The sequence below is a fragment of the Neolewinella aquimaris genome (assembly GCF_014197245.1).
GTDB lineage: Bacteria > Bacteroidota > Bacteroidia > Chitinophagales > Saprospiraceae > Neolewinella > Neolewinella aquimaris.
The window spans coordinates 113151-228493 of record NZ_JACIFF010000001.1; the positions used below are offsets into that span (position 1 = coordinate 113151).

Consider the following 115343-nt stretch of genomic DNA (forward strand, 5'->3'; position numbering starts at 1 on the left):
CGAATCCGCAAGCGGTGTGGGTCGATGCCGGGTTTCTGGGTACCCTTCCGGAACGGGAGATCAGGTCCGGTTACGCCGAGATCATCAAGCACGCACTGATCGCGGATGAGCAGCAGTGGTCGGAGTTGCGGGACATCAAGGATATACGCGGCCTTGACTGGCCGGCCGTCATCGAACGTAGTGTCGACATCAAGCGGCAGGTGGTGCTGAAGGACCCCTTCGAGCGGGGCATTCGGAAAGCGCTCAATTTTGGTCATACCATCGGACACGCGGTAGAGAGCTACTTTCTGCATCGCGAAGACCGACTGCTGCACGGAGAGGCCATTGCTATCGGGATGATCACGGAATCTTGGCTCAGCCACGAAACGGGTGATCTGAGTGCGGCGGCGCTAGATGACATTCGCGATTACTGCCTCAGGGTATACGGACACCAACACGTGCCGGAGGCCAGTTTTCCTGTACTGCTGGACCTGATGCGGCAGGACAAGAAAAACGATACGGAGGCGATCAACTTTACCTTCCTGGAAAAGCCGGGGGAGGCCGTAGTAAACAAGACAGCGACCGCGGATATGATCACGCGGTCGCTGGCTTACTACAATTCGCTTGGTAGTTAGTTAATGTGGGCCCACCTCGATGCGACGGGGGGTCTTGGTTTCGGCGACCGGTCGGAGTACGGGCACGTATACTTCGAGAATGCCGTTGGTATACTTGGCCGTGATGTTATCCTCATCCGTGCTGTCCGGAAGACTAAAGCTCCGGCTGAAGGTGTGGAAGTTGTGTTCCCGGCGGCTGAACGAGTCGTGGTCGCGCACCCGATCGGCGTGAAGTTCCCCCTTGATGGTCAGTACGTCGTTGTGGACGCTGATGTGAAAATCTTCCCGCTGGTAGCCGGGGGCGGCGAGTTCGATGAGGTATCCGCCCTGGTTTTCCTCGTCGAGTTCGGTGATGTTGGCACCGGGTATGTTAAGTTCGTAATCGCCGCTCATGGTCTGGTTGCCGTAGAGCCTTCTGCGTTGTTCTTCGAAGGGATGATCGATGTGGCGGTAGCGCGAATTGGCGGGTGTAATGCCCCGAAATGATGTGAATTCTCTCATGGCGATTTCATTTAAGGTTATGCTAAAAGTCCTGATTACCGGACGTTTCTGCAACGACGACCGTTTGGTCGGTGTTCGTTTTACCGTACTTTTGCGCCCCTAATCACCTCCGATGCTGCTACGCCTCCTGTTCTTCGCTTTGTTATTCTCCTCCTCCCTGTCCGCCCAGCAAGAGGGGCACCGGATCGCCGTCGAGATCGATGGTTACGAAGAGGACATCCTCACCCTGGGATACTTCCTGCTCGATAAGCAGTACATCATCGACACGGCTTACCGGTCGGATGCGGGAGATTACGTATTCGAGGACGATGCCGAACCCCTGCCGCGGGGCATTTACCTCGTCGTGATGTCCCCCGACAATAGCTACTTCCAATTTGTGGTAGGCGACGACGACGATCAGGAATTCACGATGAAGACCCGCATGGGATCGCTCCACGAGATGGAGGTGACCGGCAGTGAGGAAAACGACCTCTTCTACCAGTACCTCGGTTTTATCACGGACATGCAACAGCGGAGTGTGGCAACACGCACCCAGCTTTCCGATACCACCCTTGCTCCCGCGCTTGCCGCCCAGGCCCGGCAACAAATGGAGGATATGGACCAGGAAGTGAAGGCTTACCAGCAGAACCTGATTTCCGAGCACCCCAGTGCGTTCGTCACGGCCATCATCCGGGGAAATCAGGCGGCCATCCCCCCCGACTTTGCCGACGAAGCGGACGATGAGGCCCGGCGCACCAAGCAGTGGCGGTGGCTACAATCGCACTACTTCGACGGACTGGACCTCAAGGACGAGCGCCTGCTGCGTACGCCCTTCCTCTTCGAGCGCATCAATTACTACGTACACACGCTGCAACTGAAGCACCCGGATACCTTAGCCCGAGCGATTGATTTCGTGCTGGAACAGTTTGAGCCGCTGTCGGATGCCTTCAAGTTTTACACCGTACACTTCACCAACGAGGCGGCTACCAGCAACATCGTAGGCATGGACGCGCTCTACGTGCACATGGTCGATAAATACTACCGCGACGGAAAGGCCTTCTGGGCCGACGAGGAGCAACAAACTAAAATGATTGAGACGGCCGACGAGTTGCGTCCGCTGTTGATCGGACGTCAGGCCCCCGACCTGGACATGGTCACCCGCGAGGGCACGGATATTCACCTGTACGACATCGATACCGAATATACCGTACTCTACTTCTGGCGCTACGACTGCCCGGCCTGTAAAAAGTCGACCCCCCACATGAAGGAATTTTACGAAAACTGGAAGGACAAGGGCGTCACCATCTTTTCGGTATGCACCAAGGGCGTGGAAGACCTGGGCGAGTGCTGGGAATACGTCGATGAGCACGGTATCGGAGATTGGGTGCAGGTCGCCGATCCCTACCAACGCTACTACAAGGAATACAGCATCAAATCTACCCCCGCCATCTACCTGCTCGACAAGGACAAGAACATCGTGAGCAAGCGGATCAGTGCCGAGCAACTCGATGAGGTGCTGACGAACCTGACCCGCGAAAAAAAGGGTGGGGCACCCGGAAAATAGATGGAGGCCGTCGAATTTATCCCCGAGCTGGGTGACCTGTACTTTACCCTGGTCGGCTGCACGGTGCTGATTGCCGTCATGATTTTCCTGGCCTTCCGGGCGTCGCGGGCCGGGGAGGCCGATCCGCGCCGTAGGGTACTGCTGCCCATGCTGGCTTACTTCGGTGCCCTACTGGCCCTGATGGCCCTGCTCGGAGCCTTCTGGACCCTCTTCAAGTACCCGAACGTTACCATCGACGCGACCACCCTAACCATTGGGAAGGAAGCTTACCCTATTCCCAATCTGGCCAACGTACGCATGGAAGCGGTGGGGCGGGGAGCGAATACGGACGAGACGGTGCTGCTGATCCAGACCAAGGACCGGAAGAACTGGGCCTTCCCGGGCGACCGGTACGACGTCCGGAAGATGTACGGTTTGTTGCGGGCGGCAGATTAACTTCGGCTAAACAAAGTTACCGCGCGAACGTACCTCCTCAAAGAGAACCACACACATGCCAGCTACCCGTCTTTCCGACCTGTTTCGCGACCCTGAATTCCTAGATGCCCTCACCGACGTGTTGCTGCCGGGCTACCTGCCCCTCCAGCGGTGGTTCACCAGCAAGGGAAAGAACATCACGAACTGCGTTCTGGAAGATTACTATACGGTGCTGGAGGATGCCGGGATCGCGATCATTGCGGTAGACTTTGCCGACGGAAGCCGGGAAACCTACCAGATGCCCCTCTCGCTGAACGTAGGCGGCGAACAGCGGGGCTTCTACCAGGAAAATCACCCGAACCTCATTCTGGGGGAAATAACGGGTACCGGTCTGCTCGCCGATGCCGTGCCCCGGGCCGACTTTCGCGCGGCGATCTACCGGATGATCCAAGCGGGCAAGACCGACAGCGAACGCCTCACCGCGGAAGCCGGGCGGGTGCTGCGGGAAGCTCCGGAGAGCGTCACCAGTACGGTTCCCGCGATCGATACGAGCAATACGGCCATCATCTACAACGACCGCTTCTTCTTTAAGCTGTTTCGCAAACTCGATCCGGGCCTGAACCCCGATCTCGAACTCGTGAGGTTCCTGAGTGAGCAAACGGACTTCGCGCACTGCCCGCCCTACGGGGGAAGCCTGGGCGTGGGTCGAATGGAGGACGAAGACTACCTCAACCTGGGCCTCATGAGCGGCAAGGTGGACAACCGGGGGGACGCCTGGGAGCTGTTTCAGCAACTTACGGAACGCTACTTTGCCGGCGACGGTCCGGTGGATGCCGAAACCATCTTGCGGGCGCGCTTGCTGGGCATACGGACTGCAGAAATGCACCGGGCACTGGCCTCGGCCGGAGCCGACCGCCCAGAGTTGACCCCGGAACCCCTTACCGGTGAATACCGGGCCGAAATAACGGGAGCGGCGCTGAAGTTGCTTGACCGACAGTTCGGACAGCTCGCCGACCGCCTGGGGGAACTGCCGGAGAATAACCGCAAACTGGCCCAACGCGTACTGGACGCCCGACCGCGCCTCCTGAAAAAACTCGGAGCCCTGCGCGACCGGGAGATGAGCGCGAAGCTGACCCGCATCCATGGCGACTATCACCTCGGACAGGTCCTCTACACCGACCGCGATTTCTACATCATCGACTTCGAGGGGGAGCCCCTGCTGACGATTCCGGAGCGCCGCCGCAAACGTCCGCCCTTGAAGGACGTCGGAGGTATGGTCCGCTCCTTCCACTACGCCGCTCAGGGGCAGCTGCTGCTCAATGCCGACCGATACGCAAACCGGGGAGACCTGAGCCAGCGCGCCGAAGAGTGGTACCGGACGGTAGCGGACGCTTACCTCGATGCTTACTTTGAGGCCTGCGGCCCGGCCGACTTCCTGCCTGCGGGTGATGCGGATCGCCGCGCCCTCCTCGAACTCTTTATCCTGGAAAAGGCCGTTTACGAGGTCGCCTACGAGCTGAACAGTCGTCCGGCCTGGTTGCCCATTCCACTAAACGGGGTGCTTTCGCTTGTCTGACGTACTTTCGCAACCATGAAGATCGCGCTACTCGGATACGGTAAAATGGGTCGCTACATCGAGCGGCTGGCCACGGAGGGCGGCGACGAGGTCGTGCTGCGGGTAGACGAGCACAACCGGGCGGATATCCGCTCGGCGGACCTGGAGGGAGTCGACGTAGCCATCGATTTCTCCCGTCCGGATGCTGCCGTTGCCAACATCGAACTGGCTCTAGCTGCCGGCGTGCCGGTAGTCGTGGGTACTACCGGTTGGCTGGATCAATTGCCCACCGTGCGCAAGCAGGTGGAAGAAGCCGGGGGAGCGCTCTTCTGGGCGTCCAATTTCAGCGTCGGCGTCAACGTATTTTTTGCCGCCGCCCGCCGGCTGGCCGAGCTCATCAGCAAGGAAAATTACCGGGTGTCCATCGAGGAAACCCACCATACGGAAAAGATCGACGCCCCCTCCGGAACGGCCATTACGCTGGCGGAAACGGTGGCGGCCGGCTTACGGGGCGACCGACCCGACATCATCTCCTACCGGGAAAAGGACGTGCCGGGCACTCACTTGCTCCGATTCTCCTCCGACATCGATGAAATAGAGATGACCCATACCGCCCACTCCCGGGAGGGATTCGCCCGCGGTGCCATACAGGCCGCCCACTGGATCGCCGGTAGACGGGGCGTGTTCACCATGGCTGATTTACTGGAATCCGACTAACCTCCTCGCTTATCTTTGCCCTTACTCTATAATCTACCGCCATGTTCCGCTTTCTAATTTGCCTTATCGTCAGTGTAGCTTACTTCGGCACGGCCGCGGCGCAGGCACCGAAGTCACAACTCTACGTATTCGATATCAAGGTGGGGGATACCCTGGTCACGCTGACCAATCCACGGTACCTCTCCGGCTTCAACGGAAATGGCTACAACGACCATCCCCACTGGGCGGATCGCAACGTACTGTACGCTTCCGTTTCCACACCGGACATGGAGCAACCCGACATCTACCGCTTTGATCTGGCGAACACGACCCGCACCCGGCTGACGCAAACCAAATCGGGAGAGTACAGTCCGAAAAGAATGGGCGACGGCAGCCGCTTTTCCGCCGTTCGCCAGGAGTACGTCGATCGGGATACGGTCCTGCGGCTGTGGGAATTTCCGGCGGACCTTTCCGATAACGGCCGTCCGGTATTCTCCACCACGAGCGGCATCGGCTACTACGAGTGGCTCAACAACAACCAACTGGCCCTCTTCCTGGTCGGCAATCCCAACCAACTGGTGATGGCATCAGCAAACGGAGATAGCCCCCGTACCCTGGCCACCAACACCGGCCGCACCTTCACCCGCCTGACCAACGGAAACCTGGTATACGTAGACAAGAGCAATACCCCCTGGCAGCTCGTCGAACGCAACCTGTACCGACTGGAGGAAGCGCCAAAGGTCATTGCGCCCATGGTGGATGGTACGGAAGACTTCGTCGTACTACCGGACGGCAGTTACCTGGCCGGGAACGACTCCAAACTATACCGACTGGACCCCACCACCCCCGCCGCCTGGCGCGAGGTCGTGGACCTCGGATTTTATGGCCTGCGGCGCATCAGCCGGCTCGCCTACGACGGCCGCGGCCAGCTAGCGATCGTCGCCCAGAACTAACCATTTTACTAGCCCTACCACCACCATTTAAAGCCATTCCCATGATCATTGGTTGCCCTAAAGAAATCAAGAACAACGAAAACCGCGTTGCCCTCACGCCCGGGGGTACCCTCGAGCTCGTCCGCCGCGGACACACCGTACTCGTGCAGTCGACCGCCGGTATCAACAGCGGGTACAGCGATGCCGACTACACGGAGGCGGGCGCGGAAATCATGCCCGACATCGAGTCCGTGTACGCTAAAGCCGAAACCATCGTCAAGGTGAAGGAGCCCATCGAGTCAGAATACGCCCTCGTGCGCGAGGGGCAACTGCTCTTCACCTACTTCCACTTCGCCAGCTCCCGCCCCCTTACCGAGGCCATGGTCAAAAGCAAGGCCATCTGCCTGGCCTACGAAACGGTAGAAGGTCCCAACGGCGGTCTGCCCCTGCTGATCCCGATGAGTGAAGTAGCCGGACGTATGTCCATTCAGGAAGGAGCCAAGTACCTGGAGAAACCGGCCGGCGGTCGCGGAATTCTGCTGGGTGGCGTCCCCGGTGTTCCTCCCGCCCGGGTGCTCATTCTTGGCGGCGGCGTCGTAGGCACCGAAGCGGCCAAGATGGCGGCCGGCCTCCACGCCAACGTTACGCTGATGGACATCAGTCTGGATCGCCTGCGTCACCTAGCCAATATTCTGCCCGCCAACGTAACCCTGGTCTTCAGCAGCGAGTACAACATCCGCCGTGAGCTGGATCGGGTCGACCTGATCATCGGCGCGGTGCTCATCCCCGGTGCCAAGGCCCCGAACCTGATCACCCGTCAGATGCTGAGCGAGATGCGCGACGGTACCGTGGTCATCGACGTTGCCGTGGACCAGGGCGGTTGCATCGAAACCTGTCACCCCACCACCCACGAGGATCCCACCTACGTCATCGATGGCGTCATCCACTACTGCGTAGCCAACATGCCGGGCGCCGTACCCTTCACGAGTACGCTGGCCCTCACCAACGCTACGTTCCCCTACCTGCTGCAAATTGCCCAGAAGGGATGGGAGCGGGCTACCGAAGAAAACAAGGGGCTCAAGGCTGGCCTGAATATCGTGAGGGGTGAGATCGTTTACGACGAAGTAGCCGAAGCCTTTGCCGCTCCGGTTTCCTAAAAATAATGCAGATGAAAAACGTCCTTCCCATACTGCTGCTGCTTGTATCCACCGGTGCGTGGGCGCAGGTTGCCAATCAGCAGGACATCGATCCTACGCTGCCCGAGTTCCGCTTCGACAAGCTCGTGCTCGGCGGTGAAATGTACTTCCTGGCGTCGGATTACCTGGCGGGTCGGCGTACCGGCTCCCCGGGCAACGAGATTGCTGCGGAGTACATCGCTGCCCAGTTGCGGGCCTTCGGTTACGAACCCATTAATACGGAAGACAGCTCCTACTTCCAGACCGTGCCGCTGCGCAAGGTCCAGCCGCCGACTTCGGCGGAGGTAAAGATCGGCGACCACTCTTTCGTCCACGGCGGCGAGATGCTCATCGTACGGGGACCGGAAGCGGACGTCCGGGGCCAGGTGGTGTTTGCTAACTACGGCTGGGTGGACGAAGCCACCGGGCACAACGATTATGAAGACCTTGACGTAAAGGGCAAGATCGTGATCACCCGCCCCGGCCTGCCCGGCGACCAGGGCCAGCAGGCCATCTTTCAAGGCGTAAGCGAAAAGGCGGAGATGGCGGCAAGCGCAGGAGCGGTGGGAATCTTTGAAATCTATGCGCTTCCCTATCCCTGGCAGGGATTTAAGGGCTTTCTGGGCGGCGAACGGATGTCGGTGGACGATGGGAAGCCGGCGGCCACGATCCCTTACGGATTCATCAAATTCGAGGATGCGTTCGTCTCCGATCTGCAGGCGAACAAGGACGGTATGCCGGGCGAGTTAACGAGCAGCGGTATGCAGACCAGCGATATGGGCAGCCGAAACGTGGGCGGCATTCTCCGGGGAAGTGACCCGACGGTAGCGGACGAATACATGATCATGACGGCCCACTTCGACCACGTCGGGGTAGGTGCCCAGGGTGGTGGCTTTTACTCCGAGGCGGACAGCATCTTCAACGGTGCGCGCGACAATGCCTTTGGTACCATCAGTCTGCTGGCCGCCGCCCGGGCCTTTGCCGAGAATCCGCCCCGCCGCTCGATCATCATCCTGGCGGTGACGGGTGAGGAATTGGGGCTGTTGGGCAGTAAGTACTACGCCGATAATCCGCTCGTGCCACTGGAGCAAACCGTGTTTAACTTCAATACGGACGGAGCGGGATACAACGATACGTCCGCCATTTCGGTCATTGGCATGGGGCGTACCGGCATCGACGAACAGATCGAGCGGGCCGCCGCCGCGTTCGGTGCTTCGGTAATTTCGAATCCGGCACCCGAACAGGGCCTTTTCGATCGTTCCGACAACGTAAGCTTTGCCGCCAAGGGAATTCCCGCCCTCAACTTCGCGCCCGGGATGACGGACTTCGACGATGCCATCTTCAAGTATTATCATCAAGTTACCGACAACCCCGAAACCATCGATCTGGAATACCTGAAGCGATACTGCCAGATTTATACCCTCGCCGCACGCCTCATCGCCAACCGCGACGAACTGCCCTTCTGGAAGGAGGGGGATAAGTACGAAGAAGTCGGAAAAAGTCTCTACGACAACGGAAAGTAACCGATCCATGAATAAGCCGCTCTACTCCTTTGAGGACATTCAGAACCTGGAGTTTCCCCCCGTCATCGTGTACGCCGTACCCGTCATGGTTGCCCTTACCGTCATCGAATGGTTCCTGCGGCGACGGGAATACATTCACGAACTGGAGGAGGCCGCCGAAGCACTGGGATTTCTCACCGATTACGCGCCCACGCTGCGCAACTGTGGATGGAACCCGGTTGCCTACACCAAACGGCGCAACCTGTACGCCGAGGAGCTGAAGGCTTACATTGCCGACCGCGCCGGCAGCAGCCGCGCCGAGAAGCACAACTACGACATCAAGGACGGACTGGCCGCCGCCGGCGTTGGGGTAGGGAACCTCATCAGTACGGCACTGGTCAAGGCCCTCACCTTCGGCGTTATTCTGTTCTTTTATAACCTCAGTCCGCTCTACATCCCCACCACCTGGTGGAGTTTTATCCTTTGCTTCTTCGTAGTCGATTTCTGCCGGTACTGGGCGCACCGGATTAGCCACGAGCAGCGGTTCTGGTGGGCTACTCACGTCACCCACCACAGTTCGGAGCAGTACAATTTCTCGGTATCCTTCCGCCTGAGCTGGACGCAACACATCAAGGTGATCTTCTTCGTTCCGGCGGCACTGCTGGGCTTCGATCCCTTCGTGTTCTTCATTTGTATGCAGATCGGGGTGCTGTACCAGTTCTGGATCCACACCGAGCTGATTGACCGTATGTGGGCGCCGGTGGAGTTCTTCTTCGTCACGCCCAGTCACCACCGGGTACACCACGCGACGGAGGAAAAGTACCTGGACAAAAATTACGGATCGAGCCTCATCATCTGGGACCGCATGTTCGGCACCTTCTGCCCCGAGCAGGAAACCCCGAACTACGGCATTCTCAAGCCGGTCAACAGCTATAATCCGGTGAAACTGGTGTTCCACGAGCACGTAGATATGTTCCGCGACATGGCCAAGTACCGTCATCCCAAAGCATGGTGGCGCATCATGTTTCACGGACCCGGACTGACGCTCGACAAGGAAAAGCACTACGGTTTCTACAAGTACAAGAACGGGGAAGTGCCGTCGGCCAGCGAGGCCCAGACCTCCAAGAAGGTGGGTAAAGAAACTCCGGGAAACGTGATCGTATAGCCGCGAACTTCGGTGGCGGATACGTACTTTAGTGAATCACCGGCGGGGCCAAAATCCTGACTGCCTAACAAAAATTTATCCGTCATGCCGATCTTCAACGACCTCAAACGAATCTTCTTCGGCGCCAAATCCGTCGCCAAGCACCAAGCCTCTCGCGCAAACGAGGCCGCCCGGGAAGCGGGCGATGAACTGGCCGCTCAGGGCGACGAATTAATCGACCTGACCAAACAGGCGGCCCGCGAAATTGCCGCCCGCGCGCCCGGCTACATCGATAAGGGTAAGGATGCCCTGAGCGAGCTCGGCGACGCCGTCTTCAAACAGGCCGATTTCCGCCCCAAGGCCGATCGAGACACCCGGGAAGGACTGGACATCATCGACGAGGAACTAACCCTCGGCGATCTCGACGAAACGCCCCCGCGGGAAGCGCCGAAATCCGGAACGATCTCCTTCGAAGACGACGAGCCGACCGTCGATCCCACCGCACCCCCCAAGGAGCCCTCCGCACTGCGGCAAGTGACCGATTCCACCCTGGATTCAGCCGCCCGGGCCGGACTAAAGGCCAAGGACACCGCCGGCAAACTGGCCGATGAGGCCCTGAATCGCGCCGCTGCCGCCGGAACCACCCTTAAGGGAAAGGCCGATGCCTTCGTGGAACACGCCAATCGGGAGGCCGAAAAAATGAAACTGGAGGAGTCCATCGAGCAGGCAAATGCCGCCGCCGCTCAGGCGGAGGCTCGGGCCCGTGCGTTTGATAACCAGGAGGCCGACCGCGATACGGACAAGTCCACCCTCAGCGGCACCGATTCCTTCTTCGACCGGGCCGACCGCTTCGCCCGCGGCGACTACCACAACGAGGGAGGGAAGCCAATGCGCATTCAGGACGATCCCGATTATCGTCCCCGCAAGAAGAGCGATCTGATCGCCGGTTTCGACGATGCGGACGGCGACGGCGACAGTCTCATCGACGACGCCGTCATCGAGGAGGAATAGCATCCAGAGTCCTCCGGACTGCCCGGGCGCGCTCCGCCGCCCCTGCATGGTCTCCGTGAACACATAACGTCCGCACTGCAATAGGGTACAGATTTCCGTCGGTGGCCCGCACTCTTCCGCTGGCCAACAGACCGGCCTGTTCGGCTGCTGCCGCCACGTCATCAATGGTGGCATCACGCTTTGTGCGGGAACGCAGGAGCAGGGATGGTTCGTACCGGCGATCCACGAAACCCTCAGAGAAGTAGGATAAGCCGGCTACCTCGGCAGCTTTCTCCAGTTCCCCCCAGGGAGGTCCGAACAAGGCCGGAATACCAAGATCACTTATTACCCGGGCGAGCACTCCGGCCGCGACCGCCTCTTTGTCTGCGTAGTGGTAAAGGGCACCGTGGGGTTTCACGTGATGCAGCCCGCTACCGGTAACCAGTTTGACCATTCCGGCGAGCGCACTGATTTGGTAGAGTAGGGTAGCGTGCAAGACTTCCGGTGAAAGGTGCATGGGCAAACGGCCGAAGTTCTTTCGATCCGGAAAGCTCGGATGGGCTCCGATAGCCACACCGTGGTGCACCGCCAATTTTACCGTGTTCAGCATGGTCAGCGCGTCGCCGCCGTGAAAACCGCAGGCGATGTTGCAGGCGTCGAGGTAGGGCATTATTTCTTCATCGTTGCCGACCTGTTGGTCGTACCACGTTTCTCCTAAATCGGCGTTGAGTAAGATGGCCATGGCCCCAAGGTACGCAGGCGAGTCACGCAAAATTTAACAAGGGTAGTGCAGAAAACAACGTATTGTACCGTTAGGCCTTGCTTTTCACGAATTTCCTTGGCACCTGCGTCCCCGACAAAAAAGATGTACTAACTTGATCGCACAAATAACCGATTATGCAAAGACGTGATTTTCTAAAGTCCACCTCCTTATTCGCGGCAACCTTGGCAGCCGGGCAGGCAAGCGCTTTCAACCTTTGGAAAAGCGCGGCCAATAAACGCGTGGCCCTGGTAGGCACCGGAGTGCGCGGCTCATCGCTGTGGGGAAAAAATCTGGTGGAGAATTACGGCGAAGAGGTCACCTTCGTGGGCCTCTGCGACATCAATCCGGGCCGCCTGGAAACCGTGCGGGAGTACATGGGCGTCGACTGCCCGACCTACACGGACTTCGATAAAATGGTCAGCGAAACCAGGCCCGAGTGGGTGATCGTGACGACCATGGACTCGACCCACAGCGAGTTCATCATCAAGTCGCTGGAGGCCGGCGTCAACGTGATTACCGAAAAGCCGATGACCACCGACGCCGAAAAGTGTCAGGCCATCCTGGACGCCCAGAAAAAAACCGGCGGGGAGGTGCTCGTCACCTTTAATTACCGTCACTCGCCCCACAACACGGCCATCAAGCAACTGCTGCACGACGATCGGGTGGGCAAGGTGACCAGCGTGGACTTCCACTGGTACCTCAACGTCTACCACGGGGCCAGCTACTTCCGCCGGTGGCACGCTTACGTGGAGAACAGCGGTTCCCTCTGGGTACACAAGGCCACTCACCACTTTGACCTGCTCAACTGGTGGGTGGGCGCAACTCCGGTGGAGGTGACGGCCTACGGTGCCCTGGAACACTACGGAAAGAACGGACCGTTCCGCGGAGCCTCGTGCCGTACCTGTGACCACAAGGCGGAATGTCCCTACTTCTGGGACATCACCAAGGACAAGCGTGCGATGGAGCTGTACGTCGACAACGAGGAGTACGACGGGTACATCCGCGACTCCTGCGTATTCCGCGAGGACATCGACATCTGGGACAAGATGAGCGCCCAGATTCTGTACGACAACGGCGTGGTCGTCAACTATTCCCTGACGACCTACTCTCCCTACGAGGGTTACCGGATTGCCTTCAACGGCCACGACGGGCGCATCGACTCGTGGGAAGACATTCCCTACCAGCGCGGCGAGTACAACGAGGAGGAGCAGGCCGACCTGCACAAGGCCGAAATGTCGTTCGGTAAGGAAGAGACGCCTACCGAGTTTCATGAGATCATCGTGCACGAAAACTTCGAGCCCGACTTCGAGAGCATCAAGGTGCCGAAGTACCGCTACGGCCACGGCGGTGGCGACCGGCGTATGCTTGATTACCTGTTCGTCAAGCCCGATGCCGCCGACCCGCTGGGGCACATGGCCGGTACCCGTGATGGTGCACTGTCCGTACTCATCGGCGTCGCCGCCCGGAAGAGTCTGGCGGAACGGCGTACGGTAAGGATTGATGAGCTGGTGAAGGTGTAGTCTACCCGTCGGCCCCGTCGGCCCCCGTCGGCCGACTCTAAAGTCGTCCGCCGGGTAGGCCGTTGGGTTGATTTCAGTGATGCCTGTTGGTTCACTCGGCGGACGAGCCTCGTGCCTCGGTCGGCCGACGAGTGCCCGACGAGCCCCGTCGGCCGACTCCGAAGTCGTCCGCCGGGTAGGTGGATGAGTTTATTCCAGTAGTGCTTGCTGGTTTACTCGACGGACGAGCCTCGTGCCTCGGTCGGCCGACGAGTGCCGTGAGCCGACGAGTTTGGGGAGAATGGGAACAAAAGCCCCCCATCCGCAATTACACTACCGCAACCCACACCCCTACCCGCATGCCCGCGACGAACGTACAGATAGAGCCCTCCTGGAAGAAAGCCCTCGAGCCCGAATTCAGCAAGCCTTATTTCAACACCCTCATTGGATTCATCAAACAGGAAAAGGCCGACGGAAAAACGGTGTATCCCCCCGGATCACTAATTTTCAATGCGTACAACACGACGCCCCTCGATCAGGTGAAAGTGGTCATTCTGGGCCAGGACCCGTACCATAATCCGGGTCAGGCGATGGGCCTAAGTTTTAGCGTGCCCCGGGGAGTTACGCCTCCGCCGAGCCTGCGCAACATCTACAAAGAAATCAACGACAGCCTCGATCTCCCGATTCCGGACCACGGCGACCTGACGAAGTGGGCCGAACAGGGCGTGTTCCTGCTCAATTCAATGCTAACCGTGGAACGCCAGACGCCGGGCAGCCACAAGCGCTCGGGGTGGCAGTACTTTACCGATGCCAGCATCAAGGCCGTGAGCGACCGGACCGAAAATACAGTCTTCATGCTGTGGGGTGCGTTTGCCCGCAAAAAGGCCGAACTGATCGATGGTAAGCGTCACCTGGTACTGGAAAGCGCCCACCCCTCTCCCTTTTCGGCGGACAAGGGGTTTTTCGGCAACCACCACTTCAAGCAGGCCAACGAATACCTGGTTGCCAACGGGAAGACACCGATCGATTGGCAGATCGAGTGATACCTTGCGCCCAAACTACAGCGATTGCGCTTCCTGCTCCCCCTGATCATTCTCGGTTTTACCTGCTGCGGCCCCGCTGAGCCCACCCCGGTTGCCGAAGTAAAAACGGTCAGCGGCAACCTCCGGTACCAGGAAGATGCCCGGACCCTGCAGGCCGAGTTGGTCTTGCCGGATTCCACCGAACGCCCCCCCACTTTTTTAGGCGACCCGATGCGACCGCTGCGCGGCTTTCCGGCCCGCCGTTTCCGACTCGAACGGGTCCAGGACCTTCCCGGAGACATTCGGTTTTCCGTAACGGAACAGGGGGCCGTGGCCAATTTTTCCTTTCCGTTTCACCGCGTGTACATTGATTCGCTGCCGGATACCCTGCGGCGTACCGAAGCGGCCAACTTTGCCGTAGGGGACCGCGGGATGACCGAGGAGGAGAGCCTGCTGCTTTTCTTCGAACCCGCCGATCGCAGTAATCCAAAGCGGATACTTGTGACCGGTCCCACTGATTCCGGCATAGTTTCGCTCCCGACTTCGGCCATCAACGACATTTCTCCCGGAGAATATTCGGTCTATTTCGTGAAGCAACAACTGTACAAAGACCGCCACAAAAACCTGCGGGTAAGCGTTCAGGCCGAATACTTTACCCGGTCCCAGCCCCTTACCGTGGAATAACCAACGTACTTTTGCCCCGCAAAACCTCAGAATATGAACGTACTTCTCCTCGGCAACGGTGGCCGCGAACACGCACTGGCCTGGCGGCTGGCCCAGAGCCCACTATGCGCCCAGCTCTACATCGCGCCCGGTAACGGTGGGACGGAGGAGTTCGGCATCAATTTACCGGTCGATCCCAATGACTTCGAAGCCGTGCGCCGCGCGGTCGTCGACCACAATATCCGACTCGTCGTCTGCGGCCCGGAAGAACCACTCGTACGGGGAATACAGAATTTCTTTAGTACCGACGATCAGCTCAAGGCGGTATACTTCATCGGCCCGAGCAAGGAAGCCGCCCGGCTGGAAGGAAGCAAGGCCTACGCCAAGGCATTCATGGAGGAATACGGCATCCCGACTGCCGGGTACCAGCGGTTTACGGCCGATGAGATGGAAGCCGGCGAACGCTACCTCGAGCAGAGTCATGCGCCCTACGTACTAAAGGCGGACGGACTCGCGGCTGGTAAGGGGGTGATAATTCTCAACGACCTGGAGGAGTCAAAACGCGAGCTGCGCGATATGCTTCGCGGTAAGTTTGGCGATGCAGGCACTACGGTGGTGGTCGAAGAATTTCTCGACGGCATTGAATTTTCCGTGTTTGTACTTACCGACGGCGAAAGCTACCGCATCCTCCCCGTAGCGAAAGACTATAAGCGCATCGGAGCGGGCGATACCGGGTTAAACACCGGCGGAATGGGCAGTGTAAGCCACCCGCCCTTCGTTGATGCCGATATGATGCGGAAAGTAGAACAACGCATCATTCAGCCTACGCTGAAGGGCATTCAGGCCCGCAAACTGGATTACCACGGCTTCATTTTCATCGGCCTCATCGCCGTGGAGGACGAGCCCTACGTAATCGAATACAACTGCCGCATGGGAGACCCGGAAACCCAGTCGGTGATGGCACGCCTCAACAACGACCTGATGCAATTGCTGCTGGAGACCGCCGAGGGTGGTTTGAGCAGTGCGGTGATCGATATGGACGACCGCCAGGTGGCCACGGTCGTCCTCGTAAGCGGCGGATATCCCGGCGACTACGAGAAGGGCAAGGAAATTACCGGACTCGACGCGGTTCAGGGCAGTATGGTCTTTCAGGCCGGGACCCGAACGGACGAAGAAGGTCGGCTGGTGACCGACGGCGGCCGGGTGCTGGCCGTGACCAGCTACGGCGACACCTACGAAGATGCCCTTGCGAAGTGCTACGAAAACGCTCGACGCATAACATTTGACGGAGTAAACTTCCGCCCCGATATTGGATTCGACCTGTAGCCCGCTATGAATATTATTCTGTTCGACTCAGTCGTCCGCCAGGCCCTGCTGCCCCTGACCTACACCCGTCCGGTCGCCGATCTGCGCATCGGTAGCCTCACCATCGCGGAAAAGTGGGCGCGCCAGACCGATGGGCAGGTCTCCTTTCTCACCCAGGATTACCTGGAAAAGAAGTTTCCTCACCGCGTCGCGGAGCGCAACCTGTTCATCGACGGCAGCATTCTCCCGTCGGTAGAATTGTTGTCCTTCCTCGATCAGATCGAGAACAATACGGCTTACTTCTCGGAGGGGGAAATGGTGGTGGCCTCCTTTGATCGTCCGAATTCGGAACGCTTCATCGCCAGCAGAGAAAGTGTAGTAGAACGCCGGCTCAACCTGCCAAATCTGCCCCTGTTTAGAATCACCCGTCCCTCCGACCTCTTCAGTCTGAACGACCGTGCCATCCGGGAAGATTTCGAGTTGCTTACGTCGGGGCGTACCTCAGCCGGCTTGCCGCCGAGCAACCTGCTGATTGGTCCGGCCGATCAACTGTTCATCGAAGCCGGCGTAACGGCAGAAGGCTGTTCTTTCAACACCAGCAGTGGACCCATTTACATTGGCCGGGACGCGGTCATCCTCGAAGGGGGGAACTTCCGTGGACCGATTGCGGTGAACGCGGGAGCAGTGATTAAAATGGGAGCAAAGATATATGGTCCCACCACCATTGGCGACCATTGCAAAGTAGGCGGGGAAATTAACAACGTTGTTTTCCAGGCCAACAGCAACAAGGGGCACGACGGCTTTCTCGGCAACGCGGCGATCGGAGAGTGGTGTAATATTGGTGCGGACACCAACGCTTCCAACCTCAAAAACGACTACAGTGAGGTGAAGGTATGGTCGTATCCGCACGGGGAGCGACGCCCGAGTGGCTTGCAGTTTCACGGGCTCATCATGGGCGATCACTCGAAGGCCGGCATCAATACCATGTTCAATACGGGTACCGTGGTGGGCGTGTCGGCCAGCATATTCGGCCCGGGCTTTCAGGCGGACTTTATCCCGTCCTTTACCTGGGGAGGGAAGGAAGACAACCAGACCTACCGCCTCGATAAAGCCATAGCTACCGTCGAGCGGGTGATGCTGCGGCGAAATGTCGCGTTTACCGATACCGACCGGGCCGTGCTCCAGCATATTTTTACCGCTACCCAGAAATATCGTCCTTAGCCGGTAGATCGCTTGTCAGGGTCGATTCGGTGCGCCAGATCAGGTAAGCCGTGGCCCCCAGACTGACCAGCCCGGCTGCCAGCAGGGGCCAGAACGCGGAATCCATCTCGGTGTCCGGCGTAAACTCCCCGGAGAGGTAGGTGCTGATCACCTGGGAACCATTGAAGAAAAAATGAATGAGGATGGGTATCCAGAGGGAGCCCGTCCAACGGTAGGCATAACCCAGCAGGGCACCGAGCAGCAAGCGGGGAATAAAACCGGCAAATTCAACGTGAATGGCGGAGAAAATGGCCGCCGCTACCCATACGGCGAGGTGGCCGCTCATCACCTCCGACAACAGCCTTCCCTGTACCACACCCCGGAACATCAATTCCTCGCATACGGCCGGAACGACGGCAACGGTAAGGAGTGCCAGCAATAATTCCGGTAAACTTTCGAAGGTCAGTACCCCGGCGAGCATAGCGTTACCGGTATCCTCCGAGCGAACCATCCACTCCGGCAGGTCGAGTTGCAGATTGAGGTAAGCCGCCAGACCGATGAGGGGCAACCCGACCAAGAACGCTCCGATGGCAACGGGAATCAGCCGGGGTCGGGTAGGGTAGACCAATCCCGCCGCGACCGGCCACCACTGTCGGTAGGTCAGCAGCAGGCCCAGCATGGCCGAAAGTCCGAAGGTGGCGAGGTTGTTGAGCAGGAGGATAAACCGCAGTTGCTGGCGGTCTGCGGGCCCCGCGAAGGTGGCCGACGGATCGCCGATCGGCAGGCCGTAGTGCAGGGCGAGCGCGGTCACGATTCCCCCGCCCAGCAGCAACATCACCAGTACGCCGAGTAGGGTGAAGAGCAGCAGGCGCAGCGAGGTGCCGCGGAATCGATCTGACATAGGGTAGCTTGAAGCCGTAAAGATAAGCCCCTGCTTTACCTTTACCCCGTGCAGCTCTCCGTAATTATCGTCAGCTTCAACGTACGCTACTTTCTGGAGCAGTGCCTACTGAGCGTCAGCCGTGCCACCGCCGGTATGGAGGTGGAGACCTGGGTGGTCGACAACAACAGCGCCGACGACTCCGTGGAAATGGTGGGCCGGCGCTTTCCCTGGGTACGGCTTATCGCAAATTCGGACAATCCCGGCTTCTCCATCGGTAACAATCAGGCAATCCGTCAGGCGAGCGGCAAGTACATCCTGCTGCTCAATCCGGATACCGTCGTGCGGGAGGATACCTTCCAGAATTGCTTCGCTTTTGCCGAAGCGCACCCCCGGCTCGGCGGACTGGGCGTAAAAATGATCGACGGCAGCGGTCGTTTTCTACCGGAGAGCAAGCGCGGTTTACCGACGCCCTGGGTCGCATTTACGAAAGCTTTTGGCCTGTCCCGACTGCTCCCGCGTTCCCGCCGCTTCAACCACTACCACCTGGGGTATCTGAGCGCGGAAGAAACCCACCGAATCGAGGTACTCTCCGGCGCCTTCATGTGGATGCGGGCCACGGCCCTGGAAAAAGTGGGCCTGCTCGACGAGGATTTTTTTATGTACGGCGAGGACATCGACTTATCGTACCGGCTGATCAAGGGAGGCTACGATAATTACTATTACCCGGGGACCAGCATCATCCACTACAAGGGGGAAAGTACCAAGCGGGGCAGCCTCAATTACGTGCGCGTTTTTTACCAGGCCATGGTCATTTTCGCCCGCAAGCACTTTGCCGGTTCCCAGGCCCGGCTGCTGGTCTGGATGATGCAGCTCGCGATCTACCTCCGGGCGGTGCTTACGGTGGCGGCCGGACTCTGGAATCGTTTGCGGTTTCCGCTGATCGACGCGGTAGGGATTTACATTGGCCTCCTAGCCCTCAAACGCATCTGGTCGGCCTATCACTTCGGTGACCCGGACTACTTCCCGGTGGACATCAACTACCTGCACTTTCCCGCCTACACGGCACTGTGGGTTGGAAGCATTTTTCTGGGGGGCGGTTACGACCGCCCGTTCGCTACCCCACGCTTGCTGCGGAGCCTGGCCTTCGGCACGTTGCTCCTTCTCAGCATCTACGGCCTCCTACCCGAAGAACTGCGGCCGAGTCGGGCCCTTCTCGTACTGGGAGCGGCCTGGGCAGTGGGCTGGACCGCAGTCAACCGGACGGTAGCGCGTGCACTCACGTTTGGTACGTTGCGGGGGCAGACCGAGCCCCGCCTACTCGTCGTCGGCCGGGCCTCGGAAACCCAGCGCACCCTTAGCCTGCTCCAACGGGCGGGGGCGAGCAGAAACTACCTGGGCAGAATTCAACCGGCGGGCGGAAGGGCGGAAGAGGACGACGAGCCCATCGGTACCGCCGACCGACTGGATACCCTCGTTCAGCTGTACCGGGCCGAGGAGATCATCTTCTGTTCCGCCGACCTGGACAACACCGACATACAGCGGTGGATGAGCCGGCTGGGGCCGAACATTCAGTACCGCATTCTTCCGGAGTCCAGCGGAAGCATCATTGGCAGCCACCGCCCCGACCAGCGCGGAACGCTCTACACCATCGACGTGAACCTACGGATCAACGATCCCACCAACCGGCGGGGAAAGTGGCTCTTCGATCGGAGCATGGCGTTGTTTTTACTCGTAAGTGCTCCCCTTGTGATCTGGCTTATGGGGCAGAAACGAGGGTTCCTGCTTAATGCAATCGCGGTGTTGGGTGGCCGGCGGAGCTGGGTGGGTTACCATCCCGGCGATCCCGGACTTTCCCTGCTCCCGCGTCTCCGCCCCGGTGTGCTGTGGCCGGGATTGGGCCTTGAGCCGGATGCGGATATGGTGCACCACCTGAACCTGTTTTACGCGCGGGACTACGCCGTCTCCGACGATTGGCGGATACTGACCGAGCATTTTTCCCGGCTGGGTCACCGGGGGTAATCAGGTAGGCTGCTACTTTCCCGCATCCCGCTTGAAACCGGCGAAAAATTCTGCGAGGGAGTCGAACTCCCGGTTCCAGGTCAGACCGGTACCCACCTGCAACCTCCTACCGCTTGCGATGTCGGGTTGCCGGCGCTGGTAAATGCGCAGTTTGAGCGATCGGCTGTCGTTGAGTACGTACTCGAGGACTACGTCGTTGCCGATGAACGTGCCCGTCGCGCCACCGGAGGTGAACTGGTTGTTCAGGACATTGACGTCGCCCCGCAGGCTTAGCCGGTTGTTGATGTCGCGGCGGAAGGAAAACTCCACGGCCTGGCCACGGATCACGGTACTTTCGCGGTCGATCTGGGTGCTGGTGGAATAGTTGCTGTAGTCGATGTCGAAATCGAAGCCCGAAATGAAGGCATCCTCCCCGAAGGCATCGCGCACGAGGTCGTTCAGCAGTAAACTCAGGTAGCTCGACAGCCATTCGCTCACCGTGTTTACCGCCACGTCGGCCACGTTGAAACTCAGGTCGGCGGGCAAGAACTGGCCCACTGCGATCAGGCCGAATACCTGGCGATTGAGCTCGTTCTGGTCCAGGAGCAATTGCCGCCGCTTGTTGTTAGCGAAGTTTTCGAGTTTTCCCGTAAGATTAGGGAATGCGATATCGAAATTGATGTTGGGCTGGGTCAGAATACCGTCCAGCTTCAGGGTTAGTTCGATGTCGGTGGCCTGGCTGGCGGCACTCGTCAGTCCCGCCGCATCGGTGGTGCCGGTCTCCGAAGTAAGGTACTCCTGGATAAAGTTGATGATGGGCGTCCGCAGGTTTTGGTAATCGGCGGCAATGTCGATTCTGGCCGCGAAGGGGTCGCCGGACCAAGCGACGGTCCCGCCCGGTCTAACGGAGAATTCTTTGTTCACCACCCGGTAGAGCGTGAAGAGATAGTCGCCTTCGGTAAGCGTGATCGTGCCGTACATCTGCAGGTCGCCGTCGCGGGGGATGCGGATCGTGAGATCTCCATTTCCCTGCCCGCGCAGCACGTCTCCCACCTCTTCGTCGAAAATGATTTCCCCGACGGCCTGGTCGGTCACTTCAATCTCCATTTCCAGGCTCACCCCCGTAGGGTCCGCCGCGGTGGTGCGGTCTTCCTCCTCCGTGTAGACCTTGCGGTTGACGAACCTTACATTTTCAATGGGCCCGGCACCGCTGCCCTCCGCCACCGGGATGGAAAGCCGGGAGTCACGGCCGACCGTTGCCCGCACGTAAATATCCGTCTGGCGGAAGTTGCCGGTAAAGCTTACGGTGCCGCTACCGATGGCCCGGCCGTAGAAATTAGGGTTTTGACCGGGGGACAGGTCGAGCGCGAGGAAGCGGTCGGTCTGCAGGCGGGCGTTGATGCCCAGGTTTTTGAGGCGATCGTGGGTAATGCCGCCCGTGAGATTGGCTACGTTGTCGTAGCGATCGAGCAACTTCGTACCGGCGAGGTCGAAGAGGGTATTGGTGATCCTCACCCGGCTGTCGGTAAAGTGATACCGCGTCTGCAGGTAATCGAGGGTGAAGGCACCGGCGGTGGCGTCGATGTAGCCGGACACATCCGGTTCGGTGGCGGGACCGACAACATTCAACTGGCCATCGATGCTGCCTACAATGTTGGATACCGATCCCCCCACCCAGTAACTGGCGAGGTCAAGGGGGTAGCCCGTCAGGTCTACCGTGAGGTCCAGGTAGTTCTTGAGTTGATCGGCGCGCGGATTTTCGTTCAGGTCGCCTAAATTAAAGGAGGCTTCAACGATGAGTTGCGAGGTATCACGGCCCAGGTTGAGGTAGCCGTTCAGTTTTCCCTTGGGGTTAGGGGCTACGAGGTCCATACGCATACGGCCGTAGTTGTCCCCGTTGATCAGGAAGGTGTCGCTGCGTACCTGCGCACTTAATCCCTGTAACTTGAAGACATCATCGACCCCTACGCTAACGTTCACCCGACCACCGAAGTCGAGGGGCGGATAGTTCCACACCGAATCGATGAGGCCGAGTGCCATGTTCTGAAAATTAAGGTCAAGTCCGCGCACTCCCCGTTTGGCTACCCGGATGCTGCGGTCGCCGCTGCGGAGGCTAAAATTGCGGGCGTCAATGTACTGGGGACCGATGACGATGCGGTTGTCGCGGCGAATCGACCAGGGTTCCTGGAAGAGAACGAGGTCGGACTCGTCGAAACGGATGGCGTAGTTCGCGGTGTCGGGTAGGGTAATTTCACCGTTCAGGTTCAGCTTACCCAGGAAGAGTCCGCCCGCCCCGCCGTAATTGATGCCGAAGTCAATCGTATCCCGGTCGATGAGGCTCAGCAGCGTCAACTGGTCGAAAAGGGGTTTGCCCTTGATGTAGGTGCTGTCGATCACCAGGTCGAGCTCGCCTTCCGAACCGTCGCCCTTGGTCCGTACGATCAGGTCGACCAGCGATACGTCGTCGAAAGTGAAGCGGGGGGCCATCAGTTCGGCCTCCATCTTGTCCTCAAAGCCATCGTAGCTGCCAACGAGGTGGACATCCACCAGTGGACCCAGTTTCGGAGCGATCAGCCGGTTAAGTCCCTTGGAGTCGACAATGGTCAGGTCGAAACTGAAGCGGTTCGGTTCGGGTACGTTGCGGGGCGGCGGTATGTTCAGGCGGCGGGCCCAGCCGGGATAGTAATCAACGAGGTACTTCGTCAGACTGGTCGACACCTCATCCAGGTCGAAGCGGCCGACGATCTCTCCCCGCGCGATGTCACTCTCCAGTTTGACCACTTTCTGCCCTTCGGCGTTAAAGTTGGAATACGCCAGCAGTTTTCCTACCTCGATGGTGGCGGTATCCCGGACGATCCGGAAGCTGTCGAGTTCCACGCGGCCCTCCATCTCACTGAATACGGTGTTCTTCAGGTTCAGGTCGACGTTGCCCGACAGGACCACGAGTCGCTTGCTCAAGTTTAGAGCCTGTAGGTCGACCTCACGGATTTCGGCAAGAAAGTCAAAGACGGGGATGCTGTCGCGAAAGTTCAGCTCCCCGAGAAAGCTCAGGTCGATGTTCTCGTCGGCAATTTCCAGGCTTCCGTTGAAGAACTGTTGTTCGAGTCGCCCGCTGATGCGCGCATTCTCATACTGGTACCCCCGGAAATTGAGGGTTTCAACGGTGGCGGTAAGGTTCGCACTCGCCGTTTCCGAGAGCAGTCCCCGGCCGTCGTTGATGGCACCGCTGAAGTTAACGGTACCGAGTTGGGCGTTGTCGGTCCACCGTCCCAGTTCAAAATTATTCAGCGACAGGGTACCGCTGTAGTCGGCGCGATCGGCCCCGTTTTCAATATTCATCCGCATATCCAGGACGGCCCGTCCGATGTCGGTACGCAGGTCTCCCTTGGCGGCAAAATCCGTAAAGAAGCCGTCGAACTGGCCATTGAAGTCAAGGCGGCCCAATTTGTCGAAGTTCCGCGGCAGGGTCATCCGGGGGATCAGGCGCCGGAGGGTGGCGACGCTCGAGTTCAGGCGGGTAAGCTTGAGGTTAAGGGCTTCCGACCCGGGAAGGGCCAGGTTTCGGCTGCTGAAACTACCCTCCAGGAAGTTGCGGTCGTCCAGCGCCAGCATCACGTCCTCGGCCCGCAGGTTGTTGACCCGGCCCACGAAGCTGCCACCCAGTTCGATGCTCCGATCGCGGTTGTCGCGAAAGAACGGATTGAAGCGCAACTTGCGGGCGAAGTACAGCAAGTCACGCACCGCCAGCCGGCTGGATTGCAGGTTCATCTCCATCCGCACCCGGTCGTTGAACTCCGTCCAGGAGCTCCAGCCTCCGGGAAAGCTAAAGTACAGGGAGTCGGAAAGCGAGCTTTCCGGCGTGGTAAGGACCAAATCGTACAGTTGCAGCTCGGTCGGTGTGGCACGTAGGTCCTGTACGCTCAGGCGGTTCAGGACGAACCCACTTTGTTCTTCCAGACTCAGGTGTTGCAGCCGGCCGGCAAACTTGCTGTCCTGAAAGTCGATGTCGGTCAGTTCCAGGTCTACGTTCCGGGTATCCAGGCGGGCAAAATCCACCGAAGTGATGTCGGCCGACTCAATGGCATCCTTACGGTAGTTGTTCAGCGTAAAGGCGCCATCGATCACTTCCACGCTGCTGGCCAGAATGTGTAGACTTACCCGATTGGTATCCACTGAGGTACTGTCCAGCGCCCGAATCACCTGCTCCACGGCGGGAACATTCGTTAGCGGGGTGGGGGGGAAGGTGGTCTGCCGCACCACCGGTCTGCGGAGTTCGGCATGATCGATCGCTACTACTTTGCCCGGTAGGTCAAGTCGGTCCATTCGGATGATGCCCGACTCCAGGCTCACGTCGAAACGCTGTCCCCTTACGCTGTCGCTCTGGACAAAGACGATGTTCTTCAGGTCCAGCCGGTCCAGGGCCAGGTTGATGGGTTTACTCGGCTGATCGCGGGGAGGGAACAATTTTTCGAGGGCCGTTTCGAGGTTAGATTCCGCATCGCCCAGGTCGCGCCGAATCTTGAAGCGGGTGTCGGCGATGGTCAGGGCTTCGATCTCCAGGGCGTTGTTGAGCAGCGAAAGCAGGTTGAAGTTGGCCTCCAGCCGTTTACCGTACAGCAGGGTATCGCCGTACTTGTCCTGGATGTAGATGCCGTTAATGGCCAATTCGTCGAACCACGAAAGCCGCACGTAGTCGACCCGCACTTCCGTCTCCAACGTCTTGGAAATGCTGGCCGTGACGCGATCGGCGAGGTAATTCTGGAAGGAGGGGAGTTGCAGCAATCCGAGGAGTACGACGAGCAGCAGGATGAGCCATACGAAGGTCTTACGCAGCCGCTGCCACCACCTGCGCTTACGGCGCGGCTTCGGGGGGGGAGTGGCTTGCGGCTGATCTGACATCAATACGTCCGGCGGTAGAAAATGCGTGCTCCACCTTAACGCTACAACCCACCGGAGTGTTACAATCTGCTCACCCGTCCTCAACGAAATTCCCCCTCCCGCCGTTCTCCGGGCTGATCCCCCCCCTCCCGGCCATGTCCAACGTCCTTGTTTTATTCGCCCATCCGGAATTGGAGCGATCGCGCGTTCACCGCTCCCTCATTACCGGATTGCCCCAATTGTCGGGGGTCACCTTCCGCGACCTGTACCAACTGTATCCCGATTTCCACATTGACGTAGCGCGGGAACAGGAACTGCTGTTGCTGCACGATTTCATCATCTGGCAGTACCCCATGAACTGGTACAGCATGCCGCCGCTGCTCAAACAGTGGATCGAAATGACCTTCGAATACCGGTGGGCCTACGGACCGGGCGGTATCTACTTACGCGGCAAGCGCGTCATGAATGTGCTGACGGCGGGCGGCGAACGGGACACGTACCGGCCGAATCGGTACAACCGGTTCCCGGTTCCGGAATTCCTTCGCCCGCTGCAGCAAACCGCCCGCCGTTGCGGAATGGAGTATTTGCCACCCTACGTCATACACGTCACGCGCCAACTCGCTTCGGAGCAGGTAGACCGGGAACGAGAAAGGTATCATACCTTTTTGCGGGGGGTGGTAGCGGACCGCTTTGACACCGCCGACTGGCAGGATATTGCCTACGCCAACGAAGTTTTGGACCTGCCAAACGAACTGCGATGACGCCCGACTTCCTCTTTCAGGCGATGATCTACCTGGCCGCCGCGGTGATCGTCGTACCACTGGCTAAGCGCCTGGGTTTAGGATCCGTGCTCGGCTACTTGCTCGCCGGTATCCTGATCGGTCCGTACCTGCTGGGTTTTATTGGTGAGGAGGGGGAGGAACTGATGCACTTTGCCGAATTCGGCGTGGTGATGATGCTGTTTTTGGTGGGCCTCGAACTCGAACCGGCGCTGCTCTGGCGCATGCGCATCCCGATTCTGGGGATGGGAGGGATGCAGGTGGCCCTCTCCGCCGTGGTACTGGGTGGACTGGCCTACCTTATGGGGTTGAGCTGGCAGGAGAGCACGGCAGTCGGATTGACCTTCGCGCTGTCGAGTACGGCGATTGTGCTACAAACCCTGGGGGAGCGGGGCCAATTGAATTCGAGCGGGGGCCGAAGTTCCTTTGCGGTATTGCTCTTTCAGGACATTGCGGTCATTCCCATCCTGGCCGTCATGCCGCTGCTGGCGCTGGGTGAAATCGGGGCGGATGGTGAGGGCCACGGCGGTGCCAGTGGTCTACTGGAAGGGTTGCCGGCCGGGCTAAGGGCGGGAGCGACCCTGCTGGCAATTGCTATCCTGGTGGTGGCGGGGCGTTACCTGGTACCTCCCTTACTGCGGGTGGTGGCGCGCGCCCGTCAGCGGGAATTGCTTACCGGTGTCGCCCTGTTGCTCATCGTGGCGGTTGCCGTACTGATGTCCGCGGTGGGCCTGAGTCCCGCGCTGGGCTCCTTCCTCGGTGGCGTGGTGCTGGCCAACAGTTACTATAAGCACGAGTTGGAAAGTGACCTCGAACCCTTTAAGGGATTGCTGCTCGGACTGTTCTTCATGGCGGTAGGGGCGTCGATCGATTTCGGTCTGATTGCCGCACGACCCGGTACGGTGATTGGCTTGGTGCTACTGCTCGTGGTGGTCAAGGCGCTGGTGCTATTCGTTACCGGTCGGGTGTTCGGCTTGGCGCAGGATCAAAATGCGCTTTTTTCCTTCGGACTGGCACAAACGGGCGAATTTGCCTTCGTACTGCTGTCGCTGATCCAGCAGGAGGGGATTTTACCGCAGTCCGTCGTCGCTCTATTGTTGGTAGTTGTAGCGGTCAGTATGGCCCTTACGCCACTGATTATGTTGGTGAACGCGCGGTACATTCAACCACGCTTCGGGGTAAAAGAAAGTGTCGACGATGCTCCGCCGCCGGAAATCGAAGAACCCCGGCGGATAATTGTTGCCGGATTCGGAGGCTTTGGAGCGGTCGTGGGACGATTTCTGGGGGCAAACGGCGTGAGGGCCACCATCCTAGACAACGATTCCGACCGGGTCGACTTACTGCGTCGGATGGGATTCGAGGTGTACTACGGTGACGCTACGCGTTTCGACTTGTTGGAAACGGCGGGGGCCGCAGGAGCAGAGGCGATCGTGATCGGGCTGCCGAGTCCGGAACAAAATTTGCGGTTGGTCGAGACGGTGAAAAAACACTTTCCCCACCTGCACCAAATCGTGCGAGCCTTTGATTATCCGGACACCTACGACTTAATGGACGCCGGGGTACTGCACATTTTCCGAGACACGCTCTACAGCGGTGTGGCCGCCGGCAAGCAAACCCTCAAACTCCTGGGCGTACACGCTTACCGGCTGGAGCGCAATGGCCATCGCTTCTTCCGCCACGACCTGGCTGCCCTACAGACCCTGGCCGGTATGCGCTTCGACGAGGATCTGTACGTCGACGCGGTGCGGGGGAGCGTGGCCGATCTGGAGGCTCAGTTACGCTCCGATTACGACCAAGGAGCGTACGGAGAGTACGGTGGGTGGGATATCGACGGCATGGCCGAAGAAGAATAAATTAGCGGGGCAACCGCGGTCTGCCGCCGGGTGCCGATTGATCGCCGGACCTGACCGGGATACGAACCGGAACCGGTTCGGGGGAACCCGTGATAATGTCGTCGAGCAAGTCAAGAAGCCTGGAGAGATCGGGAAAAAATGAGAATAATCGCATGTCGGTCGTTCTTGTATACACTGGGGGAACCCACCAGCACGACTAGAGATCACCTGGTTAAGGATTTTAACCAGTCTTTATTGCTTTTGGCAAGGGAAACGTCGCTCCCGCGTCCCCGCCAAAAACCACGGACGGCGCGCCGGCGTTAGCTATCTTTGCGTCTTGTACCCCGTAACTCTGCCCTGCCTTGAAGAACATTCGTAATTTTTGCGTGATTGCCCACATCGATCACGGTAAGTCGACCCTGTCCGACCGCCTGCTCGACTTCACCCAGTCCGTCAACGAACGGGAGAAGATGGACCAGCAGCTCGACGATATGGACCTGGAGCGCGAGCGTGGGATCACTATCAAGAGCCACGCCATCCAGATGCACTATCCCCACACCGACGGGGAGATGTATACCTTCAACATGATCGATACGCCGGGCCACGTCGACTTTAGCTACGAAGTCTCCCGGTCGATCGCCGCCTGCGAGGGTGCCCTGCTGCTGGTGGATGCCACTCAGGGAATTCAGGCACAGACGATTTCCAATCTCTTTCTGGCCCTCGAGCACGACCTGGAGATCATTCCCGTCCTGAACAAGGTGGATATGGAAACCGCCATGATCGAGGAGATGGCCGACCAGATGATCGACCTCACGGGCTGCGAGCGGGAGGACATCATTCTCGCTTCGGGCAAAACCGGCATTGGCGTACCCGAGATCATGAAGGCCGTCGTCGAGCGCGTGCCTGCCCCCAAGGGCGACCCCGCAGCACCGTTGCAGGCCCTCATTTTCGATTCGGTCTTTAACCCCTTCCGCGGCGTGATCGCCTACGTGCGCGTCATGAACGGCGAGCTGAAGAAGCACGACAACCTGCGCTTTATCGCCACCGAGTCGGTCTACGAGGCCAATGAAGTCGGCGCGATGGAGATCACGCCGAAGCCACAGCCCAAGATCAGCTGCGGTAATGTGGGCTACATCGTCACCGGCCTGAAGACCTCCTCCGAAATCAAGGTAGGCGACACGGTCACCCTCGACAATCGGCCTGGTGAGCGCTTATCCGGCTTCGAGGAGGTGAAACCGATGGTGTTCGCGGGCATCTTCCCCCTCGATAACGATGATTTCGAGCCCCTCCGCGACAGCCTCGAAAAGCTGCAACTCAACGACGCCAGCCTGGTCTTCGAGCCCGAAACTTCGGCCGCCCTCGGCTACGGGTTCCGCTGTGGCTTCCTCGGCATGCTGCACCTCGAGATCGTACAGGAGCGACTCTTCCGGGAGTTTAATATGGACGTCATCACCACCGTCCCCAACGTTACCTACAAAGTGACCGACACCAAGGGCAACGTAACTGAGATTCGCAATCCCGCCGAGCTGCCCGACGTCAACCACCGCTCGAAGGTCGAAGAGCCCATGATCACCGCCCAGATCATCACGACCACCGAGTATATCGGGGCCATCATGACGCTCTGCATCGACAAGCGGGGTACCCTGACCAAGCAAACCTACCTCAGCCCGGAGCGCGTGGAGCTTCATTTCATTCTGCCCCTCGCCGAGATCGTCTTCGACTTTTACGACCGCCTCAAGTCCATCTCCCGCGGCTACGCCAGCTTCGACTACCAGCCCAAGAACTATCAGGAGACCGACCTGGTCCGCATGGACATCAAGCTCAACGGAGAAAACGTCGATGCCCTTTCCGCCCTCGTCCACCGCTCCAAAGCAGAGTACGTCGGCCGCGGCATGTGCAAAAAGCTCCGCGAGCTCCTGCCCCGTCAGCAGTTCATGATCGCCATCCAGGCCGCCATCGGCGCTAAAGTGATCGCCCGCGAGACCCTCTCCGCCATGCGCAAGGACGTCACTGCGAAGTGCTACGGCGGAGACATCTCCCGCAAACGCAAACTGCTTGAAAAACAAAAAGCCGGCAAGCGTAAGATGCGCCAATTTGGTAAGGTGGAGGTGCCCCAGAAGGCCTTTTTGGATGTGTTGAAACTGGATTAGTAATGTAGTACGGTAGTCTTTTAGTACCGTAGTCGGGTAGTACTATAGTACTGCAGATTACCTAGCATTCGTTAATTTACCTCCTACTACAAAACTACTGTACTACCGTACTAAAGAACTACCGTACTAACCCCCCCCCTTCCATGACCCACTTCCTCCTCGGCGGCACTTCCGGATGGCAACGAACGGCACTGATCGTGTTCTGGCTCTGCGTACTGGCTATACCGATTGGCACGGTGCTGTTGTTTACCGGACTGAGTTTTACGGATTTACCGTCGGTGACCGAGTTGGAGAACCCGAAGAACAATGAGGCGAGCCCCGTTCTGGCGAGCGACGGGACGGTCCTTGGACGCTACTTCGTGGAAAATCGGGTGATGGTCGACTTTAAGGATCTGGGGCCTCACCTCGAATCTGCCCTCGTGAGTACGGAGGATGAACGGTACTACAACCACAGCGGTATTGACTGGCGGTCGCTTCCCCGGGTAGTGATCAAGACGGCCATTATGGGCGACGAAAGCGCGGGCGGCGGCTCGACGATCACCCAGCAGCTGGCTAAGTTGCTCTTTACCGGGCAGGCGAGCTCCAACATCATTGAGCGGGGCTTTCAGAAATTTAAGGAGTGGATCATCGCCGTACGGCTGGAACGGAAGTACACGAAGGAAGAGATCATCGCGATGTACCTCAATCGTTACGACTTCATCAACGGCGCGCAGGGCATCCGGGCCGCGGCGGAGAATTACTTCGATGGCAAGCGGCCGGCCGATCTCGACGTGCAGGAGGCCGCCATGCTGATCGGGATGCTGAAGAACGCTTCGCTGTACAATCCGCTTCGCTTCCCGGAACGCACCCAGGAGCGTCGTAATCAGGTACTCGCGCAAATGGTTCGCAACGAGCGCATTACGAAAACTGATTTTGACTCCCTCTCCCTGCTCCCCCTCGGAGTGAAATTTACCCGGCAGCGGCACGACGACGGACTGGCACCCTACTTCCGCATGGTGCTCGCCGAGGAAGCCAAAAAGATCCTAGCGCAGGAACCCTATCTGAAATCCAGCGGACAGTCTTACGACCTTTACCGCGACGGACTCACCTTCTACACCACGATCGATCCACTGCTTCAGCGTCACGCCGAACAGGAGGTGAAGGTCCACATGAAACAACTGCAGGAACAGTTCTTTCGCCACTGGAAAAATATGGACCCGTGGACTTACACCAACCCGGGATCGGAAACCGAGGTCCGGGTCGAACGGCGGCAGGAGAGTCTGACCAATGCTATTCGGCAGTCGGATCGCTACCAGATGTACCGCCACCGCATCCTCAGTCCGGTGCTGCGTAAGATTACCGCCAAGTTCGATTTTCGCTTCTCCGCCAACGACCGGGAAGTGGAACGCATGGTGGAAGAAGCCAAAAATCCAGGAGTGATTGCCGAAACGGTACGCCTCAACCTGATCTCCAACGACTTCGCCGCCCGCCACCGCCAGGTGATGAAACTGCCGGAGTTCAAAGAACTTCAGACTGCCTGGGCGAAACTTCAGCAGACCGTGAAGGCCGAATTCGACAAGGAGGTAGAAATGCGGGTGTTCACCTACGACAATGCGCGGATGGAAACGGACACCCTCATGACCCCGCTCGATAGCGTGCGCTACCACAAGATGATTCTCCAGATCGGCAGCATGTCGGTAGAGCCCAGCACCGGATACGTACGCACCTGGGTGGGGGGCAGCGACTTCAAGTGGTTCCAGTACGATCACGTCACCACCAAACGGCAGGTGGGATCGACCTTTAAACCCTTCGTTTACGCGGCCAGCATCGACCTACGGGGCATCACGCCGTGCCAGAAGGTTCTGGACCAACCCGTCACCATCGGACCCGGGGACGGCAATTTTCACCTCGGTAAAGAATGGACGCCCCGCAACGCCAGCGGCGGATATACTTACGAAGACTACACCCTTTACCAGGGCCTCAAAAACTCCGTAAATAGCATCTCCGCCTATCTGATGAAGGAGCTCGGCTCTACCGAACCCATCCGTAATATGGTGGCCAATATGGGCATTCCCAAGGAGGAGATTCCCGATGCGCCCTCCATTGCCCTGGGCTCGGTCGACCTTACCGTGCAGCAGATGACGGGAGCCTACACCACCTTCGGTAACAACGGGGTCTTTACCCGACCGGTGTACCTCACGCGCATCGAAGACCGCACGGGCCGCGTCATCTACGAGTACCTGCCCGAAGAACGGCCCGCCATCAGTCCGCAGGCAAATTACGTGATGGTGAACATGCTCTCCCGCGCTTCGGTCGGCAATCTCGGTGGGGTAAAGGGCCCGGTGGGTGGTAAGACCGGTACCACCAACGACCAGACCGACGGTTGGTACATGGGCCTTACCCCCGAACTCATCGTCGGTACCTGGGTGGGCGGCGACGATCGCTGGATCAGGTTCCGTAGCCTCGCTCTCGGTGCCGGATCGAATATGGCCAAACCTTTTTTCCGCCGCTTCGTGCGCTCCGCTCAGGAAGACGAACAGGTGGGCTGGAACACGGAGGCCGGCTGGATCAAACCTTCGGGGGAACTCGGCATTGAAATGGACTGCAATGCGTACAACGGCGGCAACGAAGACCTCTTCCGCGACGGCCAGTCCCTCCCGGACGACCCCTTCGGCAACAGCCCAGACTTTTAGGGCGGGAACGCAGGAGCAGTGAAAACGAACGAAACAGTTTTGCCCGGCTGATCACGGTGTCCTGTGAGTCAGAAGCCTGAGCCATTGCCCACGTACCACGGATTCAGTGCAGGCCGCCGGCCTGTTTTCGGATAAGGGAACTCCATACTGCGCGAAACTCACCAACATTCTTCCCAGGTCATCCGCGTCGGAAAACTGAAGCAGTGGTTCTTCTCCGGATTCATACCAGTGCGGTACCAGAATCGGCTTTCCGAAATGCATGGCATCGTAGATCGATCCCGAGACTTTAGTTGTTCCCAGCACCTCGAGGCACTGACCGATAGCGACCGTTCTCTTTAGGGGGGCTAACAGCACGTCCGCGGACTGCATGATTTCAGTGAAGTCTTCCGGTGAAACGCCATTTTGGTGATATGCGAGTCTTACGGTAGGTGTCTCGTTTACCACTTGCCGGAGACGGCGAATGATGCGCTCGTCCTTAACCCTTCCCGCGAGGTGGATCACCGTATGTATTTCTCTTTCGTGAAGAAATCGGATCGCGTGCTCTACCGGTCCGTAATCCCTGGTGCGGGAAGTGACTGCTCCGGGAATGACTATTTTAATTGTACCCGACCGGTGGGGTAAATGGCTACCGGATAATTCCCGGGTAAAGGAAAAAGGAATCTTTATGTGTTGCTTGTTCCGGTATGCCTTTTCCCGGCTCCCCGTTTCCATCAGGGGGGACGATGGGTAAACATACCCTTCGGCAGCCTGCATCAATTTGAGTTGATGCCTACATATCCACCAATGAACGGAATGGTCAACCAGGGACAGCGGGCCACTTTTCCGGATCCGGGTCCCCTCCCGATCGAAGCAGAAATTGAGATTATGTAGCACCACGAAGTATGGCACCCGGCCGATCAGGTATTTGTACCAGTGCGGTTTTCTGCCGATGGTGGCCACTAGTGCCAGACAGTTACCGGAAAACTCGGTGTGTCTGATGTAGTCACGCCAGCCCGTGCCCCGTTGGGGACCGCGGATCGTGATACTGGGAACTTGCGAAAATCTTTTTTTCAGTATACCGATGTATTCCGGCTTTACGTGGCAGATTATTTGAATACGGGGAATACCGGCAATTACTGGAACCCACCTGTCAAGGAGCTCCGTATGGTCGAATGCTTCGATGTAATGAAGATAAAATTTGTCTTCGGAGGCTGACATTAGACGTAAATTCGTGTATTTTACTCATGTGACAAAGTTTTTCTATGAAGGTGCCTAGGTTTTCGGTCATCATTACTACCTACAATAGGCCTAACTATCTCGTTGAGGCAATACAGAGCGTTATTGATCAATCGTTTGAGGATTGGGAGTTGATTGTCATCGACGATGGGTCTAATCCTACTTCAGAGTTTTACGTTCGGAGATTTAATTGCTCTGAAAAAATAAAATATCGGTACCAAAATAATAAAGGCCCTGGACCGGCTCGGCAGCACGGAATTGATTTAGCGCAAGGTGAATATATATGTCTGCTCGATGACGACGATTATTATCTTCCAAATCATTTGCAGGTTTTAAATGAATCAATTCAACTGTCAGGAAACACTTCTGCCATTTACAAAACTGGTATCATAGAACTTCAAACGACTGGTGCCAAAGTATTCTCCCCTTTTTTCGATGCGAAGAAATCGCCACTTGTCCAACATTGGCAGATTGCTGACAATTTATTACCCTATGCTATTCCTAGGCACATAGCGCTATTGGAGCCAAGCGAACGCATCTTTGCCGAGGACTTTAATTGGTTAGGCAGGGTATTGCTTCGTTTGCCATTACAGCAAGTATATACTCACTCTGTAGTGTGGAGGTGGCATGGAAACAACCGAAGCGGTACTTCTTTTAATAGAGATGCATTAAATCGACGCATTGAAGCGGTTACTGCACTTTACGGACATCCGGGAATGAGTAGTCATATTTCGAAATCCCTTTACAAAAAGATGGTAGCTCATCAGTGTTGGCATTGGACGCGACAATGTGTTAGACACGAGCGCTATAGTGCCGCACGCTATGGATTGTTTAGAGGGCTTGGATACTTTACTCCAACCTCCAGCAAAGATTTTGCTTATACCCTCTATGTCGTCTGTCGTGCAGTTACGTTCCGGCAAGTTCGCAAATTTATATCCACATACATAAATAGTTAAGCAATCCTTTTGAAAAGGAAATATTTGCACTAACTGTTTAAGGTCAAAAGATGTGGTCCAAGCGTGTACTAATAATGCCCAAACATTTATAACGTAAGCATTTAACGGATTGAATGATTTATGCTATCATCAATTTAGGTACTTCCAAGAAAAGTGGAGTATAGTAATATCGATGCTTGATCAGTTTGGAGAGCAACTCTACTTTTCAAGAATTCTTATTCAAATGGCAATCGGCAAATCAGAACCGCCCCACGTAATTCTCCGGCCGAATCGCCCGCAGCTCCTTCTTTACCGAATCGGATACATCCAGCCCCTCGACAAATTCGTGGATCACCTGTTCGTCGATGTTTGTACGCCCGCGGGTCAGTTCCTTCAGGGCTTCGTAGGGCTTCGGGTATCCTTCCCGGCGGAGGATGTTCTGAATGGCTTCGGCGGTCACCATCCAGTTGGCTTCGAGATCGGCGGCGATCTTGTCCGGATTGAGGAGCAGTTTGCTTAGTCCCTTTTCGATGGCCTGGGTGGAGATCAGCAGGTGAGCGATGGGGACACCGATGTTGCGCAGTACGGTGGAGTCGGTCAGGTCGCGTTGCAATCTGCTGATGGGCAATTTGTCCGCAAGGTGGGAGAAAAGGGCCCGCGCGATGCCAAGATTGCCCTCCGCATTCTCAAAATCGATGGGATTCACTTTGTGGGGCATGGCGGAACTGCCGATCTCTCCAGCGATGGTCCGCTGCCGGAAGTACTCCATGCTGATGTAGGTCCAGGCATCCCGGCACAGGTCGATCAGAATGGTGCACACCCGGGACAGGGCATGGAAGAGAGACGCCAGGTTGTCGTAGGGCTCGATCTGGGTCGTCGGGTAACTGCGGCTAAGTCCGAGGGTGCCCTCCACAAATTCTCCGGCGAAAGCGTGCCAGTCGCGGTCGGGAAAGCTGACGTAGTGAGCGTTGAGGTTGCCCGTAGCCCCACCGAATTTGGCCGACATGGGTACTTCTTTTAGTTGTCGCAACTGTTCCCGCAAACGGGCCGTCCATACCGCAAATTCCTTGCCGAGCAGGGTGGGGGAGGCCGGTTGTCCGTGGGTGCGGGCCAGCATCGGAATGTCCTTCCACTCCTCCACCAGGGCATCCAACTTCGTAACCAGGTTGTCGAGGGCGGGGTCGATGACGTGGGCCAACCCTTCTTTCAGACTGAGGGGAATGGCGGTGTTGTTGATGTCCTGGCTCGTCAGGCCGAAGTGGGTAAACTCAACGATGTCATCCAGGCCCGCCGCGCGTAGCCGTTCCTTGACGAAGTATTCCACGGCCTTTACGTCGTGGTTGGTGACCCGTTCGGTACGCTTGATTTCTTCCGCGTCCGCTTCGCTAAAATTGGTGATGATTTCGTCGAGGGCGGCGATTGAGGCGGCGTCGGCCGATTGCAACTGGGGCAGACCGGCCCGGTGCAGTGCCTGTAGGTAGCGTACTTCTACCAGTACCCGGTACCGGATCAGCGCGTACTCACTGAAATAATCGGAGAGGGGAGCGACTTTGGCGGCGTAGCGTCCGTCGATCGGACTGATGGCTTTCAGTGACATGCTGGGGTTCTTTGTTGGGTCACGCTTCGTGGCGGGGCCGGTGATTACCGCACAAAGAACTAAAGAACCGGAGAACTAAACAAAGAACTCATCGTCGAGCACGGGTTCCTGGCCGTCGCGCTTGATGTGGTAGGGTTTGGAATCGTTGCCCTCGAGCAGCCGTGCGTCGACCCGCGTGATGGGGGTTTTGCTGCTGGCCAGCAGGCAGCGGTCGTTGCGGAACACGTCGACGGTTACGCCACCGATCCAGCTCATGCCAATTTCTACCCTGAATTTGTCGATACCGTCTCCGGATGGCGTGTCGACCGTAAAGTAGTGACTGCGGCCGAACACACTGGTGCCGGCACTGGCCAGTTGGCCGTTGAAGTAGATCTTCTCCTCGCCGGTCCACATGCTGTTGTGAACCTCTAACAGATCGTCGTTGATGGGAAGTGATAGGATACGCATCGGGCAATTGTTTCTCCTAATATATCTCCCCGAAACAGCCCCGGAGAAACCAAATAGACCAATGCCGGTTTTGGCTCGATCAAGTCGCCGAACGGACCAATAGTGCCGGCAAAAAATTCCCCTGCGCTTCACCCCGACAACTCCCCCGCTGCGTGTTACCTTCGCCAAGCCTAACCAGCCGTCGATATGCCGCGTTTGCTTCGCTTCTTCCTGTTACTCTGCACCTGCGTCCCCGCCCTAACGCTCTTCGGCCAGGGTGCGGAAGCGCCGGCCCCGGATTTTCTGCGCAGTATCGGTAAGATGTATGTTGTCGTCGCGGTTATCGTTGTCGTATTTCTCGGACTGGCCTACTACCTGTGGCGACTGGACCGACGCCTAACCAATATTGAAAACCAAATTGAGGATCATGCCTGACAAGACTTTTCTCGAAAGTGTCGGTCGTTATTTTGACGCCGCCGCTCCCCATACCGGATTGCCGGATGGACTTTTAAAGCAGATCAAGGTCTGCAACTCGGTCTACCAAATTTACTTCCCCGTAAAGATCGACGGCGAAGTGAAAGTGATCGAGGCCTACCGCGCCCAGCACAGCCACCACCGCAGCCCCACCAAGGGGGGTATTCGTTACTCGAATCACGTAAACCAGGAAGAAGTGGTCGCCCTGGCCACCCTGATGTCGTACAAGTGCGCCATCGTCGACGTCCCCTTCGGCGGTGCCAAGGGCGGCGTGCGAATCAACCCCTGGGAGTACACCGAGGCCGACCTGGAAAAGATCACCCGCCGCTACACCACCGAACTCATCCGCCGCAAATTCATCGGACCGGCCATCGACGTGCCCGCGCCCGACTACGGCACCGGACCCCGGGAAATGGCCTGGATCTACGATACCTACCGCTCGTTTCACCCGGATGACATCAATGCAGCCGGCTGTGTAACCGGCAAGCCCGTCAGCCAGAACGGCGTACGTGGACGTTCGGAGGCGACCGGTCGCGGCGTGTTCTACGGCATCCGCGAGGCCTGCAACCAGCAGGAGTTGATGAACAAGCTCGGACTGACCCTCGGCATCGAGGGCAAGACCATGGTCGTGCAGGGACTCGGTAACGTAGGCTCCCATACCGCCACCATTAGCCAGGACGAAGGGGGCGTAAAGATCATCGGCGTCTCCGAAGTGGAGGGCGCGATTTATAATCCGGAAGGCCTTGACATCCACGACGTGATCCGCCACCGCGGAGAGCACGGCAGCATCCTGAGCTACCCGGGCGCCCAGTCGTTCGGTAAGGATGAGCGCCGCGCCGTGATGGAGTTTGAGTGTGATATTCTCGTGCCGGCCGCGCTGGAGAACCAGATCGACGCCGACAACGCCCACGCCGTAAAGGCCAAGATCGTAGCCGAAGCCGCCAACGGACCGGTCACGGCCGACGGCTCCGCGATTCTGGCCGAGCGGGGCATCATCGTCCTACCCGATATCTACCTGAATGCCGGTGGCGTTACGGTAAGTTACTTCGAGTGGTTGAAGAACCTGAGCCACATGCGCTTCGGTCGCCTGCAAAAACGCTTCGACGAACGCAACTACCAGCGAATCGTCAACCAGATCGAAGAGACCACCGGCAAGAGCATCAGCGAGCGGGATCGCCAGATGATCGTCCACGGAGCCGACGAGATCGACCTCGTACGCTCCGGATTGGAGGAGACGATGATCACCGGCTTCGAGGGCATCTACGCCATTTACCGCGATCAGGAAGGGGTGAATGACCTGCGCACCGCCGCTTTCGCGCTGGCAATCAGCAAGATATCGAACGATTACATCAGCCTGGGAATTTGGCCGTAGGGCGGTTGTAGGCGAATAAAATACTTATTTCACCGAAACTGTGAAATAATTGTTGGTGCGGCTATCTTTGCCGCATCAACATCGCCTTACTCCCTTATGTCCGACAAACTCGACAAGATTGACCTGAGTATCCTCAAGATTCTTCAGGACAACAGCAAGATTACCAACCTCGATCTCTCCAAGCGCATCGGCCTCAGTCCGGCACCCACCCTGGAGCGCGTCAAAAAGTTGGAGCAGAACGAAGTCGTCCAGAGCTACCACGCCCAGGTAAGTCCGGAAGCCATCGGGCTTATGGTCAAAACCTTCGTACTGGTTTCCCTCGATTGGCGAAAGAACCAGGCCCGGGAGAATTTTCTCGAGCAGGTACAGAACATCGACGAGATTACGGAATGCTACATCATCACCGGCGAAGCGGACTTTCTGATTAAGATCGTCTGCAAAGACATCCCGACCTACGAACGCCTGCTCTTCAAGACGCTCCAACAGATCGACGAGATCGAGCGCCTCAAAACCCTGATGACCCTCTCCACGGTCAAGGACGTCAAACGCCTCCCGTTCGACTACGACCAGGAGTAAACGGCGGCGGGGGCGCAGGCGCGGTGCGAACTATGGCGGTAGCTGAGACATTGGTAGTATCCCGCCTTACCCTTACCCCGACCCCATGACTAACCTGAACATCGGCATCGTCCAGCAGGCCAACACCGGAGACCGCAGCGCCAACCTAGCAAAGTCGGAAGCCGGCATCCGTAAGTGTCACGCTGACGGTGCCCAGCTCGTTGTACTACAGGAACTGCACACCGGGCTCTACTTTTGCCAGACCGAAGCCACCGAAGTCTTCGAGCAAGCTGAAAAGATACCCGGCCCCAGTACAGATTTTTTCGGTGCCATTGCCAAAGAACTCGGTGTGGTGCTGGTGCTCAGCCTCTTCGAAAACCGCGCTCCCGGGCTGTGTCACAACACGGCCGTGGTGATCGAGCGCGACGGAACCGTAGCGGGGAAGTACCGCAAGATGCACATCCCGGACGATCCGGCTTACTACGAGAAGTTCTACTTTACGCCGGGCGATATGGGCTTTCAGCCCATTGCGACCAGTGTCGGTAAGCTCGGCGTGCTTGTGTGCTGGGACCAGTGGTACCCGGAAGCGGCCCGCCTCATGGCGCTGGCCGGCGCGGAAGTACTGATCTACCCCACCGCCATCGGTTACGAGATCGCCGACGATGCTCCCGAGCGGGGACGTCAGCGCGACGCCTGGATCATCTCCCAGCGGGGCCACGCCGTAGCAAACGGACTGCCCGTCGTGGCCGTGAACCGGACCGGGTTCGAGCCCGACCCGAGCTCGGTGACTGACGGCATCCTGTTCTGGGGCAGCAGCTTTATCACGGGACCGCAGGGGGAGTTCTTGTTTCAGGCACCCCAGGACGAGGAAGTGACCCAGGTAGTCACTATCGACCGCAAGCGAACGGCGGATGTGCGGCGCATCTGGCCCTTCTTCCGGGACCGCCGCATCGATGCCTACGGGGATCTGCTTAAGCGTTGGATCGACTAAAAGCGAACGGATTTGACGAAAGCGGAAAAAATCGCCGGCATCAGCCGCATTCTTGATGACTTGTATCCGACGGTACCCATCCCCCTGGACCATACGGATCCCTACACCCTGCTGGTGGCCGTCCTGCTCTCGGCCCAGTGTACCGACGTGCGCGTCAATCAGGTCACCCCCTCCCTCTGGGCGGTGACCGACCGACCTGAGGTGATGAAGACCCTACCGGTTGAGGAAATCCGTGAGATCATACGGCCGTGCGGATTGTCGCCGAGCAAGAGTGCCGCCATCAAGGAGCTAAGTCGCATCATCGACGAGGAGCACGGTGGCGTAGTACCGCAGGACTGGGCCGCACTCGAAGCACTACCCGGAGTGGGACACAAAACCGCGAGCGTGGTCATGAGCCAGGCCTTCGGAGTGCCGGCCTTTCCGGTGGATACCCACATTCACCGCCTGGCCTACCGCTGGGCACTATCGACGGGAAAGAACGTCGTGCGCACCGAAGCGGACCTTAAGCGGGCCTTTCCCCGGGAATCCTGGAACAAACTCCACCTGCAGATCATTTTCTTCGGTCGGGAATACTGTCCGGCGCGGGGACACCGGATGACGGACTGCCCCATCTGTTCCGTTTACGGTCGCCGCTCCCTCTTAAAGCTTGAAAATAAATAACTTGTCGGCATGGAGGGAACAACGCACGGCGGTACCTGGAGGCGGAGGCTGCCCCGCATTCTATTGGGAGTAGGTGCCGTGATCCTCATCAGCCTCCTCTATCCCAACAATCTCACCTTCCCCTACCAGTTCGAGCTCAACCAGACCTGGCAGTACGCCGATCTGGCCGCGCCCTACGATATTCCCATTCTCAAGCGGGAGGATCGACTGGAAGCCGACCGACAAGCGGTCATCAGCGGTCTTACGCCGGTGTACCGCCGCGATCCGGAAGTGGCCCGTCGGGCGCGGGCTGCTTACATCGAGGATTTTAAGGAAGCGCTTGACAGCGCCGAGGCCCGCAGCACGTACGCCGGTCTGCGTCGGCAACCCGAAGCCCACCGACTCTACGGACTGGAAATACTCGACCGGATCTACCAGCGTGGAATCGTACGCTTGCGCACCGAGGATGAAGCCCGGGCGGGGATGGCTTCCGTCATTCAGATCGTCGACGGGAGCGAGGTCGATACCCGAACCATCGGACAAGTGTTCTCAACACCGGGACGGGCGAGGCAGTGGCTTGCCGACAGCCTGCTTTACACCCGCCTGGCCGCCCCCGATTTTCTGGAGCCCCTGCTGGAAGACAAACTCGACTATAACACCTTCTACAACGATAGCCTGACCAATCGCCTCCGCGCCCAGTCGCTCGAAGCCGTAAGTCCCTTCGACGGGCTGGTCTCCCAGGGTGACCTACTCGTGCGACAGGGAGAGGTCATCTCGGAAAACGTGTACCAAAAACTGATCTCCTACCGGCGGCTGTACAACAGCAACCTGGAGGGGTCCTCCAGCTACATCTCGGTGATCGCCGGCTACGGTATTCTCGTTGGGCTGGTGATCTTGTTGTTGTTCCTCTACCTCCGCACCTTTTTTCCGCTGGTTTACGTGCGGCCGAAGAACCTGATCTTCATTCTCCTCTGGCCGATCCTCTACGCCGTCCTGGTGCGTTCCGTTGAGCTGGCACCGGGTTGGAGTGCGTACGTCGTGCCCTTCTGTATCGTCCCCATCGTGATGCGGATCTTCTTTACGGAGCGGCTCGCGTTTTTCGTCCACGTGGCGGTGGTGCTGATTGCCAGTTTTCTGACCTCGCTGGGGTACTCCTTTACCTTCCTGAGCATCATGGCCGGGGTCGTGGTCATCTTTATGGACATCGACACCCGCGACTGGTCGCGCTTCTTCAGCAGCCTGCTCTTGCTCTTCGCCTTCTACCTCTTTGGTTACATCGGCATTCAACTGGTGCAGGGATCCGGATTTATGGCCATCAACTACGTAGACCTCATGTGGCTGGCCCTGAACGTATTTTTGGTGCTGCTGGCCTATCCGCTCATTCCGTTGCTGGAGCGATTCTTCGGGCTCATTTCCCCGATCACGCTCATTGAGCTGAACGATATGAACCGGCCGTTGCTGGAGAAACTCGCCCGTCAGGCCGCCGGTACCTGGCAGCACAGCCTGAACGTTGCCAATCTGGCGGAGCGGGTCGCCAGCGAGATCGGTATCAATTCCCTGTTGGTGCGTACCGCGGCCCTCTACCACGACATCGGGAAGTTGAAAAATCCGGAATACTTCATCGAAAACCAGACCGGCTCCAATCCGCACGACCGCATCAGCGACTTGGAGAGTGCCAAGATCATCATCGACCACGTAAATGAGGGGGTCCGACTGGCCAAATCTGCCGGTTTACCCGAGGTGATCCTCGACTTCATTCGTACCCACCACGGCACCACCCGGGCGGAGTATTTCTACCGCAATCACATCAAGGACCACCCCGAGCGGGAGATCGACGAGCCCTACTTTCGTTACGACGGCCCCCTGCCCACCAGCAAGGAGCAGACGGTACTCATGCTCGCCGACAGCGTGGAGGCCGCCTCCAAGTCCCTGAAACAGCCCACCGAGGAGGAATTGTATGACCTGATCGACACCATCATTCGGGGCAAGTTGACCAACGGACAATTGGTGATGAGTCGCCTGAGCTTCCGCGAGCTAGAGGTGGTACGCCGCATATTCCGCTCGGTGCTGAAGAGTACCCATCATTTGCGCATCGCGTACCCCAAAGATTTGAAGAAACAGGAAGAGGAATAACGCCCCAACCTATACCAGCACCCGTGCACCGTGAAAGTGAACCCCCGGCGAGATGGCCTGGGCGGCTTCAATCATGCGCTGCGCGAGGGTGTCGGCATTCGTTGGGTTGTAGTCGCCGAGTAGGGCGGGGGAGATGCTACGCAGCAGCGTCGTAATTCCCGCCGCCACGCGTTCACCGATGCGGGCTTCTTCGCGGTTTCCCACCAGTACGCCGGGCCGGAAGATGTGGATGGCCCAAAAATCCAGTCGGGTAATGTCCTCCTCGGTTTCCCCCTTGACCCGGTTGTAGAAAAAGCGGCTTTCCGAGTCGGCCGCCGCCGCGCTCACCAGCAGGCACTGGTTGGCTCCCTTCTTTTGGGCCAGGATCGCGGCATTCAGAATGTAATCGTGGTCGACCCGCCGGAAGGCCTCCTCACTCCCGGCTTTTTTGATGGTCGTACCCAGGGCGATAAAGACGTCCTGGCACCGAAACAGCTCCGGGTAGCGGCCCAGGTTATTGAAATCGATGAGGGGATTCTCCAGCTTTTTGTGGGTCCGGTGCAGGCTGCGGCGGGTCGGCGCTACTACTTTTTGGTAAGCGGCGTGGGCCAAGAGTTTATCGAGCAGGTGCTGACCCACCAGGCCCGAAGCTCCGAGGAGCAGGGCAGTTTTCTTACTCGCCACAATTTCCATCCCTTCTTTCATGCTTCCCCTAACCGGCGCGAGGGGGGGAGGTTTGCGGCGGAGCGCGGGAGCCGTGAATACTTAATCGAGCGGGGGCGTAACCACCCGAAAGCGGGACAGAAACACCATACCCAGAATAAAGAAAACGGCCAGGATCAGGATGCTGACCCGCATGCTACCCGTCAGCGCATCCAGAAAACCGAACAAGAAGGTGCCGAACACGATGGCCACCTTCTCCAGCACATCGTAGAAGCTGAACCAGGAGGTGGTGTCGGAAGGGGCCGCTTCTCCATCCTCTCCGCCGGGGATCACCTTGGCGTAAGTCGACCGGCTCAGCGACTGCACCCCACCCATAACCAGGCCTACCGCACCGGCCAGGATGTAAAACTGCATCTTACCGTTAACGAAGTAGGCGACTACGCAGATCAGCGTCCAGATGATCAGCTCGAAGTAGAGGGCGAATTTATTTCCCTTCGCCTCGCTGATCTTGGCGGCCAGGTATGCCCCGGCGATGGCCACGACCTGTAGAATGAGTACCACCACGATCAGCTCGGCCGTTTCGAAGCCCAGTTCCTTTTTAGCAAAAATGCTCGCGAGAAAGATCACCGTCTGTACTCCTGCAGAGTAGGAAAAGAAGGCCAGCAAAAACCGCTTGGCCTGGGGGTATTCTTTCATTCGTTGCCACACCTGCCGCAACTCGGCCCAACCCATGGCAGCCATGTCGAGCAGCCCGTTGCCCGGCCGACGCTCGTCGTCCGGCAACCGCGACAGGGATATATAAGCGAACAGCAACCACCAGATACCCACCGTTACGAAGGCCATCCGCACGGCCAGGGTGCCGGTATCCGCCAGGCCAAACCACTCCGGTTTCTGAACCATTGCGAGGTTAAGGATCAGCAGGATGACGCTCCCGACGTAGCCCATGGCAAAACCCCGCGCACTCAGGCGATCGAAACGATCCGGGGTGGCGATCACCGGCAGAAAGCTGTTGTAGAACACCAGCCCGCCCGCAAAGCCAATCAGGCCGACAATGAATCCGAGACTCCCGATCCACATGGTGGACATCCCGTCGAAAAAGAACAGGCTCAGGCAGCCCAGTCCACCCATGGTCGTAAAGAGTTGCAGAAACCATTTTCTCCGTCCTCCCGCATCGGCAATGCCACTCAGCAGGGGAGACAGTAGGGCAATGACGAGGTAGCTGAAGGTAATGAGGTAGGCAAACCAGGAGCTGTTGGTGAATGCCAGACCGAGGACGGTAAACTGCTCGTCGACCATCTCCTCGAAGTAAGGGGGAAAGATGGCGGTGGTGATGACGAGCGCGAAGGCCGAGTTGGCCCAGTCGAAAAGCGCCCACCCATTGAGGGTCTTACGGTCGTTCAGGGGATGCTGCATCGTTCAAAGGTAGCCGGTTACCGGCCTAAGTAGTTACTTTGTGGCCTCCCCCGTACACCCACCAACCCAAGTTTATGCCCCTTATTAAATCTATCTCCGGCTTCCGCGGAACCATTGGCGGAAAGGCCGGCGAAAATCTCACTCCCGAAGACATCGTCAGCAGCGTAGCCGGGTACGGCGACTGGCTGATTCGCAGCGGCGCACGGCGGCTTGTGGTCATCGGCCGCGACGGTCGTCCGTCCGGTCCGGTCGTCTCCGCTCTCACTGCCGCAACCTTACAGTGTATGGGCATAGATGTGATCGACTGTGGATTCGCTACCACGCCTACGGTAGAAATGGCCGTCGTCTTTCGGGGTGCCGGGGGCGGTATCATTCTCTCGGCCAGTCACAATCCCAAAGAATACAACGCACTGAAGCTGCTTAACCACCGGGGAGAATTCATCAGCCACGCCGCCGGCCAGGACCTGATTGCTTCGGTCAATTCGGGCAACATCACCTACGCCGGAGTCGACGACCTCGGCAGCCTCACCCAGGATGAAGCAGTTCTACAGGATCATATCAATGCGGTGCTCGCTCACCCCCTGGTAGACGTAGCGGCCATTCAGGCGGCAAAATTCTCCGTCGTACTCGATGCGGTCAACAGCGTCGGGGCCATCTCGATCCCACCCTTGTGCGAACAACTCGGCGTGCGCTGCCAGGTCATGAATGCCAGCCTCGACGGACAGTTCGCCCACAACCCCGAACCCCTGCCGGCTAACCTAACGGGCCTTACCGAACGAATGAAAACGTCCGGCGCTGACCTGGGTATCGCCGTGGACCCGGACGTCGACCGGCTGGCCTTCGTCGGACCTGGCGGGCGCTGGATCGGAGAAGAGTACACTCTGGTTACCGTAGCGGACTACGTACTGCGACACGAACCCGGACCGGTAGTCAGCAACCTCAGCAGCAGCCGGGCACTGGCCGACATCGCCGCCAAGTACGGCCAGGAATACCACGCCTCAAAGGTGGGTGAGGTAAACGTGGTGGAGAAGATGAAAGAAGTGAATGCCACGATCGGCGGCGAGGGCAACGGGGGCATCATCGATCCCCGCCTGCACTACGGCCGCGACAGCCTGATCGGTCTGGCCCTGGTACTCAGTCACCTGGCTACGAGCGGACAATCCATCAACGAACTGCGGGATTCCTACGCCCACTACGAGATGGTCAAGGATAAGATCGAACTCGACCCGGACCTAGACCTCTCCGACGCCCTGTCCGTGATGGAAGGACTCTATCCGGAGGTTCAGAAAACCAATATTGACGGACTTAAGCTAGACTTTCCCGACGGGTGGGTCCACCTGCGGGGCTCCAATACCGAGCCCATCGTGCGGGTCTACGCCGAGGCAAATTCACAGGAGCGGGCCCGTGAATTGGCCGGATCGGTCAAGGCAAAATTTATTGAACTCACCCAGGCTCCCGGTTAATTCAATCCCATGAAAGGTATCACCGACCAGGCCAACTTTTTTCTCGTCGCCGGCCCCTGCGCCATCGAGGGGGAAGACATGGCCATGCGCATCGCCGAACGTGTCGTCGCCATCACGGCAAAACTGGACATCCCTTACGTGTTTAAGGGAAGCTACCGGAAGGCCAATCGCAGCCGGATCGACAGCTTCTCCGGCATCGGGGACGAAAAAGCCCTGAAGATCCTGCGTAAAGTAGGGGAGCGGTTCGGGGTGCCGACCACGACCGACATCCACGCCGACGAGGAGGCCGCCATGGCCGCCGAATACGCCGACATCCTGCAGATTCCGGCGTTTCTCTGTCGCCAAACCTCCCTGCTCGTCGCGGCAGCCGAGACCGGTAAGGTGGTGAACATCAAGAAGGGGCAATTCCTCAGTCCCTCCGCCATGCAACACGCCCAGCAAAAGGTGATCGACAGCGGCAACGATCAAGTCTGGATGACGGAGCGCGGCGTCACCTTCGGCTACACGGACCTGGTGGTCGACTTCCGGGGTATCCATACGATGCAGTCGTACGGCGCGCCGGTGGTGCTGGACTGCACCCACAGCCTACAGCAACCCAACCAGAGCAGTGGCGTTACCGGTGGTCGGCCGGCCATGATCGAAACGATCGCCAGAGCAGGCGTCGCGGTGGGGGTAGAAGGACTGTTCCTCGAAACCCACTTCAATCCCGCGGAGGCCAAGAGCGATGCCGCGAACATGCTGCCCCTCGACCAGCTCGAGGACCTGCTCACTAAACTCGTGAGAATTCGGCAGGCGATCTAGCTCACCGCCGCTGCGCTGAGCCTGAAATCTACCGAAATACTATGCTATAACCCGCACCGCTTGACCGTCCCGGTAGCCGGGCGATGGTTACATGTGCTGCGCGATGATGTTCTCGTAGCGCTCCTGACGGCCGCTGGTCTGTCCGGGTTCACCACCGGCGAGGCCAATTTTTGCGAGGTCTTCGAGGCTCAGGCTGCCGTCTTCGTATTTTTTGCCGTCTCCCTGGTCGAAGGAGGAATAGCGCTCGCGGCGCATGTCGCTGAACTTCGATTTGGTGAGTACGCGGTCGGCGGCCATGAGGGCACGGGCGAAGACGTCCATTCCGCCGATGTGGGCGTGGAAGATGTCTTCCAGGTCGGTGGAGTTGCGGCGGGTTTTCGCGTCGAAGTTGACGCCGCCACCCTGAAGGCCACCGGCCTCGAGGATGATGATCATCGCTTCGGTGAGTTCCTGTACGCTGTTGGGAAATTGATCGGTGTCCCAACCGTTCTGGTAGTCGCCCCGGTTGGCGTCGATGCTGCCGAGCAGGTTCTGGCTGGCGGCCACCGCGAGCTCGTGCTCGAAGGTGTGCTGGGCGAGGGTAGCGTGGTTGACCTCGATGTTAAGCTTGAAGTCGTCCATGAGGTCGTACTGCCGCAGGAAGCCGGCCACGGTGGCGCTGTCGAAGTCGTACTGGTGCTTGCTGGGCTCGAAGGGCTTGGGCTCAATGAAGAAGTACCCCTTGAAGCCCTGGGCGCGGGCGTAGTCGCGGGCCATGGTGAGGAAGCGGGCCAGGTGATCGACCTCACGCTTCAGGTCGGTATTGAGCAGGCTCATGTAGCCCTCGCGGCCGCCCCAGAAGACGTAGTTCTCGCCGTTCAGCTTGATCGTGGTGTCGATAGCTCCCTTGAGCTGGGCACCGGCGTAGGCCACAACCTTGAAGTCCGGATTGGTGCTGGCCCCGTTCATGTAGCGGGGGTTGCTGAACAGGTTGGCCGTGCCCCACAGGACTTTTTTACCCGTGGCGTCCATTTTTTCCTTGATGTAGTCGGAGACCTCGTCCAGCCGTTTGCGGTAGGTAGTCAGGTCCGCGCCGGCTTCCTCCAGCAGGTCGATGTCGTGAAAGCAGAAGTAATCCAGCCCCAACTTTTCCAGGATCTCGAACCCGGCGTCGGCCGCGTTTTTCGCTTCCTGTACCGGGTCGCTGTCGCCCAGCCAGGGGTAGTTGGCCGTGCCCGGGCCGAAGGGATCGCCGCCGGTATTGCGCAGGGTGTGCCACCAGGCCATGGCAAACTTAAAGTGCTCGGCCATGGATTTGCCGGCGACTACTTTGTCTTTCTGGTAGTACTTGAAGGCCAGCGGATTATCGCTTTCGGGGCCCTCGTACTGAATGGTGGGGATGTCGTCAAAGTAGGTTGCCATGATCTCTGTGGGTGTTTTCTTGGCCGCCAAGGTAATACACCACCTTTAAACCAGTATCCCGCCTCATCCGGTGTGGGAAATTAAACTTCGTCCTCCTTCGGAATGGCCCCCGTGGCCTGCCCGAAGTAGAAGGTAAACTGCTGCATTTGGTTGGCGAGTTCCTTATTCTGGGTGGCCCGAAAGTAGGTGTCGGAGAGGCCGCGCAGGGTCTGGTAGAACATCCGGTCCATTTCGAGCACCTGCATTTCCTTGGTCCACAGGTCGATCTTAAGGGTCTCTTTCGATTTTTCGTCGAAGAGGGCCAGTAGCACCGCCTTGCATTCCTGGGGTTTGTTGCCGTTGGGATTGTCGCTGGCCGACCACTTCATTTCCACGGGCATATTCTGTCCGTCGAGGCCTACGTCTACCGTGATGCGGCTCTTCTTTACTACTACGTGCTTTGCCATCGTCCTGATTTTTTCGCAAGGTAAGGCACGGGCGGGGACGCAGGAGCGGGCCAACTGGGTAGAATAGCCAGAGCAAAGTCCTTACATTACCCTCACAAATCTCCCCTATGTATTTGATCACGGGTGCCAATGGGTTCATCGGCAGCGTATTGGTCGGCTATCTGAATGCCCGCGGTATCACGGATCTTATCCTGGTTGACGACTTCGTGCACTATCCCGATAAAACCCCCAACCTGGAGGAAAAGGACTACCTCGTAAAGGTGGAACGCACGACCCTTTTTCCGATCTGGGACCAGGAGCAGTGGCCGCTGCGGGGCGTGTACCACCTCGGCGCGCGCACCGATACCACCGAAACGGACGAAGTACTCTTCCGGGAGCTGAACCTCGACTACTCCAAGCAGATCTGGGAGCGCTGCGCAATGCTGAATATTCCGCTGGTTTACGCCAGCAGTGCGGCTACTTACGGCGACGGCGACCGGGGCTTTTCCGACGAAACCGCCGCGGTCGATCTAGACCCCCTCAATGCCTACGGGCGCAGCAAGAACGACTTCGATGCCTGGGCCGTCACTTACCCCACGGCACCGCCTCACTGGTACGGCCTCAAATTTTTCAACGTCTATGGCCCCAACGAATACCACAAGGGAAGGATGGCGAGCGTGGTCTGGCACACCTTCCGTCAGGTCAAGGCAACGGAGGGCATGAAATTGTTCCGCAGTCACCGCGACGACGTGGCGGACGGACAGCAGAGTCGTGATTTCATCTACGTCATGGACGTATGCCGCGTCTGCCACTGGCTGATGGAAACCCAACCCGACGACAACGGCATCTACAACCTGGGTACCGGTCGGGCCCGTGCGTTTCGTGATCTGGCGGAGGCCACCTTTCGTGCCATGGAACGGGAGCCCCGAATTACCTATATCGATACCCCCGCCGATCTGCGCGAAAAATATCAGTACTTCACCGAGGCCGATATCGGCAAACTGCGACGGGCCGGCTACGACGAACCTTTCACTTCTCTGGAAGACGGGGTAAGCGACTACGTACGCAATTTCCTCCGTCCGGGCGCTTATTATTAGCCTTCGGCATCACCTACACCAATCAATACCACAGCAATACCCATGACCTTACACCCACAAACGCTCGGTGAGTTTATCATCAGCAACCAAAAAGACTTCGAATACAGCTCCGGTGAATTAAGCCGGCTGTTGAACTGCATGCGACTGGCCGCTAAGGTGGTCAACCACGAGATCCGGCAGGCGGGGCTTGTGGACATCACCGGTACGGTCGGCAACGTGAACGTGCAGGGGGAGGAGCAGAAAAAGCTGGACGTCTTCGCCAACAACGTATTCATTAATGCCCTCACGAACCGCAACATCGTCTGCGGAATCGTTTCCGAGGAGAATGAGGAGTTTATCACGATCAGCGGAGCCAATAACGCTAACCGCAACAAATACGTGGTCGTGATGGACCCCCTCGACGGCAGCTCCAACATCGACGCCGGCGTATCGGTGGGTACGGTGTTTGGTATTTTCCGGCGCATCTCTCCCGAGGGAACTCCCGTTACCCTCGACGATTTCCTGCAGCCGGGTAATATGCAGGTAGCTGCGGGTTACATCATTTATGGCACCTCCACGATGCTCGTCTACACCACCGGTAACGGCGTGAACGGCTTCACCCTCAACCCCGCCATCGGTACGTATTACCTCTCTCACCCCAACATTATGATGCCCGAGCAGGGGCGGGTGTACTCGATCAACGAAGGCTATTACGCTCACTTTCCCCAGGGCGTAAAGGACTACATTAAGTATTGCCAGAAGGAAGAGGACGATCGCCCCTACACGAGCCGGTACATCGGCAGCATGGTCAGCGATATCCACCGCAACTTAATACAGGGCGGCATCTACATCTACCCCAAGAGTTCGGAACGCGAAGCCGGTAAGCTGAGACTGGTCTACGAGGCCAATCCCATCGCCTTCATCGTCGAGCAGGCGGGGGGGCGGGCGACCGATGGCTACCGACGCATCCTGGACATCAAGCCCAAGGATATTCACGAACGGGTGCCCCTGTTTGCCGGCAGCACGAAAATGGTCGAGAAAGCAGAATCTTTCCTGAAGTGACCAAACGCCCCCCGACGACCGCACCGCCCACGGGCTTAGGTAACCGGATCGACTCGGTAGACCTGCTCCGTGGACTCACCATTGCGGCCATGATCATGGTCAACAATCCGGGTACCTGGGACCATGTGTACGCGCCCCTGCTTCACGCACCCTGGCACGGATACACGCCGACCGATCTGATCTTCCCCTTCTTTTTGTTCATCGTGGGCTGTTCGATCGCCTTTGCCTACCGGGGAAAGAAACCCGACGCTGCCACCTACCGCAAGATCGTGGTCCGGAGCCTGAAACTTATCGCGCTCGGAATCTTCTTGGGGGCCTTCCTGATTTATCCGCCCTTCGTAAAATCGTGGGGCGAGATCAGGCTGCCCGGCGTGTTGCAGCGCATTGGACTGGTGTTTTTGTTCGCGGCTCCCCTGGCCCTGCACCTGCGTACCCGCCAAATTGTGGCCGTTACTGCCCTGCTGCTTATCGGGTACTGGGTGATCATGGGATTCGTGCCGCTGCCGGACGGAAGCGCGCCGACCTACGAGCGGGCTCCCAACAACTGGGCGATGTACCTCGATAAGCTGTTGCTGGGGACGCATACCTGGCAGGAGGATTACGACCCGGAGGGACTGCTGAGCACCCTGCCGTCCATTGCCAGCTGCCTGATTGGGGTGGTGACCGGGCGCTTTCTGCTCGGCGGGGAGGGCGGAAAAGTGCGGGGACTGGTCATGGCCGGTGCGGCATTACTCGTCGTCGGTCATTTGTGGGGCCTGGTTTTTCCGATCAATAAGGCGCTGTGGACCAGCAGTTTCGTGCTCGTAACGGGCGGTTGGGCCCTGATCTTTCTGGCGCTGACCTACTACCTCACCGACGTGAAGGGCTACGCGTGGGGCAAAGTGTTCCGCTTCGCGGGAGCCAATGCCCTGATTCTGTACTTCCTCTCCAGCTTTTTCGCGAAGGTGTTCGGAAGCATTCGGGTGGGGGAAACCTCACTGCACGGGTACCTTTACGAGACCATTTTCGTGCACGATTTTATGCCGGACAAACTATCCAGTCTGCTCTACGCCTTGGTGCTGGTGGCCTTCTATCTGGTGCTGGGCACCTGGCTGTACCGCCGGCGCATTTTTGTTAAAGTGTAGGGCGTACGACTTAGCCCGTGAACATCGTGTTAGAAAATCTTTTCTACACGAAACTTACCTCCTTAATCATGCGAGCATTTACTCTCACGGCCATAATGGCCACCCTCCTATCCACGGTCGCACAGGCCCAGGGCGATGCGTTGATCGACATCGACATCGACAAAACCGAATGGTACGAAAACCCGATCCTTTGGGTTGCCGTTGCCGGATTTTTTATCATCCTTATCGTGGTAACCCGCAGAAAGGCTTCCTAGTCCTTCTCTTCCGATACATAACAACGCCTCCGGTCTACCGACCGGGGGCGTTTTGCATTTAGGGGCGGTAGCCAATCTGGTCCAGCCCCCGCGTCAGTTCGCGGATGATGCCCCGGGTGGCGGGGTCGTAGACCCAGTTGGTGTCGAAGCGGCTAAGTAGTTCGGCGTTCGCCTCACGGGCGAGGGCCAGGCTATGGAATTCGGTATTCTTGTTGTGTTGGTAGAAGGCGACTTCGTTGAGGATGTCCTGATCGATCCGGTACATCACGAAGTCGGAGATCATCAGTACGTCGGCATCCTGGTAATCCTGAGATTTGAGCTGGCGCAGGGCTTCGTAGAGGGCCAGCGTCGCATCGGTACCTCCGTAGAACGACATGTTCAGAAAGGCCGCCAACTCGTCGACGGAATTAGCGATGTCGTGCAGGTCGATCGTTTTAATCCCGGTGCTGAAGCTGATCAGATAGGCCCGGCGATTGCTGTTGATGGCCATTTTCAGGATGCCCAGCGTCAGGACCTTGGCAATCTCCTCCGGCCGGCCCATCATGGACTGGCTCGTGTCGACGCAGACGATGAACGGCCCCTTCTCCCGCTGCTTTACGCGCTGGTTGACTTCCATGATCTGGTCTTCGCTCCGCACGAGCCTGCGGTCTTCGTACCGGAGGGAAAGCAGATTACTGTCGGCGTACTTTTTGAGGAAGGCCGTTTCGGTGTCGTCGCTACTCAGCAGGGCGGTTTCCGAGCTCAGCATGTGGCTCAGGTCGTTGCTCTCGTGGACGCCGACGATCTCCGAGCGGGACAGCGGGTCTACCCGCCATTCCTGACGTACGATCGTCTTTTCGAAGGTTTCTTCTTCGATTTCGATCTCCGCCTCCCGGAGTTTGCCGAGCAGCTCGGCGAGCTGGCGAACGCTGTCTTCGTTGGCCAGTAATTCATCGTACTTTTTAAGGGCGTCGAAACTGGTGGACTGCCACAGGTCGCGGCTCATGTCCCATCCGAGGTACTCGGTGAATGGATTCAGGATGGACTTCAGCCGCCGGTATTCCTCCACCTTTTGCCCGAGCAGGTCGACGAAATTGTCCTTGGCCTCGCTAAATTTTTGCAGCTGGTAGCTTAGGATTCTGGCCTGTAGGAGGGCATCCCACTGACTCAGCAGATCGGTGAAAATGCGCTCGAAATTGCGGCGGTCCTCGTCCGTCCACTCGTCGAAGTCCCGGGCAAAGAACCGTTGCAACCTATCCTGGTAGAATGCGGTGTCGAGCTCTTCCCGCAGGTAAGTGGATCCTAAAAACTGCAGTAAGGCGGGGTAGCGTGCGCGAAACGCCTTTGCCGGGGTGACAGACCAGCCGCTCAGCAACTCTAGTTCCTTGCCGAAGGGATGCTTCGCCTCCACCTTCGCGAAGGTCTTTTTGATCCAGTACAGCGTATCGAGCACGATCTGGCGGGTAATGCTCTGGTTATCGGCGCAGACGAACAGTAAGTCGTCTACCCCTACGATCTCGTCCAGGGCGCGGCGGAAGTACTCACCGTAGCGGTCGTTTAGGTCCTCAGGGCCGCTATACTCGGTGCCGCCGATGCGCGCCCGGAGGTATTCGACGAGGTAGCGGCGGGTACGGACATCGAGTAGCTGACCGAATTCAATAAAGCGGCGGTACTCCTGTTCGAGAATTTCGTCTTGTTCAACCACGACATGCTAAACGGAGATCGGGGCGGCGGGTTGTGGCTCCTAAAAAAAGGACCGCCTTCCGTACAGGAGAGGCGGCCGAGAAAACCACTTAGAGAAAAAAAGATCTTACTGGGCGGTTACAGCGACTGCAAGTCGAACCGCTCAATGATGCGCAGCAGCTTCTGCCCGTACTGGGGGTCACGGCTGTAGCCGGAGCGGTCGAGGGCGGCAATCCACTGCTGGTAGTTTACCGACTCGTGGGCCAGGTCCGGGAAGCGGCGGTTGAGGTCTTCACTGTGCCCGCGCCAGCTGCCCCAGGCGTTGTCGTAATGCTTGGTGGTACTTGCGGCGGGGAAGTGATTGTTATATTGGGTGGCTGCCCGGTGCTGGCCCGCATCGCTTTCCAGGATGGCCATGGCCATTTTAGCCGCGGCGGGAATGCTGAATTTCACCTCTTCCGTTTTGGCCACCCGCTCGAAGCGGTTTACGTAGCTCCGTACGGTAGCGGCATCCAGGTCATTGACGTTCCAGACCGGCGGGGTGGTTGATGTGCTGGTGCCGGAACCGGGCAGCATACCGAGGGTGGTGGTCTGGGCGACGGTCGTAGCGGTACCGTCACGATCCGCGGCGGCATCGACCCCCAGTCCGTCGGCACCGACGCTGACGGTAAAATCTATTTGTTTCTGGGTAAATACGAAGGCCGCGAGGGCAATCAGCCCAACCCGGAACCAAGTGAGCCGGAGCCGGGACATCCACGTAGGCGGGATGTACTCCGTATTGGCGGCCCGGTGGCGGGCGGAAGTAAGAAAAAGTCCGCCCCGCGAGCGGAGTCGGCGCCAGAGCAGGCGCCAGTCGATGGTAAGTACTTTTTGCTGACCGGCGGAGTGGGCCGGGGAGGTGGATCGAGACATAACCGTTTGTTTTTGCAACCACGTCCGCTAGATGCGACGCAGAGCAAATTTACAACGGTTTGTTGTGTAAAGCAAATTGTATCAAACAATTTATTTGATTCCTTGCCTGGCAGCCGGCTTTATCAGGATACGGATGGGCGAGCCGTCGGAGCCCGCGAGTTTGAGCGGCAGGCAGATCATATCGTAGTCGCCCTCCGTGATTTTCCTGAGGTCGACCCCCTCGATGATCCAGACGTTTCCCCCCATCAGGGCACGGTGGGTTTGCGGATTGCCCTCGTGAAAGGGGCCGACGGACAGGTAGTCTACTCCGATCAGCAGCAGCCTGCGCTCCACGATGAGCTTGGCGGCGGCCGGACCGATACCATGGTAATCTTCGTCAAAGGGTTTGTGCGGCCAGAACCCCTTGTCGCTGTTCGGAGTACGCAGGATCAATCGCTCACCGGGCTCCAGGGGGCGGGTGCGACCCTCGTAGGCCAGCAGGTCTTCGGGGGTGACGGCAGCCTTACAGTCGATTTCGGCAATGCGCATCGGTCCTAGGCCAATTTCGATCGGCACCCGTGCCATGTCGATCCCCTCCGCCAGAAAGTGGCTCGGTGCATCCATGTGTGTACCGGTATGCGAACTGAAGTGCAGCATCGATACCCGGGCGGTATCTCCGCAGTGGATGCAGCTTAGGGTGTCATAGGAGGTCTCGGGTTGTCCGGGCCAACCCGTCATTCCTTCGAAAATAGGGTAGGTGACGTCAGTCCATCCTTCGTACCAGTCGGCCATATCCGTAGTCTTGTTTATCGTTATGCAATGTACCCTGCGGTCGCCGGCCCGGGGTGTTGAAGCGGGCAACGCGCACAAATCGGCGTGGTGGTAAGGTCACGCATTTATTTGGATAATCATAAGCGCCGCTATATCTTGGTGGCCAAGACGGAGATCGGTCCGTCAAAGAGCCTTGTCGATCGTGCACTTTTTTTCGCGGGCCACACATACACCCACCAATTCTGATTAGATGGCCCCTTCCGGAGAACACCGCCACTACTGGCGGACCAATCTGCGGTATTTAGCAATTCTACTTACGATATGGTTTGCCGTCAGCTTCGGCTGCGGCATCCTTTTTGTGGACCAGCTCAATCACTACCGCATCGGTGGGGCTAAACTCGGCTTCTGGTTCGCCCAGCAGGGAAGCATCTACGTCTTCGTGGTCCTCATATTCGTCTACGTATACCTGATGAATCGACTAGACGCCCGGTACGGGGTAGGAGAGTAATGGACGTAAAAACCTGGACCTACCTCATTGTCGGCGCTACCTTCCTGCTCTACATCGTGATCGCGGTCTGGGCCCGCGCGGGCTCTACCAAGGAATTTTACGTGGCCGGCGGCGGCGTTCACCCCATTGCCAACGGTATGGCGACGGCGGCCGACTGGATGAGCGCGGCCAGCTTCATCTCCATGGCCGGCATCATCAGTTTCGCCGGCTACGACGGAGCGGTCTACCTCATGGGGTGGACGGGCGGTTACGTCCTGCTAGCCCTGCTGCTGGCGCCCTACCTCCGCAAGTTCGGCAAGTTTACCGTGCCGGATTTCATCGGCGATCGATACTATTCCAACGTGGCCCGTACGGTGGCCGTAATCTGCGCCATCGTAGTCAGTTTTACCTACGTGGCCGGACAAATGCGCGGCGTGGGCCTTGTATTCAGCCGTTTTTTAGAGGTAGAGATCAATACCGGCGTATACATCGGCACGGTGGTCGTGTTTTTCTACGCGATCATGGGGGGCATGAAGGGCATCACCTACACCCAGGTGGCCCAGTACTGCGTGCTGATCTTCGCCTACATGGTGCCGGCTATTTTCATCAGCCTGCAGATGACCGACAACATCATTCCCCAGCTCGGCTTCCTGGCGGAGGTCAACGACGGATCGGGAATGGCACTCCTGGACAAACTCGACCTGCTCCACCAAGAATTGGGTTTTGCGGAATACACCGACGGCAGTAAATCGACGATCGACGTATTCGCCATCACCCTGGCACTGATGGCCGGTACGGCCGGACTGCCCCACGTTATCGTCCGCTTCTTCACCGTCCCCCGGGTCAAGGACGCTCGCATTAGCGCCGGTTGGGCCCTGCTCTTCATCGCTATTCTCTACACCACGGCTCCCGCAATTGCGGCGTTTGCGCGCACCAATTTGATCACGACCATATCCGAACGCCCCTACGAGGAGCTGCCGCCCTGGTTCGCCAAGTGGGAGGAAACGGCACTGGTAGCCTGGATGGACAAGAATGGAGACGGAAAACTGCAGTACGCCCCCGGTCCTCCGTTCGTCGGAGCGGTAGAACAACAACGGGCGGGCGGCGGCGCGCAGGTGCAAGGAAATTCCGGTGAAGCACTCCTGTTGAACGTGCCGACGGACAACTCCAACGAAGTGTACATCGACCGGGACATCATGGTGCTGGCGAATCCGGAAATCGCCGGCCTACCGGCCTGGATCATTGCCCTTGTGGCGGCCGGGGGACTGGCCGCAGCCCTGTCTACCGCCGCCGGCCTCCTATTGGTGATCAGTACCGCCGTGAGCCGCGACCTCATGCGCAAGCAGATCAAGCCAAACATGAGTGAAAAGGAGGAACTCTGGTGGGCCAGGGGAGGGGCCGCCGCCGCCGTGCTGGTTGCCGCCTACTTCGGGGTAAACCCACCGGGTTTCGTGGCCGCGACGGTCGCTCTGGCCTTCGGTCTTGCCGCGGCGAGCTTCTTTCCGGCCATCGTGCTGGGTATTTTCGATAAGCGCATGAACCGGGAAGGTGCCGTGGCGGGCATGGTCGTCGGCATCCTGCTCATGTTCGGATACATGGCCGTGTATCGACTGGGGTGGTTCGTCGATACGGTGCCTCCGGAATCGGAGTGGTGGTTTGGCATCAGCCCGGAAGGATTCGGCAGTGTCGCGATGGTCGTTAACCTGGTGGTTGCCCTGATCGTCAGCAGGTTTACGGGCACTCCACCGGAGGATGTTCAGGAAATGGTGGAACGCATCCGTATCCCCAGCGGTGCGGGTGAAGCGAGTGTGCACTAGCCCGGTGCCCGTAGCACATTGGTTTTTTCCAACTTCCGCTGCACCTGCGTCCCCGCCATATGCCGCAACGAACTGGGGTAAATGTTACATTGCGAACCTGACCCTATCCATATCCTATGCTTGACCGACTTTACATTGCCGCTACTTCCCAGCACGTCGGCAAGACTACCTGTACCCTGGGACTGATGGCCGCCATCCGTGGCCGCAACCACAAGGTGAGTTACTGCAAACCAGTGGGGCAGGAGTGGGTGGAGCTCGGCGATTTACAGGTGGACAAGGATGCGCTGCTGTTTGCCCGGGGAATGGACTTCGAGCTGAAGGCGGAACTGCATAGTCCCGTCATCATTGGCAGCGGGGTGACGGCCAGCTATTTGGACGATCCGACCAAGTACGAATTTAACCGGGCCATTACGCGAGCCAGTCGCAAACTACAGGCTAAAAACGACTTTGTGATCTACGAGGGAACGGGGCACCCCGGTGTAGGCAGCGTCTGTGACGTCAGCAACGCTCAGGTGGCCCAGTTGCTTGGTGCACCGGTGGTCATGATCGTGGAAGGGGGGATCGGGAGCACCATCGATCGCCTGAATATGAACCTGGCCATGTTTAGGGAACGCAGGGTGCAGGTCCGCGGGGTGATCGTAAACAAGACCCGGCCGGCCAAGATGGAAAAGGTGGGCCACTACGTCGGGAAGTACCTGGAGAAGACCGGCATTCCACTGTTGGGCGTGCTCCCATTTGAAAAAATTCTCTCTAACCCCATCATGGCTTCCGTACGCCACTCGCTAAAGGGGCGCACCCTGCTCAACCGGGAGGGGCTGGACAACCAGGTGGAGAACATCGCCAGCGGCAGCCTGCTCGCCCAGGAGGAGGTGGAGAACCTCAAGAACCTGCTGGTGATTGTCAGTCACCGTCGACTCTACGAAGCCCTAAGTGCCCTGCAGGGGATTTTAAAATCGCGGGGACTGCCGGGTACGACGATTTCAGGAGTGGTGGTTACCGGCCTGATGGACGAGTCTCCCCGTCTGCCGCACCTTAAATTTCTCGAGGCCAACAACATTCCGGTGGTCGCCAGCTCGCTGGACACTTACGGCGCGGCCGTGCGCATCAGTCAGATGGAAGTGAAGATCAACCTGAAGACGCCCTGGAAGATCCGCCGCGCCGTCGAGCTGATCGAGGAGCACGTGAATATGGACCTGATTCTCTGAGGCCGTCGATTTACAATCAGTTACTTAGCCGGACCCTCGACCGGGCTGCCTACGCTGTTCAGCTTGTCCAGGTAGAGGTCTCTTACCGCGAAGTATTCGGGTAGGTAAGCTTCCGGCATGGGCTCACTGTCCTGAAAGTCCATCCGGGTATGGTCCACCTGTTTGCCGTTGTCCCAGAACCGGAAGCATACGTGGGGGCCGGTCGCCAGACCGGTGGAGCCGACGTAACCGATCACGTCTCCCTGACTGACTCGCTTGCCTACGGTGATTCCGGGGGCGCGGCGCTGCATGTGGAGGTACTGGGTGTCGAAGCGTTTGTCGTGGTGCAGCTTGACGAATATGCCGTTTCCGCCGGTGCGTCCCGCCCGACTCACCGTACCGTCGGCCACCGCTACGATGGGAGTGCCATAGGGGGCGGCGTAATCGGTGCCGAGGTGAGGCTTGATCCGCCGCTGCACGGGATGAAAGCGGCGTAGGTTGTAGCTGCTGCTAATGCGGCTGTACCGTACGGGAGCCTTTAGGAAGGTGGATTTCATGGGCTGACCGTCCAGGCCGAAATACCCCGACTGACTGCCGTCTTCGCTTTCAAAGTAGAAGGCATAGATGTCCTTTCCTCCGGTGCTGTAGCGGGCGGCGCGCACCCGACCGAAACCGGCCTCCGTGTCGTGTACGTACTCCTGTTCGTAAACCAACTGAAACGCATCCCCCTTTTGGACGTGGTAAAAGTCGACCGACCACTGCAGCGCGTCTTCCATTTTATCGGTGAGGGCGAAGCTGTGACCGGCTCCGACCATGGCGTTCCAAAGGGAACTCTCGATCGTGCCCGCCGCCAATCGTTCGGCCAGCTTAACGGGCATTTCCTGATATTTATCGCGTCCGGTATTTTGTAAATCGAGTCGCAGGTAACGGTAGACGGTGGGGGCGTAGACCAGGAAATCCGGCCCCTCCGTATCGGCGTCGTCTAGTAGTTCGTAAGTACGGCCGGCACGGAGGTTCCGCACGTCAAGCATGTCGTTGAAGTTCCCGGCGATATCGAATGCCTGTTGGGGTTCAAGTCCCAATCCGAGTAAAATATCCGACAGGGTCTGTCCGTACTGGATAGTATCCTGGGAAACGGTGAAGGTGTCCAGGGCGACGCCGTATCGGACCGTGGGTTCCACGATGGGGAAAGCGGTATCGGAGAGTTGGGGGGCGCCGGGGGCTTTGGACACGGCCATTAGACCGTATAGAATGCTGCTCCCTACGAGGGCGCAAACCACGGAAGCGTAGACTGCTGCGGTCAGTCTACGCTTCCGGTTAGTAAAGAGTGGTCTCACGAAAAAGTTGGTTTCGGTAATTGCAAAATAGCCGCAAAGGCATCTTTGCAAATATAGGAAATCTCAACTACGGTGTACGTACCCGCGTAGTTTCCTGAATCCAGCACCCAACGGTGTAGCTCGAACCTTCGGAAATGCCCCGCTGGAAGATGTCCGATTTAGAGGGCATGTACTGGTTGTACCGGCCAATCAATTGGTTGGCCTTACTGCTTACGGAGGGGTCGACCGACTTTGCTTTCTGCCACTGGTCGATGGCCGGCCACACTACTACCTGGCTATCGAAGCCGGTGCCGGGTCCGCAGAGCGGTCCGCTACTTGCGTAGAGGGTGCCGATGAGCATGTAGGGTTCACCGTCGGAAGGATTGGCGGAACTGGCGCGGCGGGCGTAGGCGCGGGCCTGGCTGAAGTTGCGCAGGTCGCGGTAGTAGATTTTGGCGGCCGTAAGGAGGTAACGGCTCTTCCGCTCGGCGTCGTCCGTTTCCTGGGCGGCCTGGTCGAAAAGGCGTACCGCTTCACTGGAACGACCGTTTTTGAGGGCGTCGTAGGCCTGGCGCAGGGTACTGGCGTTGCCGTTGGAGGCCGAGACCACTACTTCACAGTTGGCGTCGTAAGCGGCCTTGACCTTCTGGAATTCGGGGATGGATTCGGCGCAGTCGGCCCACTTCAGTCGACTGTAGGCGGTGGTGATGGCGTCACAGTCGGTCGGGTTGGCTTCGAAGTCGGGGTAGTACTCGTCTACGTAGTACTGGCAGTCGTAGAAACCCTTAACGGTCTCGAAGTACTGCAGGCTACTGGGGGCGTAGCTTTCGATCGTTTTCCAGGCTTCGCAGTTTTGGCCTTTACACTCCTCCAGGCCCTTTGCCAGGCGTGTTTTGAGGGCGGCAACGATTTTCTGTGCTTCGGCATCGTCGATCTTTTTGGCCTCGTGCTGGTCGACGACCAGGCGGGACATCGGGTTGATGATGAAGTACTGCAGCTCTTCGGGACCATCGAGCTCGATGCTTTCCTTGAACAGTTGGTAGATTTCCTCGTCGGTGGCGGAGCCGGGGTAGGTGTAGTAGCTATCGAAGGCCTGGATGCCGGCCATGTAGCCGTCACCGGGATAGCATTGCCGGGCCTGTTCGTACAGCATGATGATGGTGTCGCCGTACGCCTGCTTTCGATCCGGGTTTTCGAGAATTAAATTGTTGTAGAAGGCGACGCCGTCGGTGTAGACCGTGGGGCGGCGGCCGTCCGCGGCGGGGCTGGTGGCATATACCTGCCGCCACATCTTCATGGCACGGTCCATTTCTTTAGCCTTTAGTGCCGTGCGGTAGATGACGTAGTTGGTTTCGGCATCCTCCGGGCTGCGAGCATCGGAAAATTTAGGGCAGGGGCTGAGCGTTTCTCCCGGCTTGGCGGGTTTGGTAGTGGTCGCGGTGGTCCGGTCGGTTGTCGGGTTGGTCGGGGTGGACGGACCGGCTGCCTTTGGGGTACAGGCCGTGATCAGGGACAGCAGGAAGCTGCAGCTGAGGATAAAGGTCAGAAGACGTGTCATAAGTTAGGCAAGGTTTGTAGTTAGGGGTAAACCACGGGCACCGGTCGTGGTACGGCAATGAATGGTGCATCCGACCGGGCAGGTACTATAAGGAGGGAACCACCGTGGATGTTGACGGCTACCCTCACGTTTGATTCCATCCGGCGGATTTCCGATGGCTACGGTCGGGCGGCCCACTAAAACAGGCTTGTACATACGTCAATGTCCGCTACCGTGTAATCCGCTAAGGTGGTACCTTCGCACCTTCAAAGCATCGCCAAATGAAAAAGATTAATTTCAGTGCCGGTCCGGCCATCCTTCCCGCAAGTGTCATCACCCAAGCCGCCGCCGCGGTAGAGGACCTGGACGGTAGCGGCCTCAGCATTCTTGAGATCAGCCACCGGTCCAAAGCATTTGACGCCGTGCTGGTGGAAGCCGAGGCGCTGGTGCGCGAACTGCTTAACGTAGGCGATGAATACGGCGTGCTATTTCTCTCCGGTGGGGCCAGCACCCAGTTCTTCTTTACGGCGATGAACCTACTGAACCCGGACGAGACCGCGGGCTACCTGGATACCGGTTCCTGGTCCGCCAAAGCCATAAAGGAAGCCAAGTTGTTCGGTCACGTAAACGTCGTAGCGAGCAGCAAGGAGAGCAACTACAACCACATCCCCAAGGGGTATACGGTACCCGGGGATCTCAAGTACCTCCACCTCACCAGCAATAATACCATCTTCGGAACCCAGTTCCAGTCGTTCCCCGAGACGGACGCACCGCTGGTTGCCGATATGTCGTCCGATATTTTCAGCCGCCGCATTCCGCTGGAGCGCTTCGGAATCATCTACGCCGGTGCCCAGAAGAACCTCGGGCCGGCCGGTGCTACGCTCGTCATCGTTCGCAAGGACCTCCTCGGAACGGTAGAGCGGCAGCTGCCCAGTATGCTCGACTACCGGGTGCACATCAAGGGAAGCAGCACCTTTAACACGCCTCCGGTTTACCCCATCTACGTCATGATGCTGACCCTGCGCTGGATCAAGGAGCAGGGCGGACTTACGGCAATGGAGGCGCACAACGAGCGCAAGGCGAAGCTGCTGTACGACGAGATCGACCGGAACCCTAAGTTCACGGGCACGGTCAGCGACGATGAGAGCCGCAGTCTGATGAACGTAACCTTCGTCTGTACCGACGATGCCGATACGGGGCGCTTTCTGGCAGCTGCCGAAGCGGCCGGTTGCGACGGAATCAAGGGTCACCGTAGCGTAGGAGGCTTCCGGGCAAGCATCTACAACAGTATGCCGTACGAAGGAGTAGAAACTCTTGTAAATGTGATGAAGGAGTTCAACTAGCTTCCAATTTCCGGTCCGGAACGGGAATAATTAGGTGTGATACCGGGCAATGTTCTACGAATCGCTTATATTCGTAGCCGTATTGCTATGAAATCTCTCGCCGCTATGGCAAATGCCAAATTCAAGTTGTTTTCCGTTCTCGTGTGCTTGCTCATCATCAGCGCTAGTTGCTCCGGTTTCCTGGCGGGTCGTACCGTCCGTTTACAGCAGGAGGGCAAGTTCGATCAGCTGCAGCAGGTAAGCGAGCGGGTCGTGAGCAATGCCACCCTGATCCACCGGGGAGTCGAAGTCATCAAGCGGGTGATGCTACGGTAAGCTTCGCTCCCGCCGGGTACAACTTTTTCGGACCAGATCGCTTCTATCGGCTGTGGCACACCGGGTGTCACGCGCAACTCATTATCTGGTTTATCCGACACACTTCATGGTGAATTCTAAACTACGGGGTCTCCTGTGTGACCTAGACGGCACCCTGGCCGACTCCGAACCCCTGCACTGTACAGCCTGGCTCGACACGCTCTCCGAAGAATTCGGCGTCGATTACGACGCGCAGTGGTTCGAGCAGTGGATCGGGACGAGTGACCGGGTGCTGGCCCGCTACGTGGTGGAGCAGGACCGGCTTCCCATCAGCGACGAAGAACTGATCAAACGCAAACAAGTACGCTACCACGAAGCCGTGGAGCGGGAGGGAAAAACGTTCTCCGGAGTCGATGAAGCCCTGCGCCAACTCGTAGACGAAGGCTATCCCGTGGCGATTGCCACAAACAGCGGCAGACTAGATGCCGACATGATGATCGGCGCGGCGCGGCTCGATCGGTTCACCCCCATCAGCGTCACGGCCTCCGACGTCAAGGAAATGAAGCCGGCACCGGATATTTATCTGCTTGCCGCGAGGAGGTTGGGGCTAAAGGCTTCGGAGTGCATCGCCATAGAAGACAGCGGACCGGGAGGAATCGCCGCACGGGCGGCGGGCTGCTACCTGATCGCCCTTACCGACAAGGTAAGCCAGGCCGACGAACGCGCGCACGATAGCGCTACCGCCATTCGCCGCGCCCTTGAGCTGTTGGAGCGGGACGCAAAGTGACCCCTTCGTTAACGGCTTAGTGTATATGTAATGATAAGTTAACCTAAGTGTCATTTGGAGTTCATGTCCGAACAGGACTTTTGCAGTGAATTTAGAATTCAAGCAACCAACTCCAACTGACCTTATGAGAAAACCATCTACACTCTCCCTATTTGCTCTACTGCTGTCCTTCGCTGGGATTGCACAGGAACAGGTAGTCATTAGTGATGCTTCCCTCACCGGTGGCAATACGTACAACTGGACGGCCGACAAAGAATACGTACTGGACGGCCTTGTTTTTCTGGAGTCGGGTGCTACACTTAACATTGCCGCCGGTACCGTCGTCCGCGGCGGGCAACCCACCACGGGCGATAATACCTCGGCACTCATTATTGCCAGGGGCGCACAAATCTTCGCCCGGGGCACGGCCGAACGCCCCATCATTTTTACGGCCGAAGACGACGACCTGAGCGATTCCGGCGACTTTGACGCCGGCGATCGTGGAGAATGGGGCGGACTCATCATCCTGGGAAATGCCACCATAGCCCGCCCGGGTGGAGAAGACGGCATCGAAGGCATCGATGCCGACGAGGAGCGTGCCAAATTTGGCGGTACCAATGATGCAGACAACAGCGGCATCATCGAATACGTCTCTATCCGCCACGGCGGGGCCCAGCTTTCGACGGATAACGAGATCAACGGCCTTACCCTCGGTGGGGTAGGTTCCGGTACCGTGGTTGATTACGTAGAGGTGTTCGCCAACGAGGACGATGGCATCGAGTGGTTTGGTGGAACGGTCAACGTGAAGCACGCCAGCGTAGCTTTCTGCGGCGACGACGGCTTCGATTACGACTACGGATGGCGGGGCAACGGCCAGTTCTGGTTCGCCCTTCAGGAACCCAATACCGGTACCGGCCGTGCCGGTGAACACGACGGTGCCGACCCCGACGGTCAGGCCCCCTTCAGCAAGCCGACCATCGCCAATGCCACCTACATCGGCATCGGGGTAGGCGCCACGGCAAGCGGTGGAGATGCCGGACGCGCCCTGCCACTGGCGGTTATCTTCCGCGACAATGCCGGAGGCTACTACCGCAATTCCATCTTTACGGGTTACAACGGAGCCGCCATTGCGGTCGAAGACCGTACCGACTCGGAAGTAGACTCCTACGGCCGCTTCCAGGCGGGAGACCTCGACTTTACGAACAACCTATTTGATGGATTCGGCGCAGGAACCACGGCCGCCGAACTCTTCCTGGCGATCGACCAAAACGAGGCCATCGTCCCGGCTTCTACCGCGACTTTCTCGGCTGCCCTTGCTGCGGACAATACCATTGGTGCGAGTGGTATCGCCGGGGTCAGCCGCCTGCCCGACGGCAGCCTGGATCCCCGCATCAATGCCGGTGGCGCCGCCCTCGGCGGCGGTAGCGCAGATGGCCTCGAGAATGAATTTTTTGACGCCGTGGCCTACCGTGGCGCCTTCGGAAACTCCGTCAACTGGTTACAGGGATGGACCGCCCTGTCGGAGTACGGCTTTCTCGGAGATGAAGTAACGCCCGTCAATACCCTAGACTGCGTCACGGTTCGCGATGCCGATCTGGTTGGCGGACAAACGTACAACTGGGGTGGTGGGACGTGCTATAATCTTGACGGACTGGTTTACCTCGAAGCCGACGCAATCCTGAACATCGAGGCAGGTACCGTCATTCGGGGATTAAGTGGCAACAGCATCACCACCGGCGACAATACCTCCGCCCTCATCGTCGCCCGCGACGCCCAAATTTTCGCCCGGGGCACTGCAGCGGCACCCATCATTTTCACTGCAGCGGAGGACGACCTTGCCGATCCTTTTGACTACGACTTCACCGACCGCGGGGAATGGGGCGGCCTGATCGTACTCGGCAACGCCACCATTGCGCGCCCCGGCGGTGAGGACGGAATCGAAGGCATTGACGCCGACGAAGTGCGCGCCAAATTCGGCGGCAGTAATGACGCCGACAACAGTGGCGTACTCGAGTACGTATCGATCCGCCACGGCGGCGCCCAGCTCTCGACGGACAATGAAATCAACGGCCTCACGCTCGGTGGCGTCGGTTCCGGCACCAAAATCGACTACATCGAAGTATTCGCGAACGAAGACGACGGTATTGAGTGGTTCGGCGGTACGGTGAAGGTGACCCACGCCTCGGTAGCTTTCTGCGGCGACGATGGCTTCGACTACGACTACGGCTGGCGCGGTGCAGGGCAGTACTGGTTTGCGCTACAGGGCCCGAACGACGGTACCGGACGCTCCGGCGAACACGACGGTGCCGATCCCGACGGACAAGCTCCGTTCAGCCAACCGACCATATATAACGCTACCTACATCGGTATCGGAAAGGATCAGACGGCTACCGGAGGCGACGCTAACCGCACCCTGCCCGTCTCGGTAATCTTCCGGGATAACGCGGGCGGCTACTACCGCAATTCGATCTTCACCGACTTCAACGGCGCGGCCGTGGCCATCGAAGACCGCACCGACGGTGAAGTGGATTCCTACGCCCGCCTACAGGCCGGGGATCTCGGGTTTACGAACAACTACTTCTTCAACTTTGGAGCCGGCAACACCGCCGCCGATCTTTTCCTGGCGATCGACCAGAATGAGAACATCGTGCCCGCCTCCTCACAGGAAGTGGCCGCCAAGTTTGCCGCGAACGGCAATGTGATCGCCGATCCCGTACTGAACGACATCAGCAACCGGGACGATGACGGCGGCAACCTTGATCCCCGGGTGTATACCTTCGGACCCGCCGCTACCGGCGCCCCCGAAGCCGAAGAAGGGTTCGAGACAACGGCGTACTACGGAGCGTTTGTCCCCGGTGCCTACGCCAGTGACCCAAGTTGGCTCTCCGGCTGGACCGCTCTTTCCGAATACATGCTCACCGATGATGTGCTCAACAGTGTTGGCCAGGTCGACCACGCGGGTTTTTTACTCGAAGCCCCGGCTCCCAACCCTGCTTTCGCTACGACGAAGATCAACTTCTCGGTGCCCCGGGCCACCCGTGTAACCCTCACGGTTTACGACATCGTTGGCCGCCCCCTCCTGCGTAATACCCAACGATACGACAACGGCGAGCAGACTTACCTGCTCGATGCCAGCAAACTCGCTAACGGTAACTACTTCATTCTGCTCGAAGCGGAAGGTAGCCGCCTGCTACAGAAAATGGTGGTAAGCCACTAAACCCCAATCGTCTACAATTCTAGTGCAACATTCAATACATCTTCTTATGCTTAACCGCATTTATTACGTGGTCGCTTTGCTTTTGGTGACCGCTACGGCCTTCGCCCAGAAGGGGGCCATTTCCGGGACCGTCTACGACGAAGACGGGTTCCCAATGCTGGGAGCCAACGTGGTCATCCAGGGCACCTCAATCGGGGCCCAAACTGATTTTATCGAAGGTAAATATCAGTTTAAGGTCGACCCAGGCACCTACAACATCGTTACCTCCTACGTCGGATACGGGGAGCACCTCAGTGAGGGCATCGTGGTAACCGCCAATCAAACTACTATTCTCGACATCACCTTCGGTGAGGATTCCGGGGTAGAACTCGAACTCGATGTCACGGTTACCGCCCAGGCCCTCGAGCGGGGTGAAGTAGCGGTCATGAAACTGCGGCAAAACAGCGACAAAGTGCAGGACGTTATTTCCAGTCAGGAGATCCAGCGCCTCGGTGCCGGCACCGCCGCGGCCGCCCTTACCAAGGTGACCGGAACCACGGTAGTCGACGGCAAGTACGTCTACGTACGTGGTCTGGGAGATCGGTACAGCGCGACCACGCTGAACGGTCTACAGCTGCCGAGTATCGATCCATACCGCAACTCCGCCCAGCTTGACCTGATTCCCACCAATCTCCTGGACAACATCACCGCCAGCAAGACCTTTACCCCCGACCTGCCCGGTGACTTCACCGGCGGTAGCGTGAACATCAAAATTAAGGCGCTCCCGGAAAGATTTACCTGGGGAGTATCGGCTTCGGGCAGCTACAACGACCTGAGCAACTTCCGCAACGATTTCATGACCTTTGACGGCGGCAAGAAAATCGGTCTTGGATACAACGACGGTACGCTGGACGGCCCCGCCATCCTCAACGATCCTCGCCTGAGTGAAATGGAAGTGCTGGAAGCGGATGCGGACCGCCGCTCCCGTTCCGATGCCGCGCTGGCTACTGCCGTGCATGAGGTCGCCAATAGCTTTGGCAACGCGTTTAACCTCGGTACCAAGCGAAGCGGTCCTGACTACGGATTGAGTGCCAACATCGGCAACCAGTTTAACATCGGTACCATGCCCCTCGGCGTTTTTGCTACGGTAAGCTACAACCGGGATTACAGTCAGTACACAAACGGTGTCCGCGGCAACTACGTCAACCCCAATCTGGGCGAAAACCAGCTCCAGGAGGTTTTCGACCTCACCGACAGCAAGAGCGTGGAATCCGGCAAACTGGGTGGCATGGTCGGTTTTGCCCTCCGCCCGTCTCCCGCTAACAACATCACCTTCTATACCATCTACAGCCACCAGGGATTCCTGGAAGGACGGGTGCTGAAGGGCAGCAACGAGAGAAAGGGCGCCGCCGGCACCGACGACAACTACTACTACTCCCAGGCTGCCAGCTTCCTCGAGCGCCAGCTCATCGATTACGTACTGCAGGGCGACCACACCCTCACCGGTCTCGGTAATACGAAAATTGAATGGTCGGCCAACTACATCAACAGCCAACAGAACGAGCCCGACTTGCGGTTCTACGAATACATCGAGCAAGACGGCCGTTTCCTAATGGACCCAAGCCAGTTCAGCCGTCCGAGTCGCTACTTCCGTGACCTGTCTGACAACTCCTACCAGGGAACGCTGGACGTAACGGTACCCGTGCTGCAAAACAAGAGCAAGGGCAACGCGATCAAATTTGGCGGCCAGTACCGTACCAAGGAGCGGGATTTTAATGAGTCCATCTACGCTTACGAAAATGATCGGGGACTATCGTTCACCGAAGCCGGCGGCGATTTCGACGTTTACCTCGGCCCCGGCAACCTGGGAGCCATCGAGCAGGTGAACGGCCGCAACTCCATTGGCGTATACGTTTACGACAACAGTAACCTGGCCAATAGCTATACCGGCAAGTTCGATGTCGCCGCGGCCTACGCCATGATGACCTATGAGGTGACGCCCCGGCTGAAGGCCATCTTCGGATTGCGGGTTGAAAACACGCGCATCCTGGTGGAAAGCGATAAAGTCCCCAACGAGTACCTCCAGGCCGAAGTGGCGGGTAGGGAGCCCGACCTCAACCGGATCGCCGCCAACACGGCCGACATCGACACCACGAGCCTCATGCCCGCCCTGAACCTGGTGTATAAAGTTGGGGAGAACAGCAACCTCCGTGGAAGCTTTACCCAAACCATCGCGCGTCCCAACATGCGGGAAGTGGCACCGTTCGGCTCCTTCGGCTTTTTGGGCGAGCCTCCCGTTTTCGGTAATCCAAACCTAAAACTCACCAGTGTCGATAACTACGACCTGCGCTACGAGATCTTCCCGCACGCCGGTGAAGTGTTGGCGTTCAGCGCCTTCTATAAGCGGTTCCGTAACCCCATCGTGACGACCTTCCGCATCGCCGGGGATCAACAGTTTACCTGGACAAACTCCGAAAGTGCCGACCTATACGGTCTGGAAGTAGAATTCCGGAAGTCCCTCGGGTTCCTCAACGAAAAGCTCGACGACTTCACCGTCAGTTCCAATCTTGCCTTTATCCAGGCGGAACAACGGATCGACGAGCAGGAAGTAGCTCTGGGCCAGGCCGTCGACCCCTCCTTCAGTGCCGTCCGCCGCTTCAACGGTCAGTCGCCCTTCGTCGCCAATGCGAACCTGAGCTACGCTACGCCGGAGAGCGGGTGGGATTTTGTCGCCGCGTATAATTTCTTCGGCGACCGGCTGCAAAGCATCGGCGCCGTCGGTAGCCCCGACATCTTCGAGCGCGGCCGTAGCCAACTGGATGTATCCGTCTCGAAAAAGGTAGACAACTTTAAATTCAGCCTACGGGCACGGAACCTGCTCAATCCCGCCTTCGAGAGCTTCTCGACCTTCGACCGGGAATACATCTTCCAGAGCTACGAGCGCGGACGTGAGTTTTCCTTCGGCGTAAGCTACGGGATCTAGGAACCGCCTAAGATTTTGCACTAGATTACATACGTAGTCTCCTTCATGCCCTTCGCACTTCGTGCGGAGGGCTTTTTTATTACACTTGCCGCTCAGTCTACTGAGTCGGCCAGTTTGATCCGCTCGGTCTGCGCAATGTAGTCGTGCAGGAAGCGGTGCCCGTCGCTGAAGAGTGCAAAGAGCAGCAGCACCTCTCCACCAAACAGGGTAAATGCCTTGATGAAGGAACGGAGTAAGCGAGTGCCATTATCCGGCCGCCGGCCGTCGGCCAGCATTGCTACGCGGGATCGCCGGTACCCTGCGACGGTCGGATGGTAATCGATGATGAACCAGTAAAGCGTGGCCCCCAGCAGGGTGGTCACGTAAACACTACCGCCGTCGAGCAGAACTTCGAGCCATCGTTCGGGATCGTGGCCGAAGGGCAATTCTCCACGAAAGAGGAGGAACACTAGGGCCAGAATGCCCAGCATGACTACGCAGTCCAGTAGATAGAGAATATATCGTCCGAAAACACCCATGGCTTGTTGACTTTTTTTGTTTCGTAAATATATTCCCCGGGGTAGGGCGACCAACATTTTGTCGACGTACATCCCAAAGGAATGGATGAAGACTAAAGAACCATCACCAGCAGCAGCTCTGCCGCAGTTTCGCGCAAGTGTTTGATAGCGAAAGGAGTGCAGAAATTTAAGGCTGCGTGAACCGTGAATTTATGCGGAACGCATCAGAGGAAAGTGTCCTTTTTTACCCGCAGCGGATGCGGGAGATTTGTGCGGTAATCAATACCACCTTACTCATGTCAACCACCCAATTTCCCCGTTTCCGTCAGTCGCTGATCACCGTTCTCTTACTCATTCTCGTCTTCAGTTTTGGGATCGGGTACCTGGGAGGTTACTTGCTGTGGCCGGTCGCCTTGCATTGAGGGTAGTACATTGGCTTGTGCATACCGATCGACCCAACTTACTCCCGGATGAAGCGTAGACAATTTACCCAAGGGCTGCTTGCCATACCGGCATTGCCCCTCCTCAATTACCCTGCTCCCGCGCGCCGCCGCAATACAGTACCGCAACGCCTAAAAACCGGAGATACGGTGGGCCTGGTGACCCCAGGAAGTTACCTGACCGACGATGGGCTACAACGAGCATACACCCAGATCGAGGGCCTCGGGTTGAAGGTAAAGCCGGGCAAAAATATCCGCGCCGAACGTGGCTACCTGGCTGGCGAGGACGCGCAGCGGCTGTACGACCTGCACGCGATGTTTGGCGATCCCACGGTGAAGGCGGTCTGGGCGGCGCGCGGCGGCTATGGCTGTGGAAGGCTTCTGCCCGGTCTGGATTTCGAACTGATCGAGCGCAACCCGAAAATACTGATTGGATACAGCGACATCACGGCCCTGCTGAACGCGATTACCCTCCGCACCGGTATAGTGACTTACCACGGTCCGGTGGGCAGCTCGGAGTTTACGGAGTACACCCGTGAGCACCTAATAAATGCGATCATGGACGGTGGGCAATTTGCCCCCATTTTCCCACCCGCGGAAGCAGGGGAGCGGTACGTGATTACACCTGGGAGCGCGGGCGGGCAACTCTGGGGCGGCAACCTAAGCTTGCTGGCCGCTGCGGCGGGGACCGAATATGCACCGCCGGTAGAGGGCAACATCCTGTTTATCGAGGAGATAGGCGAGAAACCCTACCGCGTCGATCGGATGCTGACCCAACTGCGGCAGGCGTGGCCGCTGGAGACGGCGGCGGCAATCGTGCTGGGCGTATTCGCGGACTGTGAGGCGGATGCGGACGATCGATCGCTTACCCTTCGCCAAACCCTAACCGACCGACTCGGCGATCTTGGTATACCCGTAGCCTACGGTTTTCCAATCGGCCACATCAAGAATATGTGTACGCTGCCGGTCGGGGTAGGTTGTCGCGTGGATACCGAAAAATTCAGTCTGCGGATAGAAATCTAGACCAGCGGTAAATACTATATATTGGCCTTTGTCACCAATGATTACCCCATTAAACTCAAAGGTTATGAGAATTTCCCTACGCCGCGTCCTCTTCGGATGGTTAGGTCTATTTGTACTGCTAAGTGCAGCCCTACAGGGCCAGGACCGCGATACCATCCTGGTAGATTTCGGGAGCGACCTATCGGCCACCCCCTGGAACAACGTCACCGATCCGGTGGCGGGCACGATCGAGCGGTTGCTTAACCGGCGTGGAAACCTGACGACCTACGGGATTGCCGTCACCGATCCCTTCAATAACGTTAACACGGGGGGGACAAAATCTCCGGACGCAAGTACGGGATTGCCGGCCACCGCGAGTGGGGACAGTTTCTTCGGGAACGTGACGACATTCGGGGGACAGGTGCAACCTACGGGGGCGGTCCAACTGCGAAAATTGCGGACCGATAAAGAATACACGCTGTCCATCTTTGCCTCCCGTGTGGGTGCTAATGATAACCGGCAGGCGAGCTATGCGCTGGCCAGCGATACCAAGGACACCCTATACCTGGACGCCTCCGAGAACACCGACCAACTCGTAACCATTACGCTGCGGCCGGCGGCCGATTCGACCATTACCATCACCGCCGCGCCGGGTCCGGATAACGATAACTCTGCCGGGTTTTACTACCTGGGCGCACTAGTCGTCACTTACGATGCGGAGGACGCGCCGCCGCCCCCGCCCCCGCCGGTGGGTGAAGACGTCGCCGATACGGTCCTGGTGGATTTTGGTGGGTCGAGCCTTTCCGCCGCCCCCTGGAACAACGTAACCGACCCCCAGGAAGGAAGCATTGCGGACCTGCTCAACTCCTCCGGCTTTCAGTCGGGATTCGGTATTTCGGTTTTCGATCCCTTTAACGGCATCAATACGGCCGGAACGGTTAATCCCGATCCTGCGCTGGACTTCCCGGGATCCGCCACGGGCGACAGCTTTTTCGGAAACGTGACTGAGTTCAGCGGACAAATCCAACCTACGGGTGGCGTCGAACTCACCGGCCTCGATCCCGAAGTGGAGTACACCATGGAACTGTTTGCATCGCGCAACGCCTCCGACAACCGGGAAACCACGTACGCCCTCGCCGGAGCGACCAACGACACGGTGTACCTCGATGCCGCGTCCAATACCGATGAAGTCGCGACCGTCACCCTACGACCCGACGCGGAGGGCAAGATCCAAATCACCGCATCGACGGGACCCAACAATACCAATAGTGCTGGTTTTTACTACCTGGGCCTGCTGCGACTGACCTACCCCAACCAGGCTCCGGCCGGCGGTGCTTCGCTCTCCCTGCTTAGCCCGAACGGCGGTGAATTCTGGCAGGCGGGCAAGCAGCCAACCATCCGGTGGTCGTCGCGGAACCTCGCCCGGGTGGTGCTTGAATATTCCGAGAACGCCGGCCGCTCCTGGTCGACCATCGACACCGTCGTGGGGGCCAGCGGTGCGTACGCCTGGACGGTGCCCAATACGCCGACCGACTCGGCGCTGGTCCGCATCCTCTCCGACACCCTAACCGACAGCAGTGACGATTACTTCACCATTTCCAGCGACACCACGAGTTGCCGCATCGTGGTACTGGGGTCTTCTACCGCGGAGGGTACCGGTGCCTCCACTCCCGATAGCGCCTGGGTCAACCGGTACGCCCGCTCGCTGGAGGGGGATACCCGCTTCGAAGTGATCAACCTCGGGCGGGGTGGGTACACCACCTATCACATTTTACCTACCGGTTCCACGATACCACCTGGTGTGAATATCGTACCCGACGTCACGCGTAACGTCACCAAGGCCCTCTCGTTCGATCCATTCGCCATCATCGTCAACATGCCCTCTAACGACGCGGCCAATAACTTCCCTGTCGCCGATCAATTGAGCAACTTCGCGAACATTGTCGATGCAGCGAATGAGGAAGGCGTGAACGTTTACGTCGCAACCACCCAGCCCCGCAACTTCACCAACACGGCGCAGGTAGACATCCAGCGGGAGGTGAGGGACTCGATCCTCGCCCGCTATGGAGAACGCTCGATCGACTTCTGGACCGGCCTGGCAGCGGACAACGGCTTCATCCTCGACAGCCTGGACAGCGGCGACGGAGTACACCTCAACGACGGCGGCCACCGCATTCTCTTCGAGCGCGTCAGGGCACTGCAATTGGATACCCTGTCGTGTGGTGAGCTGATCAATTCCGTCACCAACCGCATCATACCCCTACAGGGAGTAAGTGTATTCCCCAATCCGACCAACGGGCAGGACCTTCGCCTTGGGATCAATTTGCCCCCGGCCGGGCAACTTACCGTGCAACTGTTCGACGTCCTGGGCAGAATTCGCTTCCAGCAGGAGGCAAGTACCGTGAGAGGAGAAACCTTCCGCTTACGCATTCCCGCTGAGGGCATTCGCCGTAACGGGACCGAAGAACCGCTCTTCGTCGTGGTGACCGTGCGTGGCGACAGCGGCATCAGCCGTAGTGTAACAACCGTTTTTTAATCCGTCATCCAATTAGGGCGGGGACGCAGGAGCGCAGAACACGAAGAGTAGCCGGCAAATTAGGTAAGCGCCGGGCTACCTCTTTATCACGCGCAGGGTCTCCTCCCCGTAGTGGAGCAGGTACAGTCCGGCCGGTAGTCCAGCTGTCGTAATCCGGGTCCGTTTCGGACCGGACTCGACGCCGATCGATGAAGAGAGGTCACGCCCCTGGGCATCGTAGAGTATCGGTAGGCCGGTCGTGGTGGTCGACGGCAGCACGTCGAAGTAATCGACAAAGGGATTCGGATACACGGCGAGTCCGGATTGGTGGACTACCGTCCAGGCGACGGTGATCACCGACGAAAAGTGGTTACTGCCGTCGTAGTCCACCTGGCGAAGCCGGTACAGATTGGTGCCGGATACAGGTTGGGAATCGAGGTGACGGTAGGTAGCCAGCTGATTGCTGGAGCCCGCGCCGGATACCCGGCCGATATCCTGCCACTGCTTACCGTCGGACGATCGCTGGACGTCGAAATAGTCATTTTGCGTCTCCGAGGCTACTGACCAGTGCAACCCAATACCTCCGGAGCGGGGCGTGCCGGTGAAGGATAACCATTCAACCGGAACGACGGCCTGGGCACCGACCAGGCTCATGGAGCGGGAATTGTCGCTCAAGCGCCGGCAGCCTCCGGCATCATCCATCACCACCGTAGTCAATTTGTTACCCACCCAGCCCCTGGGCTTAGTAGAAACCGGGTACGCGATGCCGTAAACCCGATAGTTGCCCGCCGTGAGCAGCGAGAAATCCGCGGTCGAGCTCACCGCCCTGATGTCTTCCCCTTCCTCCTGCGCTACGGCAAGGTAGGTGTAGTCGTAACCGGGGGCGGGCGCGAGGTCCTGAATCCACTTGTTTCCCTCGGGGCTTCCTACTACCTGGATGGAGTAGTCCAGGGGATTCTCATCACGGACCGGGTGATTCTTATCGTACGTAGAGACGGTTAGTACATATTTCTTGCCCGCGACCAGGGGGGCAATCACGTCGTGGTGATAGATTCCATTGCCGAACATCGAATTGATCCACGTCGCGCAGCCATTTTCCGGATCGAAGCTTTCCTCATAGATCGTTATGCCAAGGTATTCGCGACGGGAAGTGACCGCAAATCGGAAGTCCCCACTTTCGGAGGGAACGATGGTATGGTGGTCGACCGGAAGATCGATCGCAACCTTAGTGCAGCCACTGTACAGTTCCTTACCCCGCCGGTAGGCGTAGCCGGTGTACTGCTCACCTAAATTCCCGCTTATCGATAGCTGATCCACCGTTTCACCAACCGTGCTGAGTTCAAGCTCGGTGTCGCGACTGCCTACTTCCGCCGAAATATACTCCTGGGGGTAGATGTTGGTCGCGGAGGCTGTACAATTCTCATTGTATACTTCACGCAGGTTCCGGTCCACGGCATAAAATGTCTGACACGGCGTGTCGGAACAGATGAGCCGAAACCGCAGCCGATCCGTCGTCGGTACCCCCGCGGGGATCTGTAGGTTGGCCGTTCCGTCCGCATAGGCCACGGTGCCCAGTGAGTAGGCATAAATGTCGGAGTCGTTCAGGGCCATCTCAACGGTGACCTGCCCGCAGAGATCTTCGGAGCCGTTCGGGTCCCAGGAAAAGGTATATGCTTCGCCCGGAACCAGGGGGGCGGTCGAGGCGGGACCATGAAACACGAGCGGGCCGCTCTGGTCGACGTTTACGGTCACGGATTCCGTTGCCATGCCCCCGGCTCCCGGATGGTTATCGCGGACCGTCAGGGCGAACGTCATTACGCGGGCTACTTCGGGGAGTACCTCGAACTCGGTCGATTGGCCGGAGGGATTACTAGGAAAGCGCCGGACGGGGTCCGTTGAGGCGGGGTAGGAGCGGAAGAGCGGTGCAACCTCGCTCATGCCAGCGGTAAGGTTGTCCAGCCCAGCTTCATTAAGGGTCGCTCCCTGAGAAACGGTACCGGCGCCGTCTTCGTCGATTTGTTCCCACGAATACGTCAGTCGGTCGTCGACGTCCGTATCGGAGGCCGATCCGCGCAGGAGAAAGGGGGTGCCGCTTGGAATGGTGGTGTTCGCACTGCAGGGGTTGGCGTTCACCTGCGGTGGAGAATTATTGCTGTTGGTCTCCTGGGCGCAGGCTTTCTGCTCCAGGTAGGCCAGCATCTGTGCGATAGAGAACTGATGGAAGTAACTACTGGTCACCGGATCGTAAGGGACGTTGTACGCTGAGTTACAGAGGTTGGCGTAGCTCAGCAGGGTCGTACCGCTACCGATCTCTACCGCCGAGGACCCGGAAATATTTGCCGACGTACAGTTGGTACCCGCTCCGTTAAAGGTATGGGTACCACCCAGCATGTGGGCTAATTCGTGACTAACCATTCGTTTCCAACCGATAGAGGTGTTGCTGTACGATCCGCTCCATCCGCCGGCTTTGTAGGGTCCGTCCTTACCATCTGGTTCGTTGGGGGTAGACGAGCCATAAGCCTTTGGAATCAGATCGTTGTCACACAGGACGCCCACATAGGCCGAGCCGCCGCTGTTCCAGCCGCCATCACTTGCCCACTGGTGAAACACCATTCCGACGTCATAGGAGGCGTCCGGAAAATTATCGGCGATGACCTCAGCGGCCTGGTTGACCCGACGGTCGCCGCCCATCTGATCGGGTTGAAAGGGGTCCGTATCCGGATCCTCGTAGATTTTCGGGTCGACGAGGGTAAAGGTGACGGCTAGGTCGTTTTCAAAGATTAAATTAAGGAAAGAAACGGTTTGTACGATGGTTGCGCGTGCCTGCGCTACGTTCGCGCCGTTTCCCGCATAGAACTCCCCGGTCGCCGCTACTGCCAGACGATAGGTGCGTTTGAACTTTCCGTTCGTATTGTTCAACGTAGAGGAACGAGATTTACTCAGCAGGGTACCAAGCGGGGTAGGGGAGGAAAGTGTTTCCGTAGCACACGTACGTTGATCGGCACCCTCCTCGATTGGCGTTGCATGGGCCACCGCACGAAGCGTCAAATCCTGGCCCGGAAGGCTAGTGCGACGCAGGGAGAGCCACTCGCCCCGGTATTCGATGTCGCCGAGAACTTGCGTATCAGCCAGGGTGACGGCTCCGCGGAGTCCCTCGTTCGCCACCCGAAAGGTATAAATATCGGGTGCCGCCCGGGTCAAATCGGCCGACATGACGTTGACCTCCTGTAAATTCAGGTGAACCGTGGTACCGTCAGGAAGGGTAGTGGGAATGAGTTGACCCGCGCGTACGGGAGTGGAGTGTCGCTCGGGGGAATCCGGCTGGCGGTGTTGCTGGGCGAATAGTAAGCCGGTAAACAACACGCATGCCGCCACCCCAAGTAAGGAGCGTAAACTATTGTTCATAGATAGGGTAAGGTGTAACCTAATTTTTCAGAAAGACGCCGCATTAAATAACGGGACGTGCACAATATATTTAAAAGTGTTAAAATATATGGTCCCGGCGTGCCATTTTCTCTGAATCGCAATAGGTCCGCTACATTGCTTATTCCTAGGTTGAAAGTTAATGTAGACGCGGCGTGGATGGCAAATCTGCGTACCTTCGGACCGTGAGTTTTGCCAGCAATACCCTCGATCTTGTTATTATCGGACGCTCGATCCTGAGCAGCTACGCCAACCCGACGGCGGAACTGTACCGGGGGCTGATCAATGAATTGGCGCACCACGGTCACCGAACCACCTTCCTTGAGCCCGTTGACCCGAACAGCGTCGCCCGCCGCGATCTTCTGCGCTCGCCCTACTGCGAAGTATGGACGTACAGCGACGTGGAAATCCTACTGGAAGAATACCTTCCCGCGATTCAGTCGGCCGATCTGGTTATGCTGGGTTCAGGAATCCCCCAGTCGGACCGCATCGCCAACTGGATCATCGAAGAAGCTCGGGGAATCACGATATACTACGACGCCGATCTGGCCCGCACCACCAGTAGCCTGGCTGCCGGTATCCCCTGCGATACCTGTTTGTCGCGCGATGTGATCCGATCCTTCAACCTCTACTTATCCACAACCGGTGGTCCGGCCCTGGAGAGCCTGGCCCATACGTACGGAATTAGGTGCGCACGGCCGCTGTACGAGAGCATCGATCCCTTTTCATATTACCGTATGGATATCGATAAATCCTATGATCTTGGATTCATCGGAAATTTCAAATCGGAGCGGACCGCCTTGATTGACGCACTATTGCTTTCGCCGGCCCGTACCACTCCCAATCGTCAATTCATCCTGGCCGGAGATGGCTATCCGGCCGGTCACGCCTGGCCGCAGAACCTGACGTACTTGGAGCACCTTCCGGATACCAATCACGTTGACTTTTACAATCGCCAATCCTGCACCCTTATCCTCGGTCACGACGATCGCCGTAGATTAGGTTACACACCTTCCCGCCAATTGCTTGCGGCGGCGGCCTGCGGCGTGCCGGTACTCACCCGCGAGTGGTCCGGACTCAGTGATTTTTTCGAATCTACGCGGGAACTCTTCTGCGTGGAAACCGAACAGGACGTTTTGGACGTGCTCTACGGTACGGAAGAGTCCGTCCGGCGTAAGGTTGGCAACTGCGCCCGGCAGCGCGTCCTCGAGGCGCACACTACGGCACACCGCGCGCAGCAGTTGCTGGCGTACTGGGAAGAAGTGGCGGACTAACTACGGGTGTACACCCAGTCGTTTTCCGTGCTCATCTCGGCATTGTAGAGGTACCCGTTCACGTCGAGGTCCCGCAGGGGTTCGGCATCGGTGATTCCTTCCAGGGTGATGAGTCGAGCCATTTTGCCCCTCGCCCGCTTTGCGTTGAAGGCGATGACTTTGTACTTCTCGTCCCGCATCTCCTTAAAGTGAATAGTAAGCAGGCGCCCTTCGATCCGGTCGGGCTGCAGGCTGCGGGAGTATTCCTGACTTGCGAGGTTCACCACGAGCCGGGAAGGATCACCGGCTAAATCGGCATTGACCAGCTTAGTGATCCGGTCGCCCCAGAAGGAGTAAAGGTCCTTTCCCCGCCGGGTCGGAAGCCGGGTGCCCATTTCCAGGCGGTAAGCCTGCATTAAATCGCTGGGTCGCAGGAGTCCGTACAGTCCAGACAGAATCCTGATTTGCCGGTTGGCGAATTCAAACTCCTGTGGGCTAAATTCCCGCGCGTCCAGTTCCCGATAGACGTCCCCCCAAAAGGCTAATCCGGCGGGTTTGGCATTCTCCCGCGTAAAGGGGAGCGAAAATTCCTGAAAGCGTAGCAAATTTTCCTCCGCCAACGTATCGCTGATGGACATAAGGTTGGCCAGTGCCCGCTTGGACTTTCGGCGGAGCGACTTTATCAGTTTTTCGGAATCTTCCAGTAGTCGGGGTTGGGTCGCCCCCACCTCCACCGGCGACATATCCAGGGTCTTGGCGGGGGATAATAAGATGAGCATGTATTAAATTTTCTCCCGCAGGCGCAGCAGGTATCTCCGTTTTAGGTAGTAGTCTTTGAGGGCCTCCAACTCTGCCTCCGTCACGGTATCGTCGTCGTAATTTTCCATGATCGGCCCAACTTCCCGATCCAAATCGGCCTCCAGTTGATCGATCAGGCCGGTGACCTTTACGCGCACGCTAGGATCATCCTCGAAGTCCAGTTCCATCAGGGCTTCGTTCACTTCCATGATCTCGAGCAGAAAGTCCTGGGGCACCTGGTTAGATCCCTCGGGACCGAGTACCTGTTTCAGTTCCAGTAGGTGCCGTAGCCGCTGGTCGTCGTCCGAAAGGATGCGGTACCCCTGGTTGTTAATGGTACTTTGTTCGAGCACTTCGTCCTGCACCCCGGCGGCTTCCAGGGTGTGGAAGTCGGGATGAAACCGTTTACTGTTGGAGTAAAATGCTTTTTTCAGTGCCGCCCGGTCGAGGGTGGGGGAGGGCCGGAGCCCGAAGAAGGAGAAGTAATCCGTCATTATCCGTTGATCCAGCGCCAAATGTCCAGGCCGTTAGCTAATACCACCAGACCGAGTACAATCACAAATCCGACCATCGTAGCGCGTTCCATGAAGGTATCGCTCGGCTTACGACCGCTTACAACTTCGTAGAGCAGGAACATAACGTGTCCCCCGTCCAGCGCCGGGATGGGGAGTAAGTTCATGAAGGCCAGGATGAGCGACAGGGAAGCGGTCATGTACCAGAACCGTTCCCAGTTCCAAGTTTTGCCGAACATGGATCCGATGCTGGCGAAGCCTCCCAGGCTCTCGGTCACCTTGATGTTACCGGCAAACATCTGCCCGAAGGCCTTGAACTGGTCGCTGAGGAAGTTCACCCCCTGATTGACACCAGCGGGAATGGATTCAGCGAAGGAGTATTCCTGACGCTCCGTATCGTAGAAGTAATCAGGGCCGGCGGCGGCAACCAGCAGCTGTCCCGCTTCAGTAAGCGTTACGGAAACCTCACGAACGTCCTCCTGGTCCTTTTTTCTGACGCCAAGGACTACGGTCTCCCCTCCGCGACCCCGAACCGCCTCGGTGTATTGATCGAAGAAGGGGGTAGGAGTTCCGTCGACGCTGACGATCCGGTCTTCGATGAGCAATCCGGCCTCATCCGCCGGTCCTCCCTTCTGGACTATGCCGACCACGAAGGGCATGCGGGCCGTAAATAGCCGGGAATTCTTGTTCTCGTAACGGGTCAACAGATCTACCCACTTCGGGTCGACTTCCACAGTCGTTGGTTGATCGTTGCGATTGACCTCGATTTGCCGGGCGTTGTTGATGGCAATTTCACGCAACACGATTCGATCGTTAAATCGCTCGAAGGGGACGTCGCCGACGCGAATGATCTTGTCGCCGTTTTGCAGCCCGATCTCCTGGCCAAGGCTGTCCACGGCAATCCCGGCAGTGATGTTGTCCGCCGGAAAGTACTCCTCGCCGTAGCCGAACAGCACCATGGCGTAGATGAAAAATCCGAGGATGAAATTGACCGTAACGCCTCCCAGCATGATGATGAGTCGCTGCCAGGCTGGCTTAGACCGAAATTCCCAGGGTTGGGCGGGTTGGTCCATTTGCTCCTTGTCGAAACTCTCATCGATCATGCCGCTGATCTTTACGTATCCCCCGAGGGGCAGCCACCCGATGCCGTATTCGGTCTCGCCAATCTGTTTTTTAAACAGGCTGAAACCCGGATCGAAAAAGAGGTAGAACTTTTCTACACGCGTACCGAAGAGGCGGGCCGGAATAAAGTGACCGAACTCGTGCAGCACGATCAAAATGGAAAGGCTAAGGACCAGCTGTCCGACAGTAATCAAGGTATCCATGCGGTAAAGTTAGAAGCCCGGAAGTAACACGGGATCGGATTATTAACCGGTACGTCTGTTGATGGTTGAAATTTGCCGCGATCCGCACCGCCGTGCCCCACCAAATTGAAGGATCTTCGCGGGGGGCGTCGCAAGTTTTTTACATTTGCAGCCACTCGCTCGACATATCCCGCGTCCGGGCGACGTTAAGCAAGCGCTAAAGCAACCCTGATGTTTCTGAATCACCTTATTTTACTCCTGCAGGCGCAGGGCGATCTTAACCTGGACCCCGTCGTGCCACCGGCCATGGAAGCCGAGAGCTTATTCGACGTCCTGCTCGAGTCCGGTATCCTCACCATGATAATCGTGGGTATCCTGCTCCTGCTGTTCATCATTGGCCTCTACATATTTTCGGAACGCTACATCACCATCAAGGCGGCCGGCTCCGATGACGAAGGCTTTATGGAGCGGATCCGCCGGGAGATTTCTTCCGGCAACATGGCCAATGCACGTGCCCTGTGCACAACGACCGACAGTCCCGTAGCCCGCATGGTAGATAAGGGTTTACAGCGGATCGGGCGCCCGTTGAGGGACATCGATGCAGCCGTGGAGAACGTCGGTAATCTCGAAGTGTTTCGGTTGGAAAAGGGCCTCAGTACGCTGGCCAGTATTGCCGGTGCCGCACCCATGATCGGCTTTTTCGGTACCGTAACCGGTATGATCAATGCGTTTTATGAGATGTCCAACGCCCAGAACATTACACCCGACGTGCTCGCCGGGGGCATCTACTCGGCCCTTCTGACCACCGCCGCCGGACTGTTTATCGGTATCCTGGCCTTCGTAGGCTACAACTTGCTGGTTGCCCAGGTAGAACGGGTCGTCTACAAAATGGAGCGATCCACGACAGAGTTTATGGATTTGCTCCAGGAGCCCGGCTAAGGCCACTACCGTCAATTGAGAGGGGCATTGAAACTTACAACAGCAAGAACATGGGATTAAAACGATCGAATAAGGCCAACGCGCAGTTCAATATGTCGTCCCTGACTGACATCATCTTCTTGTTGCTCATCTTCTTTATGCTCACCTCTAACTTCGTACAGATCCGGCCCTTTGATTTACCAAAGTCCGATAGCCAGACCGTCGCCCCTACGAACATCGTAGTGGAACTAGAGAAATCCGGCGCGCTGCGCGTCAACAACATCACCGTCACGGAAGCGTCCGTGCTCGCGGCCCTCAGCGATGCCCTGGAGCAAACCAACAATCAGAAGGATGCGACCGTGACCATCGTGGCGGAGACCGGAGTTCCGTTTAGCCGCATCACGCCGATCATGAACCTGGCGGCTCAGCGACGGGCCCGGGCGATCATCGCCACTCAACCCATACAGGGATAAACGATCCAGCAGCTATGGCCCTAAAGAAACGATCGAAAGTAAGCGCGGAATTTAATATGTCGTCCCTGACCGACATCATCTTCTTGCTGCTTATTTTCTTCATGCTCACCTCTACGGTCGTGGCCCCCAACGCCCTAAATCTAAAGTTGCCCGGTCGCTCCGATACACCGGCCGCTCCGGCCACGGATCGTTTAGACGAAGTACGCATCGACGCTACGGGAGGTTTCTTCTTCAACGACCGCCGGATCAGTCAGTCTGAACTGGAAGGACGGTTACAACAGCAGGCCGGACGGGGATACAGCATGCTCATTGCCCCCGATCGCGAAGCCCCCGTGGAGGGCGTAGTAACCGTGATGGATATGGCGATGCGCCTCGATATCAACGGGGTTTTGGCGGCGGAAGAACAGTGAAGCAACTTTCACGCGACGTTTTAGCGTGATGGAGCCCGGCACACAGGGGCCGTATTCGCTACTACCCCACCAGGGGCCGGTGAGCACCAGGGCGTCTTTTTGGTAATCTACCCACAACTCATACTCCTTCATACACCACGCTACGGCGAGTCCAGCCTTGTTGTTGCGCAGGATCTCCGTCTCCGTGATGCGCCAACTGCCACTCGCAGTTTGGTAGCCACTTAGCTTCATTTCGGCCTCCAGTGCCCCGAGTTTGACAAAGGCCGTTCCCCTCAGGCTAATTCCAATCTGCTCGATGTCGAAATACAGTTCAAAGCGATCGGAAAAACCGCCTTCGTTTTGCAGGAGCAATCCAGTCCAACTGCCCGACAGGTCCTGGTGCACCTGGGCCGAGACCTGCCGTACGGATAGGAGAGATAGGGCAATGAACAAACACTGTATGGGCTTCACCGCCGAAAGGTAGAGAATTTTCTAACTGAAGCACAATCGAAAGCGCCCCCCGACCGACGGTCGGGGGGCGCTTTCGATTAACCGATTGGAGTGGTCCGCCTAGTTACGATCCATCTCCATGCCTTCGGGGGCAGGGTCTTCCTGAGCACCATTGATTCCGGTGAGGAATTCCACGCGACGGTTCACCAGGCTGCGGTCAAGCGGCACGATGGCTTCGTCTTCACCACGGTACTGCAGTACCAGTTGGTCGCGGTTCACCCCGTGTACGGTAACCAGGTGATCAACCACATTTAGAGCACGGCGGTAGGACAGGTTAAGGTTTCGGTCGGTGGTGCCGGTCCGGTCCGTGTACCCGCGTACAACGACCTTCATGTTCGGGTTGCCCTTCACTACGCGGGCAACGCCAGCCAGCATACCGTAATCATCGTACTTCACTTCGGCCGAGTTCAGCGGGAAGTAGATCGTGGGCAGATAGGTGCTGCCGTTACGCTGGAAGATGGTGTCCTGCCGGAAGCGATCGAGGCTCGAATCGATGAGCGCCTGAATCTCACCTTCGGTAAGCGGAGCGTCAATCCGTTCGGTAACTACACCGTCGGCATTAACCACTTCGCCTTCGCGGGGAGGGAAGAAGGGTTCGAGATCCCGGTAATCGGGTACACCGTCCTTGTCGCTGTCGAGAGTACGTCCCCGGCTGTCAACCGGTACTCCACTAGGGGTGTCATTCTCCTGGTCGATTGAGTTTACGATGCCATCACCGTCATCGTCCATGGTGGCTTCGTCGACGCGACGGTTGATCATTGCAATGTCCTCCTTGACGGGAGTGAAGGCGTTGGTCCAGTAGCGAGGTTCGGTCTTGCGTTCGGGATTGCCCAGGTTGAAATTGAGGGAAACTCCGGCGATGTTCTGCACGTCACGGAAATCGCTGGCATCATAGCCATCGACAATGTCGGCACGCTTGCCCAGCGGTACGAGTGCCTGGTATTCGACGCCGATGTTGAAGCGGGGGTTAATGCGGAAGTTGATGCCCGTTCCGAAGGCAGCGTGGGTCTGGAAGGATTTGTCGACTACCCCATTGCGGTTTTCGGCAAAGGGACGGTTGGTTCCATCGCAGCCGTAGCGGTTGCCGGTTTCTCTGTTGCACTGAAACTCGTTGCCAAAAAAGTTGAATCCGGCACCGGCCATCATGTACACGTTGACGTTGCGAATGTCGCCCTTAAAGGTGAAGTTGTTAAGCGTCACTACGCCATAGGCGGTTCCACTGTACCAGTCGGTATCAAACCGGCGGTTGCCGTCGCTCTGTGCCCTGCCGTCATCGCCCTTGCTTCTGGCGTAGAGCGCATCCAGACGCAGGGAGAACAGGTGATCGAGAGACTTTCTCACGTGCAGACCGGCACCATACCCCCCCTTTGAGGTCACGTCGCTCGAGAGCCAGGAATAGACCGGTGAAATCCCGACTTCCAGCATTGAGTTCTGGTCTCGCTTATTTACGGGAGCTTGCATTTCCCCTTCCTGGACAGTGGAAGTAGCATCATCGGTGGTAGGCATTGGCGTGCCCTGCGCATGAATGACTCCACCCAAGCTGAAGCACAGGCAGAAGATTAAAAGGCTAAGAATTTTCATGGAAATGATTCTAGAAATTAGTTTGATGGGTGGTGGTCCGGCATGCCGGTAGTGATTCGAAGTGATATGGTACGCGGCAAATTGCCGATTTTCGGTTAACTTCTAGTTCATTTGTCAAAGGTAGCAGTTGTTCAGCAAATGACCATTCTTTTTATAATTACCTTCTCTTGCTACCTTTGTTGGCCCCTGCCTATGTACAGCACCTGGTTATCCTCAAGCCCCCTCGATCCCACCACTTTCGGCCCCGCCTCGGTTGCCGGTCACCTAACTGCCGACCCCTCGCCGACCACGCGGGTGGCCCTGATCGGAGTGAATGCAGCCACCGCCGATGCAGTGCGCCATCACCTATACAGCCACTACTGGGATTTCGGAGGTCTGGACCTCGTAGACCTTGGAAACCTCCGTAAGCAAACGATCGACTTCACCATTCCGCTGCTCCGCGAACTTTACTCAGCCGGTATTGTCCCCATCCTGTTGGGGGACCAAGACCGGATGCTCAGTGCCCAGTACTTGGCCTTCGGTGAACTCAATCGACAAGTAGGCATTTTTGCCGTCGATCAGCGGGTAAACCTGCGCTCCTCGGGTGAATTAGGTCCGGACCGTGCGCTTGATGCAGCCATCTACCGGGAAGCCCCCCCCGTTTTCCACCTTTCCCACGCCGGCTCTCAGCGACATCTGGTAGACCCGGGACTCGAGTACCTTTTTGCCGCCCGCCACTTCGAAAACTACCCCCTTGGTCAGTCACGCGCGAACCTGGCGGATCTGGAACCAGCGATACGCGACGCCGACCTTTTCGCGCTTGGCCTTGGGGCGATTCAGTGGTCGGAAGCCCCGGCGCAGGGAGGTCATCACCCATCCGGCTTTTCCCTGCAGGAGGCCAGTCAGCTCTGCTATTATGCCGGAAACAGCGATCGCCTTGCCTCCTTCGGGCTTTATGGCTTTGACTTGGAACACCCGAATCAAGACGGTCGTCAGCTCACTGCAGCGGCCTACGCGCAGCTCGCATGGTATTTCCTCCACGGCCTCAGCCGGAGGGTGAAGGATTTTCCGGTATCCCTTACCGGCATGGCGGAGTACGTCGTGGACACCACCCTGGCCGGCCGGCTTACCTTTTGGCGGTCGCCGCGGAGTAGCCGCTGGTGGGTCCAGGTACCCACGGAGACCTACCGCGGGGAAGCCCGTAACCGTCTGGTGTCCTGCAGTTATCAGGACTATCTGACGAGCAGCAAAGAAGGTAAGCTGCCCGACCGAATCCTGAGTGCTTTTAGCCGGTATTAATCTCGTCGCCTGATTAAAGGTATTTCCACCCCAGAATGCTTATCTTCGTTTGTAATAGGTCACTATGCCTATATACGTTTTTTCTTTTCCGGTGCTTTCACCCATTTTAATAAAACACGTGTCACCGGCCCACACCGCTTCCGGCACACGGTTTTGATCTTTTTTGCACCGGGTAGTATAAGTTGGCCTGCATTGACACTTACCTCCGTGCGGTAGGCTGACGCCGTATTCTTACACCCACACACTCTTGAATTTGATATTTCTCAGATCACTAGCCATTCTAGTCATCGTTGTTTGTCAGCAAGCCGTCGGCCAGTCGCAGACCTTCTGCGGCGGAGAGAACTCTTTTTTACTCCCCCCGGCCCGGACGTTCTGTGTCAACAACAACGATTCAGCCCGAATTTCCTTCAATCTTATCAACGAAGGAGACCCCGGCGACTATACTATATCCTTCCCCAACGGCACCGACACCACTTACGTAGGAGTGGATGGTTCCCTGCAGATCATCCACGACATGGAATTTATCTGCTCCAACCCGCCCGGGGATCCCATCAGGCCCAGTAGGGGAGAGGAGTTTTATGCCTACCGGGGTGAGTTGATCATTACCCGAACGGATTGCGTGGACGATGACCTGAAGCCTCAGGTAGGTACTTACCCGTTCAACATCATTCCGAATCCCATCAGTGATATTACAATCAACGGTCGCGTATGTGGGGAGCCACCGTATAACTTAAGTTTTGATGCCAAGCTATGTAACGACGACCTGGTCAAGGAGTACCAGTGGTACTTGAATGGACGTCTTCTTCCTAACGCTACCGGCAAAACGCTTAGAGATGTCATACTGCCCACCGCAGGTGAGTACATCGTCCGGCTGGAGACGACCACCTTCAGTGATAAATGTGAGTCATTCGCTTTCGAACGACCAGTGATTGTCGTCGGTGAGCCAACCATCGAACTGAACTACACTGTAGATAGCTCCGCGCTATGCTCCCCCGTCGTCACCGTTACGACCGACACCCGGTACGATGACGTCACCTCCTTTATGTGGTCTAGTTCTTCTCCCGATGTCAGCTTCTCCGATGTTGCCGCCCCGAGTCCGGTCATCACCGTTCTGAATAGCCAGTCGGGCACCCGAACGATCACCCTCACCGTCGAAAACGAATATTGCAACTCGGTTAGTGAATCCTTCGACATCACTACGTATAGCGAGCAGCGGCTTCGCACCACCCAAGCCCTTCGCGCGTGTTCGGGCGTGCCCATCACCTTTTGTGATCGCCTGGTGTACGAACCCGCACCTGTGACCATTCTCTGGACAACCGACGATCCCGCCCGTATCGAGGGGGCCAATACCGCTTGTCCGGAGGTAACCTTCACCCAGGGTGGCACCTACGAGCTGACCGCCACCGGGACGAACATTTGTGGCGATCGCTTCACGGAGACCTTCCCGGTGACCGTACGGGACGATGCCCCCCTTCAGCTTGATTTTTCCAGCGTGGATACGCTGTGTCCGGGCTCCGAGCCCCTCAATTTATTTCACTACATTCAAGGATCGGAAAACGTGAGCAAGATCACCGGTCCCGGCGTTATCGGAAACTTTTTTAACCCTGCCCATCTGAGCGGTACGGTCTCCTTAGCGGTTTCCGATAGTTGCGGATCCCTCTATCCATTCGAAATTTTTGTGCTTTCCGAGGGCGTGTATGCCGGCGGTGACCCCCACGTTTGCATGGGTGACTCCATCGATCTGTATGCCCTACAGGAAGGTACCTATTCGGGACCGGGGGTGAGCGACAACGTATTCTCTTCCGTTGGTTTGGAGGCCGGTACCTACACCATAGACTTTGTAAGTACGAATCTCTGTGGGGGGGAAGGATCTTTCGACATCACCGTGGAGCCCATACCCGTTGCAAGTTTCGACATGATCAGCGACGGCTGTTTGGGCGGGGACGCAGGTGCAAAGTTTCCCGTGAACGAGCCGATCAGTCTGGTCAATCGCTCCGATGCAGAGGTATTATGTTATTCCGTGTTGGAGACCGGCGACAAGCTTTGCGGGAGCAACGAGGCTGTCTTTACGTTGCCGGTCGCGGGAATGTACACCTTCCAGCAAGTCGTTGCCTTTGCGGGAGGACTTTGTACGGACACCCTACGCCAGAAGATTGAAGTTATACCGGTATTCAAACCACATTACGCGATCCAGATCGACAGTACGGATTGTGATTCAATCCTCATTTCCTTTCTTAACGGCGGGGGCACGGACCTGAATACATATTCATGGACCTTTTCCAGTGGCGACACCCTCCAGTTGGAGAACCCTACGCTCCGGCTCCTGCGCCCCTACAGTGCTGAAGTACTGACTGCTACGGTAACGGCTACTGACGGCTGCATCACCGTGCGGGACACCTTTCCCATCAATCTTCCCCGCCGATTTCAGGTGTCTTTCGGGATTCTGAACGACAACAACACCATCTGCTCCGGCGATACGGCATTCCTGGTCAATAATTCGGTCGGTGCGTTTAACCTACTGGCTACACTGAATGGCGGAAGGCAAATCGACTCGCTGCCTACCAGTCTGATAATTGAGAATCACTCTGAAGAAGTGCTAAAGTATCCGATTCGCCTCGACGGGACTAATCCCAGCTGCCCGGCCGAGTATGCAGTGGATACACTACTTATCGCTCCGGTGAATACCCAGGCCGCCTTTACGCTACACTACGACGACAGTTGCTCGCCGGCGCAGGTGGAGTTGATCAATCATTCCACACCGGGCAGTGTAAACCGGATCATTTGGGGAGATGGCTCCACCTTTCAGGGGATCAGGGCATTCGATACGGCATCGTACACTTACGCCGTTGAGCGCGATACTAATTTCACGATCTCCCTGAGTTCCCAGCTCTGTGGCTCCGATACCTTCAGCACGAACTTCATGGTCAGAGCTAGTCCGGATGCCTCGTTTAACATTGCAGCTCCGGATGGTGACTGTGTCGACGAGGAAATCATTTTCAATCCGGTTGCGGCAGCACGGGGGAACAGCATGGCCTGGCGCTTTGGCGATGGAAAAACCTCCATGCATCACCGCCCGCACCATACGTACGACACTACCGGCACCTACCGTGTGCGCCTGGAAGTAACCAATTCCAACGGATGCCGTGCCGTCGACAGTACGGAGTTGGTGATCGGCAACTACACTGGCCCTGCGCTTGCCGTATCCATTCCTCCTGCCGTTTGCGAAGATGCGCCGTTGAACCTGGATTTACCGAACGGCGTGGACAACCTGTTCTTTGATTACGGAAACGATAGTCGTTCCGGTAAGCCGATCGACCGGCCTTATCAGGAAGAAGGAGAGTATGAGTTGACCGTAACGAAAACCGACAAGAACGGGTGCAGCATCGACACCACGCGCACCATAAAGGTCCATCCGCGCTTCTCGGTCGAGATCATCCCCGATGAAGACCTGACGGTTGAGTTCGGGACCCCCCTCGAGTTGTCTTTTCGGGCGATGCCTGCCCGCAGACTGGACAGCATCCGCTGGTACGGCGATTCGGTTGTCAGTCCCTACACTCGGGCTACCACGGTATTTCCCTCCGGAGATGGCGTTTACGAAGTCATGGTAACCGATGAGTACGGCTGCCTTGCCACGGATTCCATACGCGTGGCCGTCAGCAAGGAATACGAACGGCGGGTGTACGTACCGAATATATTTAGCCCGAACGGCGACGGGCGCAACGAAACCTTCGGAATAGACGTGAAGCCAAATACGGTGCGCGCCATTCGGTACCTGCGCATCATCAACCGCTGGGGGACGATGGTCTACGAATGCCAAAACTGTCCGGCCGGCAATTCCGGCAACGGGTGGGACGGCACCGTAGGCGGTAAACCCATGCAGTCTGCTATCTACCTGTGGGCTGCGGAAATCGAGTTTGCGGATGGCGTAAGCAAGGTGTTTTCCGGCGATGTAACGCTCATTCGGTGATCCGAACGTTGCACCTGCGTTCCCGCCCGAGCCCCTCCATTGTACCGGCAAAGAAATATAAGTGTTAAAGTTTGAAATGGCGCGGCAATATATAGGCCCCCCATATCGCTATCCCTACATCGCCGGCAATGCAGCCGGTATCGATTATTGTATTCGCCCTTCGGGGCAGCGATTTTGGATTTTATTATTTCCTGGTCAATTGTTGCCAGCGTCTCTCAAACGAAAAATAGGTCGGTTTCCTTCTTTTGTATTCGACCCGACCCCGTCACCTCTCATTTGGCCTTTCCCGGTCAGAGCCGACGCCTTTATCTCTACCCGTTTGTAGGAGCTGACAGAATTGAGCAAAAATTGCCTCAGTTAAGATGTCCCACCTACTAAAGACTTTTTTACTTCTTCCCCTCCTCACACTCGCCGGAACTATTTCCGCCCAGTCAAGTTGCGGATCGGAAGAACCCTTCCTCCTCCCGCCGACCAGTACGTTTTGTGCCGACAGCAGCGGGATGGTGACCGTCAATTTTAAGGTATACAACAATGGTGACCCCGGTACCTACCGGATTGAATTTCCTGACGGAAGCGACACCGTATACACCAACGTGGTCAACACCGCCACTGTAACCAAGCGCTTCCTGTTCGACTGCGGACAGCCTCCGGGAAAGCCCACTCCCCCCAGCAACGATGCCCTGTTCTACGAATACCAGGGAGCCCTGACCATCATCCGGGAAGATTGCGTGGACGAGCGCGGGGACAAGCAAAAAGGTTCCTATGACTTTCGGGTAGTTCCGAATCCGATCCTGGACATCAAGACCAGCGATCTTACCTGTATTGAGGCCCCCTTCATCATTAACTTCGAAGGCAAATTGTGTAGCGAGAAACTGGTAGAATCCTACCAGTGGTACATGGACGGCGAACTGCTAGAGGGAGAAACCTCCAAAAAACTGAAAGGGTACGAATTCGAAAGCCCCGGCACCTACGTGGCACGCCTGGAAGTAACCCCATTTAAGGGCTGCGACAAGTACTACTACGATAAGCCCTTCACGATCCGGCCCACCCCGAAGATCAACCTGTCCTACGAACTGGACACGGCCCAACTTTGTAACCCCACCATTCAGGTCATCACCAATTCCACCTACGAATACGCTACGAAGTACTCCTGGTCCAGCCCGTCCGCCGGAGTGACCTTCTCCGATCCTTCGGCTCCCAACCCGGTCATTGACATCGACAACAACAAGGCCGGTGTGCGGGTGATCATCGTTAACGCTTCCAATCAGTACTGTTCCGCCGTTGCGGATACCTTCGAGGTAACCACCTACCGCGGCCAGACCATCGAAGTTATTGAGGACATCGTAACCTGTACCGGCTACGTACTCGACCTCTGTGAAAGCCTGAAATTTCAGCCTACGCCCGACAACATTCGCTGGTCGGCAGACAAGCCCGACGTCAACTTCAGCGACTCTACCGCGGTTTGTCCCAAATTGACCTTTGCCGATCCCGGGGAGTATGTGATTACCGCAACTGGCTTTGATGTCTGTGGTGACCAGTACAACATCCCGATCAACATTCGGGTACGGGACGGAGCCGGGCTGGTGTTCGACATCAGCAGCATCGACACCATTTGTACCACCGAGCCGCCTATTCAACTGCTTGACTTCGTTTCCCGCCCCGACAACGTGAGCCGGATATCGGGTCCCGGAGTTGCGGACAACGTGTTCAGTCCTTCACTCGTAGAGGGCGACGTACAGCTCGTCGTGGTAGACAGTTGCGGTGCTTCTTACCCGCTCGACTTCTTCGTTATTCCGCAGGAAGTTTACCTCGGGGAAGATCTGGTGATTTGTCAGGGCGATAGCGTCAACCTGTACGACCTGCAGGCCGGAAGCTATACCGGTACCGGCGTAGAGAACAACGTGTTTGAATCCGCCGGATTGGACGTGGGAATTTACCGCATCGCGTTCTCCAGCCTGACCTACTGTGGCGGAGAGGATACCCTCAGTATTACCGTCCAGGAGTTTCCCCGCGCCGCCTTCAGGGTGGTCACCGACAGCTGTGGAGACGGAACAGGTGGAGCGATCTTCGCCGGCCTCGATCCCATCAACGTAGAGAACCTCTCCTCCGCCAAAGTCATCTGCTACGAAATCCTGGAAACCGGCCAGCAGGCTTGCAACCGCGAAAAAGCCCGCTTCCTGATCCAGGAGCCCGGCACCTATACCCTCCAGCAGGTGGTGGCATTCCCCGGTGGCCAGTGTACGGACACCACGACCATCTCGATCAACGTGCTCTTCCCCCCGGTGCTCAACTTTTACGCCGACATGGACAGCAGCATCTGTGACTCACTGACCATCGGTTTCTCCGTAGGAGACCAGCCCGACGGGTTGACCTATGACTGGTCGTTCACCAGCTCTGACCGGAGCACGGAGGCTAACCCGGTCATTGAACTAATCCGCCCCCTGGCGCCGGAAGTGCTGGGAGTCAAGACCGCCGTAAGCAACGCCTGCTACACCACGACCGATACCTTCGGAGTTGTGCTGCCGCTAAGGTTCCGGGTTTCCTTCGATATCCTGAACGACAACAATACGGTGTGCTCCGACGACACCATCTTTTTGTCCAATACTTCCGTGAATGCATTCGACTACCGGGTAAGTTACCCCGACGGTCGCCAGGCTACGGAATTACCCCGAACGCTCGTCCTGAGGAACACCACCGACCGGGTCCTTCGGTACCCCATTACGCTGGAGGGATCGAACGTAAGCTGCCCCGACGAGCTCCACTCTGACACCATCTACATTTTACCCATCACGACTGAGGCTGCCTTCGGACTCAACTACAAGGACATCTGCTCCGAAGCGGAAGTCACGCTCGATAACAGCTCCACGCCCGGTGCCCTCACCTTCGTACACTGGGGCGACGGCTCTTCTCCCCAATTTATCGACGAACTGGAAAGCATTACCCACACCTACAATGTGGAGCGCGACACCACTTACCAGATTGAGCTGGTAGCCCAACTGTGTGGCATCGACACCTTCTCGCACTCGATCACCGTACGGCCTTCTCCGGATCCCTCCTTCGAGGTGCTGGCAACCGAAGCTAACTGCGTCGACAAGGAAATTCAGTTTACCCCGACCGGAAATGCGACCACTTACGGTCTCGAGTGGGATTTCGGCGACGGTAAGGTTTCCCAGAAGAGGAACGCCGCCCACGTGTTCGAACAACCCGGGAACTACAATGTGAAACTGGAAGTGGTGAGCCGCAACGGGTGTAAGTCCGTCGACAGTACCGAAGTACAGATCGGAGAATACAACGGCGCGGCCATGAGTTTCGAAATGCCCCGCAGCGCCTGTGAGGAGATGCCCTTCGCCATGAACATCGTTTCTCCGCAAACGGGCTGGACCTTCGACTACGGCAACGGCCTTGTTTCCCTCGATGATCCCCTCGATGCGCCGTACTTCAACAAGGGCACCTACGAAATGAACCTGCGGGTCACCAGTGCCAACGGTTGTAGCATAGACAGCTCGACCGTCATCAAGGTATTCCCCGGCTTTGAGGCCACCATCAAAACGGCAGCCAATCAGGATACCATCGTGGAACTGGGCGATAAGCTAGACCTACGGGTAAACGTCTTCCCCCCCCGCAACATCGCCGAAATGCAGTGGACCGGTGACTCCATCGCAAACCCCAACTCACCCTACACCACCGCACTTCCCCTTCAGGATGGATTTTACGCAGTCGAATTGCAGGACGTCAACGGCTGTATCGCGTCGGATTCAATGCGGGTGCGGGTGAACAAGGATTACCGCGATCGCATCTTCGCGCCGAATGCCTTTAGCCCCAACAACGACGGCTACAACGACTTCTTCGGCCTCGACGTCAAGGACAACACCGTACGGGCGCTGAAAACGCTGCGGGTGATGTCGCGCTACGGAGCGATCGTGTACGAATGCAAAGACTGTACCACCGGCAGCGTCGGCAACGGCTGGGATGGCCGCTTAGGTGATAAACTTTTAGAAAGCAATGTCTATATCTGGGCTGCAGAGGTCGACTTCGTCGACGGAACCAGCCAGCTATTTACTGGTGATGTGACGCTATTGCGTTAACATCGGGTGACCGGATTAGATCTTTTTCCCTGTTGAAGAGGCTTGTCGGAATGTTCCGGCAAGCCTCTATTTTTGGTCCCCGACGGTAGCCATGTAGACAATGGAATCCGTCTGCGCAGTAAGGTCAAATTGCTGACCCGCGGGCACGAACACCGTCCGCGCCCGTTCATGTAAAGCGACCGGCCCCCGTAGCTCGCCCCGTAGCAAGAGCATTATAGCCGCACCATCGGTGGTGTCGACGCTGACTTGCTCATTCGTTTGCGGTCTCGCTATCCATAATTTGAAATCCGGCGCCGGGGTGGGAAAATAGGCCCAGTCGGAGTCTGTGCCCACTGCCGTCAGTAGGGTAGGGGTGACGGCTTCGAAGCGGGTTTTGTCCAGCAGTTCCGGTACGTCAATGTGTTTTGGAGTCAGTCCGCCCCGCAAAACATTGTCGCTATTGGCCATCAGTTCGATACACACCCCCTCGAGGTAGGCGTGGGGAATGCCGGCGTCCTGAAAAATTCCCTGACCGGGGGTGAGTTTGACCAGGTTGAACCAAAAGATGGAGAAAATGCCGCGGTCGTGGTGGCCGTCTTGGGTATACTGTTCTACGGCCCTTTTGGCCCAAAACCGGGGCTCTTCGCGGGTGTAGTCCTGATCCGCAAGGCTATCGACCAGTGGAGAGAGCAGTCGGTCAATAGCGTCCGTTGCTGCATCCATGACGTGGGCGTACAGGCCATTCACGCCGTGCTGCTCCAGTATAGGAATCAGTTCTTCCCAACCAGGTACCTCATTTAACGTCTGCGTGATCGCTGCTTCGGATCGGAATCCGTGCAGGAGGTAGAAATCGGTCAGGGCGACTCCTAACTCCGGTTTATGGTTGTCGTCGCGGTAGTTGCGGTCGGGGGCATCGCGGGGCGGCCCGTTTTCTTCTTCCCGGGCGAAGCCCGCCTCGGCTGCCTGTTTGTCCGGATGAACCTGGATGGAAAGCATTTCCCGCACGTCAAGCACCTTGAACAGGAAAGGAAGCCGATCAGCGAACCGGGCGGCGACCCGTTCCCCGAGCATCTGCTTTGGCTCATCGGCGATTATTTCGGCCAGGGTTTGCCGGGAATCCCTGATTCGGCCGGGCCCCTTGGCGTGGGCACCCATCCAGAGCTCCGCCCAGGGTTGATGCTCCTCGTTTGACTGCTGAAGCAGTTCGGGAAGAAAGGTGTAGCCACCCCAGGCATAGTGCTGGATGACGCCGTCGAAGGGATATAGCTTTGGCAAACCGGAGTATTGACTGTTGACCTAGCACAAGGCATTGGACGGGGCAATGGTTCACTACCAAATTCCCTACCTTGCGCGCTGTTCCCGAATAACCATCTCTACATGCCATACCTCTTCACTTCCGAGTCCGTCTCCGAAGGCCATCCCGACAAGGTCGCTGACCAGATCAGTGACAATTTAGTCGACCATTTTCTTGCCTTTGACCCCAGCTCCAAAGTCGCCTGTGAGACGCTCGTCACCACCGGGCAGGTCGTACTCGCCGGTGAAGTAAAATCGAGTACCTACCTCGACGTCCAGGACCTGGCCCGCGAAGTGATCCGTAAAATCGGCTATACGAAGTCGGAGTACATGTTCGAGGCAAACAGCTGCGGCGTGCTCTCGGCGATCCACGAGCAATCTCCCGACATCAACCAGGGCGTCGAACGGCAGCAGGCCGAAGACCAGGGTGCGGGCGATCAGGGAATGATGTTCGGCTACGCCACCAACGAGACGGAAAACTACATGCCGCTAGCGCTCGACCTGAGCCACCGCATCCTGAAGGAACTGGCCGCCGTTCGCCGCGCCGGTGAGCAGATGACCTACCTCCGCCCCGACTCTAAGTCTCAGGTAACCATCGAATACGACGACAACCACCGTCCCGTGCGGATCGATTCGGTCGTCGTCAGCACCCAGCATGATGAATTCGCCGCAGACGATTTAATGCTTACGACCATTCGTCAGGACGTCATCGACCTGGTCATTCCTGCCGTACGCAAACAACTTAAGCCAGAACTGCAGGCGCTGTTTAATGACGATATTACCTACCACATCAATCCCACCGGTAAATTCGTGATCGGGGGCCCCCACGGTGATACCGGTCTTACCGGCCGTAAGATCATCGTCGACACTTACGGCGGCAAGGGTGCCCACGGCGGCGGCGCCTTCAGCGGCAAGGACCCCAGTAAAGTGGATCGTTCGGCGGCGTACGCTACCCGTCATATTGCCAAGAACCTGGTTGCTGCCGGTGTCGCCAGTGAAATGCTCGTACAAGTCAGCTACGCGATCGGCGTTGCCAGGCCCACCAACATTTACGTTAATACCAACGGCAGTGCTAAAGTAAACCTGACCGACGCCGGGATCGCCCAAAAAATCGCGGAGATCTTCGATATGCGGCCCTACGCCATCGAGCAACGCCTGAAACTCCGCAACCCCATCTACCTCGACACCGCGGCCTACGGCCACATGGGAAGAAAAAGCGAAACAAAGGAAGTCACCTTCCGCAACGGCTCCGGAGAAACCAAGACCCTCACGGTCGAAACCTTCACCTGGGAAAAGCTGGACTATGTCGATCGGGTGAGGGAGGCGTTTGGAATAGGGGAATGAGTTCGTTAGTTGATTAGTCATTTAGTTCGTTAGTCCGTAGTGCCTCACTAACTGACTGATCGACTAACGAACTAAAATACTGATCTGCCAACCTACCCCTCCCCCTCCCGTTTCTTCATCGCAGCGGCCACGAACGACACGAACAGGGGATGCGGCACTTCGACCGTGCTTTTCAGCTCCGGATGGTACTGTACGCCGACGAAGTAGGGATGATTTTTGATTTCGATTACTTCTACCAACTTGGTTTGCGGGTTGATGCCGGCAATGGTGAGCCCGGCGTCTTCGAGCTGCTTGAGGTAAGCGTTGTTGAATTCGTAGCGGTGGCGGTGACGCTCGCTGATTTCGGTGGTGCCGTAGGCGCGGGCGGTGCGGGTACCGGGCTTCAGCTCGCAGTCGTAGGCGCCCAGGCGCATGGTGCCACCCTTCGTGGAGATGTCCTTTTGGTCTTCCATGATGTCGATGACGGGGAACTCCGAAAACTCGTCGACCTCGGAAGAACCCGCGCCCTCGATTCCGGCTACGTTGCGACTGAATTCTACTACGGCACACTGCATTCCCAGGCAGATGCCAAAGAAGGGAATGTTGTTTTCCCGCACGTAGCGTACCGCTTCGATCTTGCCTTCGATGCCGCGTTCTCCGAAGCCTGGAGCGACCAGAATGCCGTCGAACCGGCTGAGGAATTTTCTTACCTCCTTGCGCGTCCCCTCCAGTTGCTCGGAGTGAATGGGCACTACCTTTACTTTACACTCATTGACGGCGCCGGCGTGAATGAAGGCTTCGTAAATCGACTTATACGCATCCTGCAACTCGTTGTACTTGCCAACCAGCCCGATGGTCACCTCGTGGGTGCTGTTCTTCAGTTTGCCGAGGAAATTTTTCCACCGGCGCAGGTCGGGATTTTTGCGGTCGGGAAGGCGCAGTTTACTGATGACGGTGGTGTCGAGCCCTTCCTTGAGCATGTGCAGTGGCACATCGTAAATGGTGTCCGCGTCGATCGCTTCGATGATGCAGCTTTTCTCGACGTTGCAGAACAGCGCGAGTTTGCGGCGGATCGAATCGTCGATCGAGTGCTCGGTCCGCACGACCAGGATGTCGGGCTGAATGCCGGTCTGCAGCAACTCCTTGACGCTGTGCTGAGTGGGTTTGGTTTTTAGCTCCTTGGCGGCCGCGAGGTAGGGGATCAGGGTCAGGTGGATCGTGATGCAATTGTCAATGCCGAGTTCCCAGCGCAGTTGCCGCAGGCTTTCCAGGTAGGGTAGGGACTCGATGTCGCCCACCGTACCTCCGAGTTCGGTGATGATGATGTCGTACTCTCCCGAATTGCCGAGCAACTGGATGCGGCGCTTGATCTCATCGGTGACGTGGGGGATAACCTGCACGGTTTTACCGAGATAATCGCCCCGCCGTTCCTTCTCGATGACGCTCTGGTAGATGCGTCCGGTGGTCACGTTGTTGGCCTGACTGGTGGGCGTATTCAGAAAGCGCTCGTAGTGGCCGAGGTCAAGATCCGTTTCGGCACCGTCGTCGGTCACGTAGCATTCCCCGTGCTCGTAGGGGTTCAGCGTGCCGGGGTCGACATTCAGGTAGGGATCGAACTTCTGGATGGTTACGGACAGCCCGCGGGCCTGCAAAAGTTTGGCCAGGGAGGCCGCAATAATTCCTTTACCGAGGGACGACGTCACCCCGCCCGTAACAAAAATATACTTGGTCATATTCTACGATTACGGGACACAAAGGTAGACAACGGCAGGGGAACTTCGGGCGGGAACGCGGGAGCCGTGAATCTTAATTCGAATGTTAAATAGGCGCCGCGTGTTAATTCTGTGTAAACAAAGCGTTAACTTGGAGTTTTGTATCCCGTAGCAATGTTAATTCCTTCCTCCACCTACCGCCGACTTCTGTGCTGCCTGCTGGCGGTTGGGGTAGTGATGTGGGGCAACGAAGGCATGGCACAGCGGTCCGTCGGCTTTCTGCGAACGACTCCATCCGAAACCGGGGGAGAAGAGATCATAGAAAAAAGGTACACGGAGGAGGAGTCCTTTACCCTGGCGCGTAACCTGATTTTCTTCGTCGCTACCGTAGACGGCGAGCCCGGAAACTACATTCTGGATACCGGCGCACCCAGCCTGATTGTCAACCATCGTGGTACCGCCGAGGAAGAAACCACCCGGACCGGCATCGGCGCCGGCGGAGATGTAGCCCTGACCGACCACCGCGTCTCCCAATTTGAGATGGGAGGACGGACGACGGACAACTACTGGGCCATTGGACTGGACCTGCGCGATCTGGAGGAGCGGATGGACCAGCGGGTAGACGGCTTTGTCGGCTACGACCTGATCAACACCGGTGAATTGCGCATCGATTACGACGACGAAACATTCCAGTTGCTTAAGTCCACCCGCCGGCCCCAGCACCTGGGAAAGTCGCCCCGTGCGGTACTCAGGTTTACGCTGGTCGATCACCTGCCGATCGTGCAACTCAACATCGGTAAGAAAAAATACTACTTCGCCGTAGATACCGGAGCCGGCTCCAACCTGATCGACCGAAAGCTCGTGGAGACCGACGAGGTCACGGAAACGCACGAAATGATCAACATCCAGGGCCTTGATGGTAACGATGCGGATTGCCCCACGGTGCGGATAGACGCTCCGGACAACCTGCCGGACGGCGCGGAGCCCCTGCGATTCGTGGCCATGGATCTGGATCACCTGCACACCGGGGGCGGTGTCCCCCTGGCGGGAATCCTTGGTTCCGAATTTCTGAGTCGGTATACCGTAGGCATCGACTACCGCCGGCAGAAAGTCTATCTCTGGTAAGCACACCGGATCGCCGGTTGCCTGCTCCTGCGCACCCGCCCAATGCCGTACCTTTACGCATTCACTAAGTTATATACCCCTGGATGAAGTTTGACGTACAAGTGCTGGATAAGAAGTGGCAGCAATACTGGAAGGATCAAAAAACTTACGCAACCCCCGAGGATACCGCAAAACCGAAATTTTACGTCCTGGACATGTTCCCCTACCCATCGGGTTCGGGGCTGCACGTCGGTCACCCCCTGGGATATATTGGCTCGGACATCGTCGCCCGCTTCAAGCGGCAGCGGGGGTTCAATGTGTTGCATCCCATGGGATTCGACTCGTTCGGTCTGCCGGCCGAGCAGTACGCCATCGATACCGGCGTCCATCCCGCTGAATCCACCGCCACGAATACGGCCCGCTACCGCGAGCAAATGGAAACTCTGGGACTCAGCTTTGACTGGGACCGCAGCGTCAACACCTCCGACCCCAACTACTTTAAGTGGACGCAGTGGATCATCGGTCAGGTGTTCGAGCACTGGTACGACCGGGACGCCCAACGCGCCCGCCCCATCACCGAACTGATCGCTCACCTGGAGCAGCACGGTACCGACGGAATCAATGCCGCCGAAACGGAGGAAAAAATCGTCACGGCCCGTGAGTTTCAGGCCATGACCGAAAAGGAACGCAGCGACCTGCTGATGAACTACCGCTTGGCATTCCGCAGCGTCAGCTACGTCAATTGGTGCGAGGCCCTGGGTACCGTACTGGCCAACGATGAGGTAAAGGACGGCCGCAGCGAACGCGGTAACCATCCCGTAGAACAGCGCCCGATGTTGCAGTGGAGCCTCCGGATTACGGCCTACGCCGAGCGGCTACTGGCGGGTTTGGCGGATGTAGACTACAGCGAAGGACTAAAGGCGCAGCAGGTGAACTGGATCGGTAAGTCGATCGGGGCACTCGTCCATTTCGATATCGAGGGGCACGACGAACAGCTGGATATTTTTACTACCCGGGCCGACACCATTTTCGGGGCCACCTTCATGGTGATCGCACCGGAACTGGATTTGGTCGATCAACTCACCACGCCCGAGCAGCGGAAGGAAATCGATGATTACCTGGCGTACGTCGGTCGCCGCAGCGAGCTGGATCGCGTGAGTGAAAACAAGGTAACGGGTGCCTTCACCGGGGCCTACGCGATCAATCCGCTCAACAATGCCCGCTTGCCGATCTACATCGCGGAGTATGTGCTAAAGGATTACGGTACCGGCGCGATCATGGCCGTTCCCAGCGACGACGAACGCGACAAGCGGTTTGCTGAGAAGTACGGGATTGAGATCATCGACGTGGTCGACAAGAGCGACTATCCCGGGGCTACCCTGAAGGACAAACTGGGTAAGCTCATCAATTCCGACTTCCTGAACGGCATGGAGGTGCCGGAAGCGATCGAGGCCGCCACCCGCAGGATCGAGTCGCTGGACCGAGGAAAGGAACAGGTAAATTATCGCATCCGCGATCTGGTCTTCAGCCGGCAACGGTACTGGGGAGAACCCTGGCCGATCGTGTACGACGAAAACGACGTGCCCCGGCTCGTACCCGTCGAAGCACTGCCCGTTACCCTCCCCGAGATGGAGGACTTCCGCGCGGTAAGTGGAGTCTCTCCGCTGGAACGGGCGAAAGAGTGGGTGAACACCCCCCTGGGCCGCCGGGAAACGGATACGATGCCCGCCACCGCCGGCTCGAACTGGTACTACCTCCGCTACATGGATCCCCACAACTCGGACGCTTTCGTGAGCCCGGAGGCGGTCAATTACTGGCAGGACGTAGATCTTTACGTCGGGGGTGCGGAACACGCGGTCAGTCACATCCTGTACAGCCGCCTGATCCACAAATTTCTGTACGACCTGGGCAAGGTACCTACCTCCGAGCCGTACAAGAAGCTCCTGAACCAGGGCATGATCGGCGGTCCCATCAGCTACATTCACCTCGGGGTCTTGCTTACCGAGGACGGTCAGCGCCACCCGATCTGGGTCAGCAGCGACGTTGCCGAGGGCACGCCGCTATCCGTTGACGGTGTCGGTAGTGGTCATTTGGTGCTCGACGGAAGCGCCGGTACCCGCCTTACCCCCCTGCGCTTCGTCACCGAAACGTCCGTGAACAACGAGTCGAGTATGCGGCTCTACCGCAGCTCGGTCGAGGAAGCCCAGCGGATGGAACACCAGGATGCGGCGTACTTCCGGACCATCCTGCAGCAGGCGGGAGCATTCGCCTGGAAGACCGACCGCGAGGGGAGGCAGTACCTCGAACTCAGCGTCGAGCAGGGCAAAATGTCCAAGCGCAAGTACAACGCCGTCAACCCCGACGACATCTGCGCCCGCTACGGGGCCGATTGCTTCCGGATGTACGAGATGTTTCTCGGTCCGATCGATCAGGCCAAACCCTGGAGCGTATCGGGGATCGACGGGGTCTACCGTTTTCTGCGGCGCTTCTGGAACCTTTACGTAGGCGAGGGAGATCAACTTACGATGTCGGACGGGGCACCTACCAAACAGGAAATGAAGGTGTTGCATACCCTGATCAAGAAAGTGACCGAAGACATCGATAAACTAAGTTTCAACACTTGCGTGAGCGCGTTCATGGTGGCGACCAATGAACTGACTAAGCTGAACTGCAACAAAAGAGCGGTGCTCGAGCCCGCAGTGCGCCTCATTGCCCCCTTTGCACCCCACCTGTCGGAAGAGCTTTACCGAGCCCTTGGCGGGGAGGGGAGCGTGCACCACGCCGACTGGCCGGACGTAGAGGAGAAGTACCTCGTCGAGGACAGCTTCACTTACCCCATCGCCTTTAACGGTAAAACCCGGCTTACCCTCGACATTCCGGCCGACGCGACCAAGCAGGACGTGGAGGATGCGGCAAGGGCGGATACGCAGGTGCAAGGATACCTGGAAGGCAAGACCGTACGGAAAGTGATCGTCGTGCCCAAACGAATGGTCAATTTCGTGGTCGGATGAACACCTTCACGGAGAGCGATCTGATGCTGACTTTTCCGGACGACTGGATCGTTCGAAAATTTGACGGAACGGCCGCGTACCGGAGCGTCAGTGGTCACGGCCTCAAGGGAGTTGATTTCCTCTGCCTGGCACCGGATGACGCCCTGTGGCTGGTGGAGGTAAAAAACTACCGCTCCCGTAGTAAGCTCCACAAGAGCACGCGCCGCAGCCCGGAGGGGCTGGCGGCCCACGTCGGTAAGAAGTTTCACGACACCAAGCGCCTGATCCGGGTGGTTAACCGGGCAATGCGGAAGAAGTGGTGGATCGAACTTCAGCTTGCCTACTTCCGATTGGTGAAGCGGTCGCGACCCAAATCGACCTACTGGTTCTGGGCGGAGGCGGAACGTCGCCTCGAGAACCCCCGCAATCTGGTCTGCCTGCTCTGGATGGAAACTCCCGAGCGGGGGCTCAACTACGAGGACGCCACCGCCGACGCCCTCGCCGAGTGGCTGGAACCCGGCAACGAGCTCAGGCTGGCGGAGATCGACAATCCCGGAGGCGTCCCCGTTCGGGTAGGACGCGTCACGGCCACCTGAACGCAGCACTTTTTACTCACTCACGAAACAGTCCCCCCACATGCCGGTCAACTACGAACTCGACGACCTCGATCGCAAGATCCTGGCCCTCCTAATGGAAAACGCCAAACGGCCCTACACCGAACTCGGAGCAAAACTGTTCGTGTCCGGCGGCACCATCCACGTGCGGATGAACAAGCTTATCGCCGCGGGAGTGGTGAAGGGGCAAACCCTCATCGTCGATCATACCCGCCTGGGCTACGATGTCGTGGCCTTCTTAGGCATTTATTTAAAGGGCAGCGGACTCTATAACCAGGCCGCGGCCTATTTGAAGGGCATTCAGGAGATCGTGTCGGCGCACTACACTACCGGAGTGTATAGCATCTTCGCCAAGGTCGTGTGCCGCGACACGGACCACCTGCGCGACGTGCTGCAACGAATTCAGGCCTTCGAGGGCATTCAGCGAACGGAAACCTTTATATCCCTCGAGGAAACCATCGACCGGCCGGTGCAGATCGTCTCGGCGGAGGAGATGAAGGCATTGCGTACGCCCGAGTAGCAAGGGGTAATAATCGGAGCACACGCCGTCGACAATTATTTACAACCGGTCCAGCAAGATCTGACCGGCCAGGTAAGTAATGGCTTGTCCTTCCAGTCGAACCTTTTTGCCGCGCAGCTCGCAGGTCAATTCACCGCCCCGCTTGGAAAGCTGTCGTGCGGTCAGGGTTTTTTTGTTCAGCCGTTTGGCCCAAAAGGGTGTGAGCAGGGTGTGGGCCGAGCCGGTCACCGGATCCTCCGTGATGCCGTAGGCGGGGTAGAAACACCGACTCACGAAGTCTACCTCATCGCCCGGCGCGGTAACGATCAGGCCGCGTTTTTTCAGTCCTTCGATGACGTGAAAGTTGGGCCGCAGTTTGCGTAACTGTCGCTCGTTCTTGAGCACGACCAGAAGGTCGTCCTGTCCCTCCAGCACTTCTACGGGTTTGATGCCGGCCAGGGCGCCGCGAATTTTCTTGGAGGCACGGGTTTTTTTCGGCTTGTCTACGGGGAGTGCCAGGACGTAGGTGCCGGGCGTGGCCTGCGGCGTGACCACCAGGGTGCCTGCCTCGCGGGTGGTAAAGCGAAGTTTCTTCAGGTCTTTCCCTCCGGAATGATAGAGCACGTGTGCGGCTGCCAGCGTGGCGTGTCCGCAGAGCCTTACCTCGGTCGTGGGCGTGAACCAGCGGATGTCGAAGCGTCCCTTTCCACGAATGGCTACGAAGGCCGTTTCCGAGAGGTTGTTCTCGGTAGCGATGTCCTGCATGAGGGCATCGGAGGGGAAGTCGGGGACCGGAACTACGGCAGCCGGGTTGCCGCCAAAGAGGGTGCCGGTGAAGGCATCGACCTGGTAAAGGGGGAGATTGTGCATATGCGAAATAAAAAAAAATTACGTTATGCCAAGGTTGGCACAATCCACGCTTGCCAAATTATCGTACAATTAGTTGGCGACCAGCGTTACTAAATTGGTGACGGCGCGTCCGTAGTTATGTGGCTTAATTATTTTGAGCCACAATGAAATAAACCTAACTCTTATGAACTCTTTCAATTCCCAGCCAATGGATCACCTTTTCCTCCGAGAAGGAACCACCTACATCAAGATCCCCCTGACCGATATTCACTACATCCAGGCCGACGGAAACTACGCCTACATCCAGACCCGCGATAAGCGGTTCGCCGTGAAGCGCAGCTTGGCCACCATCGCCGAAGAACTGGAAGCAGGAGACTTTGTACGGGCCAGCCGTGGGTTGTTGGTCAACTTCACCCAGGTCAACCGCATCAGTTTTGCCGACGGGGTCATCGAACTCGACGATCACCAGCTCAAAATGGGCAAGGCCTACCACGCCGACATTAAAAGCCGGATGCCCCGCCTCTGACCGCGGTACCATTGAACGTAGTACCGGGCTACCCGTTCTGTACGTGTGAGATTCATCGTCTATGACATCGAGGCGACCTGCTGGGAAGGTCGCCCTCCCGGAATGGTCCAGGAAACCATCGAAATAGGTGCGTTCGAAGTAGACGCCTACGGACAAGTCGGCAGCGCGTTCAGTCGGCTCATCAAACCGCTGTTGCACCCCCAACTCAGTCACTTTTGCCGGCGGCTGACCCAGATCGACCAGCCGGACATCAACCGGGCCCGCGACTTTTCCCGCGTGATCGCTGCTTTCCAGGACTGGATCGACGTTCACGGCGAACCGTACGTGCTGTCCGCCTGGGGGCGATTTGACGAACAACAATTGCGGCGAGACTGTCAGCTGCACGGACTGGACGATCGGTGGCTGGGTCCCTCGATCGACCTCAAGGCGCAGTACCGTGAGATCCGCGGGCTGCCCAAAAAGCGTGGCCTTGCGTCAGCTGTACGCCACGAGGGGTTTGAATGGACGGGGGAACCACACCGCGCCCTCGATGATGCCGAAAATACCGTCAAAGTGTTTCGCAAGTTGCTGGATATGTGGCGGTATTGAAGACCGCCGCTGCTAACTGTGCTTATCTTTGCCCTCCCTTGCCGAAAGCGTCGATCATACTCGTCTGTCTGCTCTCCTTCACTGCCTGTCAACCCAAGGACGAGCCCCAAATTGCCGCCGACCAGCGGTTTTCGTGGATGACAGCGCCCGGACAGGAAGTAACGGGAATCAGCTTCAGCAACGACCTACGCTATACCGAAGCCCTCAACCCCTATACCTACCGCAACTTCTACAACGGCGGCGGCGTGGGCATTGGCGACTTCGACAACGATGGCCTCCCTGACATCTACTTTACCGGCAACTTGGTTGAGAACCGGCTCTACAGAAATCTCGGTAATTTTCGCTTCGAAGACGTCACCGAACGCGCCGGTGTGGCTTGCCCGGACAGCTGGAGCACGGGAGTTTCTATTGCGGACGTAAACGCAGACGGCCTGGCGGATATCTATGTGTGCAAAGCCGGACCACCCGCCGGCGAGCGGATCGACGGTATGACCGGCGTCCGCCACAACGAACTATTTATCAATCGCGGAGACGGAACGTTTGCCGAATCGGCCAGCGAGTACGGACTCGACGTAATCGGCCTTTCGGTGCACGCTGCTTTCTTTGATTACGATGGCGACGGCGACCTCGACTGCTACCTGCTGAACAACTCCACCCGGGCAACTACCGGCTACGATCTTGTGGAGGGGCTCAGAAAAGTGCCCGATCCGGAAGGGGGCAACAAGCTCTTTCGCAACCTCCTGATTGAATCCGGCAAGACGGTATTCGAAGACGTGACCACCGCGGCGGGCATTTATTCTTCCAGCATCGGCTTTGGTCTGGGAGTGACCGTTGGAGACGTAGATCTCGACGGCCGGTCGGACCTGTTCGTTAGCAATGATTACTTCGAGCGCGACTACCTCTACTACAACAACGGCGACGGCACCTTCCGGGAGGAACTGGTGGACCACCTTCCCGAGATCAGCAAGGGAAGCATGGGCGCGGATCTGGCCGATCTCAACAACGACGGCCTGCCGGAACTCTTCGTGACCGAGATGCTTCCCGTCGACGAGCGACGCTACAAGACTAAGGCCGCCTTCGAAGGGTGGAATCGGTACCAGCTCTACCGCGACCGGGGCTACCACCAGCAGTTTTCCCGCAATGTGCTGCAGCTTAACCGCGGCGGCGGCAATTTCTCCGAGATCGGACGCATGGCCGGAGTGGAAGCCACCGATTGGAGTTGGGGAGCCCTACTGTGTGACCTGGACAACGATGGGTATCGCGACATCTTCGTGGCGAACGGCACTGGCAAGGACCTCCTCGATCAGGACTACATCAACTTCAACGGAAACCCGGCGGCCATTCGGCGCATGATCTTCCAGGAAGGAAAGGGCATTACCGACCTCATCGACCAAATCCCGAGTGAAGCACTGACCAACGCCGTGTTCCGCAACAACGGCGACCTCACCTTTACCGACGTCGCCGCTGACTGGGGGCTCGGTCAGCCTACCTTCAGCAACGGATCCGCCTACGCCGATCTGGACAACGATGGCGACCTCGACCTGGTGATCAACAACGTGGACAGCCGGGCCGGTATTTACCGCAACAACACCACCGTACGATCGCGGATGGTCGCTCTACACTCCGATCAACCCGGCAACCCGGCGGCCATCGGAGCCGAACTTATTGCCTACGGCGACACCACCACCACTTACGCCCAGCTGCACCCCATGCGCGGGTTTCAGAGTACGGTCGACCGGCGTATCCACACTCGCTTCGGCCTGGATTCGATTGCGGTGCGCTGGCCCGATGGACGGATCGAAGCATTCGACCTTCGCGGCGATTCGAGCGCGGTGACTAAGGTGGAACGGGGTGGGGGAATGCCTACCTCCTGGCCCTCCTTGGTGCCGGCACGGGACGCTACCGGACATAGTACCTACCTCCTGTCGGAAGTAAGCGATCAAGATGGCGTCATTCTGACCTCCGAGGACCCGGCCGTGGACTTCGACCGCGATCCCCTCCTCTTTTTGGGCATTAATGATGAGGGTCCCGCCCTTGCCGCCGCCGATCTGAACGGGGACGGCCGCACGGACCTCTACGTCGGCGGAGCCAGCGGAGAGGTGGGCCGCTTGCTGATCGCCACGGTGGACGGCAGCTACACCGCTGTGGCCCAAGAATTATTCCTGCGAGATGCCGCCGCGGAAAACGTCGATGCCGCCTTCTTCGATGCCGACGGGGATGGGGACCTTGACCTGTACGTCGCCAACGGCAGCAACCAGTTTGGTGCCGCATCCACCGCGCTTTTCGATATCCTTTACGTGAACGAGGGGAGCGGACGGTGGAGTAAAAGCGATAAAATCCTGCCGAGCAGCAAACAGGCCGTTGCCAGCTCCTGCGTCCGCGCCCACGATTACGACGGCGACGGCGACACCGACCTATTTGTAGGTGGGCGACTCAAACCCGGTGTGTACGGCGTCCCAACGGATAGTTATCTGTTGGAAAACCGGGGCCGCCTCGGTCTGCGGGCGATTCCCGTGCCGGACCTCGGTATGGTGACTGACGCCCGGTGGGTAGACTTCGATGGCGACGGACGGGCCGAACTGGCCATAGCCGCGGAATGGTCGCCCCTACGCTACCTGTATTTCGACCAGTTCGGGGGGCTCACCCGTATTGATACGGTAGCGGGTACCGCAGGGCTCTGGCACGGACTGGCGGCAGCCGATTTTGACGGAGATGGACGGATAGACCTTGCCGCCGGAAACCATGGGTTAAATTCACGGTTGCACGCCAGCGCGGAGCAGCCGCTGCGGCTGTACATCAACGACTTCGACGGCAACGGCAAGGCCGAACAGATCTTGACTCGCTATACGGGCGACGGGCGCGCCTATCCCCTGGTGCTGCGCGACGATCTGGTCAAACAACTTCCCGGGCTTCGAAAGTCTTTGTCCCGGTACGAAGATTACCAGGGTAAAACGATGGAGGAGCTATTCCCGGAAGATGTACTCGCGCGCTCCGTCGTGCTCGAGGTTACGGAACTGCGGTCGCTCGTAGTGCTGAACAAGACCGCCGGTCCCAAACTCGCAGTTATGCCGGCCGAGGCACAGTTGGGTCCGCTTTACGCCCTGCAACCCATCGCACCTGAATCCGGTGATACGGCGAGCGATCTATTAGTAGGGGGAAATCAGTCTGTTGGCCGGCCGGAGCTCGGCATTTACGCCGGTGGGATCGGCCTGGTACTCCGCAATACGGGCGACGGAACATTCGTGACCGAAGATCCCCGGCAGACGGGGCTCTATATCCGGGGAGACATAAGGGGAATTGTGGCGGTGCAAACTCGTCAAACGACGCCGGATGAATTTATACTTGCACGTTCCGGCGGTACACTGCTTAAATTGAAAATACAGACCGAATGAGGCTAGTCACTGTTTCACTGCTGTTTATGTGCTTCTTCTTTGTGGGTTGCAAGCAGGAAGATACCACGCCGTTGGGGCAATACCTGCGTGCCGTAGAAGCCGGACTGGAGGAGGAGCCATCCACCGCGGAAACCGTGATGGGGATTCACCTAAATGATACGGACCGGGAATTTTACGACCGGTGCACCGAATTGAATCGCCAGCAACTCATCACCATGGCGGGCGGCAGCAACCAGGTAGCCCACGAACTGAAAAACGATCTGGACCGGCCGGCAAGAATGACCTTCCAGCCCGTGTTTACGCAGACGAATCCCCGGCGGATCGACGCGATGGAGCTCACCTTCATTTACGATGAGTGGTCCCCCTGGAACAAAACCGCCTACGCCGATCAGCTGCTGCCCCGTGTAGCGGAATACATGAGCCGTATCCAGAATGTCGAATTTATCCAGCTCGTCCATCCTCACTTCGGCGATATGTACGTTCACGTCAACGGGAGTATGCACCTCGCGCTGTGGGCCGCCGACGACAGCACCGTTAAGGGCCGGTTCACCGACTTGTCCGGACTCGACGGAGACCCCCTTCACCTACGTGGTAACTAATGAGTAGTAGACCGACCACACTCTTTTTGGCGGGTACGCTGGTGCTGGGGCTGATCACCGGGTGCAATGATTCCCGCGTAGCCGACAACGCTCCCCCCTGGGACGGCAAGACCCTTTTCGAAGCCCTGCCCCCCGCGGTTTCCGGCGTTGAGTTTGCTAATACTCTGGACTTTGATGAGGACTTCAATATCTACACCTACCGCAATTTTTACAACGGCGGCGGCGTAGCCCTGGGCGACGTGAATAACGACGGGCTCACCGACATTTACCTCAGTGGTAATCGCGTCCCGAACCGGCTTTTTCTGAATCGGGGTGACATGACATTCGACGATGTCACCGAGCGGGCAAGCGTTGGCGGAAAGGCGGCCTGGAGCACGGGCGTCACCATGGCCGACGTCAACGCCGACGGCTGGCTGGACATCTACGTCTGCAACTCCGGAGATATCGATGGCGACAACCGGCGCAATGAGCTCTACATTAACAATCAGGACGGAACCTTTACGGAAGCTGCCGATGCGTACGGTCTTGCTAACGAAGGGCTTAGCACCCACGGCGTATTCTTTGACTACGACCGCGACGGTGACCTCGACTTCTATCTCCTGAACAACAGCTACCAGGCCATCGGCTCCTTTAACCTGGAGAAAAACGAGCGTCCGAAGCGCGACTCGGTGGGGGGTGACCGACTTTACGAAAACCGCGACGGGTACTTTCACGACGTCAGCGAACGTGCCGGGATCTACGGTTCGATCATCGGGTTCGGATTGGGGGTAACCGTAGGTGATGTGGACCGCGACGGCTGGCCGGACATCTTCGTCAGCAACGACTTCTTCGAACGCGACTACCTCTACATGAACAACCGGGACGGGACCTTCCGGGAGACCCTCACCGACGCCATGAGTTCCATCAGTGCCGCCAGCATGGGGGCCGACCTGGCCGACATCGACAACGACGGTTACTCCGAACTCTTCGTGACCGAGATGTTGCCGGCCAGCAACCGCCGCATGAAGGAGGCCACCACCTTCGAGAACTGGAACCGCTACCAGTACAACCTGAAGAACGATTACTTCCACCAATTTACCCGCAACGTACTGCAGCGAAACAACGGCGACGGCACCTTCACCGAGATCGGCCGACTGAGCGGGGTGGAAGCGACCGACTGGAGCTGGGGTGCCCTCATCTTCGATATGGACAACGACGGCTACAAGGACCTCTACGTGGCCAACGGCATCTACCAGGACCTCACCAACCGGGACTTCCTTGACTACATCGCCGACGAAGAGTTCAAACAAAAGGTGACGGAATCCGGAAAGGTCGACTTCGAACTACTGGTCGGAGCCATCCCCTCCAACCCGGTCCGCAACTTCGCCTTTCGTAACCTCGGTCCGGAGGCAGATTTCCGCTTCGAAAACGCCGCCGCGGAGTGGGGACTCGACCTCGAAGGGTTTACGAACGGCTCCGCCTACGCCGACCTCGACAACGACGGCGACCTCGACCTCGTTATCAACAACACCAACGCCGCCGCCCTCGTGTACCGCAACCACAGCGCGGGCAACCACTATCTGCAACTGGAATTCCGGGTTGGGGGAGGGAACCCCTTCGGTGTCGGCACCAAGGCAACCGTGGTATCCGGCGACCGTCAGTTTTACCTCGAATTTATGCCCATGCGGGGCTTCGAATCGAGCATGCAGTACCGCCTCCACTTCGGACTCGGACAGATCGACCACATCGACCGCATCGATATTGAATGGCCCGATGGCGAACGCTCATCGGTGGTCAGCCCGGCCGTCGATCAGCTCCTGACTATCGCCCGGGATCAGACGGGTAGCCGGCCCGCTTCCCCCAAACCGCAATCTCCACCGACCCCCATAACGACCGTTGCGGCAGCTGATTACGGCATCGATTTTCAGCACCGGGAGAACCGGTACAGCGACTTCGACCGCGATCCGCTCACCTACTTTATGCTGAGTGCCGATGGTCCGGCGCTGTGCTCGGGCGACCTGAACGGCGACGGCAAAGCGGATATGTACATCGGGGGTGCCCGGGACCAGGCCGGAGCCCTTTACCTCTCCCGGGGGGAGGGATTCGAGCGTACCGCCGGTCCGCTTTTCGAAGCCGACCGAACGGCGGAAGACGTTGCCTGCGCCTGTTTCGATGCCGACGGTGACGGCGACCTGGATCTCTACGTAGCCAGTGGCAGCAGCGAATTCGGGGCGGCATCTTCAGCGCTGCTCGACCGGCTCTACCTGAATGAGCGGGGAAGCTGGCGAAAAAGTCCACAAGTGCTGCCGACGGGAAAGCAGACCGTAGTAAGCAGCACCGTAGCCCCCCACGATTTCGACGGCGACGGCGACGTGGATGTCTTCGTAGGCGGCCGGATACGGCCCGGACTCTACGGAGTGCCAACTGACAGTTACCTGTTGGTCAATGACGGGAAGGGAATTTTCAGGGAGCGTAGTCTGGAAGTCGGTATGGTGACCGCCGCCGGCTGGGTAGACGTAAGCGGCGACGGTCGGAAGGAACTGCTGGTGGTAGGTGAATACCTGGCTCCCCGGGCCTTTACGGTCACTGCCGAGGAGTTTATCGAGGTCAGTCTGCCGGGCGTAAATACTCTCACCGGTTGGTACACTGCCCTGACGATCGCCGATCTGGACGGAGACGGGCGGGAGGACATCATCCTTGGCAACCATGGCCTGAACAGTCGCTTTCGCGCCACGCCGGAAAGTCCGGTCATGATGCACGTCAACGACTTCGACGGAAACGGAACGGCCGAGCAACTGGTGTCGACCTACGAAGACGGAAAGGCTTACCCCACCGCGCTGCTCCACGACCTGGTAAAGCAAATGCCGGGGCTGAGAAAAAAATACCTGAAGTACGCTGAGTTTGGGGACAAGACCATGGAGGACATCTTCGGCAAGGAGGCGTTGGACAATTCGCTGTATTACGCCGCTACCGAACTCAGGTCGCTGGTGCTCATGAACCAAGGACCCGACAGCCTGGAGGTGAGGTACCTGCCCGCCGCCGCCCAGGAGACGCCCGTTCGGGCCATACTTGCCGACGACGTGGATGGAGACGGGGACCCAGACCTGATCCTCGGCGGTAACTTTTACTACGTCAAGCCGGAAATCGGGCGCTTCGATGCCGGGCGGGGCCTGTTGCTCGAAAACGACGGGACCGGCCGGTTTACCGCTGTCCGGGCGGAGCGGAGTGGCATCAACGTTGCGGGTGAGGTCCGGGGGATTGCCCGGCTATCCGGAGGGCGCTACGTGCTGGCCCGCAACAATGCCGCTCCGGTGATTCTACAGAAGCGATGAACGCCGTCTTGCGCACCATACCCGCCCTGCTTTGCGCCACCTTGCTCTGCACCTGCGACCCCGCCCCGGAGGCAAAGCTGTTTGTGGAACGCGGGCAAACCGGAGTCACGAGTGCCAACCTGCTGGCGCCCACCGAATCGCTCAACATCGTGGAGTACCTGTACTACTACAATGGCGGAGGAGTGGCGGCCACCGACATCAGCGGCGACGGATTACCCGACCTGTACTTCACAAACAATCAGGCACCTAACCGCTACTACATCAACGAAGGCAACTGGCACTTCCGCGACGCAACCGACGTGGGCGGGGTCGCAGGAGCAATGAACTGGTCGACCGGAGTGAGCGTCACCGACATCAATGCCGACGGGCTACCCGACATCTACGTCTGCAACGTGGGGGGCTACGGAGAGCTGACCGGTCGGAACGAACTCTTCGTGCAACAATCCGGCGGAACCTTTACGGAACAAGCGGCGGCTTACGGGCTGGATTTCAGTGGATTCAATACCCAGGCCTACTGGTTTGATTTCGACCGGGACGGAGACGATGACCTGTATCTACTGCGGCACTCGGTCCATAACGACGCCACCTACGGAGAGGCAACCGAACGCACCCAAGCAGATTCTCTGGCCGGTGACCGCCTGCTCCGCAACAATGGTGGACGGTTTGCCGACGTGACCGGGGAGAT

The 115343-nt window shown here is 57.9% G+C and carries 87 protein-coding genes (2 of these 87 cut by a window edge); 62 read left to right on the forward strand and 25 right to left on the reverse strand.

The window, feature by feature from the left end; all coding sequences use genetic code 11:
- A protein-coding gene (gene aroB / locus GGR28_RS00515; protein WP_183493764.1) for a 3-dehydroquinate synthase crosses the window boundary here: on the forward strand, positions 1-614 show its 3' portion. It extends 451 nt beyond the left edge of the window; the window shows 614 of its 1065 coding nt (coding positions 452-1065); its start codon lies off the left edge, out of view; its stop codon occupies positions 612-614.
- Here the strand turns inward: aroB and GGR28_RS00520 are convergent, their stop codons facing one another.
- Positions 615-1094 carry an Hsp20/alpha crystallin family protein gene (locus GGR28_RS00520; RefSeq protein WP_183493765.1) on the reverse strand — a complete coding sequence of 160 codons (480 nt, stop codon included), beginning with the start codon at positions 1092-1094 and terminating at the stop codon, positions 615-617. It lies immediately after the preceding gene.
- 112 nt (positions 1095-1206) lie between these two features.
- Here GGR28_RS00520 and GGR28_RS00525 point away from each other — a divergent pair, with 112 nt between their 5' ends.
- The 9 genes from GGR28_RS00525 (at position 1207) to GGR28_RS00565 (ending at position 11066) form a co-directional block, all read left to right on the forward strand.
- Positions 1207-2637, forward strand: a complete 1431-nt coding sequence (locus tag GGR28_RS00525) for a TlpA disulfide reductase family protein (protein WP_183493766.1) — start codon at positions 1207-1209, stop codon at positions 2635-2637.
- Positions 2638-3072, forward strand: coding sequence for a hypothetical protein (locus GGR28_RS00530; protein WP_183493767.1), 435 nt, complete (start codon positions 2638-2640; stop codon positions 3070-3072).
- Positions 3073-3127: 55 nt separating this feature from the next.
- Positions 3128-4627 carry a phosphotransferase gene (locus GGR28_RS00535; protein WP_183493768.1) on the forward strand — a complete coding sequence of 500 codons (1500 nt, stop codon included), beginning with the start codon at positions 3128-3130 and terminating at the stop codon, positions 4625-4627.
- 15 nt (positions 4628-4642) lie between these two features.
- Positions 4643-5323, forward strand: a complete 681-nt coding sequence (gene dapB, locus GGR28_RS00540; RefSeq protein WP_183493769.1) for a 4-hydroxy-tetrahydrodipicolinate reductase — start codon at positions 4643-4645, stop codon at positions 5321-5323.
- Positions 5324-5364: 41 nt separating this feature from the next.
- Complete coding sequence (locus tag GGR28_RS00545) at positions 5365-6255, forward strand: TolB-like translocation protein (protein WP_183493770.1); 891 nt, start codon at positions 5365-5367, stop codon at positions 6253-6255.
- A gap of 41 nt (positions 6256-6296) precedes the next feature.
- Positions 6297-7391 carry an alanine dehydrogenase gene (gene ald / locus GGR28_RS00550; RefSeq protein WP_183493771.1) on the forward strand — a complete coding sequence of 365 codons (1095 nt, stop codon included), beginning with the start codon at positions 6297-6299 and terminating at the stop codon, positions 7389-7391.
- Positions 7392-7402: 11 nt separating this feature from the next.
- Complete coding sequence (locus GGR28_RS00555) at positions 7403-8932, forward strand: M28 family peptidase (RefSeq protein ID WP_183493772.1); 1530 nt, start codon at positions 7403-7405, stop codon at positions 8930-8932.
- Between the two features lie 7 nt (positions 8933-8939).
- Positions 8940-10076 carry a sterol desaturase family protein gene (locus GGR28_RS00560; protein ID WP_246416166.1) on the forward strand — a complete coding sequence of 379 codons (1137 nt, stop codon included), beginning with the start codon at positions 8940-8942 and terminating at the stop codon, positions 10074-10076.
- Between the two features lie 84 nt (positions 10077-10160).
- On the forward strand, positions 10161-11066 hold the full coding sequence (locus GGR28_RS00565; RefSeq protein ID WP_183493773.1) for a hypothetical protein: 906 nt from the start codon (positions 10161-10163) through the stop codon (positions 11064-11066).
- Here GGR28_RS00565 and GGR28_RS00570 read toward each other — a convergent pair.
- A complete protein-coding gene (locus GGR28_RS00570) occupies positions 11050-11787 on the reverse strand; it encodes a 5-oxoprolinase subunit PxpA (protein WP_183493774.1) in 738 nt (245 codons plus the stop codon). The genes GGR28_RS00565 and GGR28_RS00570 overlap by 17 nt on opposite strands.
- Positions 11788-11942: 155 nt before the next feature.
- On the opposite strand from GGR28_RS00570, the gene GGR28_RS00575 reads away from it, so the two are divergent.
- The 5 genes from GGR28_RS00575 (at position 11943) to GGR28_RS00595 (ending at position 17518) form a co-directional block, all read left to right on the forward strand.
- On the forward strand, positions 11943-13328 hold the full coding sequence (locus GGR28_RS00575; RefSeq protein WP_183493775.1) for a Gfo/Idh/MocA family oxidoreductase: 1386 nt from the start codon (positions 11943-11945) through the stop codon (positions 13326-13328).
- Between the two features lie 338 nt (positions 13329-13666).
- The gene (ung, locus tag GGR28_RS00580) at positions 13667-14350 is read left to right on the forward strand and encodes a uracil-DNA glycosylase (RefSeq protein WP_183494511.1); all 684 of its coding nucleotides are present in this window, start codon (positions 13667-13669) and stop codon (positions 14348-14350) included.
- Between the two features lie 24 nt (positions 14351-14374).
- Positions 14375-15013, forward strand: a complete 639-nt coding sequence (locus GGR28_RS00585) for a hypothetical protein (RefSeq protein ID WP_183493776.1) — start codon at positions 14375-14377, stop codon at positions 15011-15013.
- 33 nt (positions 15014-15046) lie between these two features.
- The gene (purD, locus tag GGR28_RS00590; RefSeq protein WP_183493777.1) at positions 15047-16318 is read left to right on the forward strand and encodes a phosphoribosylamine--glycine ligase; all 1272 of its coding nucleotides are present in this window, start codon (positions 15047-15049) and stop codon (positions 16316-16318) included.
- 6 nt (positions 16319-16324) lie between these two features.
- The gene (locus GGR28_RS00595) at positions 16325-17518 is read left to right on the forward strand and encodes a GlmU family protein (RefSeq protein ID WP_183493778.1); all 1194 of its coding nucleotides are present in this window, start codon (positions 16325-16327) and stop codon (positions 17516-17518) included.
- Here GGR28_RS00595 and GGR28_RS00600 read toward each other — a convergent pair.
- Positions 17496-18398 (reverse strand): CPBP family intramembrane glutamic endopeptidase, encoded by a 903-nt coding sequence (locus tag GGR28_RS00600; RefSeq protein ID WP_183493779.1) that lies wholly within the window; start codon positions 18396-18398, stop codon positions 17496-17498. The genes GGR28_RS00595 and GGR28_RS00600 overlap by 23 nt on opposite strands.
- A gap of 48 nt (positions 18399-18446) precedes the next feature.
- Here GGR28_RS00600 and GGR28_RS00605 point away from each other — a divergent pair, with 48 nt between their 5' ends.
- Positions 18447-20399 carry a glycosyltransferase family 2 protein gene (locus GGR28_RS00605; RefSeq protein WP_183493780.1) on the forward strand — a complete coding sequence of 651 codons (1953 nt, stop codon included), beginning with the start codon at positions 18447-18449 and terminating at the stop codon, positions 20397-20399.
- A 12-nt stretch (positions 20400-20411) separates the two neighbouring features.
- On the opposite strand, the gene GGR28_RS00610 is transcribed toward GGR28_RS00605, so the two are convergent.
- Positions 20412-25277, reverse strand: a complete 4866-nt coding sequence (locus tag GGR28_RS00610) for a translocation/assembly module TamB domain-containing protein (protein WP_183493781.1) — start codon at positions 25275-25277, stop codon at positions 20412-20414.
- Between the two features lie 134 nt (positions 25278-25411).
- Here GGR28_RS00610 and GGR28_RS00615 point away from each other — a divergent pair, with 134 nt between their 5' ends.
- From GGR28_RS00615 to GGR28_RS00630, 4 genes are all read left to right on the forward strand, one after another.
- Positions 25412-26017 carry an NAD(P)H-dependent oxidoreductase gene (locus GGR28_RS00615; RefSeq protein ID WP_183493782.1) on the forward strand — a complete coding sequence of 202 codons (606 nt, stop codon included), beginning with the start codon at positions 25412-25414 and terminating at the stop codon, positions 26015-26017.
- Positions 26014-27888: a monovalent cation:proton antiporter-2 (CPA2) family protein gene (locus tag GGR28_RS00620; RefSeq protein ID WP_183493783.1), complete on the forward strand. Its 1875-nt coding sequence runs from the start codon at positions 26014-26016 to the stop codon at positions 27886-27888. The genes GGR28_RS00615 and GGR28_RS00620 overlap by 4 nt, the downstream gene beginning before the upstream one ends.
- A gap of 341 nt (positions 27889-28229) precedes the next feature.
- Positions 28230-30017 (forward strand): translation elongation factor 4, encoded by a 1788-nt coding sequence (lepA, locus tag GGR28_RS00625; RefSeq protein WP_183493784.1) that lies wholly within the window; start codon positions 28230-28232, stop codon positions 30015-30017.
- A 143-nt stretch (positions 30018-30160) separates the two neighbouring features.
- Positions 30161-32689: a transglycosylase domain-containing protein gene (locus GGR28_RS00630; RefSeq protein WP_183493785.1), complete on the forward strand. Its 2529-nt coding sequence runs from the start codon at positions 30161-30163 to the stop codon at positions 32687-32689.
- A 51-nt stretch (positions 32690-32740) separates the two neighbouring features.
- On the opposite strand, the gene GGR28_RS00635 is transcribed toward GGR28_RS00630, so the two are convergent.
- Entirely contained in the window at positions 32741-33886 is a 1146-nt protein-coding gene (locus GGR28_RS00635; protein ID WP_183493786.1) for a hypothetical protein, read from the reverse strand.
- Between the two features lie 44 nt (positions 33887-33930).
- On the opposite strand from GGR28_RS00635, the gene GGR28_RS00640 reads away from it, so the two are divergent.
- A complete protein-coding gene (locus GGR28_RS00640; protein WP_183493787.1) occupies positions 33931-34860 on the forward strand; it encodes a glycosyltransferase in 930 nt (309 codons plus the stop codon).
- A gap of 238 nt (positions 34861-35098) precedes the next feature.
- Here GGR28_RS00640 and purB read toward each other — a convergent pair whose 3' ends face one another.
- Both purB and GGR28_RS00650 read right to left on the reverse strand, forming a co-directional pair.
- Positions 35099-36436, reverse strand: a complete 1338-nt coding sequence (gene purB, locus GGR28_RS00645; protein ID WP_183493788.1) for an adenylosuccinate lyase — start codon at positions 36434-36436, stop codon at positions 35099-35101.
- A 75-nt stretch (positions 36437-36511) separates the two neighbouring features.
- Positions 36512-36883 (reverse strand): hypothetical protein, encoded by a 372-nt coding sequence (locus GGR28_RS00650; protein WP_183493789.1) that lies wholly within the window; start codon positions 36881-36883, stop codon positions 36512-36514.
- 186 nt (positions 36884-37069) lie between these two features.
- On the opposite strand from GGR28_RS00650, the gene GGR28_RS00655 reads away from it, so the two are divergent.
- The 6 genes from GGR28_RS00655 to GGR28_RS00680 all read left to right on the forward strand — a co-directional run bounded on the left by GGR28_RS00655 (position 37070) and on the right by GGR28_RS00680 (position 43026).
- Positions 37070-37297, forward strand: coding sequence for a CcmD family protein (locus tag GGR28_RS00655; RefSeq protein ID WP_183493790.1), 228 nt, complete (start codon positions 37070-37072; stop codon positions 37295-37297).
- A complete protein-coding gene (locus GGR28_RS00660; RefSeq protein WP_183493791.1) occupies positions 37290-38708 on the forward strand; it encodes a Glu/Leu/Phe/Val family dehydrogenase in 1419 nt (472 codons plus the stop codon). Before GGR28_RS00655 ends, GGR28_RS00660 begins: the two co-directional genes overlap by 8 nt.
- 96 nt (positions 38709-38804) lie before the next feature.
- Entirely contained in the window at positions 38805-39284 is a 480-nt protein-coding gene (locus tag GGR28_RS00665; protein WP_183493792.1) for an Lrp/AsnC family transcriptional regulator, read from the forward strand.
- A 94-nt stretch (positions 39285-39378) separates the two neighbouring features.
- Complete coding sequence (locus GGR28_RS00670; RefSeq protein WP_183494512.1) at positions 39379-40254, forward strand: carbon-nitrogen hydrolase; 876 nt, start codon at positions 39379-39381, stop codon at positions 40252-40254.
- A gap of 12 nt (positions 40255-40266) precedes the next feature.
- Entirely contained in the window at positions 40267-40914 is a 648-nt protein-coding gene (locus GGR28_RS00675; protein ID WP_183493793.1) for an endonuclease III domain-containing protein, read from the forward strand.
- 9 nt (positions 40915-40923) lie between these two features.
- A complete protein-coding gene (locus tag GGR28_RS00680; RefSeq protein ID WP_183493794.1) occupies positions 40924-43026 on the forward strand; it encodes an HD family phosphohydrolase in 2103 nt (700 codons plus the stop codon).
- Between the two features lie 9 nt (positions 43027-43035).
- Here the strand turns inward: GGR28_RS00680 and GGR28_RS00685 are convergent, their stop codons facing one another.
- Positions 43036-43689, reverse strand: a complete 654-nt coding sequence (locus GGR28_RS00685) for an NAD-dependent epimerase/dehydratase family protein (RefSeq protein ID WP_183493795.1) — start codon at positions 43687-43689, stop codon at positions 43036-43038.
- A gap of 81 nt (positions 43690-43770) precedes the next feature.
- Complete coding sequence (locus GGR28_RS00690; RefSeq protein WP_183493796.1) at positions 43771-45081, reverse strand: MFS transporter; 1311 nt, start codon at positions 45079-45081, stop codon at positions 43771-43773.
- Positions 45082-45155: 74 nt separating this feature from the next.
- Here GGR28_RS00690 and glmM point away from each other — a divergent pair, with 74 nt between their 5' ends.
- Entirely contained in the window at positions 45156-46544 is a 1389-nt protein-coding gene (glmM, locus tag GGR28_RS00695) for a phosphoglucosamine mutase (RefSeq protein WP_183493797.1), read from the forward strand.
- A gap of 9 nt (positions 46545-46553) precedes the next feature.
- Positions 46554-47345 carry a 3-deoxy-8-phosphooctulonate synthase gene (gene kdsA, locus GGR28_RS00700; protein ID WP_183493798.1) on the forward strand — a complete coding sequence of 264 codons (792 nt, stop codon included), beginning with the start codon at positions 46554-46556 and terminating at the stop codon, positions 47343-47345.
- 87 nt (positions 47346-47432) lie between these two features.
- Here the strand turns inward: kdsA and xylA are convergent, their stop codons facing one another.
- Both xylA and GGR28_RS00710 read right to left on the reverse strand, forming a co-directional pair.
- Positions 47433-48746 carry a xylose isomerase gene (gene xylA / locus GGR28_RS00705; RefSeq protein ID WP_183493799.1) on the reverse strand — a complete coding sequence of 438 codons (1314 nt, stop codon included), beginning with the start codon at positions 48744-48746 and terminating at the stop codon, positions 47433-47435.
- 80 nt (positions 48747-48826) lie between these two features.
- The gene (locus GGR28_RS00710) at positions 48827-49192 is read right to left on the reverse strand and encodes a gliding motility protein GldC (protein WP_183493800.1); all 366 of its coding nucleotides are present in this window, start codon (positions 49190-49192) and stop codon (positions 48827-48829) included.
- Positions 49193-49299: 107 nt separating this feature from the next.
- On the opposite strand from GGR28_RS00710, the gene rfaD reads away from it, so the two are divergent.
- The 4 genes from rfaD (at position 49300) to GGR28_RS00730 (ending at position 52687) form a co-directional block, all read left to right on the forward strand.
- Positions 49300-50268, forward strand: a complete 969-nt coding sequence (gene rfaD, locus GGR28_RS00715; protein ID WP_183493801.1) for an ADP-glyceromanno-heptose 6-epimerase — start codon at positions 49300-49302, stop codon at positions 50266-50268.
- Positions 50269-50310: 42 nt separating this feature from the next.
- Entirely contained in the window at positions 50311-51309 is a 999-nt protein-coding gene (gene fbp / locus GGR28_RS00720; protein WP_183493802.1) for a class 1 fructose-bisphosphatase, read from the forward strand.
- Positions 51306-52433, forward strand: coding sequence for an acyltransferase family protein (locus GGR28_RS00725; RefSeq protein WP_319936686.1), 1128 nt, complete (start codon positions 51306-51308; stop codon positions 52431-52433). Before fbp ends, GGR28_RS00725 begins: the two co-directional genes overlap by 4 nt.
- A gap of 68 nt (positions 52434-52501) precedes the next feature.
- Complete coding sequence (locus GGR28_RS00730) at positions 52502-52687, forward strand: hypothetical protein (protein WP_183493803.1); 186 nt, start codon at positions 52502-52504, stop codon at positions 52685-52687.
- 58 nt (positions 52688-52745) lie between these two features.
- Here GGR28_RS00730 and GGR28_RS19255 read toward each other — a convergent pair whose 3' ends face one another.
- The 3 genes from GGR28_RS19255 to GGR28_RS00745 all read right to left on the reverse strand — a co-directional run bounded on the left by GGR28_RS19255 (position 52746) and on the right by GGR28_RS00745 (position 56032).
- On the reverse strand, positions 52746-54371 hold the full coding sequence (locus GGR28_RS19255; protein ID WP_183493804.1) for a VWA domain-containing protein: 1626 nt from the start codon (positions 54369-54371) through the stop codon (positions 52746-52748).
- 116 nt (positions 54372-54487) lie between these two features.
- The gene (locus GGR28_RS00740) at positions 54488-55261 is read right to left on the reverse strand and encodes a glucosaminidase domain-containing protein (RefSeq protein ID WP_183493805.1); all 774 of its coding nucleotides are present in this window, start codon (positions 55259-55261) and stop codon (positions 54488-54490) included.
- Between the two features lie 90 nt (positions 55262-55351).
- Entirely contained in the window at positions 55352-56032 is a 681-nt protein-coding gene (locus tag GGR28_RS00745) for a cyclase family protein (protein WP_183493806.1), read from the reverse strand.
- Between the two features lie 229 nt (positions 56033-56261).
- On the opposite strand from GGR28_RS00745, the gene GGR28_RS00750 reads away from it, so the two are divergent.
- The 3 genes from GGR28_RS00750 (at position 56262) to GGR28_RS00760 (ending at position 59520) form a co-directional block, all read left to right on the forward strand.
- Positions 56262-56519, forward strand: coding sequence for a DUF4212 domain-containing protein (locus tag GGR28_RS00750; protein WP_183493807.1), 258 nt, complete (start codon positions 56262-56264; stop codon positions 56517-56519).
- On the forward strand, positions 56519-58315 hold the full coding sequence (locus tag GGR28_RS00755) for a sodium:solute symporter family protein (protein ID WP_183493808.1): 1797 nt from the start codon (positions 56519-56521) through the stop codon (positions 58313-58315). Before GGR28_RS00750 ends, GGR28_RS00755 begins: the two co-directional genes overlap by 1 nt.
- Before the next feature lie 116 nt (positions 58316-58431).
- Positions 58432-59520: an AAA family ATPase gene (locus tag GGR28_RS00760; protein WP_183493809.1), complete on the forward strand. Its 1089-nt coding sequence runs from the start codon at positions 58432-58434 to the stop codon at positions 59518-59520.
- Between the two features lie 20 nt (positions 59521-59540).
- Here GGR28_RS00760 and GGR28_RS19260 read toward each other — a convergent pair whose 3' ends face one another.
- Positions 59541-60836, reverse strand: a complete 1296-nt coding sequence (locus GGR28_RS19260; RefSeq protein ID WP_183493810.1) for a peptidoglycan DD-metalloendopeptidase family protein — start codon at positions 60834-60836, stop codon at positions 59541-59543.
- A 67-nt stretch (positions 60837-60903) separates the two neighbouring features.
- On the reverse strand, positions 60904-62373 hold the full coding sequence (locus tag GGR28_RS00770) for a tetratricopeptide repeat protein (protein ID WP_183493811.1): 1470 nt from the start codon (positions 62371-62373) through the stop codon (positions 60904-60906).
- Between the two features lie 260 nt (positions 62374-62633).
- Between GGR28_RS00770 and serC the strand changes: the two genes are divergently transcribed.
- The 5 genes from serC (at position 62634) to GGR28_RS00795 (ending at position 70934) form a co-directional block, all read left to right on the forward strand.
- Positions 62634-63695, forward strand: coding sequence for a 3-phosphoserine/phosphohydroxythreonine transaminase (gene serC / locus GGR28_RS00775; protein ID WP_183493812.1), 1062 nt, complete (start codon positions 62634-62636; stop codon positions 63693-63695).
- Positions 63696-63800: 105 nt separating this feature from the next.
- The gene (locus GGR28_RS00780) at positions 63801-64010 is read left to right on the forward strand and encodes a hypothetical protein (RefSeq protein ID WP_183493813.1); all 210 of its coding nucleotides are present in this window, start codon (positions 63801-63803) and stop codon (positions 64008-64010) included.
- 106 nt (positions 64011-64116) lie between these two features.
- The gene (locus GGR28_RS00785) at positions 64117-64776 is read left to right on the forward strand and encodes an HAD family hydrolase (RefSeq protein ID WP_183493814.1); all 660 of its coding nucleotides are present in this window, start codon (positions 64117-64119) and stop codon (positions 64774-64776) included.
- Between the two features lie 124 nt (positions 64777-64900).
- The gene (locus GGR28_RS00790; RefSeq protein ID WP_183493815.1) at positions 64901-67972 is read left to right on the forward strand and encodes a T9SS type A sorting domain-containing protein; all 3072 of its coding nucleotides are present in this window, start codon (positions 64901-64903) and stop codon (positions 67970-67972) included.
- Positions 67973-68018: 46 nt separating this feature from the next.
- The gene (locus tag GGR28_RS00795; RefSeq protein WP_183493816.1) at positions 68019-70934 is read left to right on the forward strand and encodes a TonB-dependent receptor; all 2916 of its coding nucleotides are present in this window, start codon (positions 68019-68021) and stop codon (positions 70932-70934) included.
- A gap of 92 nt (positions 70935-71026) precedes the next feature.
- Here the strand turns inward: GGR28_RS00795 and GGR28_RS00800 are convergent, their stop codons facing one another.
- Positions 71027-71452 carry an RDD family protein gene (locus GGR28_RS00800; RefSeq protein ID WP_183493817.1) on the reverse strand — a complete coding sequence of 142 codons (426 nt, stop codon included), beginning with the start codon at positions 71450-71452 and terminating at the stop codon, positions 71027-71029.
- 275 nt (positions 71453-71727) lie between these two features.
- Between GGR28_RS00800 and GGR28_RS19150 the strand changes: the two genes are divergently transcribed.
- The 3 genes from GGR28_RS19150 to GGR28_RS00810 all read left to right on the forward strand — a co-directional run bounded on the left by GGR28_RS19150 (position 71728) and on the right by GGR28_RS00810 (position 75409).
- Positions 71728-71853, forward strand: coding sequence for a hypothetical protein (locus GGR28_RS19150; protein WP_262890711.1), 126 nt, complete (start codon positions 71728-71730; stop codon positions 71851-71853).
- 48 nt (positions 71854-71901) lie between these two features.
- The gene (locus GGR28_RS00805; protein WP_183493818.1) at positions 71902-72894 is read left to right on the forward strand and encodes a S66 peptidase family protein; all 993 of its coding nucleotides are present in this window, start codon (positions 71902-71904) and stop codon (positions 72892-72894) included.
- 64 nt (positions 72895-72958) lie between these two features.
- The gene (locus GGR28_RS00810; RefSeq protein ID WP_183493819.1) at positions 72959-75409 is read left to right on the forward strand and encodes an SGNH/GDSL hydrolase family protein; all 2451 of its coding nucleotides are present in this window, start codon (positions 72959-72961) and stop codon (positions 75407-75409) included.
- A gap of 75 nt (positions 75410-75484) precedes the next feature.
- Here the strand turns inward: GGR28_RS00810 and GGR28_RS00815 are convergent, their stop codons facing one another.
- Positions 75485-78793 (reverse strand): zinc-dependent metalloprotease, encoded by a 3309-nt coding sequence (locus GGR28_RS00815; RefSeq protein ID WP_183493820.1) that lies wholly within the window; start codon positions 78791-78793, stop codon positions 75485-75487.
- Between the two features lie 203 nt (positions 78794-78996).
- Between GGR28_RS00815 and GGR28_RS19265 the strand changes: the two genes are divergently transcribed.
- Entirely contained in the window at positions 78997-80085 is a 1089-nt protein-coding gene (locus tag GGR28_RS19265; protein ID WP_183493821.1) for a CgeB family protein, read from the forward strand.
- Here GGR28_RS19265 and yaaA read toward each other — a convergent pair.
- From yaaA to rseP, 3 genes are read right to left on the reverse strand one after another with little or no spacing between them, the layout of a single operon-like run.
- Positions 80082-80843, reverse strand: a complete 762-nt coding sequence (gene yaaA, locus GGR28_RS00825; protein ID WP_183493822.1) for a peroxide stress protein YaaA — start codon at positions 80841-80843, stop codon at positions 80082-80084. The two genes, GGR28_RS19265 and yaaA, sit on opposite strands and share 4 nt — an antisense overlap.
- A 3-nt stretch (positions 80844-80846) precedes the next feature.
- Positions 80847-81356, reverse strand: coding sequence for an iron-sulfur cluster co-chaperone HscB C-terminal domain-containing protein (locus GGR28_RS00830; protein WP_183493823.1), 510 nt, complete (start codon positions 81354-81356; stop codon positions 80847-80849).
- The gene (gene rseP, locus GGR28_RS00835; protein ID WP_183493824.1) at positions 81356-82699 is read right to left on the reverse strand and encodes an RIP metalloprotease RseP; all 1344 of its coding nucleotides are present in this window, start codon (positions 82697-82699) and stop codon (positions 81356-81358) included. Before rseP ends, GGR28_RS00830 begins: the two co-directional genes overlap by 1 nt.
- A 210-nt stretch (positions 82700-82909) precedes the next feature.
- Between rseP and GGR28_RS00840 the strand changes: the two genes are divergently transcribed.
- Genes GGR28_RS00840 through GGR28_RS00850 form a run of 3 tightly spaced genes read left to right on the forward strand, consistent with a single transcriptional unit; the run spans position 82910 to position 84479 of the window.
- Positions 82910-83617, forward strand: a complete 708-nt coding sequence (locus tag GGR28_RS00840; protein WP_221233759.1) for a MotA/TolQ/ExbB proton channel family protein — start codon at positions 82910-82912, stop codon at positions 83615-83617.
- Positions 83618-83667: 50 nt separating this feature from the next.
- Positions 83668-84069 carry an ExbD/TolR family protein gene (locus tag GGR28_RS00845; RefSeq protein ID WP_183493825.1) on the forward strand — a complete coding sequence of 134 codons (402 nt, stop codon included), beginning with the start codon at positions 83668-83670 and terminating at the stop codon, positions 84067-84069.
- A gap of 14 nt (positions 84070-84083) precedes the next feature.
- A complete protein-coding gene (locus GGR28_RS00850) occupies positions 84084-84479 on the forward strand; it encodes an ExbD/TolR family protein (protein ID WP_183493826.1) in 396 nt (131 codons plus the stop codon).
- 549 nt (positions 84480-85028) lie between these two features.
- Here GGR28_RS00850 and GGR28_RS00855 read toward each other — a convergent pair.
- Positions 85029-86549: an OmpA family protein gene (locus GGR28_RS00855; protein ID WP_183493827.1), complete on the reverse strand. Its 1521-nt coding sequence runs from the start codon at positions 86547-86549 to the stop codon at positions 85029-85031.
- Between the two features lie 192 nt (positions 86550-86741).
- Here GGR28_RS00855 and GGR28_RS00860 point away from each other — a divergent pair, with 192 nt between their 5' ends.
- The 3 genes from GGR28_RS00860 to GGR28_RS00870 all read left to right on the forward strand — a co-directional run bounded on the left by GGR28_RS00860 (position 86742) and on the right by GGR28_RS00870 (position 95879).
- Complete coding sequence (locus GGR28_RS00860) at positions 86742-87827, forward strand: arginase family protein (RefSeq protein ID WP_183493828.1); 1086 nt, start codon at positions 86742-86744, stop codon at positions 87825-87827.
- Between the two features lie 247 nt (positions 87828-88074).
- Complete coding sequence (locus GGR28_RS00865; RefSeq protein WP_183493829.1) at positions 88075-91794, forward strand: PKD domain-containing protein; 3720 nt, start codon at positions 88075-88077, stop codon at positions 91792-91794.
- Between the two features lie 362 nt (positions 91795-92156).
- Complete coding sequence (locus GGR28_RS00870) at positions 92157-95879, forward strand: PKD domain-containing protein (protein WP_183493830.1); 3723 nt, start codon at positions 92157-92159, stop codon at positions 95877-95879.
- Positions 95880-95945: 66 nt separating this feature from the next.
- Here the strand turns inward: GGR28_RS00870 and manA are convergent, their stop codons facing one another.
- The gene (gene manA / locus GGR28_RS00875; protein ID WP_183493831.1) at positions 95946-97133 is read right to left on the reverse strand and encodes a mannose-6-phosphate isomerase, class I; all 1188 of its coding nucleotides are present in this window, start codon (positions 97131-97133) and stop codon (positions 95946-95948) included.
- Positions 97134-97235: 102 nt separating this feature from the next.
- On the opposite strand from manA, the gene metK reads away from it, so the two are divergent.
- Positions 97236-98495 (forward strand): methionine adenosyltransferase, encoded by a 1260-nt coding sequence (metK, locus tag GGR28_RS00880; protein ID WP_183493832.1) that lies wholly within the window; start codon positions 97236-97238, stop codon positions 98493-98495.
- 92 nt (positions 98496-98587) lie between these two features.
- On the opposite strand, the gene GGR28_RS00885 is transcribed toward metK, so the two are convergent.
- Entirely contained in the window at positions 98588-100207 is a 1620-nt protein-coding gene (locus GGR28_RS00885) for a CTP synthase (RefSeq protein ID WP_183493833.1), read from the reverse strand.
- 153 nt (positions 100208-100360) lie between these two features.
- Here GGR28_RS00885 and GGR28_RS00890 point away from each other — a divergent pair, with 153 nt between their 5' ends.
- The 4 genes from GGR28_RS00890 (at position 100361) to GGR28_RS00905 (ending at position 105414) form a co-directional block, all read left to right on the forward strand.
- Positions 100361-101311, forward strand: coding sequence for an aspartyl protease family protein (locus tag GGR28_RS00890; protein ID WP_183493834.1), 951 nt, complete (start codon positions 100361-100363; stop codon positions 101309-101311).
- Positions 101312-101394: 83 nt separating this feature from the next.
- Positions 101395-104301, forward strand: coding sequence for a leucine--tRNA ligase (locus GGR28_RS00895; RefSeq protein ID WP_183493835.1), 2907 nt, complete (start codon positions 101395-101397; stop codon positions 104299-104301).
- A complete protein-coding gene (locus GGR28_RS00900; protein ID WP_183493836.1) occupies positions 104298-104876 on the forward strand; it encodes a hypothetical protein in 579 nt (192 codons plus the stop codon). The genes GGR28_RS00895 and GGR28_RS00900 overlap by 4 nt, the downstream gene beginning before the upstream one ends.
- A 40-nt stretch (positions 104877-104916) precedes the next feature.
- Positions 104917-105414: an Lrp/AsnC ligand binding domain-containing protein gene (locus tag GGR28_RS00905; RefSeq protein WP_183493837.1), complete on the forward strand. Its 498-nt coding sequence runs from the start codon at positions 104917-104919 to the stop codon at positions 105412-105414.
- Between the two features lie 39 nt (positions 105415-105453).
- Here GGR28_RS00905 and GGR28_RS00910 read toward each other — a convergent pair whose 3' ends face one another.
- Positions 105454-106263 (reverse strand): PhzF family phenazine biosynthesis protein, encoded by an 810-nt coding sequence (locus GGR28_RS00910; RefSeq protein ID WP_183493838.1) that lies wholly within the window; start codon positions 106261-106263, stop codon positions 105454-105456.
- Between the two features lie 163 nt (positions 106264-106426).
- Here GGR28_RS00910 and GGR28_RS00915 point away from each other — a divergent pair, with 163 nt between their 5' ends.
- The 6 genes in view from GGR28_RS00915 to GGR28_RS00940 are tightly spaced (at most 45 nt apart) and all read left to right on the forward strand, a layout consistent with a single transcriptional unit that may run on beyond the window.
- Positions 106427-106768: a LytR/AlgR family response regulator transcription factor gene (locus GGR28_RS00915; RefSeq protein ID WP_183493839.1), complete on the forward strand. Its 342-nt coding sequence runs from the start codon at positions 106427-106429 to the stop codon at positions 106766-106768.
- Between the two features lie 45 nt (positions 106769-106813).
- Entirely contained in the window at positions 106814-107356 is a 543-nt protein-coding gene (locus GGR28_RS00920) for an exonuclease domain-containing protein (protein WP_183493840.1), read from the forward strand.
- Between the two features lie 38 nt (positions 107357-107394).
- Entirely contained in the window at positions 107395-110748 is a 3354-nt protein-coding gene (locus tag GGR28_RS00925) for a VCBS repeat-containing protein (RefSeq protein ID WP_183493841.1), read from the forward strand.
- Positions 110745-111347 (forward strand): hypothetical protein, encoded by a 603-nt coding sequence (locus tag GGR28_RS00930; protein ID WP_183493842.1) that lies wholly within the window; start codon positions 110745-110747, stop codon positions 111345-111347. Before GGR28_RS00925 ends, GGR28_RS00930 begins: the two co-directional genes overlap by 4 nt.
- Positions 111347-114658, forward strand: coding sequence for a CRTAC1 family protein (locus GGR28_RS00935; protein ID WP_183493843.1), 3312 nt, complete (start codon positions 111347-111349; stop codon positions 114656-114658). Before GGR28_RS00930 ends, GGR28_RS00935 begins: the two co-directional genes overlap by 1 nt.
- On the forward strand, positions 114655-115343 hold the 5' portion of the coding sequence (locus GGR28_RS00940; RefSeq protein WP_183493844.1) for an FG-GAP repeat domain-containing protein. 2029 nt of this gene lie beyond the right edge of the window; 689 of the gene's 2718 nt are visible here — the first part of the coding sequence; its start codon is at positions 114655-114657; its stop codon lies beyond the right edge, outside the window. The genes GGR28_RS00935 and GGR28_RS00940 overlap by 4 nt, the downstream gene beginning before the upstream one ends.

What these genes read in the sequence shown, in the direction of transcription:
- GGR28_RS00650 (WP_183493789.1), bottom strand. Translation starts at nt 36,883, where the DNA reads ATGCGTATCCTATCACTTCCCATCAACGACGATCTGTTAGAGGTTCAC.
- GGR28_RS00900 (WP_183493836.1), top strand. Translation starts at nt 104,298, where the DNA reads ATGAACACCTTCACGGAGAGCGATCTGATGCTGACTTTTCCGGACGAC.
- GGR28_RS00915 (WP_183493839.1), top strand. Translation starts at nt 106,427, where the DNA reads ATGAACTCTTTCAATTCCCAGCCAATGGATCACCTTTTCCTCCGAGAA.
- GGR28_RS00930 (WP_183493842.1), top strand. Translation starts at nt 110,745, where the DNA reads ATGAGGCTAGTCACTGTTTCACTGCTGTTTATGTGCTTCTTCTTTGTG.
- GGR28_RS00575 (WP_183493775.1), top strand. Translation starts at nt 11,943, where the DNA reads ATGCAAAGACGTGATTTTCTAAAGTCCACCTCCTTATTCGCGGCAACC.
- GGR28_RS00610 (WP_183493781.1), bottom strand. Translation starts at nt 25,277, where the DNA reads ATGTCAGATCAGCCGCAAGCCACTCCCCCCCCGAAGCCGCGCCGTAAG.
- GGR28_RS19150 (WP_262890711.1), top strand. Translation starts at nt 71,728, where the DNA reads ATGTCAACCACCCAATTTCCCCGTTTCCGTCAGTCGCTGATCACCGTT.
- GGR28_RS00785 (WP_183493814.1), top strand. Translation starts at nt 64,117, where the DNA reads ATGGTGAATTCTAAACTACGGGGTCTCCTGTGTGACCTAGACGGCACC.
- GGR28_RS00630 (WP_183493785.1), top strand. Translation starts at nt 30,161, where the DNA reads ATGACCCACTTCCTCCTCGGCGGCACTTCCGGATGGCAACGAACGGCA.
- GGR28_RS00635 (WP_183493786.1), bottom strand. Translation starts at nt 33,886, where the DNA reads ATGTCAGCCTCCGAAGACAAATTTTATCTTCATTACATCGAAGCATTC.
- purB (WP_183493788.1), bottom strand. Translation starts at nt 36,436, where the DNA reads ATGTCACTGAAAGCCATCAGTCCGATCGACGGACGCTACGCCGCCAAA.
- GGR28_RS00830 (WP_183493823.1), bottom strand. Translation starts at nt 81,356, where the DNA reads ATGACGGATTACTTCTCCTTCTTCGGGCTCCGGCCCTCCCCCACCCTC.
- GGR28_RS00750 (WP_183493807.1), top strand. Translation starts at nt 56,262, where the DNA reads ATGGCCCCTTCCGGAGAACACCGCCACTACTGGCGGACCAATCTGCGG.
- GGR28_RS00615 (WP_183493782.1), top strand. Translation starts at nt 25,412, where the DNA reads ATGTCCAACGTCCTTGTTTTATTCGCCCATCCGGAATTGGAGCGATCG.
- GGR28_RS00740 (WP_183493805.1), bottom strand. Translation starts at nt 55,261, where the DNA reads ATGTCTCGATCCACCTCCCCGGCCCACTCCGCCGGTCAGCAAAAAGTA.
- GGR28_RS00815 (WP_183493820.1), bottom strand. Translation starts at nt 78,793, where the DNA reads ATGAACAATAGTTTACGCTCCTTACTTGGGGTGGCGGCATGCGTGTTG.
- GGR28_RS00855 (WP_183493827.1), bottom strand. Translation starts at nt 86,549, where the DNA reads ATGAAAATTCTTAGCCTTTTAATCTTCTGCCTGTGCTTCAGCTTGGGT.
- GGR28_RS00520 (WP_183493765.1), bottom strand. Translation starts at nt 1,094, where the DNA reads ATGAGAGAATTCACATCATTTCGGGGCATTACACCCGCCAATTCGCGC.
- GGR28_RS00620 (WP_183493783.1), top strand. Translation starts at nt 26,014, where the DNA reads ATGACGCCCGACTTCCTCTTTCAGGCGATGATCTACCTGGCCGCCGCG.
- xylA (WP_183493799.1), bottom strand. Translation starts at nt 48,746, where the DNA reads ATGGCAACCTACTTTGACGACATCCCCACCATTCAGTACGAGGGCCCC.
- GGR28_RS00755 (WP_183493808.1), top strand. Translation starts at nt 56,519, where the DNA reads ATGGACGTAAAAACCTGGACCTACCTCATTGTCGGCGCTACCTTCCTG.
- GGR28_RS00845 (WP_183493825.1), top strand. Translation starts at nt 83,668, where the DNA reads ATGGGATTAAAACGATCGAATAAGGCCAACGCGCAGTTCAATATGTCG.
- GGR28_RS00790 (WP_183493815.1), top strand. Translation starts at nt 64,901, where the DNA reads ATGAGAAAACCATCTACACTCTCCCTATTTGCTCTACTGCTGTCCTTC.
- GGR28_RS00655 (WP_183493790.1), top strand. Translation starts at nt 37,070, where the DNA reads ATGCCGCGTTTGCTTCGCTTCTTCCTGTTACTCTGCACCTGCGTCCCC.
- GGR28_RS00840 (WP_221233759.1), top strand. Translation starts at nt 82,910, where the DNA reads ATGTTTCTGAATCACCTTATTTTACTCCTGCAGGCGCAGGGCGATCTT.
- GGR28_RS00710 (WP_183493800.1), bottom strand. Translation starts at nt 49,192, where the DNA reads ATGGCAAAGCACGTAGTAGTAAAGAAGAGCCGCATCACGGTAGACGTA.
- GGR28_RS00565 (WP_183493773.1), top strand. Translation starts at nt 10,161, where the DNA reads ATGCCGATCTTCAACGACCTCAAACGAATCTTCTTCGGCGCCAAATCC.
- GGR28_RS00730 (WP_183493803.1), top strand. Translation starts at nt 52,502, where the DNA reads ATGCGAGCATTTACTCTCACGGCCATAATGGCCACCCTCCTATCCACG.
- GGR28_RS00680 (WP_183493794.1), top strand. Translation starts at nt 40,924, where the DNA reads ATGGAGGGAACAACGCACGGCGGTACCTGGAGGCGGAGGCTGCCCCGC.
- GGR28_RS00545 (WP_183493770.1), top strand. Translation starts at nt 5,365, where the DNA reads ATGTTCCGCTTTCTAATTTGCCTTATCGTCAGTGTAGCTTACTTCGGC.
- GGR28_RS00890 (WP_183493834.1), top strand. Translation starts at nt 100,361, where the DNA reads ATGTTAATTCCTTCCTCCACCTACCGCCGACTTCTGTGCTGCCTGCTG.
- GGR28_RS00870 (WP_183493830.1), top strand. Translation starts at nt 92,157, where the DNA reads ATGTCCCACCTACTAAAGACTTTTTTACTTCTTCCCCTCCTCACACTC.
- GGR28_RS00665 (WP_183493792.1), top strand. Translation starts at nt 38,805, where the DNA reads ATGTCCGACAAACTCGACAAGATTGACCTGAGTATCCTCAAGATTCTT.
- ald (WP_183493771.1), top strand. Translation starts at nt 6,297, where the DNA reads ATGATCATTGGTTGCCCTAAAGAAATCAAGAACAACGAAAACCGCGTT.
- rfaD (WP_183493801.1), top strand. Translation starts at nt 49,300, where the DNA reads ATGTATTTGATCACGGGTGCCAATGGGTTCATCGGCAGCGTATTGGTC.
- GGR28_RS00660 (WP_183493791.1), top strand. Translation starts at nt 37,290, where the DNA reads ATGCCTGACAAGACTTTTCTCGAAAGTGTCGGTCGTTATTTTGACGCC.
- GGR28_RS00570 (WP_183493774.1), bottom strand. Translation starts at nt 11,787, where the DNA reads ATGGCCATCTTACTCAACGCCGATTTAGGAGAAACGTGGTACGACCAA.
- GGR28_RS00745 (WP_183493806.1), bottom strand. Translation starts at nt 56,032, where the DNA reads ATGGCCGACTGGTACGAAGGATGGACTGACGTCACCTACCCTATTTTC.
- rseP (WP_183493824.1), bottom strand. Translation starts at nt 82,699, where the DNA reads ATGGATACCTTGATTACTGTCGGACAGCTGGTCCTTAGCCTTTCCATT.
- GGR28_RS00850 (WP_183493826.1), top strand. Translation starts at nt 84,084, where the DNA reads ATGGCCCTAAAGAAACGATCGAAAGTAAGCGCGGAATTTAATATGTCG.
- GGR28_RS00760 (WP_183493809.1), top strand. Translation starts at nt 58,432, where the DNA reads ATGCTTGACCGACTTTACATTGCCGCTACTTCCCAGCACGTCGGCAAG.
- serC (WP_183493812.1), top strand. Translation starts at nt 62,634, where the DNA reads ATGAAAAAGATTAATTTCAGTGCCGGTCCGGCCATCCTTCCCGCAAGT.
- GGR28_RS00770 (WP_183493811.1), bottom strand. Translation starts at nt 62,373, where the DNA reads ATGACACGTCTTCTGACCTTTATCCTCAGCTGCAGCTTCCTGCTGTCC.
- GGR28_RS00535 (WP_183493768.1), top strand. Translation starts at nt 3,128, where the DNA reads ATGCCAGCTACCCGTCTTTCCGACCTGTTTCGCGACCCTGAATTCCTA.
- GGR28_RS00805 (WP_183493818.1), top strand. Translation starts at nt 71,902, where the DNA reads ATGAAGCGTAGACAATTTACCCAAGGGCTGCTTGCCATACCGGCATTG.
- GGR28_RS00690 (WP_183493796.1), bottom strand. Translation starts at nt 45,081, where the DNA reads ATGCAGCATCCCCTGAACGACCGTAAGACCCTCAATGGGTGGGCGCTT.
- GGR28_RS00640 (WP_183493787.1), top strand. Translation starts at nt 33,931, where the DNA reads ATGAAGGTGCCTAGGTTTTCGGTCATCATTACTACCTACAATAGGCCT.
- GGR28_RS00800 (WP_183493817.1), bottom strand. Translation starts at nt 71,452, where the DNA reads ATGGGTGTTTTCGGACGATATATTCTCTATCTACTGGACTGCGTAGTC.
- glmM (WP_183493797.1), top strand. Translation starts at nt 45,156, where the DNA reads ATGCCCCTTATTAAATCTATCTCCGGCTTCCGCGGAACCATTGGCGGA.
- GGR28_RS00860 (WP_183493828.1), top strand. Translation starts at nt 86,742, where the DNA reads ATGTACAGCACCTGGTTATCCTCAAGCCCCCTCGATCCCACCACTTTC.
- kdsA (WP_183493798.1), top strand. Translation starts at nt 46,554, where the DNA reads ATGAAAGGTATCACCGACCAGGCCAACTTTTTTCTCGTCGCCGGCCCC.
- GGR28_RS00525 (WP_183493766.1), top strand. Translation starts at nt 1,207, where the DNA reads ATGCTGCTACGCCTCCTGTTCTTCGCTTTGTTATTCTCCTCCTCCCTG.
- GGR28_RS00935 (WP_183493843.1), top strand. Translation starts at nt 111,347, where the DNA reads ATGAGTAGTAGACCGACCACACTCTTTTTGGCGGGTACGCTGGTGCTG.
- fbp (WP_183493802.1), top strand. Translation starts at nt 50,311, where the DNA reads ATGACCTTACACCCACAAACGCTCGGTGAGTTTATCATCAGCAACCAA.
- purD (WP_183493777.1), top strand. Translation starts at nt 15,047, where the DNA reads ATGAACGTACTTCTCCTCGGCAACGGTGGCCGCGAACACGCACTGGCC.
- GGR28_RS00795 (WP_183493816.1), top strand. Translation starts at nt 68,019, where the DNA reads ATGCTTAACCGCATTTATTACGTGGTCGCTTTGCTTTTGGTGACCGCT.
- GGR28_RS00905 (WP_183493837.1), top strand. Translation starts at nt 104,917, where the DNA reads ATGCCGGTCAACTACGAACTCGACGACCTCGATCGCAAGATCCTGGCC.
- dapB (WP_183493769.1), top strand. Translation starts at nt 4,643, where the DNA reads ATGAAGATCGCGCTACTCGGATACGGTAAAATGGGTCGCTACATCGAG.
- metK (WP_183493832.1), top strand. Translation starts at nt 97,236, where the DNA reads ATGCCATACCTCTTCACTTCCGAGTCCGTCTCCGAAGGCCATCCCGAC.
- GGR28_RS00780 (WP_183493813.1), top strand. Translation starts at nt 63,801, where the DNA reads ATGGCAAATGCCAAATTCAAGTTGTTTTCCGTTCTCGTGTGCTTGCTC.
- GGR28_RS00555 (WP_183493772.1), top strand. Translation starts at nt 7,403, where the DNA reads ATGAAAAACGTCCTTCCCATACTGCTGCTGCTTGTATCCACCGGTGCG.
- GGR28_RS00895 (WP_183493835.1), top strand. Translation starts at nt 101,395, where the DNA reads ATGAAGTTTGACGTACAAGTGCTGGATAAGAAGTGGCAGCAATACTGG.
- GGR28_RS00560 (WP_246416166.1), top strand. Translation starts at nt 8,940, where the DNA reads ATGAATAAGCCGCTCTACTCCTTTGAGGACATTCAGAACCTGGAGTTT.
- GGR28_RS00595 (WP_183493778.1), top strand. Translation starts at nt 16,325, where the DNA reads ATGAATATTATTCTGTTCGACTCAGTCGTCCGCCAGGCCCTGCTGCCC.
- GGR28_RS00530 (WP_183493767.1), top strand. Translation starts at nt 2,638, where the DNA reads ATGGAGGCCGTCGAATTTATCCCCGAGCTGGGTGACCTGTACTTTACC.
- ung (WP_183494511.1), top strand. Translation starts at nt 13,667, where the DNA reads ATGCCCGCGACGAACGTACAGATAGAGCCCTCCTGGAAGAAAGCCCTC.
- GGR28_RS00600 (WP_183493779.1), bottom strand. Translation starts at nt 18,398, where the DNA reads ATGTCAGATCGATTCCGCGGCACCTCGCTGCGCCTGCTGCTCTTCACC.
- yaaA (WP_183493822.1), bottom strand. Translation starts at nt 80,843, where the DNA reads ATGCTCATCTTATTATCCCCCGCCAAGACCCTGGATATGTCGCCGGTG.
- GGR28_RS00910 (WP_183493838.1), bottom strand. Translation starts at nt 106,263, where the DNA reads ATGCACAATCTCCCCCTTTACCAGGTCGATGCCTTCACCGGCACCCTC.
- GGR28_RS00810 (WP_183493819.1), top strand. Translation starts at nt 72,959, where the DNA reads ATGAGAATTTCCCTACGCCGCGTCCTCTTCGGATGGTTAGGTCTATTT.
- GGR28_RS00885 (WP_183493833.1), bottom strand. Translation starts at nt 100,207, where the DNA reads ATGACCAAGTATATTTTTGTTACGGGCGGGGTGACGTCGTCCCTCGGT.